We start from the raw sequence: 83186 nt of genomic DNA, 5'->3' as shown, positions 1-83186 counted from the left end.
ATCTCTTCTTTTCTCAAGATCTAAAATCGTTTCACTCTTCTGTAACTGTAACAACGGTCTTGTAGGATATTGTTGTTTCATAAAAACAATAGTAGCAACTTGTCCGTCTGATAACTGAACAACTGTCCCAGCAGGAAGCTTAGTAAAAAGAGTCGTTAATGATTTAACCACGGACAAATCAAACTGCCCAAAGAAATCCTCCCTGAACATTTCGAGCACCTTAAACGGGAGCTGCCTTTTCCGATATGGACGGTCTGTCGTCATGGCATGAAAAACATCTGCTAAAGCAACAATACGTGAAACCGGCAACAGCTTGTCTCCTTTTATCCCATTCACATACCCGGACCCATCCATTCTTTCATGATGTTGAAAAATAGCTAGTTTGGTCTCTGGCTTTAAGAGGCTAATATCTTTAACCATCTTGTAACTTGCGAGTGGATGATCATGAATTTCTTTTCTTTCCCCAGCCGTTAATGCCTTTTCTTTCAACAAAATGCGCGGGTCAATTTTCGCCATTCCACAATCAGCTAGTGTACCGGCAAGAGCTGCCTGAACAATCGTTCCTTTTTCATAATTTAGCTGCACAGCCATTCCACCGCTTAACAGTCCAGTTGAGATAGCATGGTGGGAAAAGTACTTCTCTTTCTCCGCATAATTTATCAGCTCTAAAAGTAATTCAGGGTTGCTTATCACCCTTTCGAGCAATGGTAGGATAATTTCACGGATTTTAACAATGTCTATCCCTCCCCCTGCTCGCCACTTTTGAAATTCTTTATTATGTTCTTCTACACTTTGAAGATAATTCTGGAAGAAGTCTGTTTGTTTGACTGAAGGCGTGGCTGCTTGGTAATCTTTTTTCTCTTCCGTTACTTCTTTTTCCACAGTCATCTCCATTGAAGGTCCCTCTGTAATGGCAACTTCGTTAATTAAGAATGCTTTAAGTATTTTAATGTGCCAGCTTGTTAAAGTGGTTTCCTTTGCCATTAACGGCACAGGGGTTTTCCCCATGACATCGTCCAGCAGTACGTTTCCCTCTCTTAAATCCTCTACCTTCACGTACATCCTTCTTTTCCCCCAGGTTTTTTTACTTATATTCTAACAAATATTGGATAGATTAGAAATAAAAAAAGCCGGTAAAACCGGCTTTTATTCCACTTCTTTATGAGTTTCATTTATATCTTGATCAGAAAGGGAATCCATTAATTCCTCTTCTTCCTCTTTAGCTATTTTTGTTACAGTAGCTACCGTCTCTTCATCCTGCAAACGGATAAGCTTAACCCCTTGCGTATTTCGGCCGGTAATGGAGATATCTTCTATATCCATTCTAATAAGGACACCGCCAACTGTAATCAGCATTAAATCTTCTTTTCCACTCACTGTTTTGATAGCAACAAGCGGTCCATTTTTGCTTGTAATATTACATGTTTTCAATCCTTTACCGCCTCTTGTCTGGATGCGGTAATCTTTTTCTGGCGTCCGTTTTCCATAACCGTTCTCCGTCACAATAAGAACGTAATCATTTTCATGGAGGAGTTCCATGCCTACCACACAATCGTCAGGCGACAATCTGATTCCCCTGACTCCAGTCGACACCCGTCCCATTTGACGAACATTTTCTTCTTCAAAACGAATCATCATGCCATCGCGCGTACCTATTACGATGTGCTGGTGACCATCAGTCAGCCGCACAGATATTAGCTCATCATCTTCTCTTAAATTAAGAGCTCGTAATCCATTGGTTCGGATATTGGCAAACTCCGTTAGTTGCGTACGTTTGACGATCCCTGATTTTGTTGCAAAGAATAAGAAGGCATCGGCGTCAAATTGCTCGACACGGATCATCGCATTGACCCACTCATCCTTCTCCACTTCCAACAGATTGATTATTGGGATCCCCTTAGCTGTGCGGCTAAATTCAGGAATTTGATATCCTTTCAAACGATAGACCTTCCCTTTATTTGTAAAGAAAAGAATAGTATCGTGAGTGGAAGTAGTCAGCAGATGCTCAACAAAGTCATCTTCATTCGTCCCCATGCCTTGTATACCGCGTCCTCCACGTCTTTGACTGCGGTAAGTAGAAGCAGGAAGGCGCTTAATATAACCGTTATGGGTCAAAGTAAGAACAATCTGCTCACGAGGAATTAAATCTTCATCCATGATATCTTCCACGCCGGCATCCATGATTTCTGTGCGGCGTGTATCATTGAACTTCTCTTTAATTTCCAATAACTCGTCACGAATAATTCCAAGAATTTTTTCATCGTCAGCTAAAATGGCTTTTAATTCTCCAATTAATTGAATTAAATTTTGATACTCTTCTTCAATTTTCTCTCTTTCTAGTCCAGTTAAACGCTGCAAACGCATATCAAGAATAGCTTGCGCCTGCTTCTCTGACAGAGAAAACTGCTCCATTAGTCCATTTTTAGCAATTTCAGTCGTTTGAGAGCTACGAATTAAGCTGATAATTTCATCAATATGGTCAAGAGCAATTCTCAACCCTTCTAAAATGTGGGCTCTTGCTTCCGCTTTTCTTAATTCAAATTCTGTACGGCGACGAATAATTATCCGCTGATGCTCTAAATAATGATGCAGGCACTCTTTTATGCTTAATACACGTGGCTGACCGTCGACCAGTGCCAGCAAATTAATACCAAAGCTTGTTTGCATAGCCGTGTGCTTATATAAATTGTTAAGGATAACATTGGCATTGGCATCGCGGCGGATTTCCATCACAATCCGCATCCCATTACGGTCCGATTCATCCCGTAAATCAGTAATGCCATCAATGCGTTTATCACGTACAAGCTCAGCAATTTTTTCAATCAGTCTTGCTTTATTCACCTGATAAGGCAACTCATTAACAATGATCGTTTCTTTGCCGTTCGCACGCTGTTCAATGTCTACCTTTGCTCTAATAACTAAGGAACCTTTCCCAGTTTCATATGCGCGGCGAATTCCGCTTCTTCCCATAATCATTCCGCCAGTTGGGAAATCAGGACCTGGAATGTGTTCCATAATTTCCAACACAGACATGTCTTCATTTTTACTAAAAGCAATCAACCCATCAATGATCTCTCCAAGCTGATGGGGAGGAATATTTGTCGCCATTCCAACTGCAATACCCGATGTACCATTGACGAGCAGATTAGGGAAACGTGACGGAAGAACCTCAGGCTCCCTCTCTGAACCATCATAGTTATCTTTATAATCAATCGTATCTTTCGTAATATCCCGCAATAATTCCATTGATATCTTAGACATACGCGCTTCCGTATAACGCATCGCGGCAGCAGAGTCTCCATCAATCGAACCGAAATTCCCGTGGCCATCTACAAGCATGTAGCGATAGTTAAAATCTTGCGCCATACGTACCATCGTTTCATACACAGCAGAGTCACCGTGAGGATGGTACTTACCAATTACTTCCCCGACGATACGGGCAGACTTCTTATATGCTTTGTCAGCTGTCATCCCTAAGTCATTCATCGCATAAAGTATCCGGCGATGAACGGGCTTTAAGCCATCTCGAACATCCGGGAGTGCCCGGGCAACGATAACACTCATAGCATAATCCAAAAATGATGAGCGCATCTCTTGGCTAATATTGATTTCTGTTACTCTGGATTGAGGCGTTTCAGCCATGTAAAAGAACCTCCTTTAATGAACTTTTTAATGTATGAATAATAACTTTGGCCGCTAGAAAAAAGACAGACAGGATAGACAAAAATCTATCCTGCTCGTTCCCTTTTTCTCTTTTACGGACGGCTTTTCCTCAAAATTAGATGTCCAAGTTTTTCACATAAAGGGCATTTTCTTCGATAAACTGCCGGCGTGGCTCGACACGATCACCCATCAAGATTTCAAACGTTTCATCTGCTTCAATGGCATCTTCCAAACTAACTTGAAGCAAGGTTCTCGTATCTGGATTCATCGTTGTATCCCATAGCTGCTCTGCATTCATTTCTCCAAGTCCTTTATAGCGCTGCAGTCCAGGCTTCGCATTTTCCGGAAGACTTGCGAGAATTTCATCGAGCTGGCGGTCATTGTACGCATATTCAACACGCTTACCTTGCATCACTTTATATAGCGGCGGTTGAGCAATGTAGACATATCCCGCTTCAATCAGCTGACGCATGTAACGGAAGAGGAAAGTAAGCATCAGCGTCCGGATATGGGCACCATCAACGTCCGCATCTGTCATGATAACAAGCTTATGGTAACGGGCTTTGGAGATGTCAAACTCATCACCGATTCCCGTGCCGAGAGCTGTAATAATCATGCGAATTTCGTTGTTCGATAAAATCTTATCGAGACGTGCTTTCTCGACGTTAATAATTTTTCCGCGAAGCGGCAGGATAGCCTGAAAATGACGGTCACGGCCCTGTTTGGCTGATCCACCGGCTGAGTCACCTTCAACTACGAACAGTTCACTGATTTCAGGATCACGAGATGAACAATCGGCCAGCTTTCCAGGAAGACTGGATACTTCCAATGCGCTCTTTCTGCGCGTCAACTCTCTTGCTTTTTTAGCTGCCATTCGCGCACGGGCAGCCATTAAGCCTTTTTCAACAATTTTTTTGGCAACTGCCGGGTTTTCAAGCATAAAGGTTTCAAAATGGGCAGAGAAAACAGCATCTGTTACTGCACGAGCCTCAGAGTTACCAAGTTTTGTTTTGGTTTGTCCTTCAAATTGCGGATCAGGATGCTTAATAGAGATAATGGCTGTTAATCCTTCTCTGACATCTTCCCCTGATAGATTGGTTTCGCCTTCTTTAACTAAACCGTTTTTACGCGCGTAATCATTGATCACACGCGTTAAAGCAGTTTTAAAGCCCGACTCATGTGTGCCGCCTTCATATGTGTTAATGTTGTTAGCGAATGAGTATACATTGCTCGCAAACCCTTCGTTGTATTGCAGAGCAATTTCAGCAGAAATTCCATCTTTCATGCCTTCCACGTAAATTGGTTCGCTATGAACGACTTCTTTTTTCCGATTCAAATGCTCTACGTAGGATTTAATACCGCCCTCATAATGATATTCATTCATTTTTCCTTCTTCACGACGATCCTCAATAATAATGGTGATGCCACGATTAAGGAAAGCAAGTTCGCGCAAACGGTTCGCTAACGTATCGTATTCATAGACCGTCGTTTCCGTAAAAATCTCCTTGTCCGGCTTAAAATGAATAGTCGTTCCCGTATAATCTGTTTCGCCAATAATTTTAAGATCTTCTTGTGGAACTCCGCGTTTGTAGCATTGGTAATAAATATTGTTATTGAGGTGAACAAACACTTCAAGTTCTTCGGATAGCGCATTAACAACGGAAGCCCCTACACCATGAAGACCACCCGAAACTTTATAGCCTCCGCCGCCGAATTTCCCGCCGGCATGCAGCACAGTTAAAATAACCTCTACTGCCGGACGTCCTGTCTGCTCCTGAATACCAACCGGAATTCCACGTCCGTTATCTTTTACTGTAATGCTGTTATCTTCTTCAATAATCACTCGGATTTTGTCACAATATCCTGCGAGTGCCTCATCAATACTATTATCAACAATTTCCCAGACGAGATGGTGAAGACCTTTTCCACTCGTTGAACCAATATACATTCCCGGCCGCTTACGAACGGCTTCAAGGCCTTCGAGTACCTGTATCTGGTTCTCATCATAGGAAGGCTGGTTAGCTGTATTAGGTTGTTCCATAGTCAAATCCGTTCACCTGCTCTTTCTTCCAAAAGTCTAATGGTCCATTGCTTACCGACAGACTTTTGAAAATAATTTTCATATGTTTACTTCTTCATGTATAAGATAAAAAGAATAAAAACTTATTCTTTGAAATTATAGATAAAGTTTGCTTCTTAAACTGTCAGGCTGATCAAATAATTGTTAACAATCCGAAGAATAAAGGTCTGTTTCTCGGTTATACTAACAGCCAGGTTGAGTTTCCTATGCTGTTCACTTCACTTGCGAGATCGTTCCGTTCTCCACTGCAAATGTCGAAGCTTCCTGCAATGTCTGATGATGAATCCCTTCCGTGCTCGTCGTCGTTACAAAGGTTTGTACTTTTCCTTGTATCGTATTCAATAAATGGGATTGGCGATAATCATCAAGTTCCGACAAAACATCATCAAGTAGAAGAATCGGATATTCCTTGATTTCAGAATGAATCAGTTCGATTTCCGCCAGCTTGACAGACAAAGCCGTTGTTCGCTGTTGGCCTTGGGAGCCAAATGTTTGCACATTTTTTCCGTTGACCTGGAAGATAAGATCATCGCGATGCGGGCCAAACATTGTGATTCCCCGCTCTATTTCTTTTTGCTGCTGCATATGAAACTTTTCTTCGAACATATGAATCATTTTAGACGGATCGTCCTCTTCTGATACATTAATAGACGGCTCATACAAAATATTTAACGTTTCTCCTCCACGGGAGATGCCTGAATGAATCGACTGTGCCCAGCCTTGCAGCAACTGAATAAAATCAAATCTTTTTCTGACAATCTTTACAGCCAACTGTATTAGCTGATCTGTAAAAACCTCCAACATGGTTAGATCACTCGTTTTCTTTATTTGCAGCTGCTTTAAGTAACGATTCCGCTGCTGCAATATTTTGTAATACTGGCTGATATCATGAAGATAGACAGGAGATACCTGGCCTATTTCCATATCAATAAAACGCCTTCTCACTTGGGGATTGCCCTTGACAAGGTGAAGATCTTCAGGGGCAAACATGACAACATTCATATTGCCTATATACTGACTTAGACGCTGCTGCTCAAGATGATTGCATTTTGCTTTTTTGCCCTTTTTTGAAATGATTAACTCTAACGGCACAGAACCCTGAGTTTTTTCCACTCTTCCTTTTATTTTAGCATACTCTGTCTCCCAGCGAATTAAATCTTTATCGTTAGAGGTACGATGAGATTTGGCCATAGCCAGCACAAAAATCGATTCAATCACATTTGTTTTCCCCTGAGCGTTTTCTCCGAGAAAAACATTTACCTTATTTTCGAATTCAATATTTAAAGAAGCATAGTTCCGGTAGTTTTCCAAAGACAAATCCGTTAAGTGCATATGCAAAACATCCTTTTGTTTTATAAACCAACAACTTCAAAACTGCCAGTCCCTGGAATCTCCACCCGGTCGCCTACACGCAGTTTTCTTCCTCTTCGCTGGTCAAGTTCTCCATTGATATAAACCTCATGTTCACTTAAGAACCATTTGGCCATACCTCCTGTTTGAATGATATCCGCAAGCTTTAAAAATTGGCCCAAAGGAATGTATTCTGTTTCGATGGCTACTTTTTTATCCATTTTTTTCACTGCTTTCGAATGAATTCTCTAATACTTTATTTTACTAAATTTTTGCCCTTAACACAAAGAAGAAACAAACGAAAGAAGGCTGCCCATTTCATGAAACAGCCTCTTCTTTCTCAGTTTTTCCTATTGTTCACTCTATGCAGCAAATTAATACGTACGAACAGGCAAAATAAGCTGCAAAATAGAATCATCATTTTCAGGACGAATCACAAATGGTCTCATAGCTCCGGTAAATTGGATATTGATTTCTGTCCCCTCTAATACCTTTAACGCATCCATCATGTATTTGGCACTAAAAGAGATCTTAATTTCTTCCCCTTCCATTTCACGGCTTTTTACTTGCTCTGTTACCTTGCCGATTTCTGGAGAATTAGAAGAAATCTCAATCATTCCTTCATCAATCATTGACAATTTAACAACGTTGTTGCGTCCTTCTCTTGCCAACAAGGAGGCTCTATCAATAGCCTGTAAAAAATCTTTTGTATTTAACTCGAGCTTTGTTTTGTGGTCGGTTGGAATCAAGCGACTAGTATCCGGATAGTTCCCTTCGAGTAGACGGGAATAGAACAATAGATGCTTGGCCCGGAAAAGAACTTGATTGTCTGTGATAACAATTTCTACAAGCTCCTGTGAATCATCAAGGATTTTGCTTAGCTCATTCAAGCTTTTTCCTGGGATCACGATGTTATATTCAGCATTCGAATTGGTTTCTACTGATGCTTTTCTCCAAGCAAGCCGATGGCTGTCTGTTGCAATGCAAATTAATTGTCCCTCTTCCATCTTCCAGTTGACACCTGTCAAGATCGGGCGTGTTTCTGAGGTGGACACTGCGAAGACAGTTTGTCGAATTAAGGCTTTAAGTAAATCGGTCGGCAATTTAAAGACTTCCCCTTCCTCAATTTGAGGCAAATGAGGATATTCATCAGGATCAAGCCCGTTCAAATTAAATTCAGCCTGGCCGGAGCGAATGACTGTTTGAAAAGAAGAAACTACTTCAATTTCAGCTTTTTCAGAAGGCAGTTTTTTCACGATTTCATTGAAAAAACGGGCATTCAGCACGATGGAACCTGTTTGCTGAATCTCTACAATAATCTTTCCCTCTTCTTCTTTTGGAATAAAAGATTCGATAGAAATGTCAGAATCACTTCCAGTTAACTTAATTCCTTCTTCAGTCGCATCAATTTTAATCCCAGTTAAAATCGGAATCGTTGTTCTGGAGCTAATGGCTTTTAAAACGTCTTGAACGCTTTGAGCAAAGCGGTCTTTTTGAATAGCAAACTTCATTTTTTTCTCCTTTCATTATTCAAGCATAATGTTTATAGCTGCTGCATATAATAATAATTTTATATTTAAAAAAATAATAGTAATAGTACTAGGTCCTGTGAATATGTGGATAATCCAAAAAAACAAAAGCAAGACAGTCTATCCACATGTGGACAGACTGTTTGTAACCTATGAAAAGTTATGCACACTATTAAGAGTTTAAAATACTTTGTATTTCTTTCACTTTAGATTGTAGCTGATTATCAGTATCGAGCAGCTTAGAAATTTTTTCGTGGGCATGAATAACGGTTGTGTGATCTCTTCCTCCAAATTCTTCACCGATTTTAGGAAGGGAAAAGTCGGTCAGCTCACGAGATAAATACATGGCGATTTGCCTTGGGAACGCAATGGATTTTGTCCGCTTCTTAGCTTTAAAATCTTCAAGCTTAACATTGTACTGCTCACCGACTACTTTTTGGATTTCCTGGATGGTAATCACTTTTGGCTTTGAGCTAGGAATAATATCCTTGAGCGCTTCTGCTGCAAGATCCGCGTTAATATCTTTATTAATCAGCGAAGAATAGGCGACTACGCGAATGAGCGCGCCTTCAAGCTCTCGAATATTAGTATCAATTTGATTAGCGATATAAAGCATAACCTCATTAGGGATATCAAGGTTATCTGCTTTCGCTTTTTTGCGCAAAATCGCAATTCTCGTTTCTAAATCCGGCGGTGTAATATCAGTAATCAATCCCCATTCAAACCGAGAGCGCAGGCGGTCCTCAAGCGTCGGAATTTCTTTGGGCGGCCGGTCGCTGGAAATGATAATCTGTTTGCTTTCTTCGTGAAGTGTATTAAACGTATGGAAAAATTCCTCTTGAGTGGATTCTTTTCCGGCAAGGAATTGAATATCATCTATTAGCAATATATCTACATTGCGATAGCGATTCCGGAACTCGACTGCTTTGTTATCCCTGATTGAATTAATAAATTCATTTGTGAATTTTTCAGAAGATAGGTAAACGACTTTGGCGTTAGGATTATGTTCAAGTACATAATGGCCAATCGCATGCATTAAGTGTGTTTTGCCAAGTCCCACTCCCCCATAAATAAACAGTGGATTATAAGCTTTTGCTGGCGCTTCCGCTACAGCAAGCGAAGCGGCATGAGCAAAACGGTTGCCCGAGCCGATAACGAAAGTGTCGAATGTGTACTTGGGATTAAGCATGCTTTGTGGAAAGTCGTGTATTTCTTCTTTCTTTTTTGGTTTATTAGGCATCGGCATTTCGTAGTCTTCAGACGCCTGATTTTCCGGAATGATGAATTTCACGGACAGCTCTTCTCCAGTGATTTCACCAAGAACGCCTGAGATTAATTGCGAATAATGCCCTTCGAGCCAGTCTCTTGCAAAATCGTTTGGAGCTGAAATAGTAATAGAATCACCATGCAAGGAATGTGCTTTTGTTGATTTCAGCCACGTATCAAAGCTGGGCTTGCTAATTTTTTTCTCTATGTTTTCCAACGCTTTATTCCACAGATCATCGATATTTTCCATGAGGCCCCCTCCTCCTGATAAATTTTGTTTGTTATATAACAGTTTTTATCTGAATTTATATTTATGCAATCGTTTGAGTGTGGTTAAATATATAAATAAGAAAAAAATAGTTTTTCGACATTGTTAACAGCTTGTGGACATTTTTATACAAAGAGGTTGAATAACTTATCAACACTTTATTCACAATTGTGGATAAGTCAGACTATAAAAATACTTATTCAGAGTGAAAACAAAGTAATGATAGCAGAAAAAGAGCTTTCATGCAATGCTCTATAAAATTTATCCACAACTACTACATCCTGTGCAAAAAAACTTTTCCACAGGGGGCGCATTTGTGTAAAACTTGTCAGCAACATCTGTGTATAAGAAAAAAACTGTCGAAATTTATCCACAGCTGTTCGAAAAGTGCTTGTGGACTTATGGACAAGCCTGTTTTCCTGGTTAAGTGTCCCAAGTGTCTTCTTAAATAAAAAAATAAGATCAAATGATGGCAAGAAGAATGACTTTTTGGGGAAAAGAGGTATTTTTTGCTTTGTGTTTAGGTATTGACAGGAAAAGAGTTCATCTTTATAATCAAAAAGACTGTCTTTAACGTTAAATTTTCCATTCCTCAGGGAGGTGTTTTATAATGAAAAGAACTTACCAACCAAATAAACGTAAAAGAAGTAAAGTTCACGGATTTCGCAGCCGTATGAGCTCTAAAAATGGCCGTCGCGTTCTAGCTCGCCGTCGTGCTAAAGGAAGAAAAGTATTATCTGCATAAGCCACTGAAAAATCTCAGTGGTCTTTTTTTTAGAAAAAATGGCGAAGAAAAGGTGATAGACTAATGAAAAAAACATTCCGCATAAAAAAAGACAGTGAGTTTCAATCCGTTTTCAAGGGCGGAAAGTCTTTTGCCAATCGTCAATTTGTGGTGTACGTGTATAGAAAAGATTTAACTGTTCCTTTCCGGATCGGGTTGTCTGTCAGCAAGAAGGTTGGCAATGCAGTTATACGCAACCGGATTAAGCGATACATCAGACAAAGCTTTACAGAATTAAAAGAAGAAATTCTGCCGGGATACGATTTTATTGTCATTGCCCGCAAGCCAGCTGCTGAGATGAATAGCAAGGAAGTAAAAAAAAGTCTCATTCATGTGCTGAAGCGGGCAAAGGCAATCAACCAAAGAACACAACGACATGAGTAAAAATTGTAAAAAAATAAAATAGAATAAATGGGTGGCTTTTTAGAAAAGGGGCGCCGTATAGAACTGACAGGGGGGGAGAAGCGTTTGAATAGAAAGATGATCACTCTAATTCTTTTAGCAGTGACCACCGTACTGCTTGCCGGCTGTACAGAGGTAAATAAAGAAATTACGCCGGACAGCAAAGGTTTTTGGAATGAGTTTGTGGTGTATCCGCTTTCAGTTGTTATTACAAAGACTGCCGAGGCAGTTGGCAGCTATGGCTGGGCGATCATTATCGTTACAATCATCATTCGACTCATTATTTTACCACTGATGATCAAACAAACGAAAAATACGAAAGCCATGCAAATTCTACAGCCTGAGATGCAAAAGATCAAAGAAAAGTACAAGTCAAAAGATGCTGTGACCCAGCAAAAAATGCAGCAGGAAACAATGGCACTTTTCCAAAAACATGGGGTAAATCCTCTCGCCGGCTGTTTTCCGCTGATTATCCAAATGCCGATTATTTTTGGATTTTATCAGGCAATCATGCGTACAGAGGCAATTAAACAAGATACTTTTTTATGGTTTGATTTAGGTTCTCCAGACCCTTTCTTTGTCCTTCCGCTTGTTGCGGGAATCACAACGTTCCTACAACAAAAGTTGATGATGGCTGGAGCAATGAACCAGAACCCACAAATGGCTATGATGCTTTGGCTAATGCCAATTATGATTATTGTATTTGCTGTCAATTTACCAGCTGCTTTGTCATTGTATTGGGTAGTAGGTAACGTGTTTATGATTATACAAACATTGATTATCAACCGGCCTGGTGTTAGTAAGACCACTTCAGTTAATGACTAGGAGGGGGATGGATGAAAGAGATTACGGCTGTCGGTCAAACTGTTGAAGAAGCTCTTCAGTCTGCTTTAAAGCAATTAAAAGCAACAGAAGAACAAGTTGAAATTGACATTTTGGACGAAGGAAAAAAAGGATTGTTTGGCCTGTTCGGTCAGCGCCCAGCTTCCGTGAGAGTAAGACGCAAGCCAGATCCGATCAGTGAAGCGAAAGATTACATTTTATCTATTGCAGCCCATTTAGGCGTACATCCAAACATCCATGTGCAAAAGCAAGGAAAACAAGTTACTTTTTCACTTTCCGGTGAAAAAATTGCCCTGTTAATTGGAAAAAGAGGACAAACATTAAATTCTTTGCAGCAGCTCACCCAGCTCGTCATTAACCATCATTCAAAAGAGTTTATACATTTTAAGCTTGACGCTGGAGATTATCGAAAAAGAAGAGAAGAGTCGCTTACTACTCTGGCAGGACGAATGGCTGAGAAAGCAGGATCAACAGGAAAGCCTGTTCGTCTCGAACCATTGCCAGCTGCCGAGCGAAAAGTTATCCATGCTGCACTTGCTGGTAACTCTCAGGTACGTACATTTTCAGAAGGCACAGAACCAAACCGCTATGTAGTCATTGCGCCTAAAAACAAATAGAGGCCTTCCCGAAAAATTCTTTTCTTCAGGAGAAAAGAAGGATCGGGAAGGCCTTTTTTATTGTGAGAGCCAATTAATCACATGTGGATAAATTTATTTTTTCAGAAAAAGAGCATCTATATACCATTTATTTACTTTTAATTAGTAGTTTATTACTTTTTATTCCATAAATGAGACTGCGTAGTTATTGTTATCCACACGTGAATAAGTTAAAATGGATAAGATTAAAAAGAAGGCTGTGGACAATCCAGCCTTCTTTTTAAATCGTCTTGCGTGTGTTAATCTAATGATTTGAGAATAAAGATCATGCACTTTTTTATAGATAGTATGTTGAAGGAAGAGGTGAGAAAAGTTGGATCTTGATACAATTGCCGCTATTTCGACACCGATGGGAGAAGGAGCGATTGCTATCGTCCGCCTTAGCGGTGAAGAAGCAGTAGATATTGCTGACCGCATTTTTCAGACTCCGTCGAAAAGGTCGTTAACAGAGATGGCCAGTCATACGATCCATTATGGCCACTTGATTGATCCAAAGACGGGGCAGGTCGTAGAAGAAGTAATGCTTTCGCTCATGAGAGGACCAAAAACGTTCACACGGGAAGATGTGGTAGAGATCAATTGCCATGGAGGTATCGTCTCTGTTAACCGGGTATTACAGCTCGTTTTAAGCGAAGGAGCACGCCTTGCAGAACCAGGTGAATTCACGAAAAGAGCTTTTCTTAACGGCCGGATTGATTTGTCGCAGGCAGAAGCGGTGATGGACTTGATTCGGGCAAAGACGGATAAAGCAATGAATGTGGCGCTTAACCAAATGGAAGGCCGTCTTTCAAAGCTTATTCGTACACTGCGCCAGGAAATTTTAGAAACACTCGCTCATATTGAAGTGAATATTGATTACCCTGAATATGATGATGTGGAAGAAATGACTCATCATGTTCTGTTGGAAAAGGCAGAACTTGTTCAAAAAGAAATAGAAAAGCTTCTGCGCACATCAGAACAAGGTAAGATTTTGCGGGAAGGGTTATCAACAGTGATCATTGGCCGTCCGAATGTCGGCAAATCGTCTTTGCTCAATGCGCTTGTGCAAGAGAATAAAGCGATTGTCACCGACATTCCCGGAACAACGCGTGATGTGATTGAGGAATACGTCAATGTACGAGGCGTGCCTCTCCGTCTTGTTGATACAGCAGGAATTCGTGAAACGGAAGACATCGTTGAACGAATTGGCGTGGAACGGTCTCGTCAGGTGCTAAAGGAAGCAGATTTGATTTTGCTTGTTCTAAATTATTCTGACGAGTTGACAGCAGAAGATGAAAAATTATTTGAAGCGACAGCTGGCATGGATGTTATCGTCATCGTGAATAAAACAGACCTGCCACAGAAAATTAATATAGACCGGGTGCAAAAGCTGGCGGAAGGGAAGCAGCTAGTCACTACTTCTTTGCTGGAGGAAAAGGGAATTGATGAGCTGGAAGAAGCGATTGCTTCCTTGTTTTTCTCTGGCTCCATTGAAGCAGGAGACATGACGTATGTTTCAAATTCCCGTCATATTGCTTTGCTTCACCAAGCATTAACAGCTATTACCGATGCGATTGAAAATACACAGTCGGGAACACCAATTGATATTGTTCAAATTGATTTAACAAGAACATGGGAGCTATTGGGCGAAATTATCGGCGAGAGTGTCCATGATAGCTTGATTGATCAGTTATTTTCACAATTTTGTCTTGGAAAATAATAAAATAAGGAGGAAAAAACATGCTACAATATGAAGCTGGCGAATATGATGTTGTCGTTGTAGGCGCCGGACATGCTGGTGTAGAAGCAGGGTTGGCATCTGCCCGAGCAGGGGCAAAGACGTTAATGATCACGATTAACCTCGATATGATTGCTTACATGCCATGTAATCCATCTATTGGTGGCCCAGCTAAAGGAATTGTTGTTCGGGAACTGGATGCTCTTGGCGGTGAAATTGGCAAGAACATCGACAAAACGCATATTCAAATGCGCATGCTGAATACAGGGAAAGGCCCAGCCGTGCGGGCATTGCGCGCACAGGCCGACAAAGTACTGTATCAGCAGGAAATGAAAAAAACAATTGAAAATCAAGAGAACTTAACACTGATCCAGGGAATGGTTGAAGATCTTATCGTTGAAGAGGGAGAATGCCGTGGTGTCGTCACACAAACCGGGGCAGTTTATCGTTCACAAGCAGTTATTATTACGACTGGAACATTTTTGCGCGGTGAAATTATCATTGGTGATTTGAAATATTCAAGCGGGCCAAATAACCAGCAGCCATCAATCCGTCTGTCAGAAAATCTAGAGAGACTTGGCTTTGACCTTGTTCGCTTTAAAACGGGGACGCCGCCGCGTGTCAACAGCCGGACAATTGACTACAGCAAAACAGAAATTCAACCCGGTGATGAAGAACCTCGTGCTTTCAGTTATGAGACAACAAAATTTATTACAGACCAGCTCCCTTGCTGGCTGACTTATACGAATGAAGAAACTCATAGCATTATCAATGAAAACCTTCATCGCTCTCCAATGTTTTCTGGGGTGATTAAGGGGAAAGGCCCACGTTATTGCCCATCCATTGAAGATAAGATTGTTCGCTTCAATGACAAGCCGCGCCATCAAATCTTTTTAGAGCCAGAAGGCCGCAATACGGAAGAAGTCTATGTACAGGGCTTGTCCTCCAGCTTGCCAGAAGATGTTCAATATCGGATGCTGCGCACGATTCCAGGCCTGGAAAAAGCTCAGCTGATGCGCGCCGGTTATGCAATTGAGTATGATGCAATCGTACCGACACAGTTATGGCCAACATTGGAAACGAAAAAAGTGAAAAATCTTTATACAGCAGGTCAGATTAATGGAACATCCGGTTACGAAGAAGCGGCTGCACAAGGCATGATGGCTGGAATCAATGCTGCTTGCCGTATTCTTGGCAAAGAAGAAGTGATTTTAAGCCGCTCTGATGCCTATATTGGTGTGCTGATCGATGATCTAGTGACGAAAGGAACAAGCGAACCATATCGCTTGCTCACTTCGCGTGCAGAATATCGTCTCCTGCTACGCCATGACAACGCTGATTTGCGTCTGACGGAAATCGGCTATCGCATCGGTTTGATTTCGCAAGAACGATACGAGCGTTTCTTGAAAAAGAAAGCGGCTATTGCCGGGGAAATAGAGCGTTTGCAATCGATAATCATTAAACCAAATGCAGAAACACAAGCTATCATTCGTGAAGCTGGCGGCAGTGAGTTAAAAGACGGCATCCGGGCTACTGACCTTTTAAAACGTCCCGAAATGCATTACGATCATTTAAAGAAACTGGTTCCTGCTCCTCATGAATTGGATACTGAAGTAGAGGAACAAGTGGAAATTCAAATTAAATATGAGGGATATATTGAAAAATCTCTTCAACAAGTGGAAAAGCTAAAGAAAATGGAAAACAAAAAAATACCGGAAAACATCGATTACGATGCGATTAACGGCCTTGCTACAGAAGCGCGTCATAACTTGAAAGAAGTTAGACCGCTCTCTATTGCCCAAGCCTCCCGAATTTCAGGTGTCAACCCGGCTGACATTTCCATTTTGCTTGTTTATATTGAACAGGGGCGCATCGCCCGCACAGCGAATTGAGTCTAGTTGAAGGGATGGTAGGCAAGTGAATAAAGAACAATTTCAGCAACAGCTTGCGGAGAAAGGGATTCATCTTTCTCCTTCCCAGCTTGAGCAATTTGATTTGTACTATCAATTGCTCGTTGAATGGAATGAAAAGATGAACTTAACAGCGATTACTGATAAAGAAGAGGTGTATTTAAAGCACTTCTATGACTCGCTGTCTGCAGCGTTCTATTTTGACTTCTCCGGCAGCCTGGCTATTTGTGATGTAGGGGCAGGAGCCGGGTTTCCAAGCATTCCGTTAAAGATTGCTTTTCCGGATATTCAGGTGACGATCGTTGACTCACTCAATAAACGGATTACATTTCTAAATCATCTGGCGAGTGAACTGCAGTTAAATGATGTGCACTTTTATCATGACCGCGCGGAGACATTTGGGAAGCTTCCGGAGCACAGGGAACAATATGACGTGGTGATGGCCCGTGCAGTTGCCCGGATGTCTGTGCTGAGTGAACTGTGTTTGCCACTCGTCAAAGTGGGCGGAGTCTTTTTAGCGATGAAAGCGGCCAATGCAAAAGATGAATTAAAAAACAGTCATAAAGCACTCACGGTACTCGGTGGCCGTTTGCGGGAAGAACATTCATTTTTGCTCCCAATGGAAGAGAGCGAACGGGCTATTATGGTAGTTGATAAGACGAAAATAACACCAAAAAAGTACCCTAGAAAACCTGGAACGCCAAATAAGTCACCGATTGAGTAAACCTCTGGTCTGCCGATAAACACCCGCTTTCTTTATAGCTTTCCTAGCTATGGTGTTCCTCGCTAGAGAAGCATCCTGAAAGCTAAACGTTTCCAGGCAGCCGAGGGCATATAAAGTATCGTCTTCATTTTGAAGTTATCCACTTGTGGATAACTTTACTTTTTTGAGATTGTGCAAAAAAGCAGTCTTTGGAAGAAGGAACAAGACTGTTAAAGAGAGAATAGGTATTAAAGGGAGTCCGTTAAAGGTGGTGTAGGGATCATGAAGCGTCGTTTCTCTCGTTTTTTTAACATGGGGGAAAAAGCAGCAGAAGAGCAGCCAAGAGACATAGCGTTAGTAGAAGAATCAGCAGCGGAGAGAGAGGCAGTTAAACAAATCCCGGTGTCCTTGATTATGCCGAACCGCTTCCAGCCGAGAACAGTTTTTGATGATGGAAAGATAGAAGAACTAGCTAGAACCATTCACATTCACGGTATTATTCAGCCAATTGTTGTCCGAGAAACAGAGGATGGGAAATATGAGCTAATTGCCGGTGAGAGGCGTTGGCGGGCAGTCCAAACATTGAAATGGGAGACCGTTCCGGCCATTATTAATAACTTAAATGATACCGAGACTGCTTCGGTTGCTTTAATAGAAAACTTGCAAAGGGAAGAATTATCGCCGATTGAAGAAGCGATTGCTTATGGGAAATTGCTTGAACTTCACGGTTTGACTCAGGAAGCACTTGCCCAGCGTCTCGGAAAGGGCCAGTCGACTGTAGCAAATAAGCTACGGCTGTTAAAGTTGCCGCAAGAAGTTCAGGAAGCTTTGGCCCAAAAGAAAATTACTGAGCGTCATGCACGAGCACTGATTCCATTAAAAAATCCGGAAAAACAAGTGCAGGTTATGAATGAGATTATAGAAAAACAGTTCAATGTCAAACAAACAGAAGACCGAGTCATTCAACTGCTGGACACACCGAAGCAAAAGCCTAAACCCCGCCGCAAAGCTTTTAGCAAGGATGTCAGAATTGCCGTTAATACGATTCGCCAATCGCTATCGATGGTGAGTGACAATGGCATTGATTTAAAGTCGCAAGAAGAGGAATTTGATGACTTCTATCAGATTACAATTAAGATACCGAAAAAGAAATGAAGTGAGAAGCCGGCTGACGGTTTCTCGCTTTTTTATTACAAAGCATGGATAGCAGACCAATACTTATGTTTGCTAAAAATAAGCTGCCATCCAATTATTTGTGTGCGTATTCTTAAAAAGTATTTTAAGCAGGATTGATAACTGAGAGGCTATTTTTGTTAAAATAGAAATACAAAAATTACTAGGATAGAAGAAAGCAGGTGGGCCGGATGGGAAAAGTCATTGCGATAGCTAACCAAAAAGGAGGCGTAGGAAAAACAACTACCTCTGTTAATCTCGGAGCTTGTTTAGCTTCTTTAGATAAAAAAGTATTGTTGGTTGATATTGATCCACAGGGAAATGCAACGAGTGGGATCGGCATTGAAAAGGGAGATGTCGACCAATGCATGTATGATGTTTTAGTCGATGATATAGAGATGGCGAGCATTATTAAACCAGCTGCTATAGAGAACTTGTTTGTAGCGCCGGCAACCATTTCACTAGCGGGTGCAGACATTGAATTGGTACCGACGATTTCCAGGGAGCTGCGTTTAAAAAGAGCACTTGAAGGAGTGCGTAACAATTTCGATTATATTTTAGTAGATTGTCCCCCTTCCCTTGGACTGTTAACCGTTAATGCTTTAACAGCAGCCGATTCTGTTATCATTCCTGTTCAATGTGAGTATTATGCACTTGAGGGATTAAGCCAGCTGCTTAACACAGTCCGTCTCGTGCAAAAGCACTTGAATACAGAATTAGCCATCGAAGGTGTTCTGCTTACGATGCTTGATGCTCGGACAAACCTCGGATTGCAAGTAATTGAGGAAGTAAAAAAGTATTTTCAGGATAAGGTTTACCGAACCATCATTCCGCGGAATATTCGTCTCAGTGAAGCGCCGAGCCATGGAAAACCAATCATTCTATATGATCCTCGCTCAAAAGGAGCCGAAATGTACTTAGATTTTGCGAAGGAGGTGGCAGCTAATGGCTAAAGGATTGGGAAGAGGCATTAATGCTATTTTCAAAGATCTTGAATTAGAGAATGAAGAAGCAGTGAAAGAGATAAAATTAAAGGAATTGCGTCCTAATCCTTATCAACCGCGTAAAATCTTTAATGAAGAAACAATTGAAGAATTAAAGGAGTCCATTCAAGAATATGGGATTCTGCAGCCGATTATTGCCCGCAAGAGCATCAAAGGCTACGAGATTGTAGTCGGGGAAAGGCGTTACCGGGCGGCAAAGGCTGCAAAGCTGGAGAGGGTTCCTGTTGTTGTTCGCAAGCTATCCGACGAACAAATGATGGAAATGGCACTTCTTGAAAACCTTCAAAGAGAGGATTTAACCGTACTTGAAGAAGCGGCAGCTTATCAGTCTCTCATTGAAAAGTTAAATCTGACACAAGAAGAATTAGCGTTAAAAATGGGAAAAAGCCGCTCCCATATCGCCAATCACTTGCGGCTGCTTTCACTTCCGGTAGAGGTACAGCAATTGATAAATGAAGGCAAGCTAACGATGGGACATGGCCGGGCACTTCTTGGTTTGAAAAGAAAAGAACAAATGATAGAGACCGCCAAAAAGACAGTGGCAGAAGGATTGAATGTAAGGCAGCTTGAAAAGTGGATTCAACAGCTGAATAATAATGTTTCACGTGAAACGTCTAGCTCCAAAAAAACAAAAGACATATTTTTAAAAGAGCGAGAAGAAGTATTAAGGGAGCATTTTGGCACATCGGTTCATATAAAACAAGCAAAAGACAAGAAAAAAGGAAAAATTGAAATTGAGTTTTTATCGGTAGAAGACTTAAACAGAATACTTGATTTATTAAAGAAGAATTAATCAGGGAGCTGTCGGTTACCGTCAGCTCCTTTTTCATAAGTGAAATTAAAGGAGAAAAGGGAAATGGTGTTATATGGATCCATTGTAAATGGTTTAACAATTGTTCTGGGAGCTATGCTTGGCAAGTGGTTAAATCGTATTCCAGAAGGGATTAAAGGAACCGTGATGCAAGCAATCGGGCTAGCGGTTGTCGTACTTGGATTACAGATGGGACTAAAAAGTGAAGACTTTTTGACTGTCATTATTAGCCTTGTTATTGGAGCAGCCATCGGGGAAATTTTAATGCTAGATGAACGATTGAACCGAATCGGTCTATGGCTAGAAAAGAAAATCGGCAAAGAAACAGATGAAACAAGTATCTCACAAGGCTTCGTAACAGCAACGCTGATTTTTGTTATCGGAGCAATGGGAATTATCGGGGCGCTTGACAGCGGCATCCGCGGCAACCATGAAGTGCTCCTGACAAAAGCAATTATTGATGGTGTCACTGCTTTAATTTTAACGACTACTTTAGGAATTGGTGTGATCTTTTCCGCTGTGCCGGTTGTTCTATATCAAGGAATCATTGCTTTATTTGCTACTCAAATCGACCGGTTTGTACCGAAAGAGTGGATGGACGCCTTTATTGTCGAAATGACCGCAACCGGAGGAATCATGATCTTAGCTATTGGGCTCAACTTACTTGGCTTGACGAAAGTGAGAGTAGCAAATTTACTGCCAAGCCTTTTAGTTGTCGGAGCGATTATTACGATTCAATATCTTTTTTAAAGAGCTGCTTAGAGTATAAGGATGCCTGCTTCTTTATATTCGAATCGGATGAGCCCATGCTTTCTTGCAAGATGGCAGAGGCCGAATAGCGTATGGAAGCTTTGGCGATCCCTTCGGCTATAACACGAGCCATGCTCATTACAAGGTGTAATCGTGTATTTTGCAATACGAAGAATTCCATAAACCCACTAATATTTACAATGCCTGTTATATGGGCATCTCCTACGGCCGGTAATTGTTTGTTAACACCGGCCCCTGGTTTAACGGGCCCTTTGCCTACTTGGATACGTCCGACACTTTTCAACCTGCCTAGGCAAGCATCTGCTCCTATAATAAAAGGGCGCTCGTGTTCTTTCTTTATGAGGGCAAGTTTCTCTACAAGATTTACTGCATGAACGGGATCTTCAAGTGTGCCATACATATGAAAGGCTGGTACTTTCTTTTCCTGAAGCAATGTGCCGACAAGCGGGCCAAGAGCGTCCCCGGTAGAGCGATCGGTACCAATAAAAGTAAAGACAACCGGACAGCTTCCCGGAGGCGGCAGCAGCGTCAGCAAGTAGTCAGCAAATGTGGAAGCCGCCTGCTGCTCTTCATAATAAACACTATATGAATCAGGCTTTCGATCAAACAAATTTTTAAGATTCATAAGCTACCTCCTGCTGGATAATAGTAAAAGTATACGGATTTTTGAGCGATTCTATACATGCTCCCGGGAAAAAGAAAAAGTTTCTATTCAATGTGCCTGGCTACAAATTCTTTGCTATTCTTGTTAAAATGAAGATTGTCCTTCAAGCAAAGACCGTAAAGGAGGAATTTCATGTCTACATTTCAGCGTACGCTTGATAAAACGTGGGATAAATTAACAAATGAAGAGACGTGGCTTGCTGTTGGAGGAGGAGCAATAAAAATCATCCTGACGATGATTGTGGCAGCTATTCTTGTAAAGGTAGCTAAAACAGCCATCCGCAACTTTTTCCATTTGCGTGCAAAAGCCCCTCTTAGATATTCAGAACGGCGAGAAACCACTTTGTTAAAATTAATGGAAAATATAGTTTCCTATGTTGTATATTTCGTTGCACTCCTTAATATTCTCTCGATTTTAACTTTCAATGTGAAAGGGCTAATTGCCGGAGCCGGGGTTCTCGGCCTTGCGGTTGGTTTCGGCGCCCAGAACCTTGTGCGTGACGTAATTAGCGGTTTCTTTATCATTTTTGAGGACCAGTTTTCAGTAGGAGACTTTGTTCGTATCGGTAATTTTGAGGGGACTGTCGAAGAAATTGGTCTCAGAACAACAAAAATTAAACAATGGACAGGAGAACTTCATATTTTGCCGAATGGTTCCATTACGGAAGTCACCAACTTTTCTATTCATAACAGTATGGCTGTGGTAGATGTGAGTATCGCTTATGAAGAAAATATTGAAGAAGCAGAAAAAGCCATTGAAGCGTTATTGGGGACGCTGCAGGATAAGTACGAAGAAATTGTAGCACCGCCCACCTTGCTCGGTGTACAGAATTTGGCGGCCTCAGATGTTATCTTAAGAATAGCTGCTGAAACTACGCCGATGAATCACTGGTACATCGCCCGGATGATTCGTAAAGAAGTGAAATTGTGTTTGGATGAAAATGGAATTGAAATACCATTCCCACGGCTTGTTATGTATTCTCGTACAGAGCAAGAAGAAGCAGTGGCGCATAAAAAGAATGAAAACATAAGCAGGGGGTGAGCGTATGGAAAAAACATTTGAATTGAATGATGTCGTCGAAATGAAAAAACCACACCCATGCGGGACAAATCGCTGGAAAATAATTAGGCTCGGTATGGACATCCGAATAAAATGTGAAGGATGCGGGCATAGCGTTATTTTACCGAGAAGAGAATTTGTTAAAAAAATGAAGAAAGTGATTCATCCAGTTGAAAACAGCAGCGAAGCATAACGCTGCTGTTTTTTAGCAGAAAACTTGCAATGGATTAAAAACATTGCAGAGTAAAAGTAACTTTATCAAATTGTTTAGCGAGTAATTCTTCTTTTTCTATGCAAAAGTATAAGAGTCCTGAATCACCCCACATAACACCTAAGTCCTGCTCATCCGAATCTATTTGGAACAATAATACAGGGTGTTTGCTGCTATCATATAGCTCCTCAAATACATCATTTTGAACGTTGAATGGTTCTCCTAACATGTAATGAGCTGGGACAATAGAGCCGTTTTCATCTTCCGGCTGCATTAATTCCTGGCGAAAATTCCAAAAGCGATCTTCTTCGTTTTCATCTTCAAATGGCAGATTTTCAGGGTACTCGGAAACGGTATATATATTCTTGAATGCTATTTTATAGGCGTCTAAAGAATAGTCACCTTCACTTTCCCCGGGAAATGCTCTTCTTTTTAATTCACAGACATCTCCATCAAAATAAAGAACTTTATAGCATCCTTCATCCTCTTCAAAGCCCCAAGGCTGTTCATGAGCATCATAAAATAAATATAAAATTCCCTTCTCAGGAAGCAAGTTATCCTTATCATACGGTTTTGCTTCTTTTAAATTAAATTGCCCGATGAACCAGAGATATCCGTTTTCATACGAGGGAAATTCCATTCCATCCGGCATATCCGGCAGGCCGCCTAATTTTGAAGTGCCAATTGGAATCTCTTCTTCTTTTATTGCTTTTTTCTCAATACCAATGGAATTTCGCAGAGATGTCATAATAGCCGATTTTTTATGAGACAATTTGTGCTCGCGAAGTAAGTGATCAATGCGCTGCATAGAATCCACTCCTAGTTATGCAATTTTTAACAGTGTAGCAAAAATTAAGGAGAACCATGGGAAAAGCGGCAATTGCCTTTTTCTTTGACTAAACTTATAATTGTGAAAGGTTTAGAGCGAAAGCAATAGAAGAGTTTACGATAGAGGAGTGACCGAAATGGCTTTAACAGCTGGAATTGTTGGTTTGCCGAATGTGGGAAAATCAACGTTATTTAATGCAATTACAAAAGCAGGCGCAGAATCTGCTAACTACCCTTTTTGTACCATTGATCCGAATGTAGGCATTGTAGAAGTGCCTGATGAGCGTTTAAATAAGTTAACTGAAATGGTAGAACCGAAGAAAACGGTTCCTACTGCTTTTGAATTTACAGACATTGCCGGCATCGTTAAAGGTGCGAGCAAGGGAGAAGGGCTTGGCAATAAGTTCCTCGCTCATATTCGTGAAGTAGATGCCATTTGCCAGGTAGTTCGCTGTTTTGCTGATGATAATATTACACACGTATCCGGAAAAGTTGATCCGATTGATGACATTGAAGTCATTAACCTGGAATTAATTTTAGCCGATTTGGAAACGGTTGATAAACGTCTTGTGCGCGTGGCCAAATTAGCCAAGCAAAAAGACAAAGAAGCCGTTGCGGAAAACGATGTTCTAGTCAAATTAAAGGAAGCGTTAGAAGCCAATAAACCGGCTCGCACAGTAGAACTTTCTGAAGAACAGAGCCGCATCGCCAAGCAGCTTCATTTATTGACAGCTAAGCCAATGTTATATGTAGCAAACGTTGGTGAAGAAGATATCGTTGATCCATCAGATAATGAATACGTTCAACGGGTTCGGGAATTTGCTGCAGAAGATAATGCAGAAGTCATTGTTGTCTGTGCAAAAATCGAAGAGGAAATCGCTGAGCTTGATGAGGAGGAAAAAGCGATGTTCCTGCAAGAACTTGGGATTGAAGAGTCTGGTTTAGATCAATTGATCCGCGCTGCCTACTCCTTACTTGGACTGGCTACGTACTTTACAGCTGGCGTTCAGGAAGTGCGCGCATGGACATTCCGTAAAGGAATGAAAGCCCCGCAATGTGCAGGCATTATCCATTCCGATTTCGAACGTGGATTCATCCGGGCTGAAACGGTTTCCTATGAGGATCTGATGACAGCCGGGTCTATGACAGCTGCTAAAGAAGCTGGAAAGGTTCGTCTGGAGGGCAAGGAATACATTATGCAGGATGGAGACGTTGTTCATTTTAGATTTAATGTATAAGACGAAAAAAGCATGAAATAAATAGAATCCATAGAGGAAAGCCGCATTACCCTTATTTTTTAGGATAATGCGGCTTTTAATTTCTCATAATATAATTCTTTTTCGTATAGTTGACAGAGAAGGAAAAGAAAGTAAAATAAAAGAGAGCTACTTTGCTAAACAAGGTAGTAATTTTTGTTCCAGTAACTTGTTATGCAACCTACTTGAAAGGAAGAGAACGTTGTCCACAAAAAGTCAGCTGTTAAAAGGGGTGTTGGAGGGCTGTATTTTAGCATTAATTGACCGTCAGCCAACATATGGTTATGAGCTTTTTGCCTTACTGCAAGATCAAGGACTATCCATGGTAAGTGAAGGATCTATTTATCCTATTTTGCTGAGACTTCAAAAAGAAGGGTTGATCACAGGAGAAATGCGAAAATCTTCCCAAGGGCCCAACAGAAAATATTATTATTTAACTGCTTTAGGCAAAGAGAACTTAAAAACGATTCAAAAAGAATGGGAAGCCATAAAAAAACCGGTTGAACAGCTTTTAGATGGAGGGGAAAAAGAAAATGAATGCCAAGGAAATGGTGAATGTAAACAATGAAAGAAGACGATGTCTATCAGAGGAAAATGAGAAATACTATTCAGATATGTTAGTATATATCCGCACGAGCAGGATTGCTGAAAAAGCGGGAGAAGAATTGCTTTTGGAGCTTCTAGAGCATTTGATTGAAGCACAAACACAAGGGAAAACAGCAGAAGACGTATTCGGCAAGCACCCTAAAGATTATTGCGAACGTTTAATTACCGGATTGCCAAAGCCAGGATGGAAAGAAAGAATCAGTTTTTACTTGTATATATCTTTTTTAGGGGCGGCCTGGCTATTAATAACAGATGGAATAATGAACATTTTGTTGAGGACGATGAATATTCAAACGAAAACGATGACACTGCTCCCTGTTATGATAAGTTTTATAGGAATAGCTGCGATAGTCATGTTTATTGTAAGAGGGGTAAAATGGACCGTTTACGCAAAGCGCCCAGTTATGATAGCCGGATTAATTGGTGTCTGTGTCACTCTGCTTGTAGTCAGCCTGGCCTTCCTTAGTTCTGTAGAGTGGTTTGGGGTGTCATTATCTGCCCCTCTTTCTCCTTTCGTCACATTGGCAGCCGCTGTTATTTCTTTTCTGATCAGCTTTTATTTTAAAAAATTGGATCAACAACTGTCCAGCTGATCGTATTGCATTTAAGAGACAATCATGATATAATTCTATCTTGTGAGTAATGAAACAGTTACTCCTTGCTCTTTTCAAAGAAAAAGAGCCGCATAGACCATGAGGAGGTGAAAGAAAGATGAGAAAGTACGAATTTATGTACATTATCCGCCCAAACGTTGATGAAGATACGAAAAAAGCGGTTGTTGAGCGCTTTGACGGAATTTTAACTTCTAACGGTGCGGAAATCATCGATTCTAAAGATTGGGGTAAACGTCGTTTAGCATACGAAATCAACGATTTTCGTGAAGGCTTCTATCAATTAGTACATGCTAACGCCGATGCTGCAGCGGTTCAAGAATTTGACCGTTTAGCAAAAATCAGCGACGACATCATCCGCCATATCGTAGTACGCGAAGATGACAAATAAATCGTTTAAATAAACAATCTTTCAAAATGTTCTGCTTAAGGACATTTTGAACTAAAGGGGGTTGATTCTGATGATGAACCGAGTCGTTTTAGTAGGCCGTTTAACTAAAGATCCGGAACTTCGTTACACACCGAACGGAGCAGCTGTTGCTACCTTTACACTTGCCGTGAATCGTACGTTCACTAATCAGCAGGGCGAGCGTGAAACGGACTTCATCAATTGTGTCGTTTGGCGCCGGGCAGCAGAAAACGTAGCAAACTTTCTGAAAAAAGGAAGCTTAGCTGGCGTAGATGGCCGTATTCAAACACGTAATTATGAAGGACAAGATGGAAAGCGTGTGTACGTAACCGAGGTCTTAGCTGAAAGCGTACAATTTTTAGAACCACGCAGTGCTGCTTCAAGCGAGCGTGGCAATGAAAATAACGCATACGGCGGCGGACAAAGAAACCAGGACTTTCCGTTTGGACAACAGAATCAACGCAATAATAATAATAACAGTAACAACAATTCAGGTTATACAAGAATGGATGAAGACCCATTTGCAAATGACGGTCAGCCGATCGATATTTCAGATGATGACTTGCCATTCTAATCATTACTAAAAGAGGAGGGAATCGACATGGCAGGACGCAGAGGCGGACGTAAGCGCCGGAAAGTATGTTACTTTACAGCTAACGGCATTACGCATATCGACTATAAAGATGTAGAACTTTTGAAAAAGTTTATCTCTGAACGTGGAAAAATCCTTCCACGCCGCGTAACTGGAACAAGCGCTAAATACCAACGCCGTTTAACTATTGCAATTAAACGTGCTCGTCAGGTAGCTCTTCTTCCATTCGTAGCTGGAGAATAATTTAACGAAAGACTCGCCTTAACCGGCGGGTCTTTTTTTATGATCAATTATTTGAAAATATAAATATTTTATAAAAGTATCTATATTTTTATAAAACGACCGATGAAAAAGGAGGAAATTGTACGGTGCTAAGGCGCGCATCCGTGCTCCCATTATCAATTATGTACAGGAGGGTGATAGATTTGAGGTCAATTAAGGCTAAATTAATGATACCTCTTACTTTACTGCTCATTTTATCTTTTGCTTTTATTATTGTTTTTATTGGTCATCAAATTGAAAAGCAAACGAAAGAAGAAGTCATTGGGCAAACAAAAGGAATTGTAAAGCAAATGAGCGATTCAGTTTCTTTATTTTTAGATCAGCATAGAAAAAGTATTGAATTAATTGCTAAAGATCCAGTGGTTGTCCAACGGGGAGTAAACCTGGCGGGCGGCAAGGAGGACATAAAGAATCAGGAAGCTGTCATGAACTCGCTCAAGCGCTATTTAACCTCCTATAAAGATGTATTGAATATCTACTTTGCTACACCAAAAAGGACAGTAGATATTTATCCTGCTGAAGTTCCAGACAATTTTGATCCAACAACAAGAGATTGGTACAAGTTAGCGATGGAGTCAGAGGGGAAAGCTATATGGAGTGAACCGTATATAGATGCGACCACTGGAGAATATGTAGTGACTGTATCTCAGTTGGTAACAATGCAAAACAAAAAAATTGGTGTCATTGGAGCTGACATCAGCTTAGGCGTCATGACAAGTCAAATGGATCAAATGCATATTGGCTACAACGGCGAGCCAACCATTATTTCCAAGCAAGGGCTTGGTATTGTCCATCCGACCGAGGAAGGAAAAGATTTGACTAAATACGACTATGTTCAATCTATTCTTGACAACAATCAAGAGAAGGGAACTGTGGGATACAAGAAGGACAAGCAAGAACGCATTCTTGTATATGATACCGTAAAAGAAGTAGGTTGGAAGATTGGAGCTGCCTACAAGTACGATTCATTGCTTGGTTTATCCAAATCAATCGGAAAATACCTGGCAGTTACCGGCGTCATTCTGCTGCTTGTCATGATTGGTGCCATTCTTTATATACTCAATCAAATAATCAAACCGATTCACTCTCTTGGAAAATTAGCTAAAGAAGTGGCTAGAGGAGATTTAAGCGTACAGGTGCCTGTTACAACTAAAGATGAAGTTGGCGAACTGGCGAAGACATTTAATGAAATGGTCACTAGTATGAGGGAAATTATTTCGATTGTTAACCATTCAGCTGACAATGTCACAAAAGCGGCAGAGAACTTAAGTGCTGTTTCAGAAGAGACAAATGCTTCGAGCGAACAAATTGCTGTCGCCATTAACGAGATCGCCAAAGGAGCGGCTAAATCGTCAGAAGAGTCCAGCGAGGCAACCGAACGTTCTCGTCATCTTGGTGAGCAAATTAATCAAATTGCCAATCAGGCTGGTGAAGTCCGGGAAGCAGCCCGCCAGACAGAAAATGTACAAAAGGCAGGACTGGGACAAGTGGAGACGCTTAGCTCCTCCAGTACAGAAACAAAAATGTATATTGATAAAATGGAGAAAGTCATTCTTGCTTTAGAGGCAAAAGTGAAATCAATTGAATTGATTATGCAGACGATTACCGATATTTCTTCACAAACGAACCTGTTGGCTTTGAATGCTTCGATTGAAGCAGCGCGGGCAGGAGAACACGGCAAAGGCTTTGCTGTCGTCGCTGAAGAAGTCCGGAAGCTCGCTGAGCAGTCTGCGCGGGCAACTGATCAGGTGAAGGAAACGATTAGCGATATTCAGGAAGGATCAGGGCAAGTAGTCGAGCAGATGGCGAAAACACGGACGAATTTTGACAGCCAGACAGCGGCAGTGGAAGAGACAGAGGTTATTTTCAAGAAGTTGTCTTCGCTGGTAGAGAAAATGGAAGTCTCTATTTCGGCTATTAATGAGGAGATATCTGGAGTAGCCAGTACGAAGAATGAAGTGTTGGAAGTGATGGAGCAAATTGCTGCTTCCTCGGAACAATCAGCAGCTGCAAGTGAAGAAATCAGCGCTTCAGCTGACGAGCAACTGCATGCCATTCAGTCGGTGGCTATGTCTTCTGAGCAGTTGATGGAATTAAGCATCGAATTAAAAAAGACGGTTAATCGCTTTAAGCTGCACAGCTAAAAGAGTGCTTCTTGACTGTCTTTAAAGTAGGTACTCTATACATTTTGCGACTCGCCTTTTTAGGGCGGGTCTTTTTTATTTAAAACTACTTTCTATTAATGAACCCTCCCTTTATAAAATTAATAATAGTTTTACAACCAGTTAATATTACCTTGGGTACAAAAGACTATAATCGAAGAATAATGCGAGGGAAGGTGGGGCTGAAACTGAAATCCATTCGATTGAAGTTCATTGTACCTATTTCTATTTTAATAATTTTTTCTTTTTCTTTCCTGATCTTTTTTATTGGATGGCAAGCAGAAGAAAAGACTAAAGGGGATGTAATGCAGCAGACGAAAGGCATTGTGAAGGAACTGGAGCATTCTATTCAGCAATTCTTAAGAAAGTACGAGGAAAGCATTCAGCTGCTTTCAGCAAGCGAACAAGTAACAGCTTACGGAGAAAGCATAACAGATTCTGCTGCAATAAAAGAGAAGCAGGCAGCAGAGAGAGGGCTGCAAGAAATTTTAAATGAATATACTTATTTATATAAGGATGTACTCACTGTTTATTATGTATCCCCTGACAAGCAATTTAAAATGGCTCCAGCAGTTAGTTTGCCGGCAAATTACGATCCTACTGTAGAAGAATGGTTTAAAGCTGCTAAACAAAAGCCGAAGTTGACCGCTTGGAGTGATCCTTATCAAAATAAATCCGGTGCGTATGTAATTACTGTTTCTAAAGCAGTGTATAGGGGAGATCAATGGCTGGGAGTCATTGGCGCAGACATTAATTTGACAAGCTTAACTAACCATATTAATGATTTAAAAATTGGCTATGAGGGTTACCCGATTATTATGGCAAAAAACGGGGGTGCCATTGTGCATCCAAAAGAAAAAGGCAAGAACTTAACAAACTTCCCTTTGTTTAAGCAAGTGGCTGACAGCGGGAAGGAAAGCGGTATTGTGGGGGATGAAAAGGGAAAAGAATTATTTGTTTATGAGACGATTGACCGCACACATTGGAAGGCAGGCGCTGTCTACCAGGAAAGCGAATTATTGAGCGTTTCGAAGGGGATCCGAGATATATTAATTGTTACTGCTCTTTCTATATTGCTCGTTATTATCATTTTTATTTACTATTTATCTTCCAAAATCACCAAACCAATTGAGAAGCTGAATCAGTCTGTTGGTGAGGTAGCTAAAGGAAACTTACATACGAAAGTAAAAGTAAAAGGCCGGGATGAAGTTGCACAACTTGGTTATAGCTTTAACAACATGATCGACAGCATGAGCCATATTATCGTAGTAGTTTCACAGTCAGCTCATAATGTAAGAGAATCCATGAATGAATTAACATTAACAGCTAAAGACTCCAGTCGGGCCAGTGAGCAAACATTTGCAGCTATTAATGAAATTGCGGCAGGGGCTGTGCGTTCAGCAGAGGAAGCAAGAAAGGCAAAGGAACAGTCAGGGGAATTTGGAGAAATTATTAATGCTGTTTCAGCAAAAGCAGAGATCATGGCAGCTTTTGCTGAAGATGCCGGGCGGGCGAACCGGGCCGGTTTTGATCAAATTCAATATTTACAAGAATCAAATCATATATCTGAAAGGTTTATTGATACAACAGAAGAGGTAATAACAGAGCTTGGTTGTAAAATCGAGGAAATTGGAAACATTGTTCAAGCCATCACTGATATATCTTCTCAAACAAATTTGCTTGCACTCAACGCCAGCATTGAAGCAGCGAGAGCTGGTGAGCATGGAAAGGGTTTTTCTGTCGTCGCTCAAGAAGTTCGCAAGCTTGCTGAACAATCTAATTATGCAGCACAAGAAATTAAAGGAATGATTGTCAATATTCACGAGGGCTCCGAACAGGCTATTGCGCAAATATACCAAACAAAGGAAAACTTTTCCAAACAAACAAAAGCAGTTAAACAAGCAAATGCTATTTTTCAGGAAAACTCTGCCCTTATGGATAAAATGAAGGAAGCTGTTTCGGATGTTCATCAAGATATTCAGCAAGTTACAGGAAAAAAGGATGAACTGTTGTCTTTAGTTGGCGATATGGCTGAACTTTCCTCATATGCTGTCGCAGCTTGTGAGGAGGTTAGGAATCATACGGATAACCAGGTGCAGACCGTACAATCCGTTACAACAGCAGCCGAGAAGCTGAATGAATTGAATCGGGAACTGCTAGAATCTATTCATCACTTTAACTTATAAAAGTTGATAGGTGCGAAAAAGACTGCCGGAAAAGATTGCGGCAGTCTTTTGTGCAGGTCCGAACAGTTGAATGAATGACCAAAGCAGGATAAAATAATAAGGATGTCAATCATGTAATAATAGAGGAAAGTTACTCGATGACAGCAAAGAGATTGTTAATGAGGTGTTTGAGTGGACAATAAAAAAATGATAACCGAAGGAGTAAAAAGGGCCATTATTTTTGCCGTTTTATTCACACTAACGCTGTATATTCCAGGTTTGGGGATGATAGCCAGTCTTTTTCTTCTTCTTCCTTTTTTAGCGTACAGTGCTAAGTATCCAGCACGAACGGCTATAAGCTTTGCCGCCATCTGTTTGATTATTTCTTTGCTACTCGGCGGTCTGCCAGCAGTGCCATTTGCATTGTTGTTTATTATGACAGGAACAATTATGGGAAATATGATTCAAAAAAATCGGGACAAATTTTCTATATTTATGGCAGGAAGTTTAATTTTTTTGCTGAATATAGTTGTTTTATATGTAACGATTATGGGTGTGGCAGGAGATCAAGCGGTTGATATAAGCGCGTCATTCAAACAATCCTATGAGGATTCTGCCAAGTTAATGGAAAGCATGGGAAATCCTCTCCCGGAAGCGGCAATCGAGCAGGCCCAAGAAGTATTTGATTACTTGACCGCACTGATGCCGAGTTTGCTTGTGCTTTTCTCGCTAGGTTCCATATTAATTCTCATGGCTATTAACTTTCCAATTGCCAAGAAAATGGGTGTGGATGTGCCGAAGTTTAAGCCTTTCAGAGAATGGCACGTGCCGAAAAGTATTTTATGGTACTATATTATCTTGTTGGTGATGAGCTTGGTTGCAGTACCAGAGAAGGGAAGCATGTGGTACTTTTCCTACATAAATATTATGTTTATGCTGCAATTTTGTTTGCTGCTTCAAGGATTATCATTTCTTTACTTTATAGCTCATTTGAAAAAATGGCCGAAGATTCTTCCAATTTTGCTAACAGTTTTTTCAATTCTCTTCCTTCCGCTCCTTTATATTGTGAGATTATTAGGTATAATTGACTTAGGATTCGACTTGCGGCAACGCCTTCAACGGAAAAGATAATTTGTTTAGGCTACTTTTATTTCTAGGAGCTGAAATGATGCTTTCTTATTATAGCAGGCGGAAAATACAATTTCCGTTATATGGTTTACTGGCAGTTTTAATTATTGTTTTTGCCGTACTTGCTACTTATAATTGGCCGGTAGCACTCGCGGGGTTTATTATAAGCGGGGGGCTGCTTTTTCTGCTGATCAAAGCGGAGGATAGTATACACGGAGAGGTTGAGCGCCATGTTACGACTCTCTCTTACCGATTAAAGCGTGTAGGGGAAGAGGCACTCATGGAGATGCCGATTGGAATCCTTCTGTATAATGATGATTACTACATAGAGTGGGCTAACACCTTTTTCTCTTCTTACTTTAAGGAAGAAGCATTGGTAGGGAAATCGTTGCATGAGCTTGCCGATTCTCTCATTACCATTATTAAAAACGAAAAGGGCGATGTGATAGAGCTGCACGATCGGAAGTTTGACGTGATCATCAAGCCGAAAGAAAAGCTTCTCTACTTGTTCGATGTAACTGAGCAAGAGGAAACCGCAAGAAGGTTTTTGGAGGAGCAAACCGTTTTATCAATTATTTATTTAGATAACTATGACGATTTAACACAGGGAATGGATGATCAGACAAGAAGCAGCTTAAATAGTATGGTAACCTCTATTTTAAATGATTGGGCCTTAGAGCACGGGATTTTCTTAAAACGGATTTCTTCAGAGCGCTTTTTTGCTGTACTCAATGAAAAAATACTGCGGAAGCTCGAAGAAACAAAGTTTTCGATTTTAGATGAAGTAAGAGAACGCACAGCGAAGCAGGCTGCGTCATTGACGTTAAGCATTGGTGTCGGTCACGGAGAGCTGTCTCTGCCTGAACTGGGAACCCTTGCTCAATCTAGTCTGGATCTTGCTCTTGGTCGCGGTGGAGATCAGGCTGCTTTGAAGCAACTCAATGGCAAGGTAAAGTTCTATGGGGGCAAGACCAATCCAATGGAAAAAAGAACACGTGTCAGAGCACGAGTCATTTCTCATGCTCTGCGTGAGCTCGTAATGGAGAGCGACAAAGTGATTGTCATGGGCCATAAATATCCAGACATGGATGCGCTGGGCGCTTCCATGGGAATTCGGCGTGTAGCAGAAATGAACGATCGCGAAGGATATATTGTCCTTGATTTTTCTGAGATGGACACGGCTGTCAAGCGGTTAATGGCAGAAACAAAAAAGAACCCGGATCTTTACTCGCGCATTATTGCTCCAGAAGAAGCATTCGATCTAGCGACGGAAAATACTCTCCTTGTCGTAGTCGATACTCATAAACCATCCATGGTCATTGAGGAGAAGCTGCTTCAAAAAGTGGACAAAGTAGTCGTTATTGACCATCACCGCCGTGGAGAAGAGTTTGTGAAGAATCCGCTGCTCGTTTACATGGAGCCGTACGCATCTTCCACTGCAGAGCTTATTACGGAATTGCTTGAGTATCAGCCGAAGGTCAGCAAGCTCTCGATGCTCGAAGCAACTGCACTATTAGCCGGTATTATTGTAGATACGAAAAGCTTTTCGTTGCGCACCGGTTCAAGAACTTTTGATGCTGCGTCTTATTTGCGCGCCCGAGGTGCGGACACAGTGCTTGTCCAAAAGTTCCTGAAGGAAGATATTGATACGTATATTCAACGTTCACAAATTATTGAGACCGTCTATTTCTATAAGGATGGCATCGCGATTGCCAAAGGAGATCAAGCTCAAGTATACGACTCTGTTTTAATTGCTCAGGCAGCCGATACATTGCTTGCGATGGATGGAGTGCAAGCTTCGTTTGTTGTCGCCAGGAGAGAGCCGGATACAGTAGGAATCAGTGCTCGTTCACTTGGAGAAGTAAATGTGCAGGTAATTATGGAACAGTTACGAGGTGGCGGCCATTTATCGAATGCGGCCACTCAATTAAAAGATGTGACTGTTGAAGAAGCGGAAGAAATGCTTCAGCAGGTTATAACTGATTTATATGAAGGAGGCAACGAAGAATGAAAGTAATCTTCTTACAAGACGTAAAAGGAAAAGGAAAAAAGGGCGAAGTAAAAAATGTGGCGGATGGATATGCCCATAATTTTTTAATTAAAAACGGATTGGCAGTGGAAGCGACGGCAGGGAACAAAAAGACGCTGGAAGCCCAGAAGAAAAAAGAAGTGGAGATTGCTCAGCAAGAGTTGGAAGAAGCGAAGAAATTAAAAGCGGTAATGGAAGAATTAACAGTAGAAATTAAAGCAAAGTCTGGCGAAGGCGGCCGGCTGTTCGGTTCTGTTACAACAAAGCAAATTGCAGAAGAACTGAAAAAGACACACAATATAAAAATTGATAAGCGTAAAATGGATCTACCTGAAGGAATTCGGGCGCTTGGCTATACAAATGTGCCGGTTAAACTTCATAATGAAGTATCTGCCACATTAAAAGTTCATGTTACTGAAGAAAAATAAATCATTTCATGCTAAAATAATAAGGTTGAAAACATGTGATCGGATCTTTCTGGTCACTTTTTTTGACAAATAGACAGTTAGCGAAGAAAGAAACAACGCTTCCTGCAAGGAGGTTTAAGTGATGAGTGAGTTGTTAACCGACCGGATCCCGCCGCAAAGCATTGAAGCGGAGCAAGCGGTACTTGGTGCTATTTTTTTGGAGCCTGCAGCTTTAACAGTAGCTTCTGAGATTCTCATTCCAGAAGACTACTACCGGACTGCTCACCAAAAAATATATAATACGATGCTCAAGCTTAATGATCATGGAAAAGCAGTCGACGTTGTTACCGTGACAGAAGAGCTGGCTGCAGCCAAAGACTTGGAAGATGTTGGCGGTGTAACCTATTTAACGGAGCTGGCTGAATCGGTGCCAACGGCAGCCAATATTGAATATTATGCCCGCATCGTCGAAGAAAAGTCGCTTTTACGACGGTTGATTCGTACGGCCACAACAATTGCTCAAGAAGGCTATAACCGTGAAGATGAAGTAGATGCTTTATTAAATGAAGCAGAAAAAAGCATCATGGAAGTGGCTCAGCGAAAAAATACAAGCGCTTTTCATAATATAAAAGATGTACTCGTGCGTACGTATGATAATATTGAAATGCTTCATAACCGGAAGGGGGATGTGACTGGAATCCCGACTGGATTTGCTGAACTTGATCACATGACTGCCGGTTTTCAGCGCAATGACCTGATTATTGTAGCAGCGCGTCCTTCCGTCGGTAAAACGGCGTTTGCGTTAAATATTGCCCAAAACGTTGCTACAAAGACAGATGAAAACGTGGCGATTTTCAGTTTGGAGATGGGAGCGGAGCAGCTTGTTATGCGGATGCTCTGTGCAGAAGGCAACATTAACGCTCAAAACTTGCGTACAGGTTCCTTGACAGATGAAGATTGGCGCAAGCTGACAATGGCGATGGGAAGTTTGTCGAATTCAGGAATTTATATTGATGATACACCGGGCGTGCGCATTGGAGAAATCCGTTCAAAATGCCGTCGTTTAAAGCAGGAGCATGGCCTGGGTATGATTTTAATAGATTACTTGCAGCTTATTCAGGGCAGCGGTCGTTCAGGTGAGAACCGCCAGCAGGAGGTCTCAGAGATCTCGCGCTCCCTCAAGGCGCTTGCCCGTGAACTAGAAGTTCCGGTCATTGCTCTTTCCCAGCTTTCTCGTGGCGTGGAGCAGCGTCAGGATAAGCGTCCGATGATGTCTGATATCCGTGAATCGGGATCTATTGAGCAAGATGCAGATATTGTTGCTTTCTTGTATCGAGATGATTATTATGATAAAGAATCGGAAAACAAAAATATTATCGAAATCATTATAGCAAAGCAGCGGAATGGCCCAGTTGGCACTGTTCAGCTCGCTTTTGTTAAAGAGTATAACAAGTTCGTCAACCTGGAACGGCGTTTTGATGAAACAGGGTAACGAAAGGAGGAACTGGCAGCACCGACTGCCGGTTCTCTTTTTTACGAACAAATTGATTTTTGTCTAAGAAAACGTTCGTGTTCTTCGATTGACTTCTTTAGTTTTAACCTGTTAAAATAAATCTGGTATAAAAAATTAACAAACTAATGGACCCTTCGGAGGTGCTTATTATGTCGTCAGTAGTAGTTGTTGGAACACAGTGGGGCGATGAAGGAAAAGGAAAGATTACTGATTTCCTTTCAGAAAATGCAGAAGTAGTAGCTCGTTACCAAGGCGGTAACAATGCAGGACATACAATTAAATTCAATAATGTTACGTATAAGCTTCATTTGATTCCATCTGGTATCTTCTATAGCGATAAAATTTGTGTAATCGGCAATGGTATGGTCGTTGATCCGAAAGCATTAATTCAGGAATTAAAGTACTTGCATGACCATAATGTCTCTACAGATAATTTGCGTATCAGCAACCGTGCACATGTGATCCTTCCTTACCACTTAAAAATTGATGAAGTGGAAGAAGCACGCAAAGGTGATAACAAAATCGGCACGACTAAAAAAGGCATTGGCCCTGCTTATATGGACAAAGCGGCTCGGGTAGGCATCCGTATAGCGGATCTATTAGACCGCCAGGCGTTTGAGGAAAAATTAACTCGCAACTTAGAAGAGAAAAATCGCTTGCTTGAGCGTTTCTATGAAACGGAAGGGTTCAAAATGGCAGATATTCTTGATGAATATTATGAATACGGCCAGCAAATCAAACAATATGTATGCGATACATCAGTTGTCTTAAACGATGCTTTAGATGACGGACGCCGTGTATTATTTGAAGGCGCTCAAGGCGTTATGCTGGACATTGACCAAGGTACATATCCATTTGTTACCTCTTCTAACCCAGTTGCGGGCGGTGTAACTATTGGTTCCGGTGTCGGCCCAACCAAAATTAATCATGTGGTAGGAGTAGCGAAAGCTTACACAAGCCGTGTAGGAGATGGCCCATTTCCAACGGAGCTTCATGATGAAATTGGTCATCAGATCCGTGAAGTAGGCCGCGAATATGGAACAACGACAGGCCGTCCACGCCGTGTTGGCTGGTTTGACAGCGTAGTTGTGCGTCATGCCCGCCGCGTCAGTGGTTTGACAGATCTTTCTCTTAATTCCATTGATGTATTAACAGGTATTGAAACATTAAAAATCTGTGTTGCTTACCGTTACGAAGATAAAGTGATTGAAGAGTATCCAGCAAACTTGAACATTTTATCTAAATGCACACCAATCTATGAGGAGCTTCCAGGCTGGACGGAAGATATTACTGGCTGCAGAGCGTTGAGTGAACTTCCTGACAATGCACGCCATTATTTAGAGCGTGTATCTCAGCTTACCGGTATTCCATTGTCTACATTCTCAGTAGGTCCGGATCGCAACCAGACAAATGTTATTCGCAGTGTATGGGCATAAGAAGAAAATAGCTGTCCATTTCTGAATTTAAAAACCTTAAAATCGCTTATTTTCGACATATACTTCTTTAGATAAAGAAAGTAAGCGTACAAAAAATCCGTTTTCTCAAGAGAGAAAACGGATTTTTTTGCAAGATAATTGAAGGGATTTTTTTACTTATTTTAACAAAAAAACAGGTCTTAGGCTTCTCTTGCTCATTTAAATGATTGTTTATTAGGTTTTTTAATTGTTTTCAAATCACTTTATTTTTTTCGACAATTTTTTTCAAAAACCTGTTGTCAGCTATTTAACTATGTGATAATATTAACAACGTTGTTAAGAACAAGCATAACTGCGAGCCATTAGCTCAGTTGGTAGAGCATCTGACTTTTAATCAGAGGGTCGAAGGTTCGAGTCCTTCATGGCTCACCATTTTTATGTAAAGTGGCCCCTTGGTCAAGCGGTTAAGACACCGCCCTTTCACGGCGGTAACACGGGTTCGAATCCCGTAGGGGTCATTTGGAGAAAAGCGAAAGGCGCTCGTTCAGTGCGTTAATGCATTAGAGCTTTCGATGAGAACTCTCTCAAGAAAGAGTGAATGAATGTACGCCACTAGCGCCTGTAGCTAGACAACCCATTATTCTTTAAAGTGGTCCGGTAGTTCAGTTGGTTAGAATGCCTGCCTGTCACGCAGGAGGTCGCGGGTTCGAGTCCCGTCCGGACCGCCATTTTAATAACCGTTTAATTTAATGAATCCTATTTTCCCAGATGACGGCCAAAACTTCCTGAATCGACTTCAATGTTGGCCGCATCATTTTTTATTAGGGCTCAATCGTAAAGCACGATGGAGTAAACTCCGAAGCGATGCTTTAGCAAACCCTTGAGTTTGCCGCTTGCTTTTACTTGTTGAAAGCGGATGGATGGACAAATGAATAGGAGTATGTGAAATATTTTATTATGGCTCAGTAGCTCAGTCGGTAGAGCAATGGACTGAAAATCCATGTGTCGGCGGTTCGATTCCGTCCTGAGCCATCAAAGAAGCATTGCGACGATGATAACTCTCGCGGTGCTTTTTTTATTGTAAAGAAAAAAAATCCAGTTGCCTGAAAAAGATGAAAACCAAAGCTTTTCATGATAAAGTTATTGAGGAGCCATTTTAATAGTGTAAAGATACCGGGTCGTTTGTTTTCACAACGGCCTGTTTGCAGTAGTATTTACCATTTTTTTCTTAAACGGATAGAACAAACAGCTTTCTATAGGAAATATGTTAAAATAGTAGAATCATCTTTTCTTAAATTGAATGTTTTTAGAATGAAGAAGTGAGGAGAAGAACATGCAAAAGAAAATATTAGTTGTCGATGATGAGAGGCCGATTGCAGATATTCTGCAGTTTAATCTTAAAAAAGAAGGCTATGATGTCCACTGTGCTTATGATGGCGATCAAGCGGTAGAAATGGTGGAGGAACTGCAGCCTGATTTAATATTGCTTGATATTATGCTTCCGGGACGGGATGGCATGGAAGTGTGCCGGGAAGTGCGAAAAAAACACGAGATGCCGATTGTCATGCTGACAGCGAAAGATTCGGAAATTGACAAAGTGCTTGGCCTTGAGCTAGGTGCAGATGACTATGTAACAAAGCCATTCAGCACCAGGGAATTGATCGCCCGTGTGAAAGCTAACTTGCGTCGACACCAGGCGGCACCACCACAATCGGAAGAAGAAGAAGACACGAATGAGATTTCAGTGGGAACCCTGACGATCCATCCGGATGCTTACGTTGTTTCTAAACGCGGTGAAACGATTGAATTGACGCACCGGGAATTTGAATTGCTTCATTATTTAGCAAAGCATATTGGACAAGTAATGACAAGAGAGCATTTGCTGCAAACAGTATGGGGTTACGACTACTATGGAGATGTCCGTACAGTCGACGTAACCGTTCGCCGTCTCCGTGAAAAAATTGAAGATAATCCAAGTCATCCTTCATGGATTGTGACAAGGCGAGGAGTAGGCTATTACTTGCGCAATCCTGAACAGGAGTAACGTACATGAAACGAGTTGGCTTTTTTCAGTCGATACAACTGAAGTTTGTATTAATTTATGTATTGCTTATTTTGTTTGCTATGCAAATTATCGGAGTGTATTTTGTAAGAGAACTCGAAGAAAAGCTTCTTACAAATTTTAAAACCTCCCTTCAAGAACGAGTCAATCTTCTTGAATATAATTTAAGGGAAGAAATGCTGAAGGAACGGACAGAAGAAACCCCGACTCTTGAGCAGGATATCCGGAGAATACTGGATGATTTTGCAGGACCAGACGTATCAGAAGTCCGTGTTATTGACCACCGTAGCCGTATTATCGGCACTTCTGATTCCAATAGGCAGGGGATCATTGGCCAGAGAATTACTGACATTTCTGTGAAGCGGACGCTTTCTCTCGGCGCTGAAGAAGATAAAATGTATATTGACCAGCAATCGAATAAACGGATTTGGGTCTATACCTCTCCGATCATTTCCAATCGAGAAGTTATTGGAGCCGTCTATTTAATTGGCAAAGTGGAAACCGTGTTTGGCCAGTTGGAAGACATTAATGAAATCTTATTTTCAGCTACTGCTCTTGCCTTAGGATTAACAGCTATTCTTGGAATTTTGCTGGCACGGACAATTACCCGTCCGATCAGTGACATGCGCCGTCAGGCTGTGGCACTCGGAAAGGGGAACTTTTCCCGCAAGGTAAAAGTATATGGACAGGATGAAATTGGTGAACTGGCGATTACATTTAATAATTTAACGAAGCGTCTACAGGAAGCACAGGCGACGACTGAAGGAGAAAGAAGAAAGCTGTCTTCAGTGCTTTCTTATATGACTGATGGGGTTATTGCTACCGATCGAAAAGGAAGAGTTATTTTAATTAACGAGCCGGCTGCAAAGCTGTTAAATGTTTCACGTGAAACAGTTATTTCACAGACGATCACTAATTTGCTCGGCCTTGAAAAGGAATATACGTTTGATGATTTACTTAACGAGCAAGATTCAGTCATTTTAGATTACAGCAACGATGACCAGCCGTATGTTTTGCGTGCCAATTTTTCCGTTATTCAAAAAGATACCGGATTTGTCAATGGTTTGATTGCGGTTCTTCATGACATAACCGAACAGGAAAAAATTGAGATGGATCGCCGTGAGTTTGTTGCCAACGTATCTCATGAATTAAGAACACCGCTTACAACGATGAGAAGTTATTTAGAAGCTCTGGCGGATGGAGCATGGCAGGATGCGGATATTGCTCCTCATTTTCTTGAGGTCACCCAGACTGAAACAGAGCGGATGATTCGTCTCGTTAATGATCTGTTGCAGCTATCGAAATTCGACAGCCGCGATTATCAGCTAACGAAAAAGGACGTGGACTTCACAGAGTTCTTTAACCGGATTATTGACCGGTTTGAGATGACGAAGTCGCAGGATGTTACCTTTAAACGCAAATTGCCTCGCTATCCCATTTATGTCGAAATTGATACCGATAAATTAACACAGGTAATTGATAACATTATTTCTAACGCATTAAAGTATTCACCTGAAGGCGGACAGATTACTTTTAAAGTTGAAGAAAAAAGCGATCAGATTGAAATTAGCATCCGCGATCAGGGAATGGGGATACCGAAGAAAAATCTTGAGAGGATTTTTGAGCGCTTTTACCGTGTTGATCGGGCACGTTCCCGTAAAATGGGCGGAACTGGCCTCGGATTAGCAATTGCGAAAGAAATCATTACTGCCCATGAAGGCCACATTTGGGCAACGAGTGCTGAAGGCAAGGGAACAACGATTTTCTTTACGCTTCCATACGAACTGTCTCAAGAGGATGATTGGTCATGAACTATGAAAAAATAAAATCAATCGGGTTAGCGCTGCTTGTGGCAATCAGCATTATCCTGACTTTGAGTATATGGAGTTACCAACCAAATTACGACACTATCAAAAGAGATAATATTCATGAAGTATCTTCAATCAGTGAGACAAAAGAAGCTTCTCACTTAGTTAAGCCGTCTACCGTGCTGTTTCATAAGGATGATGAGCATTATGGTTCTACAAGAGATATAGAAGTAGATGAAATCATGAAAGAAATACAAACATGGACATTTACAAACACCGTAGATGTATCAAGCAGAATAACAGAAAAGGAATTTGGTGAGTTACTCCATGGCGAAAATCGCCTGGAACTCTTGTTTCCTGCTTTTATTCCTTTTTACACAATGAGCACCATTACGACATTTGAAGATGACTCTGTACCGAATGCGGTGTTTGACCGAATTATTATCACTAATATAAATACGAGAGAGAAGCAGGCAACTGTCTATTTCGTATCGACAAAGGAGCGTCTTGTTTTTCGAAGTGAAGCCTCCTCAACAAACCTTTCAGCATTTAAAAAGCAATTTATTAAGGATGCGGAAAAGTGGGAGCCATATGTTCATTATCCGCTTGCCACAAATGAACAATTGTTCCTTCCAGAAAAGCAGCCGGTGCTATCCAGTTATAAATACTTGCCGGATGAAATTGATATAGAGGACTTTAAGGATTTGCTGTTTAGTGATCCGAGTTTAGTAAAAAAAGGCTTAAAAACTAATGGTGAAGAATACACAGACGGCTCTACATTAATGAAGGTTGATTACCTTAAGAGGATGATTTTCTATGTCAATCCAGCCAAAGAGTCTGAAATTAATAATCCAGGAAGTTTGCATGACCTATTAGATAAAAGTATTAAATTTATTAATGAGCATAGCGGATGGACGGATCAATATCGACTGTTCAAGGCGACTCCAGGGTCTTCTGAAATTGGTTACCGTTTGTTTAAAAATGGATTACCGGTGTTTGACGGCCAAAGCATGTCAGCAGATCAAGACATGGCAGAAATCGTACAAGTATGGGGACAAGACAAAATTTATAAGTATACCCGTCCTTATTTTACGCTTGATATCTCCTTGCCATCCGAAGGAGAAGAGGTTACACTGCCGGACAGCGCATCTGCATTAAAACAAGTAAAAAAATTGGAGCACTTTAAACCCGCATTGCTAGAAGATATGGCGGTAGGATACCAGCTGCTTCCAGATCCGGAATCATCCAAAATACTCGTTCTTGAGCCTTCCTGGTTTTATAAGTATGGAGGGCGCTGGAAGCATCTTTCATTCACTGAGAAGACGGAGGGAAAAGTCCATGGATTGGAGTAAAACAAAAACAATCTTCATTACTGTTTTCCTCATTTTGGACATCTTCCTTCTAGCCGTGTTTCTTAATAAGCATAGTGCCAGCCAATTTGAATTTATTAAGGAAGCTTCAATTGAAGATAAATTAAAATCTTACAATATTGAATATGGAAAATTACCCGAAGAAGTAAGCGAAGAAACGATTCTCACGGCAAAAACAAAAAGCTTTACCAAAAAAGAGGTCAGTCTCTTGCAGAACCAGACGGTTAAGTTTCCGGACAATCAAACTGTTTTAGAAAGCCATCTGCAAAAGCCAATCAAGCTGGGTGAGAAGAAGCTGGAAGACCTTAAAGCATTTGTTGAAACAGAGGTTATTTTCGGTGATCAATATCAATACTGGGAGCTTGATAGCGAAAAAAATACGGCTATTTTTTATCAGCACTATAAGGATAAGAAGCTGTTTGAAATTAAAAATGGCAGGCTTGAAGTTCAGTTGAACAGCAATAACGAAATTATCGGCTATAAGCAGACCATGTTGGAGGACCTGAAAGAGAATGGTCAAGAGGAGAGTATTATATCTGCCCACCAGGCCATTCAAACGCTTTATAAAAATGGTTTAATTAAGCCTAACAGCAAAATTTCTGATGTAGAGCTCGGTTATTACACTTTTGTACATTTGACGGAACTACAAGTATTGACACCTACTTGGTACTTTAAAATTAAAAACGGCGAAAAAACAGAAAAAATGTTTGTAAATGCTTTTGACGGATCGATCTATAAGAATGAGGAAAACAGCTGATGATAGATGGAGTGAAGCAACATGACTTTGCGTTTTAGCGTTCTGGCAAGCGGTAGTACAGGAAATGCTTTCTACGTGGAAACGGAAGATCAGGCGTTTTTAGTAGATGCCGGATTAAGCGGCAAACAAATGGAAGGGCTGTTTGCATCCATTGACCGCGAAATTAAAAACTTGACGGGCATTCTCGTAACACATGAACATAGTGACCATATTAAAGGGCTAGGTGTGCTAGCTAGAAAGTATAAACTGCCGATTTATGCAAATGAAAAGACGTGGCAGGCAATGGACAAGCTGACGGGAAATATTGATACGGAACAGAAATTTACATTTGATATGGAAACGGTGCAAAGCTTTGGGAATTTGGATATTGAGTCATTCGGTGTGTCTCATGATGCAGCCGAACCAATGTTTTATGTTTTCCACCATGAAGGCAGGAAGCTGGCATTAATTACAGATACAGGCTATGTCAGCGATCGGATGAAAGGCGTGATTAACAATGCGGATGCCTACGTATTTGAAAGCAATCACGACGTTCAAATGCTGCGTGTAGGTCGGTATCCGTGGAATATTAAGCGCCGCATTTTAGGCGACTTTGGCCATGTATCTAATGAAGATGCTGCCGTTGCTATGAGCGATGTAATCGGGGACCGGACAAAGCGTATTTATCTCGCCCATTTGAGCCAGGATAATAATATGAAAGATTTAGCAAAAATGAGTGTGACACAAACGCTTGAAATGAAGGATATGCCGGTCGGAGAGCAATTTGAGCTCTTACACACCGATCCGAAAGTGCCAACTGTATTAACAGAGCTTTAATGAAAGAGGCCTGCCTGAAGATTTGTCAGACAGGCCTCTTTGTATTGCATTTTTGTTGAATTTTTCAACGGGAACGTTATAATTTGTGCTACATGGGGAAAATAACTGAGAGTATGTATTGGAAAGGGTGAGGTGTTTGGGCTATTATGATGATGGCAGAGCTGATGGTCGATATCAGCGAGGCCCTAGAAAGAGCGGCTACTTCCTAGCCAGCTTGGCCGGAATTATTATAGGGGCACTGCTTGTAATTTTAGCGCTTCCTAAGCTGGCCGATTATGATGTATTACCAAACGAACAACAAAGTGAAAACGTTCAAATTGAACCGAATAAGGAGCAGCCAAAAGGCCAAAATGTTTCGCTTAACGTCACCACAGATGTGACGAAAGCCGTTGATAAAGCACAGGATGCAGTCGTCGGAATTACAAATATTCAATCCGGTAGCTTCTGGGAAGGTGAATCTAACCAGCCGGCCGGGACAGGTTCTGGTGTTATCTATAAAAAAGCCGGTGACAAAGCCTACATAGTCACGAATAATCACGTTGTCCAAGGTGCACAGCAGCTTGAAGTTACATTGGCAGACGGAACGAAAGTCCCTGCAAAACTTCGTGGAACAGATATTTGGAGTGACTTAGCCGTTATTGAAATTGACGCAAGAAGTGTAAAGAAAGTAGCGGAATTTGGTGACTCAGACGCATTGAAAATTGGAGAACCAGTTATTGCTATCGGAAATCCGCTCGGTCTGGAATTTTCCGGATCAGTGACACAGGGAGTCATCTCAGGGCTGGAGCGTGCCATCCCAGTTGATATTAATAATGATGGGCAAGTTGATTGGCAGGCGGAAGTACTCCAGACAGATGCGGCCATCAATCCGGGTAACAGCGGAGGGGCCCTTGTGAATATTGCCGGACAGGTTGTCGGCATTAACTCTATGAAAATTGCCGAGCAGTCGGTAGAAGGAATTGGATTATCGATCCCCATTAATTTTGCTAAACCAATTATCAATAGTTTAGAAACGCAAGGAAAAATGGTTCGTCCGGCGATGGGCGTAACGCTCAGAAATGTAAATGAAGTACCAGCATATCATCAGCAGGAAACATTGAAGCTCCCAAAAAATATTACAGATGGGGCAATGGTCGAGCAGGTGTATCCAAATACACCGGCTGCAAAAGCTGGACTGCAGGAATTTGACGTTATTGTGCAGCTCGACGATCAAAAGGTACATGATATTTTAGAGCTTCGTAAGTATATGTATACAAAGAAAAAGGTCGGCGACAAAATGGTCGTGCATTTTTATCGAGATGGAAAACTGCACCAAGAGACAACGACACTCACTACTGAGGGGTCTATGTAAGTAGAAGACGCAGAAAAGCCCAATGCTTTTCTGCGCTTTTTCATGGTAAACTATACAAGCAAAGGAGCGGATAGAATGATTTATTGCTGTCAAGAACATACAGAGCTAGCACTGGATATTATCGTAGATGAATATGAAACGGCTCCGAAAATTGAAAAGCTAGAAGGCGAAAAGCGCTCGTGTGAATATTGTCAAAACGAGGCAGAATATGTAGTAGCAAACTAATATTCCCCTACAAGATGTGGATAGTTATTGTGAGTATGTGTATAACTTTTCGGAAAAATAGAAAAATAACCTGTGGATAAGTCAAAAAAGGCGACTTATACACAGGTTCACTCTTTTTTTAGGCCATTTGATGCAAGGTGGTTCGATTTTTTTTGCTATAAGTCGTCATTTTGCATAAAAAAGAAAATTTGACTAAATTTTCAGTCTGAAATAAAGGGGAATATTCAGATTTGTGGATATGTGGATAGTTTTGTGGACAACCTGTTTGTAAAGTGAGGAAATGCTGTGAATATTACAATCGTAACTGTTGGGAAGCTGAAGGAAAAATATTTAAAGCAAGGAATCGCCGAATATATTAAACGTCTTTCTGCTTACGCTAAAATCGAAATCATTGAAGTTGCAGACGAAAAAGCACCCGAAGAACTAAGTATAACAGAAATGGAGCAAGTCAAACAAAAGGAAAGTGAACGAATTCTTGCCAAAATCAGCCCAGACACCCATGTCATTGCGCTGGCTATTGAAGGTAAAATGAAAACATCCGAGGAACTCGCCAAAAATCTCGACCAACTTGCGACATACGGCAAAAGTAAAATTGCCTTTATCATCGGTGGCTCCCTCGGCCTTCACAAAGATGTGATGAACCGGGCGAACGATACACTGTCCTTCTCGAAAATGACGTTCCCTCATCAGCTTATGAGGCTGATTTTAGTGGAGCAGATTTACCGGAGCTTTCGGATTAATCGGGGGAACCGTACCATAAGTAAATGAGGTTCTTCTACTAGAGAAGGAAGAAAAGCAGTTGTCCCTAAAGGGTCTCATTAATTGCCTTTTAGGGACAGTTTTATTTTGAATAATTAGATATAAGGTTTCAGCAATTGGAAACCCTTAACTTGTAGATCAGATTTATTCTATTGAATCCCGATAAAAACCTGCTGCCAAGCATGATCTCTTCTCCCTCTATCTCTATAGCTTTTAATGAATAGGTAATTTATCTGGGTTCATTGTTATATACATTTCCACTATTTTTTCATTACTAATATAAAAGCTAAGGATACTTTGAATCTTACCATTCATGTATATCACGACTGCTGGTTGACAATTGACGTTTTTAACTTCAATATAAAAGTCTTCAGGGGCCTTTTTTATGACTCCGTACAATAAGGCTAAAACGTTGGAGAAAGATACGATTGGACGTACAGCAGCCGTGGCTTTTCCGCCGCCATCAGAAAATAGTGTGACATTTTCAGATATAAGTTCTAATAAGGCATCCTTATTTTGCATTTCAAATGCTTCTATAAAGCGATTAATCATTAACTTATTCTTCTCATAGTTTAAGCTTTCACCTTCCACACGTGAGATCTTTTGTTTAGCCCTGCTAAAAATTTTTCTGCAATTTTCTTCTTTCTTTTCAATGATGTTAGCAATCTCTGGGTAAGGGAAATCAAATACCTCTCTTAAAAGGAGGATTGCTCGTTCATCTGGTGCCAGATGCTCCATTATTCGTAAATAGGCAATACTTAATCCTTCTTTTTGTATAAGCATTTCGGGTGGATCAAAGGCCTGTAATCTTTCTATTAATAATGGCTCGGGATTCCATGGTCCCACATAATGTTCTCGTCTGTACCGTGCAGACTTTAATACATCAAGACAGAGGTTCGTCATTATTTTACAGAGATATGCTTTCTTAATCTTTATGTTTTCCTCACTTACTTGGTAAGCTCTTAGAAAAGTTTCTTGGACAATATCTTCTGCTTCCACTACTGAACCTAACATCCGATAACCTATTGAAAACAACAATGGTTTAAAAAGTTGGTAATCTTCTTTGGTAATTTGCACTATTTTTCTCCTTCTCGTTTAAAATGATTTCTTCAGCTGCTTGTTTTCCACTGCTGACTGCTCCATCTGCCAAAATGGAGTTAGGGGAAGCCCAGTCTCCTGCTATATATAATCCCGGAATTTCTGTTTTAGAACGCTGTAGCTTGTGCTCATCTCCTATTTGGGGTAAGCGCTGGTTCACCGTAATGTTAGGAATAAATCGTCTTGTAATCACATATTTCTGCCAACCTGGCTGTAGTCTATCTAAGAATTGTTCAAGCTCGTATTTAATACTTGTTCTATCAATTTGATCATCTGGGTGATGATATTTAAATACATGAAGAACTGTACTTTTTGTGTCATCAGAAAGGCGAGCATAATTTGAATGTACCGAATAATAAAGGGGATCTGTGATACCCATGGCGAATAATCGCCTTGGGTTAGGAAGCTGTGTTAAAGCCAGATCTAACGTTGCCCCTCTTACAGCTGTTATCTGGGTAAAAAAGCTGTTTTGATAAGGATTAACCTTTTCGTTTAACATTTCATTAAGTTCATGAGGGCCAGTTGTACAAATTACATACTTCGCGTGAATTTCTTCGTCGTTAGACAGAGTTAGTTTAAATTGATCCTGTTGGGCGGGATCAATTTGTTTAACAAGAGTATGTGATTGGACCTGAACACCTAAGATGATTGCTTTATTGTGAAGTTGGTCAATGATCGTTTGCCAGCCGCCATCTAGATAAAGGACGCCTCCCATAGCATTCTTCATATTCGATACTATTACTTTGGCGCTCACCATTTCAGGAGCATGACAATATGTTGCAAGTCTGCCAAGTATATATAGTAATGATCTAACTTTTTCAGAGTTGCCTACGTGCATAACCCATTGTTGGAATGTTTGCTCTGCTAAATTTTCAGGATTTATACTCATTACTTTCAACAAAACCGCGATCCATTCCATACGTTCTTTCCCATTCAAAAGGATTGTTGTAAATAGTTCCAAAGGAGAAAATGGGGCAGCATATTCGATATTGTTTTCAATTAATATTCCGCCTAATTTGGGTGATTTTCCACTAAGACTAATACCTAATTCTTTGAGAATAGACTTGGCTTTTCCTTTTTTATAAAGAGCATGCGGGCCTAGATTCAAATACTGTTGATTCACCTTGTTTGTTCTAGCCCTGCCGCCAATATTTTTTCCTTTTTCTACTAGTAATATAGATAAATTGGCTTTAGTTAAATAATTAGCTGCAACATAACCTGCTAATCCACCACCAACTATAACAATATCCCATTTTTGGGTCATAAGATAACCTCCTAAAAGTTATTTCATAACTCAAGACGACAAAGGGTAAATAGATGTGACATCTTTTTAAAAAGTTTTAGAAACTTGTTCATAAATGAGCTCAAGGAACTTTTTCCACTCATCTATGGTAAGCCATATCTTTTTTTAACATGGATGCTGTTTTGTTCGAAGAATCCCTTTACTTGTAAATAAAATATAAAGTATCTTATAATGAAAAACCTCACTTAGATACATCAAGGGAACCGTATCATAAGTAAATGAGGTTTTTGAAAAAATAGAACAGCACCTTTTCAGGACACTTCGAAAAGGTGCTGTTCTTGCTAGATAAACATTTAGTGCATGAAAGATTTTTTGATCTTTTAGGTTTTGTAATGTTTGTTCGGTTAAATTAATTTTTGACTGCCGTGTTGTGTCTTGACATGAAAATCAACTAACGAATATCAGTTCAGCTCATGTAGGCAGTATTAACGCATATATAGTAAGTTCATCTGAAATCATGAAAACAGCTGTTTTGAGTAGCGCCGCATCAATCATTTGTGCCATCAAGAGAACTTACTCCAGACCAGAGGATATCCAAGTAACAGAGCGATTAGTCTAAGCTGGTAACATTATCGGAGTAGATGTGCTCGATCCTATTGCATTGGATGATAATTGTTATGTGTCATTAAAAGAAAAAGGTTATTTCTGAAAGGAGCCACGTAATTTGAATGATCTAATTTATAGTTTTATAAGAGGGTATCAGTATAAATTATAAATTGGCACGGCAGTTTTTTGCGTTTATATATTATTTTAGGAATCTTAACCGTATGTATGCCTGGCATTTCAAGTATAATGAACTAGTCAGATTTTGCATATGATATTTCTTTTTGAGGAATTTTATAAATAAGTCAAATAATATAAAAAACGAGGTTAAATACATGAGCAAAAGAAGTTTCAATGATTATAGTTTAGGCGATGAAATAAAAAGAGCTCTTGCTGTGTTAAAATATGAAACGCCCACAGAGGTTCAAAGCGAAGTCATACCAAGAGCATTGGAAAATCAGGATCTTGTAGTGAAATCTCAAACGGGCAGTGGCAAGACGGCATCCTTTGGTATTCCTGTTTGCGAGATGATTGAATGGGAGGAAAAAAAGCCCCAGGCATTAATTCTTACGCCAACTCGGGAGCTTGCCGTTCAAGTTCGAGAGGATTTAACAAATATCGGTAGATTTAAAAGAATTAAAGCCATGGCGGTTTACGGCAAAGAACCTTTTACAAAACAAAAAGAAGAGTTAAAACAAAAAACCCATATAGTCGTCGGCACACCTGGGCGTGTGATGGATCATATTGAGAGAGAAACATTAACTTTAGACCGAATAAACTACCTTATTATAGATGAAGCTGATGAAATGCTTAACATGGGTTTTATCGACGAAGTAGAAGCTATAATAAAAAAACTCCCTTTAAATAGAGTAACGATGGTATTTTCCGCTACATTGCCTAAAGATGTTGAAAATCTCTGCCATAAATATATGAAAACTCCTATTAATATTCAGATTGCTTCTACGGGGATTACTACGAGTACGATTGAACATAGTGTAATTGAAGTGAAAGAAGAAGAAAAGATTTCATTGCTTAAAAACGTTACAGTTGTCGAAAACCCGGATAGCTGTATTATCTTCTGCAGAACTAAAGAACATGTCGACACAGTGTTTGCCGAATTGGAAGAATTCAACTATTCTTGTGAAAAACTCCACGGAGGACTAGAACAGAAAGATCGATTTGCGGTTATGGATGGCTTCAAAATGGGGAATTTTCGTTATCTCGTGGCGACCGATGTGGCGGCTAGAGGAATCGATGTTGATAATGTAACACTTGTGATCAATTATGACGTTCCGATGGAAAAAGAGAGCTATGTTCACCGAACAGGCAGAACCGGGCGTGCTGGTAATAAAGGAAAAGCAATTATGTTTGCAACTCCTTATGAAGACAAATTTCTTAAAGCAATTGAAAAATACATTGGCTTTGAAATACCTGTAAGGGAAGCACCGACGCGGCAGGAGGTAGCCGGAGGAAAAAACGCTTTTGAGGAAAAAATCAGTGGTCGCCGGGTCGTGAAAAACAATAAAACTGCCCGAATAAACAAGGATATCATGAAACTCCATTTCAACGGCGGGAAAAAGAAGAAGCTTCGAGCTGTAGACTTTGTTGGAACGATTGCGAAAATTCCTGGAGTAACAGCAGATGATATTGGTATTATTACCATTCAGGATAATTTATCCTATGTTGATATTCTTAATGGGAAAGGATCATTAGTCTTACAAGCTATGGAAGAAACAACTATCAAAGGCAAGAAGCTTAAAGTTAGCAAGGCAATTAAGTGATCATATCCCCAACGCGGACTGAAAGATGATGACCTGACCTCAACACGGCTGAATCAATCAGCGGGTATAACTATCTAAGATAGGAAGACATAATAAATATTTAGTTAGGATACGTATGCTAGAATTTCGTCGTTAGCTCCGATATGGAGAACCGTATCATAAGTAAATGAGGATTTTTGATATCCTTTTTTCAATGGGAATTCTGGAGCCATAGTATGGCCCAGAATTATTTTTATAGATTTTTTGAGGTGAATGTTGATGTCTGAACCAGTAATAGAAGAATCTTATCAAATCAGTTTGCAAAGTATTGGCCATTACTCACCGCATATGCATTTAGGAATTGAAATTCTTCTCGTTATTAGAGGAGAAATTGAGGTTAACATCAATCAAGATGCCTACCATTTGGCAGAAAATGATCTCCTGCTTATTAATGCTAATCATGTCCACACCATAAAGGGGATTAAAGACAATGTAGTCTTATTGCTGCAAATTCCCCTATGTTCCATCGAGCGGTATTATCCAGATATTCATGAGTGTTATTTCAACTGCCATTCGTCCAATGAGGATAATGGGTTATATCTTCTATTTGATCAAATCCATCAACTCTTAGCGGAAATTCTGATCGCACATTATCAAAAACAGGATGGAAGTGAACTTGAAATCAATAGTCTGATATATAAGTTAGTCACACTTTTGATTCGGAATTTTAAAACGACCTATCTTGGAAATAATCAATTTATTAGAATGAAGGATGAAAGAATAAGGGGTATTCTAACTTTTATCGAAAAAAATTATCGCAAGCCTATATCATTAGAGGAAATCGCCAAACAGCAATATTTATCCCTTTACTATTTATCTCGTTATTTCAAGCAGGAGGTTGGCGTTAGTTTTTCGCAATATGTAAAACAAGTTCGATTGAAATCTGCTGTTCATGAGCTTTTATATACTGACCATACTATTATTCAAATTGCACTCAATAACGGTTTTCCCAATGCGAAGGCGTTTAACAAGGCTTTTAAAGAAATGTACCAGCAAAAGCCTGCTGAATATCGAAATTTTCATAAAAAAGAACATGCCGAGGTCGAGGAAGTACATCAAGCAAGTGACCAATATACATTGTTAAAATCGCCCGATTTTTTACTAGAAATCAGTAAGTATATTCCGTCAAATGATAAAATCATTCCGTCGATGGAACCAGTTACTTCGACGATACATATTGACATCCCGCAAGAGCCCATTTTTGTTCGGGAAAAAGCCTGCCGATTATTAGTGATTGGCCAACTGGAATATGCATTACATGAAGAGGTCCAAGCAGAATTGCAGCTTATTCAAGATCTGCTCCAATTTGAATATATCTATTTTACGAACCTATTTTCTCCCGCTTTTACGATTACGCACCCGCTATTGCAAACGGGAGGACAATTTTATCAGATTCATGCATTATTCAGCCGGTTTCGCAAGCTTGGTTTAGTGCCTTTCATCCGTGTTGAGTTTGAAAAGGAAGTGGCAAGCAGCTCCGATTATATCAAGATGTTAGCTGAATTTTTACAGCAAAGTGTTCATTATTTTGGCAGCGATTTTGTAGGAAAATGGAAGTTTGAATTAGTTTTCACGGAATGGGGTGAAACATCGGGCACTTTTTATCAAGATTTTTATCAAACTATAAAGAAATGGGCCGGCGCTGCAAAAGTTGGCCTTCATGTGCCATTTTCAATAGAAACGGGGATCACAACCCCTGTTATCAGCTTTTTAAAGCAATTCTCAAATGAATGCGAGCTGATCTGCTTCACCTGTAATCCGAACGAACAAGTTGATTTTACTGACATGAATAATAGTACCTTTGAAGGTGTAAAAGACCTTTTAAAGAAATCATGTATCGACTTGAAAGCAAAACTATATTCAGCGGGATTGGCAGACCGCTCCATTTACTTGACCAATTGGAATACGCTTTATGGAAATACTGTAAATTTAAGCGGCAGCTTCTTTCGTTCAGCTCTGATTTTTAAAGATATGTTTGATGTGATGAAAGAGATTTCGGGCTTGGGGTTTTGGATTGATACTCATTCATTAGAAGAAAATAATCAGGAGTATGAGCATATTGCCATGAATGGGATTGCTCTGCTTTATTATTATCAATTGAAACGTCCAGCTTTTTTTAACGTTCAATTAATGGCCAAAATGAACTCCCAGATTTTAGTGGAAGGAGAGGGGTTTGTTTTGACCAAGGGAGATCAGGGGTACCAATTGGCTATTTATAACACCTCCTACGTCAATCCTTCCTACTCGGTTGAAAGCTTCTTCTTACGCTCTTTAACGAAGGAAAAAAGGTTTGTGATTTCAGGACTGACCCCGGGGCATTATCAAATTCGTAAGTATATTTTGGACCGGAATAACGGTGCGTTTTATATGAATTGGATCAATTTTCAACGAGAACATGTCATTGATCAAGAAACCATTACGTTCTTGAAACACCGTACCTACCCTGAATTGCAAATCTATGAAGAAAATATTGATTCAGTCCTTTATTTACAATCGACCTTGACATTAAATGCCTTTCATCTTTTTGAGATTAAGCCGTTAAGTTAAAACTTAACGGTCATTTTTTGTTCTCTGTTAGAGAAAATATAGAGACGATGACAAATGGAGGGGATATTTTGGACAATGATTGGAAAGCTCTTCACAGCTGTACCGTTTAAAATTATAGATACTGGAAACGTTTTCACGATATCGTGTTACCGAAAGGAGACCTTATATGTCTGTTTCTCAAGAAGATCTAAAAGAAAGCAAAGCCAAACTTTCGGTTCCAAAGGCCAAAAGTTCTCGTGAAGTGTTGTTGATTGCAGCTTTAATGGGTGGTTATTCCATGATTTACATGGACAAGAATATGATTTCTACTGCGATCATCCCAATAGCAGATCAATTTCATCTTACAACAAGTCAAACCGGATTGATGATGAGTTTATTTTTTCTCGGCTATTCGTTAATGCAAATACCTGGGGATGGCTAGCTGATAAGGTTGGTTATAAAAAGGTCTTAATCCTTTCTCTCTCGCTGATTACATTATTCTCATTTGCATTTAGCTTTGGTACAAGTTTACTCGTGTTTGTACTGATTCGGTTCTTAGCTGGTATAGGTCATGCAGGGTATCCGCCAAGTTGTTCGAAAGGGGTTGCGGTCAATTTCTCAAAAGAAAAACGAACCTTCGTCCAATCGCTCATTTTGTCAACAAACGGGCTTGGCGGCATTTTGGCGTTTATTATCGGGGCACGATTAATCGATCTAAACTGGCACTATGCTTACTATGTATTGGGCATATTCTTCGCTCTTTCGTTACTTTTAGTTATTTTCTTTGTGCCAAATAATATTCCGGCAGAAAAAGTGAAAGCGGTATCTAAACAAGTTAGTTTTAAATCTGTAATTTGTAATCGAAATGTTATTATTTTATTCATTGCCATGATGATTGTCAACATTGCCTTTTATGGAAATATGTCATGGCTGCCATCTTTCCTAAAAGGAAAATTTTCACTATCCATTAGTACAGTTGGAACAATTCTAGCAATGAATGCTATTGGGGGAGCGGCAGCATCCTTGTGTGCTGGTGTATTATTGACAAAGTTTAATGGGAAGGAAAAATTACTGCTCATGGCTTCTTCAGTGCTATCGTCCATATTGTTTCTTGGTTTAGTCTTTTCAGATTCATTGGCACTGTCTATCGTATTTTTATATATGCTTACATTTTTACTAACATTAATGTTTGTGGGGATCTTTTCCTGGCCGCATAAGATTTTGCCGGAAAAAGTGATTGGCTCATCCATTGGGATCGTCAATACTGGAGGGACGCTTGGCGGTTTTATTGCTCCGATCTCATTTGGGGCTTTAATTTCTATGGTAGGGGGCTCATTTTCGATCGTATTTATCAGCTTGGCGATAGCGATTTTTATGTGCGGTTTCGTTGTTCTTACCGTTAAAACAGAAAAATAATAGGAGGAGAAAATATGTTAAATCAACTTTTGCAAAAACTAGATGAGAAAAAAGAAAGAATGATCGAAATTCGCAGATACCTTCATCAACACCCTGAATTATCTTTTAAAGAAGAAAAGACAGCTCAATATATTACTGATTTTTATAAAGATAAGGACGTAAAAATACGAACCAATGTGGGTGGATATGGTGTGGTTGTCACAATCGAAGGAGGTCAGCCGGGTAAAACCGTTGCCTTGAGAGCTGATTTTGATGGGCTGCCGATTACGGAGGAGGCAGATGTCCCTTTTAAATCAAAAAATCCGGGTGTTATGCATGCATGTGGCCATGATGGACACACCGCTTATTTAATGATTTTAGCTGATGTACTAATCGAAATGAAAGAGCAATTAAAAGGGAATGTTGTTATTCTTCACCAACCTGCGGAAGAAACACCTCCTGGCGGCGCTGTTGCTATGATTGAAGACGGGTGTTTAGAAGGTGTTGATAATGTTTTCGGCATCCACCTAATGTCTCTGGCGGAAACTGGAGAAGTCTATTATCGTGCCGGAGAAATGCAGACGGGACGTTCGTATTTCAAAGTGAAAATTCAAGGAAAAGGCGGACATGGCTCGATGCCGCATGCAAGTAATGACAGCATTGTCGCGGCAAGTCATTTCGTTGTCGCAGCTCAGACGATTGTCAGCCGCCGAATTAATCCTTTTGATATGGCAACAGTAACCATTGGCTCGTTTGATGGTAAAGGATCCTTCAATATTATTAAGGATAGTGTAGAGCTTGAAGGAGATGTCCGAACGATGTCTAGTGAAGTTCGCTCTACAGTGGAAACAGAATTCAAACGAATTTTAGCAGGACTTGCTCAAGAGTTTAATATTACCTATGATTTAATTTATTCACATGATTACCCTGTTTTAGTAAATGATAAAGAGATGACAGAATTGGTCTTCAATGCAGTTAATGATGCCAAAATTCCTGAAATCAAAGCAGTCATTGAAACACCGCCTTCATCCGCATCAGAGGATTTTTCATACTACTTACAAAAGGTTCCAGGCAGTTTCTTTTATGTGGGAGCAAAGCCGGCTGATGGTCCAGTTTATCCCCATCACCACCCTAAATTTGTCATCAACGAGGACAGCCTTATCATCGCAGCGAAAGCAATGGCAGCTGTAGTAGCTAAATACTTTGGACAGGAATAGGCGAAACATGGGGTGGTTCTTCTGTTTTTTACACAAGAACCGATCCCTCTAAAGGAGTGAGCATATGTCATTTACAAGTTTAAGAGAATTAATTGAACTTGCAGAGCAGGATAAAACAACTATTGCGGAATTAATGATAAAAGCAGAAGTGCAACAAAAGGGATATTCTAGAGAGACGATTATCGAAAAAATGGCTGAGCAATTTACTGTGATGGAGGAGGCTGTTCGCAGGGGAACGACAAGCCCCGTTAAGTCCCGTACCGGTTTGACGGGAGGGGATGGATATCGCCTTTATCAATATGCCGAAAATGGGAAGTCCTTTATTCATCCTGAAACTTTAAATGCTGCAGCGAATGCCCTTGGAGTATCAGAGGTAAATGCGGCTATGGGAAGAGTTGTGGCAACGCCGACAGCGGGCTCAGCGGGAATCCTGCCGGCTGTCCTTGTTCACGCCTTTGATAGCGGAAAGTTTACCCGTGAACAAATTGTCCGGTCGATGTTCACTGCCTCTGCCCTCGGCTTAGTCATTGCCAATAAAGCTTCAATCTCAGGGGCTGCCGGAGGGTGCCAGGCTGAAGTCGGATCTGCAACAGCAATGGCAGCCGGTACTCTCGTAGAGTTGGCCGGTGGTACACCGACACAGGTTGGAAATGCCGTCGGACTTGCCTTGAAAAATTCACTAGGGCTGGTTTGCGATCCGGTTGCCGGGCTGGTGGAAATCCCGTGCATCATCCGTAACGGATTGCATGCAATTACCGCCCAAGCTGCAGCAGACATGGCGTTATCAGGGATAGTCAGTGTCATCCCTCCGGATGAAGTAGTTCATGTGATGCATGAGGTAGGGCAGCAAATGCCGGAGTCGCTGAGGGAAACAGGGATTGGCGGTCTTGCTGGAACTCCAACAGGGCAAAAATTAAAAGAGCAGATTTTTAGCGAAGGAAGCAGCGATTGCGGACCGGCAAAATACCAGAGTGCTGATGAAATTATCGGACCCGTGATGGTTGGCCCTTCAAGTTCGCATACGGCGGGAGCAGTCCGAATCGGCAACATTGCCCGTCAGCTTTTAAACGAAAAACCATTATATGTAAAGTTCTCGCTGATGGGCTCCTTTGCTGAAACCTATCAGGGGCATGGGACAGACTTAGCCTTATTAGCAGGTGTTCTTGGGTTATCGACGATGGATGACGGCATTCCAGATGCGAAGGCCATTGCTGAAGAACAGGACTTACAATATGAATTTACTAAACGGGTTCTCGGAAGCTATCATCCGAATACGGTTCTTGTAGAGTTGGCAGGAGGAGCACGTCGCGTCAAGGTACTCGCAAGTTCCTTAGGCGGCGGTAAAGTAGAAGTTCAGGAGTTGGATGGTTATCCATTGAAGTTTTCCGGCGAACGGCCAACACTTATGATCCGTCATGCCGACCGAAAAGGGGCTATTTCAGAATTATCGGGGATTCTTTATCAGAAAGGGTTTAACATTGCCCGTATGGCTAATGAGCGTTCAAAAATGAATGGTCCTGCGATAACGATTTGTGAAATCGACAATAATAAAATGGAAGAAACGGTGATAGCTTTATTAAAAAAGGAGATGCCGACCATTGACGAAATTGTCTTGGTTCAAACTAGGTAGTTGTCTAGAAAGTGTTCTTTATCCCCTGAGAATATTGGTATTTTTGACATATCCCTAATTAAATTATTCAATTAGTAGTTTGATCAGGAAAAATAAAAAACTCATTAAGATGCATTACGGTGAACCGTACCATAAGTAAGTGCAGTTTTTCTAGTATAGTAAAAGCAAGCCAATTTTGATTAAACAAAAACTGGCTTGCTTTTTATTATTTATGGTGTTGAAGTCATTGGTGTATCCGAAGAAAAAGTGCTGTGAGCTAGAATTCGCTAAACTAAACGTTTGCTTGCCACTGAATAATCAAACATATTTCGGTTATGATAATACTTGCTGTTGCTGAATAACATTTTTAAGGGATAGCGGAGGGAATAAATATGGTAAAAGACTCGAATGCGCACAAAGAAAAAAGAAATGATACGAATAAGCAGCCAAATGAACAAAGACAAAAGAAAGGCAGATCAAATGCTCGCGGAGGAAGAAATTAAGCCATCCCGTAAAACAAGTATCCGTATCAAGAGTCAATAAAATATGTGCCTGTCACCCACACGTATTTTTTCGAATTTATCGACATTAGGCGGGCAGTGACAGGCACTTTAGTTCAATGGTGAGCCTTACCATAAGTAAAAGGGGTTTTTTAGATGGAATATTGGAAAATTTACGGGAAATAAAAAGGATTATTTATAGAAGCTCGAGGTTATTTAGGAAGGAAAATCCTACTTGTGTAATGAATTAGGCAACTGCTTCATCTACAGCTGAATGAAGTTTAGATATGAATGAAATGATTGATGAAGGGGTAAGACGGTTAAATTAAATCATACAGAATACCTATCCAAGGAAGACCACGAGGACGTACCTAGTGGTCCATAACACAAAATTTATTATTTGAATGCCACTTCCAGAACTGTCCATACAGTTCTCTGACTATTTTAAAAAGTGCTCTTCAAAATATTTCAATTGGTAATCTAAAGATATGGGATCGTTAAACATAAAGGCATTTCCATCCACTTCAATTACATGGTCGTTCTTCACAGCAGCCATTCCTTTATATAGATCCGTCTGTTGATAGGAATTATCTTGATCATTGTATTTACTAACAATTAGGTAGTCCCCAACATAATCAGGTAATACCTCAAAAGAAATCATGTAGTATCCTTCTTTACTTGTCATCTCCTTTACTTTTTCAGGCATTTTCAGACCCATTGCTTTATAAAGAACTTCTGTGCCTCTTCCCCAACTATCACCCAAAATACCCATATCTTTATCATAACTTTCCATTACAGTTACCGTTGAATCTTCGCCAATTTTTGTTTTAATTTCATTTCCTACAGTATTTGCACGCTTTTTGAAGTCATCAATCCAGCTTTGAGCTTCTTTTTCTTTATTTACCAACTTGCCAATTTCTAAGTGCTGTGTTAAATAATCTACTTTATTATAAGTATAGGTAACTGTCGGAGCAATTTGTTTTAATTTATCCAGGTTTTTATTATCATTTGATCCAATAATTAAATCTGGTTTTAATTCAATAATTTTCTCTAAATTCTCATCTGACACGGCTGGAACATCTTTTAATTGATCTTTAAATAATGGACTTTTCTTAGCCCATTCATCCACCCCTACGATATTAACACCAAGTGCAATTAAGTCGCCTGCATTGCCAGTCAAAACAACTACTCTTTTTGGATGAGCAGGTACTTTAATAGGGCCATTTTCAGATTGGTATGTAATCGTTTTGCTTTTGTCCTCTTTACTTACAGCCCCTGCTGACTCGCTCTTTGTGCTATGGCCACAGGCACTAAGAACAAGAACCAAAATTAAAATGAAAGGTATAATTAATTTTTTCAACTTAGGATCCTCCTTAATAATAGGTATCATCTCAACCTTCTCAAAAATGATATTGATAATCATTATCAATATAAGACTTTAGTATTTTTTTAGTTTTTTGTCAATAACTAATAGGGAAAAACTATCCATTTCTTAGCAGGTATTTTAATTTTATCAATGCTATCTTTAGCTTTTGCTTTTAAAAATATATCCGATTCGCTATTACCATCATTAGTGATCTTTTTATCCCCAAAAAGCTACCGAACATTTTTAGATTGTTTCCTTTCTTAGAGGAAATATTTGTATTTCAATGGATTTATAAATATGATTATCTTTATCCGGTAACAAAGCCTATAGGAGATGAAGAACGTGAGTATATTTGATAAATTCAGGAAAAAAGCAGAAGAGAAAGCTTATATTGAAAAAATAAAGGCTAAATTGGGTTGCGACTGTTCGGTAATTGAAGAGAAGGATGTTAAAAGTGTTATGAAAAATTATCATCAAGCTCTCCAGGAAGGCAAGAAAGAAGGATATACACCACTTATCATTATCCCTTCAGAGATGATGCTAGAAATCGTTGATACCGAGGCGGATGAAGGATACTCAAAGGATGACCGAGAGAGTATCATAAAGAAATCAAAGGATATTGATGTAAAGGCTTTGTTAAAGAGACTTCTTGATGAAGCGATGTCCATGGAAGAAGATGACGATGATATTACTGGCGAGTTCTCGTTAGAGGAACAGCCGGATCATTTTCTATCAATAGAAGAGGTAATAAATAAGAAAATAATTATCGCAAAGGTTCCCACGGATCATCCTTGGGAGGTAGCTGCATGGGTTCCAATGGGAGGGTTTAATGAATGTCCTATGCCAGAGGAACAAGTGGCAGTATTCAAATATTGGTATGAAAAATATGGAGCTATTCCGGCTTTAGTAACCACAGATGTATGGGAATTTTTTGTCGAAAATCCTCCTAAGACACAAGAAGAATCAGAATTACTTGCGTGGGAACAGTTTGGATTTTGTGGTGATATAGTCCTGCAAGGGGTGGGAACAGTAAATTCACTTGCAGGAACACTTATTCATTCTTCCGTATGGTATTTTTGGTGGGATTAAAAATGCAGCATTTTTTTGTGCGAAATAGAATGATACTTTGCTTGAGCCAGAGAAAAATTGTTTCGATTTTTACTATAAAAAATACAAATAAGTGTTCCTTTATTAAACATTTTTATGTGTTTCTGATAATATGTAGATGAAAATAAAAAAGACTACATTACTATGAAAGTGGGTACAGCTTTGACAATCATTCAAAATATTATTGATTTCATCCTGCATATTGATGAACATCTAGTTGAAATCATCAAAAACTTTGGCGGGTGGTCATATGGAATTTTGTTTTTAATCGTATTTGTAGAAACGGGAATTGTGATTTTCCCTTTCTTACCGGGTGATTCTTTACTGTTTGCTAGCGGTGCTCTTGCTGCGATGGGGGCATTTAACATTATTTTATTATTCATTATCTTTTTTGCCGCAGCGGTAATTGGGGATACTGTAAATTATCATATCGGCAGGAAAGTAGGGACTACGATCTCAAATGGAAGTTTTATGGGAAAATTGATTAACCAAGATAAAATGATGAAAGCTGAGGAGTTCTTTAACAAGCATGGGGGAAAAACAATTTTGATCGCCCGTTTTATGCCGTTTATTCGTACGTTCATTCCTTTTATTGCAGGAGCGAGCCGGATGAACTACCGTTATTTCTTGATTTATAATGTGGTTGGTGCCGCATTATGGGTAGGCATCTGTACGATATTAGGCTACTTCTTTGGCAATATTCCGATTATCAAAGACAACTTTTCAACAGTTCTCTTAGCCATTATCTTCATTTCTGTGCTGCCAGCCATTATCGGTATGATTCAGGGGAAACTGAAGAAAGCATAACGGTTTCATAGATGTGGACTTATAAAATGGTGAAAACGGTTCTTGAAAGGAAACGTATGAAAAATAAATCGATTATCGTTGAGGCTGCACATACAAAAGCAAGTTATAACCAAAAGTCATCAAAGTTAATCGGTCAAGCTGTTTATCAAATCGACGAAATAAAGGAAGATGAAATTTTCAGCCTGGTTTCGTCCCAATAATCGTTTCTATATTTTTGTATTAGAGCGAAGCAGGTTGGAAAGATAGGGTATATTAACAAGAATAAATGAGTTCGGGAATTGATAAAAGACTCTCGAACCCATTTATTTTTTTATATAATTTCCCAGTGCACGACAATTAAAAGTAAATCATTCTTGAAGGATCTTGCTAATTTTGTAAATAAATACGTTAAAGCATATTAATATCTAAGAGTTGAAATACAAAATTCCACAGATCTCCTTACCATAGATAGAGGCCGTTTTTTTGAAAGATTCTCCCATGAGTAAACAACTGCTATTCGATTTAAAATAGTATAAAAGAAAGTAGGCACCCGTTATGCATTCAATTAAAAAAATAGGTAAGAGTTTTTGGTACATTACTCCAATATCGTTAACCGACCGGCCCATTCTAGGGATCGTAGTAGGCAATAACAAGACATTAATGATTGATGCAGGCAACTCGGAAGACCATGCAAATTATTTTCTGAAAGAACTTTTAAAAAGAGGGGTCCCTGCTCCTGATATGGTGGTTCTTACTCACTGGCACTGGGATCATATTTTTGGTCTGTCAGCATTATCTCATACAGTTTCTATGGCTTCCAAAAAAACGAAAAAAGAAATGGAGAAGCTCATTCCGCTTTCATGGTCAGACGAGGCATTAGATGCACGAGTGAAAGAAGGATCGGAAATTGAATTTTGTGCGAAGGCCATCAAGGAGGAATTCACGGATCACCGGGATATCACGATTGTCTTGCCGGATTTAACTTTTGAAAAACGAGTGGAAATGGACCTTGGTGGGATAACTTGTATCGTCCAACACGTTGGAGGGGACCACGCTGCAGATTCAGTAATCGTGTATATCGAAGAAGAAAAGATTCTCTTTCTTGGTGACTGTATTTATCCTGATATTTTTTCCGAAAAAGAAAACTATACAATCAAGGAAACGCTGCGGCTATTAGATGAGTTAGAATCATTTGACGCGGATACATATATACCTTCGCATCAAAAGCCGATTTCAAAAGAGGAATTTAATAAGGAAGCTGCTAAGCTTAGAACCATTGCGAAATATACAGATATTTGCGGTGGTGATAAACAGAAAATCATCGCAGAATACGAAAAGTGCGTAAAAAGGGAACTTACAGAAGATGAAAGAGAAACAATCGCCGACTTTGTAAATGGGTATTAAATTGTCTCTGTGTTTCGTAAAGGCATTTTTTATGAAAGTTGCTTTTTTATCCTGATATTGCTTTAGCAGAGAGTAGGAAAAAATTTGAGGATACATTAATAATTAATAAGAAAATTAAAGATCTGTTAATGAGGTTACATTATTAGCAAAAGGCAGTGGTTCGCTCCCACTGCCTTTTTCATAAGGATTTATAATGCAATCAGTATCATGTCATTAAGGATAGATTGCTTTTCCACGGCCGTTGTTTTCCATTTCAACGACCAACACGTCGTGATTACCTAGCATGTTTTATAAAACGAAACTAACAATGATACTTGAAAGGATGCTTACAAGTGTGGCGCCATATAGCAGCTTCAAGCCAAAACGTGCAACAGCATTCCCCTGCTTTTCATTCAGACTTTTGACAGCCCCGACAATAATACCAATAGACGAAAAGTTGGCAAAGGAAACCAGGAATACAGAAAGAATTCCCATTGTTCGGTCACTAAAGTGATAATTGCCTTCGGATAAATCCAGCATCGCGACAAATTCATTGGTCAACAGTTTAGTCGCCATAATCCCCCGGCACTAACCGCTTCTGAGAAAGGAATTCCCATAATAAAGGCAATTGGAGCAAATAGATAACCTAATATTTTTTGGAAAGAAATATTAAATATTAGCTCAAATATATAATTGAATCCCGCCATTAATGCAATGAACCCAATCAGCATAGCCCCAACGATAATAGCTACCTTAAAACCATCAAGGATATATTCACCGAGCATTTCAAAGAAGGATTGCTTTTTCTGCTCCTGTATTTCTAATATATCCTCACTTGGATCAATCTCGTACGGATTAATAATGGTTGCTATGATAAAGCCCCCAAATAAATTTAAAACTAAAGCTGTGACAATATACTTTGGCTCCAGCATCGTCATATAAGCACCAACTATAGACATCGATACAGTCGACATCGCTGAAGCACATAGAGTATACAAACGCTGGTTCGAAAGCAGGCCAAGTTGTTTCTTTAATGTGATGAAAACCTCCGATTGCCCGACCATCAGTGAAGCAACTGCATTATATGATTCAAGTCTGCCCATTCCGTTCACTTTACTTAATAAAAATCCGATTCCCTTCATAATGAATGGCAAGATTTTCAGATGCTGAAGAATCCCAATTAATGCAGAAATAAATATAATTGGCAACAATACATTTAAAAAGAAAGGAGCCTCTCCCTCGTTCGCCATGCCGCCAAATACAAAGGAAATCCCTTCGCTCGCAAATTCAAGCAATTTGTTAAAAACAGCAGCTATGCCCTTGATGATGATTAAGCCAAATTCCGTATTTAGCAGCAACAATGATAAAAGAATTTGAATGACAATCATCGTAATAATTGGTTTGAATTTTATCTCTTTTCGATTGGAGCTTGCCAACCAAGCCAAAAACAATACAACAAAAATACCTAAGATAGAAATAACATATCGCATATGTAACCTCCTGATGAATTTAGACAATATGGGCACGCTTCCAGTGAATTTGCCACTAGTAAAGTTACCGCTAGAATAGTAACCTCTTTTATTTGTGATTACAATGGATATTTTGCCCATATTTTATAAAAGTAACACAAAAGCTCGTCTAAGAATGGTTTCGAAAGGTAATAAGTTTTAGAAGATTATTTTTCTGCAACCACATATTAATCAGAATGCCCTAAATGCTGAAAGAGATATAAAGAGTTTTTATAAAAACTGCAAATAACATTTATTCCATGATTTTTTCCTTTCATTATTTAAAAATCGATACAAAAAAGCTGGTAACGGTCATGTATGAACTATACCCGAATAATGGACACTTTAAAAAAATTTCTTATTCGGGGATGACTATGTCTATATGCTGGAAACCCGTTTTCAGTGTGAAGAAAGAGGTTGAAGTCAAGGAACAAAAATTTATTGGAGTAAGGAGAAGGCTTTAATGAAAATCTAATAGTGAAAACCAGTTTAAAAACTTCATTTAGATGCATGATGGTGAACAGTACCATGAGTAAATGGAATTTTTGCAAAAAAAATAACAGCACTCACTAATTGGATGGAGAGGTGCTGTTTGGTTATTTGAATGCCTAGGTGAGCATTCGTTGCATGAATGCTTATTTTGCTCCTAGACTGAATTAGATTTTTTATCTAAATAAAGAAAAAGAATGACCCACTGCTAAAAATGACTGAATTCCTTTATTTGCATTTTTGCTTGCATTAATAGGCTCCTTTAATTACAAAAAATGAGCCTCGAATGGTTCCAGCTAGTTTAGACTTTTGCCTGGCAAACTTAAACTTTCCTTCTAACTCCTTTGGCACTTCCATCCCTTCAGAAAGCTTAAAGCCGACGGCCCGCTTTTTAGGGACATCAACTGTATACATGACGTTGACAACAAGACCATCCTCATAAAAGATGTAAGCCATTTTGATATTTTCTACTTGAAAACGTGACGTTTCTAAAGGCTTGGCCGCAAACTCAATATCCCGTTCTTCTTTTAAAATCCGGTTCACATAATTAAGCGTCTCACAGGACTCGCTAGCTGGCACAACCGTAAATTCATGCTTGTATTTGTTCATAAAGTAACGGGCTTCATTAGCACGCAAACCAGCAAGTGCGTCTACTACAGGTGAAGACTCTACACCAACCGTAGAAACATTTTTAAAATCAACGACATAGGCCATTTTCCTTCCTCCTTTTATTCCTTTATTTCCCTACAACAGGAATCCACATTTCACCAAATACCAAGCCGTTTCGCTGACCCATTTCAACCGTTGCATTTGGCCCGCCAACATAAGCAAAGTCCTTTGCTTCAGGCAAGACTTGACCAAAGGCAATGCCAGTAAGCTTATTCTCCAATTCACCAGCCGTTTTCCCTTCCCCTTTCACGACTAAGTATTTTCCCTTAGGAAATTGGATGACTCTGGCTTCTTCTGATGCCGCTTCCTCTGTCATAACGCCAGCATAATGCATCATCTTGCTATTTACGGCTTCGTTCACGGCAAAAACGTAGTCATTTATAGCTATAGCTTTTAAAGCATCAAGCCTTCCATCTTGGCTGAAGGCCTGCCAAAAGTCGGCCTTTTCCTTGTTTAAGCCAGCAGAGTCTGTGTAGTCGCTCGTAAGCTCAGTTCCAAAACCTAAAACGATAAAGCTGTCTTTTTCTTCGAGGGTATAATTTGTCATAGTCAAAACCTTCCTCTTTTTTAGATTTATCAAATGACTTGTAGTCTTCACTTGATAGGTATATGATAGCCTTAAATTATGTCAAAAAATGATACTGTTTAGGAGTTCGGATGAAAAAAGTTGAACGGATTAACACCATAATGCGGTATATCAACAACCGCTCCCACTTTACCGTTTCTGAAATCATGCGCGAATTTAATATCTCTCGTTCAACCGCTATTAGAGATATTAGAGAAATTGAGGCTATGGGGATGCCGCTTGTCGCTGAAGTTGGAAGGGATGGAGGATATTGTGTCATGCACAACTCTGTCTTGCCCGATGTTCGCTTTACCAGCAATGAGGTCAAAGCTCTTTTTATTGCCTTTATGGCTACAAGAAATCAACAACTTCCCTATCTAAAGAGCCGTCAGTCTTTAGCTGAAAAACTATTAGGCCTCCTCTCAGAAAACCAGCAAGAGACCCTCGTTCTTTTAAATCAAATCTTGCTATTTGAAGGGACCAACCCGAATAATCCTGACTTGCTTGATCTGTCAGACCTCCCTCATCCTATGTTAGAAAAACTCATCCAAGTCCTGCTTCTGGATAGCTACTTATTGATCACCATCAAAGAAGAGAAGGTAGTAAAGTCTTATTCGATTTATCTCTTGCACCTTTATCGTGAAAAAAGCCTTTGGCTGATTGAAGGCTTTGACTTAAAGGAAGAAAAGAAGCGGATTTTTCCTGTCGATAATCTTATTCATGCTGAACCTTACCCGACGAAAAAAGAGTAAGCAAGAAAAAAATTTTAGAAAAACTAAGTAAGCAGGAGGAAGCAATCAACCTTGTCCTTGAACTTGGTCCAAAAGCGATTGCTCAATTTAAAAAATACCACCCTTTAAAAGTTTCTATTTCCTATACAAATCCTTACCAAACCACAGCCATTCTAAAGACTTTTATCGATGTTAATCATTCCGAAGAATTGACAGAAATGACAAATTGGCTGCTTTTCCTAGGTGAGGATATCAAGGTCAGGGAAGTGCCACAAGAAGTCTTAGCAGATTTACAGGAGAGGTTATGCGTATATTTCTCATAGGCAGTTGCCCTTATTTTCGCACACTTGGAAAAGGATAAATGTCTCTGGACGGTTAGAAACACTTTAAAAAAGTTCTAAGCATGATTAACTTTATAAGGAGGCGAACCAATGAATGAAATCATTCAAAATAAATTAGCAGCAATAGAAGAGAGAGCACAAGTAAAGATTTTATATGCTGTGGAAGCTGGAAGCAGAGCGTGGGGATTTCCTTCGAAAGATAGTGATTTTGATGTCCGATTTATTTATATTCACCGACCAGAATGGTATCTTTCTATTGACCCGCAAGGAATTGGCAACAAGAGAGATGTGATAGAAGAGCCCATTAATGATTTGTTAGATATTAGCGGTTGGGAAATAACAAAGGCGCTGCGACTTTTTAGAAAAAACAATCCGCCTCTTTTGGAATGGCTGAGAAGCAATATAATTTATTATCAAAAGTACTCATTTATCGATAGCATGAGATCTTTGGAACCTGAAGTTTTTTATCCAAATTCTATTTTGTACCATTATTTAAATATGGCGAAAACTAACTATCGCCACTACCTGCAGGGGCCGGAAGTAAGAATAAAAAAGTACTTCTACGTACTGCGCCCTATACTGGCTTGTAAGTGGATTGAGGCATATAATATGACACCTCCAATTAGCTTTCATGAATTAGTAGAAGACATCATTCCAGAAGGTGAATTAAAAAATGAGGTTGAACATCTTTTAAAACGAAAGATAATAGGTGATGAGTTAGATCATGAACCTCGTATTCAAGTGATAACCGATTTTGTAGAAAATGAGATTGGACGTCTCGAAGAATATGCTAAAACGCTCACTGCTGAAAGGAAGGACCCAACCCATAAGTTAAATGAGTTGTTTAGAAGCACATTGGAGGAAGTGTGGAAATAATGCTTGGTTAAGGCTGAACCTTAGGATTCAGCCTTTAATTTGTAGTTAAAAAATTTGAGGATTAGCTAAAGTCATCCATATAACACCTTTAAATAAAATCTCTTTTGTATCTTACCAGGTTCTCTTAAGACAGACCATAAGAGCAAGAATGAGGACGAATTGGAGAGAGGTTACTTGTTAAAATGAATCCAACAAATATTAGGGGGAGCTGAAATGAAGAAGATTCAGGAATTCAATGAGTGGCCTTCCTCAAAGGAATTATTATTCATAGGAAATGCTTGGGACTTACTTTCAGCCTTAATACTTGAAAAAGCAGGGTTCAAAGCAATCGGCACGACCAGTTGGAGTATCGCAAATTCACTAGGATTTTCAGATGGAGAATGGATGGGATTTGACAGACATTTAGGAATCATCAAAACTATAGTAGAGAATGTGAAAATTTCTGTTTCAGCCGATATTGAGGCCGGATATAGCGAAGACGCGAACATGATTATAGAAAATGTTTTTAGAACGGCAGATGTCGGGGTGGCGGGCATCAATATGGAAGATTCATTGAAAAAATCAATGGACTTAAGAGAGGTTTTACAGCACGCTCATCTTCTAGAAAAAATAAGAGTAGCGCTAGACCATAATGATTATAAATATTTTTATAGTAACGCCAGAATAGATAATTACTTTCAAAGCCGAAACCCTTTGATAGAAACAATAGAACGAGCAAGGGCGTATGTGGAGAGTGGCGCTAGTGAAATTCTTGTCCCCGGATTAAAAGAGCCTGCTGGTAAATTAGTAGAGTATATGGATACTTCCCATTTGTATGAAAATGCGCCCAGTGCAGGAAGGAGAGGGATGTAATATGGTGAATACTATTAATCTTTCATTCGAAGAGATGTGGGAGAAAATTATGGCTTGTGACCGTAAGTATGATGGATTATTTTTTACAGCCGTGAAAACAACCAGAATATATTGCCGTCCTTCCTGCAGGTCAAGGAAACCCAAAAAAATGAATGTGGAATTTTACACCGACATAAATGAAGTAGAAAAAGCTGGTTTTCGCGCTTGTAAGAGGTGTCGGCCGGAAGTTGAGCAATCCCCGCATATGGAGATTGTCAGAGACATCATTACGTTTCTGGTCAATCATTATAAACAAAACCTGATATTAAAAGATATAGCGGCAGAAGTCGGTCTAAGTCCCTTTTATTTGGAACGCTTATTTAAACAAGAAACCTCTGAGACTCCTCGTACTTATTTAGAAAAGATACGTATCGATAAAGCAGCCTATCTTCTCAAATGCACAGCCCTTACGAATCTGGAGATCTGCTATGAGGTAGGATTTCAAAGTCCTTCTAATTTTTATAAAGTGTTTCGAAGCTTAAAAAACTGTTCACCGAGTGAATATCGAAAGGGATTCCTAAATGAATTGGGCTGATTATGGATCTTATATAGAGATTTATCCTCCTAAGGAATTTAATTTTGAAGAATGTCTTACTTTTTTAGGAAGGTCCAATCAGGAAGTGCTTCATCAAATGAAAGGGAAATCTATCGTTAAACTGATAAAAGTGGATGAATCTTTGATTTTATGTAAAATTGGATACATCAATCATTCGATAAAGGTTGAATTTCTAATAAGCACTCCCTCTGGTCCCTCTCGCCAAAAAGTGGGGGAGTACATTTGGGAATGGTTTGATTTGGAGCAGGATGTAGAAGGATTTTATCGGGCAGCTCACCAAGATCAAATTTTAAAAAACTTGCTCATCAATATGATGGGCTACGGATTATATGTATACCGGATTTATTTGAAGCATTAGTGTGGGCAATTATCGGACAGCAAATTAATTTAGCATTTGCTTACACATTAAAGAGACGCTTCGTTGAACACTTTGGCGAGTGCCTAGTTTTTGAGGGAGAAATATTTTGGATATTCCCCTCATTTGAAAAAATTGCTTCTGTAAGTGTGGATGATTTAAGGGAACTTCAATTTTCTGCTAGGAAGGCTGAATATATTATTGGCATTGCGAAAGCCATGACAAATGGAGAATTAACAAAGGAATGGCTGCTCCAGCAAAAAGATTACCAGCAAATAAAAAAATCATTAATGGCGATAAGAGGGGTTGGAGCATGGACGGCAGATTATGTAATGATGAAATGTCTACACGATACTTCTTCCTTCCCAATAACAGATGTCGGACTTCATCATGCATTGAAGAATCTGCTAGGACTTAAGAAGAAGCCGACTATAAAAGAAATTGAAGAATTAGCATTGGGATGGAAAGGCTGGCAGGCATACGCTACCTTTTATCTTTGGAGGTCTTTATATGACAAAAAATATAAATTAGATTATGAATCGCCAATTGGCGTAATCGAAATACTTGGTACTGATGAAGTGATCCTTTCTATTCTGTTCTCTGAAGAGGATAAAAAGGTGAATGTTTTACAACCGGACACTCCTCCAGTTTTAGCAGAATGCTATAACCAACTTGACGAATATTTTAAAGGCGATCGCTATGAATTTACATTTCCTTATCAATTTGAAGGAACTGATTTTCAAAAAAAAGTATGGGAAGCATTAAAAGAAATTCCGTATGCAGAAACGGGATCTTACAAGGATATTGCTGTTTCTATTGGAAATCAAAAAGCTATTAGAGCTGTAGGAAGTGCAAATGGAAAAAATAAGCTAAGTATTGTCATTCCCTGCCACAGAATTATTGGTTCTAATGGGACATTAACTGGCTATGCAGGAGGGCTGTGGAGAAAAGAGTGGCTGCTCCAGCATGAGAAGTCCTGCAACAGGAAACAGAAGTAGGGATTTAAGTGTAGTACGGCGAACCGTCTCATAGGGAATGGTTTAAGTAGCATAGAAGAATTTTTAGGAAAGTGGTCAATGCTTAAACGGCAGACAGACTGCTTTTTTTGTTTGGCCCTGTGATATCTGGTTGTTGATTTTGATGCAGGCAGACGCTTTCCGTGTGCGATCTGTGAACTACTGGGACTTGCTTTTCTCACTGGAAACGCCGCCTTCTAATGATTGAAAAATTAACCAACCAGCTTTTTGGCTAACTGTTGACAAGATGCCAGTGATTAAATAGATAATTTAAAAGGAGTCCGCCTATAACGTTGACAAATTGTCAACGTTATTTGTATATTTGTAGGTATTGGGCTGTCTTACAATCTTTAAATGCCTGATGAGTTCATAGAAAGGAAAATAGAGTATGCGGGATGAAAACAAAAGCAATGAAATAGGTTCAATGTTAAAAGCTCTGTTGAAAGAACAATCTTTATCTATGAGAAAGTTTAGTGAGTTAACCGGGGTAGATACAGCCGTCATCTCAAAAATCATCAATGGAAAACGAAAGGCAACCCCAGATCATCTGCAGAAATTTGCTGACCATCTTGAAGTTTCTATCTGGGCATTATATAAGGCTGCGGGATATCCAGTTGACCAAAAGCAGTCAGATCTTTATACTTCGATTGACCATATTCAGGCGCTTCTTGCATCCACTCATTTAGTGGATAAAGAGTTCCGTATTGAAGACGTGAAACAAGAATTGGTAAAATACGAACAATTTTCGCAAACAGAAGAAGGAACAGAAACCATACTGACTAAATTTGAGGAGAAATTAAAAAAAGTAGGAAGCATGGGTCCTTTTATTAGTCAGATAAAGGAAATATATAAAGGGTTTTCTCAGAGAAGAGGGACGAAGGTTGAACTTGCTTTAATGGGAGGTGTGCTCCTCTACTTTATTTCGACGGTTGATTGTATTCCGGATTATCTCTTTCCAGTCGGATATATAGATGACGCACTGGTTATTGGTTGGATTATGAATGGGCTTTCGTTAAGCAAATAGATGCCACGGATCATTTAATGTAAAGCACAGCAAGAAAAATGATTGCCTATAAAAAGGATTGAATATAAAATGAGCAGACAAAAACGCTTGAAAAGGAAAAGAAAAAGCAGGTTTTTAAAAGTACTTGCGACATTGCTCATGATGCTTGTAGCGGCATGCGGATATTTTATCTATCAATATCAACAGGGCATGAACAATGCCGGGCCCGCAATGGATCAGGAATTTGAGTTTAATGGAAAGAAAAATCTCGACAAGGTAAATGTGTTGCTTTTGGGAGTCGATGTACGTCCAGATGAGGAAAAATCTCGTACAGACACAATCATGGTTGCACAATATGATCGGAAAAAAGGAACTGCAAAATTAGTGTCTATCATGCGGGATATTTATACCGAAATTCCGGGGTATCGAAATTATAAAATGAATACGGCTTTTTATTTAGGTGGCCCGGAATTATTGCGCCAAACGTTAAAAAAGGACTTCGACTTAGATATTGAGTATTATGCCTTGATTGATTTTAAAGGCTTTGAAAGTGTGGTTGATACGCTTGCTCCTAATGGCATTGAAATAAATGTTCCTAAGAAAATGTCAGCAAATATTGGTGTCACATTGAAGCCTGGCTTACAAAGGTTAAATGGAAAAGAATTATTAGGATATGCCCGTTTTCGCAAGGATGCAGAATCAGATTTTGGACGAGTAAAACGCCAGCAGGAAGTCATTAATGCTTTAAAAGACGAGATTCTAAGCACAAATGGCGCGATGAAGCTTCCAAAGCTCATCGGAACTGTCCAGCCTTATATTCAGACGAATCTTCAAGGTGCTGATCTTATCAATTTAATGAAAGATTTTGCTTTACATCGGCCTGATAGAATTGAAACGCTAACGATTCCGATTGATGACTCTTATACAGATGTAAGATATGAGAATGTAGGAATGACTTTAGATATTGAGTTTGATAAAAATAAAGAAGCGATTCATTCATTTCTAGATGGAGAGGCTGCCACTTCCTGAACAGTCTCAATAGGATCAGTTACTAATATTATGCTGAACCGTATCATAAATTTATGAACGAATGGGCATTGGTTCATTTTTATTCTAAAGTATATGCAGCGATAAAAAACTACACCGCCAATTGATAGATGTATCTAACAATTGGGGTGCAGTGCATTTATCAGAGGAAAAGTGCCTGTTCTTATGCTCGTTTTTATTTAAAAGTCAAAGTTGTCAGGGTCTGGTCCTACTCGATGATTTTGATTTAGGTCGTTAATTCGCTCCATCTCTTCTTTCGTTAGTTCAAAGTCGAAGACAGTTGAGTTTTCAACAATTCGATGTTCTTTCGTAGATTTTGGAATGGTGACAACGCCATTTTGTAAATCCCATCGTAAAATAACTTGTGCAATGGACTTATTATGCTTATTTGCAATCTCTTGTAAGACTGGATTATCTAATAATTGGCCTTGCATTAAAGGTGACCAAGCTTCTAGCTGGATTCCCTGTTCTTGACAAAAGGCTTGAACTTCTTTCTGACTTAAACGTGGATGGTATTCTACTTGATTGATCATCGGTTTAATTTCGGCATCAGACATTAAGTCTTCAAGATGGTGGATTTGGAAGTTACTTACTCCAATAGCCTTTACTCTTCCTTCTTTATAAAGAGTCTCTAATGCACGCCAAGCTTCCTTGTATTTACCTTCTACAGGCCAGTGTATAAGATATAGATCTAGATACTCAAGACCCAGTTTCTTTAGGCTTGTTTCATAAGCAGCTATAGTGGATTCGTAGCCTAGATCAGAATTCCAAACTTTCGATGTTACAAATAGTTCTTCTCTAGAGATATTGGCTTCTTTTATCCCTTCTCGGATCGCTTGGCCAACTCCTTCTTCATTTTCATAAATGGCTGCCGTGTCAATGCTACGGTACCCGTGTTTAATGGCCAATTTCACAGCGTTAACTAGTTCAGGCCCTTCTTCTACTTTAAACACCCCAATTCCAAGCCAAGGCATTTTTACCCCATTATGCAAAGTAGTTGTATCTTGTAAGTTTTTAATCATTATAAATAAACCTCCACTTTTTATTATAAGAAATGAGATCATTCTATATTTGGTCATGTCATTTATCGATTCTTAGGAAACCACCTCCTTTAGTTCATTCCCTTTTTGATCTTTTCTTTCAAGGGAGACACTCCAACCCGTAAGGATAGCAGCAATCAATACCATAAGTGCTCCCACCCAAGAAGTATGAATTAAGCCAATAGAGTCTGTGATCATGCCACCTAAATAGGAGCCAATGGCAATTCCCGCATTAAATGCAGCAATATTGATGGCTGACGCTACGTCTACTCCAGTCGGTACAAATCGTTCCGCTAACATGACTACATACACTTGTAATCCTGGCACATTCATAAAAGCTAGAAGTCCCATGAAGAAAATGGTAATCAATCCTGCTATTTTAAATGGCGCCGTAAACATCAATATAAACAGTATCACCGCTTGTACAATGAACATGTAAAACAATGCCAGAATCGGCTTGCGATTAGATAACTTTCCACCTGCCATGTTGCCAATCGCGATCGCAATGCCATATACAAGAAGAATGACAGCGACGGTTCCTTCTTTATATCCTGTTATTTCCTGCAGCATGGGAGATAGATAAGTAAAGACAACGAAGGTTCCTCCATAGCCTAGAGCAGTAATTGTAAATAAAAGTAATAGGCGACCATTTGTCACTAATTTTAATTGGTCCCGAAGTGTGGTGCGAGTCCCTTTTCGTAAACTAGATGGAACCAGGATACTATTCGCGATTAAGGCAACAACACCGACGCCAATAATAATGAGAAAAGCCATTCTCCAACCAAACTGTTGGCCAATAAATGTTCCCAATGGTACGCCTGTTACAGTGGCTACTGTAAGTCCGGAAAACATAATGGATATGGCACTAGCTCTTCTGTTTTCTGGCACTAAATCTGCCGCAATGGTAGAGCCAATGGACATAAAAACTCCATGCGAAAAGGCAGAAAGAATGCGGGCAACAAGCAACATACCAATGCTTGTCGCACTAGCAGCCATACTATTGCCTATAATAAAAATGACCATAATCCAAAGCAGTAATGATTTTCGTGACATACTAGAAGTAATGGATGTTAAAACCGGTGCCCCGAATGTTACTCCTAATGCATATAAGGAAACGGTTAAGCCTGCTGTTGTAACAGATATTTGCAAATCATTCGCTATTAATGGCAATAGACCTACACTGATAAACTCTGTTGTTCCTATGGCAAATGCACTGATGGCTAAGGCTAAAAGTGCTAATGTACTTTGTTTTTTATCTAAAGACATGGTGATCCTCCTTCATCATTTAGTCATGCATGAACGGTCTTGTTTTAAGTAAAATAAAAAATAATTACATTACACTCAACCGATAAATGTTATTATGGTATATATGAAAGTATTAGGGAAGTACGCACTTGAAAGTACTATAGGAACTTAAAAGTATTATAGGTACTTTTAAGTTCCTATATATGAGGAGGAAAGATATATGAAGAAAAAGAAATACAATATTTCAGTAGAAGCGACGCTAGAAGTAATAGGAGGAAAGTGGAAATGTGTCATTCTATGTCATCTGACACACGGCAAGAAACGAACAAGTGAATTAAAGCGCCTTATGCCGGATATTACACAGAAGATGTTAACTCAACAATTACGTGAATTAGAGGAAGACGGAGTCATTAATAGAATTGTTTACAATCAAGTTCCTCCAAAAGTGGAGTATGAGTTAAGTGAGTATGGATGGAGCTTACAAGGTATTTTAAATTCGCTTTGCACTTGGGGAGAAAAACATATTATCAAAGTGTACGGCGATACATCTGATGTCTTGGAAGAGAACGTTCTAAATGAACATCTAAAATGATGAATGAGGGACTTTGAAAATATTTCTTAAATGAATGAAGAAAAGTCTCATTTAGATAGATGATGGTGAATCTTATCATAAATAAGGTATATAAATATGTCACGAATCAATGATATATTGTATTTGTTTAGTGGGGGCGACTTTGTGAAGTGGATGTCTAAAAAGAACAAGAAATCTATTTTGGTATTAATCGTGCTGGTCCTTCTGATTGCAGGTTTCCTTGATATTAAATATGAAGGCTTATTCTTTCGATTATTGCCAAACTCGATTCAATCCTATTTAACTGATCTTTTTTAAGCAAGTGAAATACAAATAAAAGAGCTTGGCCCCTTTATTCTCAAGATAACTTACTTAGGCTCAGGATAGAGAAACAGGCTATTTTAAAAATCCTTTTGCGAAAGCATGACAGACACTCTTTTAGGGTGTCTTTTTATTTTTAGAGGAGAGAGCAGTGAATCAAAACTCCTTAAAATTTACTGAAAATAAGGAATAGAAAAATATTTTTCGTAGACTTCCATCATATTGAAGAGTAGACTATTAAGCGTTAAAAGTTATAGGTTGAAATTCCTGAAAAGAGCGATTAATTAGCTGGGCAATAGGTATAAGGACACGTTTATCGCCTTCCCAATTACCTAGAGAAGCTTTTTAGATATATAAAGCAATAAAGAATCAATTATTATAAATTACTTTATTTAATTCAATACATTACTATCGGGGGATATCATGAAAAGAAGAAGAACCTTAGTGGGGAAAAATTTATTTTTATCTTTTGCTATTGTTGTTTTAGTTGGACTGTGTACGGGTGTGATTAGCTATGCGATTAATAATTATATTGTCAAAACGGTTATTCACGACAGATCAGGAGGGATTGCGAAGCTCTGGGCCAGCACGATAGACATTTCGGATATTGAACGTGCAAAAACTAATAGTGATGTAGACAGTGAGATTCAACAAAAGTTCATTAAACACCTGGACCACCTGGCAAAAAATGAACCATCTGTTGCGCAAGGATATGTCATGGATAGCAAATTGACCGATGGAAAGAAGGAGATTCAATTAATCGCCGTTCCAACGAATAACATAGAGGCTGAATTATATCCTGGTGAAACTTTCTCGAGCGAGTTATTAGCACAGGCGCTGGAAAAAGCGGTTTCTAGTAAACAAACAGCTTATTCGGAGATTTACACAGATGAGTTTGGGACCTGGCAAGCGGCATTGGTTCCTATCCTAGATGAAAATAATGAAGTAACAGCGGTATTTGGTGTTGATTTAGATGCAAGCATTATGAATGACCTGAAATATCAATTTTTATTATGGCTGAGCATCAGTATCGTTATTTGCTTAATCATTGTGTTAATACTCCAATATTTTGGTACAAAGAAGTTATTGTCGCCTATTGCAGAGATCCAAACAGCTATTGGCAAAGTGAGTGATGGCGATCTCTCTACGACTATTAATGTAACAAGCAAGGATGAGCTAGGTGAATTGAGTCATCAATTTAATAAGATGACCGAAACATTAAGTTCCTTGATTAAAGAAGCCCGGCTTGTAACCGATAAGGTCTATCAATCCTCTGCAGAATTTTTAAAGATTGCCAGCGATACCGTTCAATCGGCTAATCAGTTTTCCACATCGATTCATCAAGTGACTGAAAGCTTAGAGCATCAAACAGTCAGCTCAACAGAAAGTGCACGAGTCATGGAAGAGATGGCTACGGGGATTCAGCGGGCAGCAGAATCAGCCTCAACCATTGCCATGAAGTCAGAAGATACGTTATCAGAAACCCATAATGGCAGGAATTTGATTCAACAAGCTGTTGATCAAATGCAAAACATCAATGAAACAGTTGGCGGCTCTGCGGAAGTTGTTACGAGATTAGGCACGCGTTCCCAAGAAATCGGGCAAATTGCTTCAGTTATCTCTGAAATTACTGAGCAAACCAATTTACTTGCTTTAAATGCAGCTATTGAAGCAGCAAGGGCCGGTGAAGCGGGAAGAGGGTTTGCTGTCGTTGCCGATGAGGTGCGCAATTTGGCGGAACAATCAAAAGTGGCTGCCGCAAAAATCGTGAACATCATCCAGTTAACCCAGGGAGATACGAAACAGGCTGTAGAAGCGATGACAAGAGGAACGATGGAAGTGGCAACCGGTGTTCAGGTGATTGATAATGTCGGGCAAGTAATTAATGAAATTGTTGAATCGACCAAACGAGTTAGCGAAGAAATTCAAGAATCTTCGGCTGTTTATGAAGAAATGTCTGCTAGTTCAGAGGAAGTCAATGCAACAGTAGATGAGATTGCCCATGCGGCTCAAAACTCCTTAACTATTTTTAAAGAGCTGTCCTCTGAGACGGAAAAACAGCTGCACTCCATGAAAGTTATGGAGGAATCTTCGCAGGCGATCGCAGAAATGGTAAAAAATTTAGAGGGAAAATTAAATTCTTTTACGATTAAAGAAAGCAAAAACGGGACCCTCTAACAGATTAGAAAGACTGCTCTTCATTGGAGTGGTCTTTTGTTTGTTATGTCAGTTTTTTTAATCAAATTTCATTACGGAATTAAATAATATCCACTAGATCCTGTCGCCTACAGATAGAGTTTTTCTTAAAAAGGATTTTTTTGTAACTTTAAAGTGATCTAATTCATTACGTTTGAAAAATATCGATATATCGTTTAAAATAGCCGATATAAACAAGGAGGAAGAAAATGAGAAGACGGCGAGGATTTGTTCAAATAGCTATATTGCATTTATTGAAAGAAGAATCTATGCATGGCTATCAAATCATGAAGGAGCTGGAAGAGCGGTCAAATGGTGCTTATTCGGCAAGTGCTGGAACGGTGTATCCTGCGCTTCAGGAATTGCTGGACCAGCAGTTGATTGAACTGAATGCTGAATCTGATAAAAAAATTTATTCTATTAACAGAAATGGAACCAAAAGACTGGAGGAAATAGCTGAACAGGAGGAAGTCGATTTTTGGGTTGAATGGAAAGAGAGAATGATGTGGAAGAATTCTGAGCAGGCAACGCAATTAAGGGCAGCAATGGAACGATGGGAAAGAGAATTTCGAAAAGCGATGAAAGAAGCCCGGGGGAATTCAGAAAGCGTGCTAGAATTAATTGCCTTTGTGAATGACATGACGGATCGTTTAAAAAAGAATGTCATGAAGTAAGGGGACATTGCATGAATGCTATAAGGAAATTATTGCACTATATTCAGCCATACACCCTTTTTGCAATTTTGGGACCAGCATTGATGTGTATGGAAGTGGCGATGGATCTTTTGCAGCCAACCATCATGCAGAAGATGATTGATACTGGCATTGCTAATCAAGACAATGACTATGTTGTTAAGCTGGGGCTCATTATGCTGCTCAGCGCATTTGTTGGATTAATTGGTGGAATGGGAAGTTCTGTGTATGCTGCAAAAGCAGCCGTTCACTTTGCTGTGGATATTCGCCGTGATGTGTTCGAGAAGATGGGACAGTTTTCAAGCCGTAATACAGATTCATTTGGTGCTGGTAAATTAATCACTATCGTAACCAGTGATATCGAAACGCTAAAGCAGGCCATTATTATGACATTGCGTGTATTTGTAAGAGGTCCTTTATTATTTATAGGATCTGTTATGATTGTTTGGCTCACTGCACGAGAATTATTTCCTATTCTCCTAGCAGTAATCCCTATTCTTATTGCCTTCATCTATTATTTTTCCATACATTCAGGAAAACTTTTTTCAAAAGTTCAAAAAGCGATGGATCAGGTAAATACGAAGCTTCAAGAAATGCTAGCAGGCATTCGGGTGATCAAAGCATTTGACCGTCACAATTATGAAAAGGGACAGTTTAAAGCGGTTAATGATTTGTTAATGAAACGAAATATGACGGCTGAACAGCTAATTGTAACTTTAATGCCTATTATGATGTTCGTTGTGAATCTAGGAATGATTGCTGGAATGTGGATGGGTGCCATAAAGGTAAATGAAGGAACGCTCCAAGTAGGGGTGATTCTTGCCTTTATTAATTACTTAAATATTATGATGAATGGATTAATGAGCAGCAGCCATGTATTAATGCAGATTGCTCGTGCCTTTCCTTCAGCGAAGCGAGTTGTTCAGGTACTTGAAACAGAAAGCGATATTATTAAGACGGCTAAGCCGTTCTCTGAGCCTGCCATCATTGGTGAAGTGGAATTTAAACAGGTACATTTCAGCTATAGTAGAAATGGAGAATATGTACTTAAAGATCTTTCCTTTAAAGCAAAGGCTGGACAAACCATTGGCATCATCGGCTCAACCGGCAGCGGAAAATCAACACTTGTCAAACTGATTCCCCGCTTATATGATCCAGATTCAGGAGACATTCTTATAGATGGGATGAATGTAAAGGACTTCCCTCTTGAACAACTCCGTGCCTCTATTGGGTTTGTTCCGCAAAAACCTATGTTATTTTCAGGATCAATCAAGGATAACTTACGCTTTGGGAAAGAAGAGGCAACGATTGATGAGATGGAGCAAGCAGCTCAATCTGCTGCCGCTTCTGAATTTATTAATCGTTTTGATACAACGTTCGAACACCAACTCATGCAGGGAGCGACGAATTTATCCGGAGGTCAAAAGCAGCGGTTATCTATGGCGCGTGCATTTATCCGCAGACCTCGTATATTAATTCTTGATGATTCAACTTCAGCCATTGATGCTTTGTCAGAATCGGCTGTGCAGCAAGCTTTAAGACAGGCTCATTCCCATGCAACGTTGTTCATCATTTCATCCAAAATATCCTCCGTGATTGATGCGGACCAGATACTCGTTATGGAAGATGGAAGAATTGAGGCCAGTGGCACGCATGATGAATTGCTTACTAACAGTAAAGTGTATCATGACATTTATTCTTCCCAGGGTGGCAGGGAGGTGAAATACAGATGAGTAAGCCAGCTTCACCGGTGAACCCTAATATGATCCATCGCGCGCGTGGTCCGAGAGGAATAAATGGACCAGTCGAAAAAGCAAAGGATTGGAAGGGAACCCTCAAACGCATTTGGTCATATATGGAGAAGCAAAAAGCATCATTGATGGCTTCGATTATTTTTGTTATCCTCTCCACCTTGTTGAGTCTTCTGGGGCCTTATATGATTGGGATGATCATTGACGAATATATCCTTCCGAAGGATATCACAGGAACGGTTCGATTTTTAGCTCTGCTTACGGTTGTTTATTTAACAGCGGCTCTATTTACCTGGCTGCAAACCTTTATGATGGTCCGGGTATCGTTACAAACGGTTCGAACATTAAGACAGGATTTATTTGATAAGTTTCAAACGCTGTCGCTAAGTTTTTTTGATAGACGTACACATGGCGATCTGATGAGCAGGATAACGAATGATATAGAAAATTTGAATAGCGCACTCAGCCAGAGTGTTATACAAATCTTTTCATCTGTTTTAATGGTTTCAGGGGTAGCTATTGCCATGTTTTCACTGAACTGGGTGCTCGCTATTGCTACGCTTCTTGTCATTCCGCTAATGATTTTTTTTACTAAAAAAGTTATCACTTACAGCGGCCATTATTTTATTAAAAGGCAGCGGGATTTAGGGGAACTCAACGGATTCATCGAGGAATCAATTTCAGGAAGCGAAGTGACTACGCTTTTTGGCAAAGAGGAAAAAATCAATCAGCAATTTTCAATTGTCAATGAGCGATTGCGTCACTCTGCTCTAGCTGCTGATACCGTATCAGGATTTCTTGGCCCTATTAATAACTTCATTAATAATGTCGGGTTAGGCTTCGTTATTGCGATTGGAGCCATTATGACGGTTCATGGGCAAGCGACGGTTGGAATCATTGCCGCCTTTGTTACCTATTCCCGTCAGTTTTTTCGCCCGATTAGCCAGCTGTCTAATTTATTTAATATGTTTCAGTCGGCTATCGCTGGTGCGGAGCGTGTATTTGAAATTATGGATGAGACGCCAGACGTACTGGATAAGAAGGATGCGATTGCTGTAGATTCATTTGCAGGCCATGTCGAATTCTCTCATGTCCACTTTAGTTATGAAAAAGAGAAGGATGTATTAAAGGGTATTCATTTTCAAATTCAACCGGGTGAGAAAATTGCACTTGTCGGCCCAACGGGTTCAGGAAAGACAACAATTATTAATTTGTTAATGAGATTTTATGATGTAACTGCTGGTGAAATCAAAGT

The 83186-nt window shown here is 39.8% G+C and carries 71 protein-coding genes, 4 tRNA genes and 7 pseudogenes (2 of these 82 only partly in view); 65 read left to right on the top strand and 17 right to left on the bottom strand.

Annotated features, from left to right (window positions below; genetic code table 11):
* The 7 genes from CJ483_RS13590 to dnaA all read right to left on the bottom strand — a co-directional run.
* Positions 1-1062: the 5' portion of an HD-GYP domain-containing protein gene (locus tag CJ483_RS13590; RefSeq protein WP_120035780.1), read on the bottom strand. It extends 24 nt beyond the left edge of the window; only the first 1062 of its 1086 coding nucleotides appear in the window; it begins with the start codon at positions 1060-1062; its stop codon lies beyond the left edge, outside the window.
* 84 nt (positions 1063-1146) lie between these two features.
* Positions 1147-3642 carry a DNA gyrase subunit A gene (gyrA, locus tag CJ483_RS13585; RefSeq protein ID WP_120035779.1) on the bottom strand — a complete coding sequence of 832 codons (2496 nt, stop codon included), beginning with the start codon at positions 3640-3642 and terminating at the stop codon, positions 1147-1149.
* A gap of 136 nt (positions 3643-3778) precedes the next feature.
* A complete protein-coding gene (gene gyrB, locus CJ483_RS13580) occupies positions 3779-5704 on the bottom strand; it encodes a DNA topoisomerase (ATP-hydrolyzing) subunit B (RefSeq protein ID WP_120035778.1) in 1926 nt (641 codons plus the stop codon).
* Between the two features lie 252 nt (positions 5705-5956).
* Positions 5957-7075, bottom strand: coding sequence for a DNA replication/repair protein RecF (gene recF, locus CJ483_RS13575; protein ID WP_120035777.1), 1119 nt, complete (start codon positions 7073-7075; stop codon positions 5957-5959).
* A gap of 20 nt (positions 7076-7095) precedes the next feature.
* Complete coding sequence (yaaA, locus tag CJ483_RS13570; RefSeq protein WP_120035776.1) at positions 7096-7314, bottom strand: S4 domain-containing protein YaaA; 219 nt, start codon at positions 7312-7314, stop codon at positions 7096-7098.
* A 153-nt stretch (positions 7315-7467) separates the two neighbouring features.
* Positions 7468-8604 (bottom strand): DNA polymerase III subunit beta, encoded by a 1137-nt coding sequence (dnaN, locus tag CJ483_RS13565; RefSeq protein ID WP_120035775.1) that lies wholly within the window; start codon positions 8602-8604, stop codon positions 7468-7470.
* A 190-nt stretch (positions 8605-8794) separates the two neighbouring features.
* Positions 8795-10138, bottom strand: a complete 1344-nt coding sequence (dnaA, locus tag CJ483_RS13560; protein WP_120035774.1) for a chromosomal replication initiator protein DnaA — start codon at positions 10136-10138, stop codon at positions 8795-8797.
* Between the two features lie 628 nt (positions 10139-10766).
* On the opposite strand from dnaA, the gene rpmH reads away from it, so the two are divergent.
* The 11 genes from rpmH to CJ483_RS13500 all read left to right on the top strand — a co-directional run bounded on the left by rpmH (position 10767) and on the right by CJ483_RS13500 (position 20909).
* Positions 10767-10901 (top strand): 50S ribosomal protein L34, encoded by a 135-nt coding sequence (gene rpmH / locus CJ483_RS13550; RefSeq protein WP_049665949.1) that lies wholly within the window; start codon positions 10767-10769, stop codon positions 10899-10901.
* A gap of 63 nt (positions 10902-10964) precedes the next feature.
* Complete coding sequence (rnpA, locus tag CJ483_RS13545) at positions 10965-11324, top strand: ribonuclease P protein component (protein WP_120035772.1); 360 nt, start codon at positions 10965-10967, stop codon at positions 11322-11324.
* Between the two features lie 96 nt (positions 11325-11420).
* The gene (spoIIIJ, locus tag CJ483_RS13540) at positions 11421-12167 is read left to right on the top strand and encodes a YidC family membrane integrase SpoIIIJ (protein ID WP_120038029.1); all 747 of its coding nucleotides are present in this window, start codon (positions 11421-11423) and stop codon (positions 12165-12167) included.
* A gap of 11 nt (positions 12168-12178) precedes the next feature.
* Positions 12179-12802 (top strand): RNA-binding cell elongation regulator Jag/EloR, encoded by a 624-nt coding sequence (gene jag, locus CJ483_RS13535; protein ID WP_120035771.1) that lies wholly within the window; start codon positions 12179-12181, stop codon positions 12800-12802.
* A gap of 352 nt (positions 12803-13154) precedes the next feature.
* Positions 13155-14540 carry a tRNA uridine-5-carboxymethylaminomethyl(34) synthesis GTPase MnmE gene (gene mnmE / locus CJ483_RS13530; RefSeq protein WP_120035770.1) on the top strand — a complete coding sequence of 462 codons (1386 nt, stop codon included), beginning with the start codon at positions 13155-13157 and terminating at the stop codon, positions 14538-14540.
* Between the two features lie 20 nt (positions 14541-14560).
* A complete protein-coding gene (mnmG, locus tag CJ483_RS13525; protein WP_120035769.1) occupies positions 14561-16450 on the top strand; it encodes a tRNA uridine-5-carboxymethylaminomethyl(34) synthesis enzyme MnmG in 1890 nt (629 codons plus the stop codon).
* Positions 16451-16475: 25 nt separating this feature from the next.
* Positions 16476-17192 (top strand): 16S rRNA (guanine(527)-N(7))-methyltransferase RsmG, encoded by a 717-nt coding sequence (gene rsmG / locus CJ483_RS13520; protein ID WP_120035768.1) that lies wholly within the window; start codon positions 16476-16478, stop codon positions 17190-17192.
* Between the two features lie 261 nt (positions 17193-17453).
* A complete protein-coding gene (gene noc / locus CJ483_RS13515; protein ID WP_120035767.1) occupies positions 17454-18326 on the top strand; it encodes a nucleoid occlusion protein in 873 nt (290 codons plus the stop codon).
* A gap of 209 nt (positions 18327-18535) precedes the next feature.
* Positions 18536-19297, top strand: a complete 762-nt coding sequence (locus tag CJ483_RS13510) for a ParA family protein (RefSeq protein ID WP_120035766.1) — start codon at positions 18536-18538, stop codon at positions 19295-19297.
* Positions 19290-20141 carry a ParB/RepB/Spo0J family partition protein gene (locus CJ483_RS13505; protein ID WP_120035765.1) on the top strand — a complete coding sequence of 284 codons (852 nt, stop codon included), beginning with the start codon at positions 19290-19292 and terminating at the stop codon, positions 20139-20141. The genes CJ483_RS13510 and CJ483_RS13505 overlap by 8 nt, the downstream gene beginning before the upstream one ends.
* Positions 20142-20204: 63 nt before the next feature.
* A complete protein-coding gene (locus tag CJ483_RS13500) occupies positions 20205-20909 on the top strand; it encodes a DUF554 domain-containing protein (RefSeq protein WP_120035764.1) in 705 nt (234 codons plus the stop codon).
* Here the strand turns inward: CJ483_RS13500 and yyaC are convergent.
* Positions 20887-21555 carry a spore protease YyaC gene (yyaC, locus tag CJ483_RS13495; protein ID WP_120035763.1) on the bottom strand — a complete coding sequence of 223 codons (669 nt, stop codon included), beginning with the start codon at positions 21553-21555 and terminating at the stop codon, positions 20887-20889. The genes CJ483_RS13500 and yyaC overlap by 23 nt on opposite strands.
* A 171-nt stretch (positions 21556-21726) precedes the next feature.
* Between yyaC and CJ483_RS13490 the strand changes: the two genes are divergently transcribed.
* Entirely contained in the window at positions 21727-22635 is a 909-nt protein-coding gene (locus CJ483_RS13490; protein WP_120035762.1) for a mechanosensitive ion channel family protein, read from the top strand.
* Between the two features lie 4 nt (positions 22636-22639).
* On the top strand, positions 22640-22846 hold the full coding sequence (locus CJ483_RS13485; protein WP_120035761.1) for a DUF951 domain-containing protein: 207 nt from the start codon (positions 22640-22642) through the stop codon (positions 22844-22846).
* Between the two features lie 34 nt (positions 22847-22880).
* Here CJ483_RS13485 and CJ483_RS13480 read toward each other — a convergent pair whose 3' ends face one another.
* Positions 22881-23672, bottom strand: coding sequence for a YwqG family protein (locus CJ483_RS13480; protein WP_120035760.1), 792 nt, complete (start codon positions 23670-23672; stop codon positions 22881-22883).
* Between the two features lie 157 nt (positions 23673-23829).
* Between CJ483_RS13480 and ychF the strand changes: the two genes are divergently transcribed.
* The 26 genes and pseudogenes from ychF (at position 23830) to rlmH (ending at position 47420) form a co-directional block, all read left to right on the top strand.
* Entirely contained in the window at positions 23830-24930 is a 1101-nt protein-coding gene (ychF, locus tag CJ483_RS13475; RefSeq protein ID WP_120035759.1) for a redox-regulated ATPase YchF, read from the top strand.
* Positions 24931-25150: 220 nt separating this feature from the next.
* Positions 25151-25516, top strand: coding sequence for a PadR family transcriptional regulator (locus tag CJ483_RS13470; RefSeq protein WP_120035758.1), 366 nt, complete (start codon positions 25151-25153; stop codon positions 25514-25516).
* Positions 25482-26147 carry a DUF1129 family protein gene (locus CJ483_RS13465; protein WP_182917055.1) on the top strand — a complete coding sequence of 222 codons (666 nt, stop codon included), beginning with the start codon at positions 25482-25484 and terminating at the stop codon, positions 26145-26147. The genes CJ483_RS13470 and CJ483_RS13465 overlap by 35 nt, the downstream gene beginning before the upstream one ends.
* Before the next feature lie 118 nt (positions 26148-26265).
* A complete protein-coding gene (gene rpsF / locus CJ483_RS13460; RefSeq protein ID WP_049665910.1) occupies positions 26266-26556 on the top strand; it encodes a 30S ribosomal protein S6 in 291 nt (96 codons plus the stop codon).
* Positions 26557-26626: 70 nt separating this feature from the next.
* Entirely contained in the window at positions 26627-27148 is a 522-nt protein-coding gene (gene ssb / locus CJ483_RS13455; RefSeq protein WP_120035756.1) for a single-stranded DNA-binding protein, read from the top strand.
* Positions 27149-27175: 27 nt separating this feature from the next.
* Positions 27176-27409, top strand: coding sequence for a 30S ribosomal protein S18 (gene rpsR, locus CJ483_RS13450; protein ID WP_041095655.1), 234 nt, complete (start codon positions 27176-27178; stop codon positions 27407-27409).
* A 161-nt stretch (positions 27410-27570) separates the two neighbouring features.
* Positions 27571-28644 (top strand): annotated as a pseudogene (locus CJ483_RS25805) (HAMP domain-containing protein); the annotation flags it as partial.
* Positions 28639-29592: a methyl-accepting chemotaxis protein gene (locus tag CJ483_RS25800; protein ID WP_481747742.1), complete on the top strand. Its 954-nt coding sequence runs from the start codon at positions 28639-28641 to the stop codon at positions 29590-29592. The pseudogene CJ483_RS25805 and the gene CJ483_RS25800, both read left to right, overlap by 6 nt.
* Before the next feature lie 98 nt (positions 29593-29690).
* Positions 29691-31796: a methyl-accepting chemotaxis protein gene (locus tag CJ483_RS13440; RefSeq protein ID WP_120035754.1), complete on the top strand. Its 2106-nt coding sequence runs from the start codon at positions 29691-29693 to the stop codon at positions 31794-31796.
* Positions 31797-31967: 171 nt separating this feature from the next.
* A complete protein-coding gene (locus CJ483_RS13435; RefSeq protein WP_120035753.1) occupies positions 31968-32906 on the top strand; it encodes a YybS family protein in 939 nt (312 codons plus the stop codon).
* A 37-nt stretch (positions 32907-32943) separates the two neighbouring features.
* The gene (locus tag CJ483_RS13430) at positions 32944-34914 is read left to right on the top strand and encodes a DHH family phosphoesterase (protein ID WP_120035752.1); all 1971 of its coding nucleotides are present in this window, start codon (positions 32944-32946) and stop codon (positions 34912-34914) included.
* The gene (gene rplI, locus CJ483_RS13425; protein ID WP_120035750.1) at positions 34911-35360 is read left to right on the top strand and encodes a 50S ribosomal protein L9; all 450 of its coding nucleotides are present in this window, start codon (positions 34911-34913) and stop codon (positions 35358-35360) included. The genes CJ483_RS13430 and rplI overlap by 4 nt, the downstream gene beginning before the upstream one ends.
* Positions 35361-35481: 121 nt before the next feature.
* Positions 35482-36831 (top strand): replicative DNA helicase, encoded by a 1350-nt coding sequence (gene dnaB, locus CJ483_RS13420; protein WP_120035748.1) that lies wholly within the window; start codon positions 35482-35484, stop codon positions 36829-36831.
* A 170-nt stretch (positions 36832-37001) separates the two neighbouring features.
* The gene (locus CJ483_RS13415; protein ID WP_120035747.1) at positions 37002-38288 is read left to right on the top strand and encodes an adenylosuccinate synthase; all 1287 of its coding nucleotides are present in this window, start codon (positions 37002-37004) and stop codon (positions 38286-38288) included.
* 335 nt (positions 38289-38623) lie between these two features.
* A tRNA-Lys gene (locus CJ483_RS13410) sits at positions 38624-38699 on the top strand.
* A gap of 14 nt (positions 38700-38713) precedes the next feature.
* Positions 38714-38785, top strand: a tRNA-Glu gene (locus CJ483_RS13405).
* A gap of 133 nt (positions 38786-38918) precedes the next feature.
* A tRNA-Asp gene (locus CJ483_RS13400) sits at positions 38919-38995 on the top strand.
* Positions 38996-39226: 231 nt separating this feature from the next.
* Positions 39227-39299 (top strand) — tRNA-Phe (locus CJ483_RS13395).
* A 301-nt stretch (positions 39300-39600) separates the two neighbouring features.
* Positions 39601-40311, top strand: coding sequence for a response regulator YycF (gene yycF / locus CJ483_RS13390; RefSeq protein WP_120035746.1), 711 nt, complete (start codon positions 39601-39603; stop codon positions 40309-40311).
* 5 nt (positions 40312-40316) lie between these two features.
* Entirely contained in the window at positions 40317-42140 is a 1824-nt protein-coding gene (walK, locus tag CJ483_RS13385) for a cell wall metabolism sensor histidine kinase WalK (protein ID WP_120035744.1), read from the top strand.
* Positions 42137-43489, top strand: coding sequence for a YycH family regulatory protein (locus CJ483_RS13380; RefSeq protein WP_120035742.1), 1353 nt, complete (start codon positions 42137-42139; stop codon positions 43487-43489). Before walK ends, CJ483_RS13380 begins: the two co-directional genes overlap by 4 nt.
* Positions 43476-44264, top strand: a complete 789-nt coding sequence (locus CJ483_RS13375; RefSeq protein WP_182917052.1) for a two-component system regulatory protein YycI — start codon at positions 43476-43478, stop codon at positions 44262-44264. Before CJ483_RS13380 ends, CJ483_RS13375 begins: the two co-directional genes overlap by 14 nt.
* A 21-nt stretch (positions 44265-44285) precedes the next feature.
* Positions 44286-45080 carry an MBL fold metallo-hydrolase gene (locus tag CJ483_RS13370; protein WP_120035738.1) on the top strand — a complete coding sequence of 265 codons (795 nt, stop codon included), beginning with the start codon at positions 44286-44288 and terminating at the stop codon, positions 45078-45080.
* 136 nt (positions 45081-45216) lie between these two features.
* Complete coding sequence (locus CJ483_RS13365; RefSeq protein WP_120035736.1) at positions 45217-46431, top strand: S1C family serine protease; 1215 nt, start codon at positions 45217-45219, stop codon at positions 46429-46431.
* A 75-nt stretch (positions 46432-46506) separates the two neighbouring features.
* Complete coding sequence (locus CJ483_RS13360; RefSeq protein WP_120035734.1) at positions 46507-46656, top strand: CxxH/CxxC protein; 150 nt, start codon at positions 46507-46509, stop codon at positions 46654-46656.
* A 285-nt stretch (positions 46657-46941) separates the two neighbouring features.
* A pseudogene (rlmH, locus tag CJ483_RS13355) lies at positions 46942-47420 on the top strand (23S rRNA (pseudouridine(1915)-N(3))-methyltransferase RlmH).
* 208 nt (positions 47421-47628) lie between these two features.
* On the opposite strand, the gene CJ483_RS13350 reads toward rlmH, so the two are convergent.
* Both CJ483_RS13350 and CJ483_RS13345 read right to left on the bottom strand, forming a co-directional pair.
* Complete coding sequence (locus tag CJ483_RS13350; protein ID WP_120035732.1) at positions 47629-48492, bottom strand: RNA polymerase sigma-70 factor; 864 nt, start codon at positions 48490-48492, stop codon at positions 47629-47631.
* Positions 48458-49777, bottom strand: coding sequence for a phytoene desaturase family protein (locus CJ483_RS13345; RefSeq protein ID WP_120035730.1), 1320 nt, complete (start codon positions 49775-49777; stop codon positions 48458-48460). The genes CJ483_RS13350 and CJ483_RS13345 overlap by 35 nt, the downstream gene beginning before the upstream one ends.
* Before the next feature lie 433 nt (positions 49778-50210).
* On the opposite strand from CJ483_RS13345, the pseudogene CJ483_RS25795 reads away from it, so the two are divergent.
* From CJ483_RS25795 to sdaAA, 7 genes and pseudogenes are all read left to right on the top strand, one after another.
* Positions 50211-50375, top strand: a pseudogene (locus CJ483_RS25795) (JAB domain-containing protein); the annotation flags it as partial.
* A gap of 319 nt (positions 50376-50694) precedes the next feature.
* Positions 50695-52140, top strand: a complete 1446-nt coding sequence (locus CJ483_RS13335) for a DEAD/DEAH box helicase (protein ID WP_120035726.1) — start codon at positions 50695-50697, stop codon at positions 52138-52140.
* 258 nt (positions 52141-52398) lie between these two features.
* Positions 52399-54726, top strand: coding sequence for a helix-turn-helix domain-containing protein (locus tag CJ483_RS13330; RefSeq protein WP_182917051.1), 2328 nt, complete (start codon positions 52399-52401; stop codon positions 54724-54726).
* Between the two features lie 166 nt (positions 54727-54892).
* Positions 54893-55147, top strand: a complete 255-nt coding sequence (locus tag CJ483_RS24755; protein WP_220702331.1) for a hypothetical protein — start codon at positions 54893-54895, stop codon at positions 55145-55147.
* On the top strand, positions 55060-56121 hold the full coding sequence (locus CJ483_RS13325; protein ID WP_220702339.1) for an MFS transporter: 1062 nt from the start codon (positions 55060-55062) through the stop codon (positions 56119-56121). The genes CJ483_RS24755 and CJ483_RS13325 overlap by 88 nt, the downstream gene beginning before the upstream one ends.
* 14 nt (positions 56122-56135) lie before the next feature.
* On the top strand, positions 56136-57317 hold the full coding sequence (locus tag CJ483_RS13320) for a M20 family metallopeptidase (protein ID WP_120035722.1): 1182 nt from the start codon (positions 56136-56138) through the stop codon (positions 57315-57317).
* Between the two features lie 64 nt (positions 57318-57381).
* Complete coding sequence (sdaAA, locus tag CJ483_RS25500) at positions 57382-58947, top strand: L-serine ammonia-lyase, iron-sulfur-dependent, subunit alpha (protein ID WP_120035720.1); 1566 nt, start codon at positions 57382-57384, stop codon at positions 58945-58947.
* Positions 58948-59865: 918 nt separating this feature from the next.
* Here the strand turns inward: sdaAA and CJ483_RS13310 are convergent.
* Positions 59866-60786 carry an iron-hydroxamate ABC transporter substrate-binding protein gene (locus CJ483_RS13310; protein ID WP_120035718.1) on the bottom strand — a complete coding sequence of 307 codons (921 nt, stop codon included), beginning with the start codon at positions 60784-60786 and terminating at the stop codon, positions 59866-59868.
* A 348-nt stretch (positions 60787-61134) separates the two neighbouring features.
* Between CJ483_RS13310 and CJ483_RS13305 the strand changes: the two genes are divergently transcribed.
* The 4 genes and pseudogenes from CJ483_RS13305 to CJ483_RS13290 all read left to right on the top strand — a co-directional run bounded on the left by CJ483_RS13305 (position 61135) and on the right by CJ483_RS13290 (position 64089).
* A complete protein-coding gene (locus tag CJ483_RS13305; protein ID WP_182917050.1) occupies positions 61135-61881 on the top strand; it encodes a DUF4253 domain-containing protein in 747 nt (248 codons plus the stop codon).
* A 180-nt stretch (positions 61882-62061) separates the two neighbouring features.
* Entirely contained in the window at positions 62062-62706 is a 645-nt protein-coding gene (locus CJ483_RS13300) for a VTT domain-containing protein (RefSeq protein ID WP_259455651.1), read from the top strand.
* An 11-nt stretch (positions 62707-62717) separates the two neighbouring features.
* Positions 62718-62864, top strand: a pseudogene (locus tag CJ483_RS24540) (IS5/IS1182 family transposase); the annotation flags it as partial.
* A gap of 376 nt (positions 62865-63240) precedes the next feature.
* On the top strand, positions 63241-64089 hold the full coding sequence (locus CJ483_RS13290; RefSeq protein WP_120035710.1) for an MBL fold metallo-hydrolase: 849 nt from the start codon (positions 63241-63243) through the stop codon (positions 64087-64089).
* 288 nt (positions 64090-64377) lie between these two features.
* On the opposite strand, the pseudogene CJ483_RS13285 reads toward CJ483_RS13290, so the two are convergent.
* From CJ483_RS13285 to CJ483_RS13275, 3 genes and pseudogenes are all read right to left on the bottom strand, one after another.
* Positions 64378-65558, bottom strand: a pseudogene (locus tag CJ483_RS13285) (NupC/NupG family nucleoside CNT transporter).
* A gap of 756 nt (positions 65559-66314) precedes the next feature.
* On the bottom strand, positions 66315-66779 hold the full coding sequence (locus CJ483_RS13280; protein ID WP_120035708.1) for a phage tail protein: 465 nt from the start codon (positions 66777-66779) through the stop codon (positions 66315-66317).
* A gap of 22 nt (positions 66780-66801) precedes the next feature.
* Entirely contained in the window at positions 66802-67281 is a 480-nt protein-coding gene (locus CJ483_RS13275; RefSeq protein ID WP_120035705.1) for a GyrI-like domain-containing protein, read from the bottom strand.
* A gap of 110 nt (positions 67282-67391) precedes the next feature.
* Here CJ483_RS13275 and CJ483_RS13270 point away from each other — a divergent pair.
* The 9 genes and pseudogenes from CJ483_RS13270 to CJ483_RS13235 all read left to right on the top strand — a co-directional run bounded on the left by CJ483_RS13270 (position 67392) and on the right by CJ483_RS13235 (position 74097).
* Positions 67392-68353: pseudogene (locus CJ483_RS13270) on the top strand (helix-turn-helix transcriptional regulator).
* A gap of 108 nt (positions 68354-68461) precedes the next feature.
* Positions 68462-69247 carry a nucleotidyltransferase domain-containing protein gene (locus CJ483_RS13265; protein ID WP_120035703.1) on the top strand — a complete coding sequence of 262 codons (786 nt, stop codon included), beginning with the start codon at positions 68462-68464 and terminating at the stop codon, positions 69245-69247.
* Positions 69248-69460: 213 nt separating this feature from the next.
* Positions 69461-70099, top strand: a complete 639-nt coding sequence (locus CJ483_RS13260) for an isocitrate lyase/PEP mutase family protein (protein ID WP_120035701.1) — start codon at positions 69461-69463, stop codon at positions 70097-70099.
* Position 70100: 1 nt separating this feature from the next.
* On the top strand, positions 70101-70673 hold the full coding sequence (locus tag CJ483_RS13255) for a bifunctional transcriptional activator/DNA repair enzyme AdaA (protein ID WP_120035699.1): 573 nt from the start codon (positions 70101-70103) through the stop codon (positions 70671-70673).
* Complete coding sequence (locus CJ483_RS25495) at positions 70660-71052, top strand: hypothetical protein (RefSeq protein ID WP_120035697.1); 393 nt, start codon at positions 70660-70662, stop codon at positions 71050-71052. The genes CJ483_RS13255 and CJ483_RS25495 overlap by 14 nt, the downstream gene beginning before the upstream one ends.
* Positions 71052-71444, top strand: a pseudogene (locus tag CJ483_RS25490) (DNA-3-methyladenine glycosylase family protein); the annotation flags it as partial. The gene CJ483_RS25495 and the pseudogene CJ483_RS25490, both read left to right, overlap by 1 nt.
* A 150-nt stretch (positions 71445-71594) precedes the next feature.
* Positions 71595-72047: a methylated-DNA--[protein]-cysteine S-methyltransferase gene (locus CJ483_RS25115; RefSeq protein ID WP_259455803.1), complete on the top strand. Its 453-nt coding sequence runs from the start codon at positions 71595-71597 to the stop codon at positions 72045-72047.
* 406 nt (positions 72048-72453) lie between these two features.
* Entirely contained in the window at positions 72454-73089 is a 636-nt protein-coding gene (locus CJ483_RS13240) for a helix-turn-helix domain-containing protein (protein WP_120035695.1), read from the top strand.
* 69 nt (positions 73090-73158) lie between these two features.
* The gene (locus tag CJ483_RS13235; RefSeq protein WP_120035692.1) at positions 73159-74097 is read left to right on the top strand and encodes an LCP family protein; all 939 of its coding nucleotides are present in this window, start codon (positions 73159-73161) and stop codon (positions 74095-74097) included.
* A gap of 197 nt (positions 74098-74294) precedes the next feature.
* Here the strand turns inward: CJ483_RS13235 and CJ483_RS13230 are convergent, their stop codons facing one another.
* Both CJ483_RS13230 and CJ483_RS13225 read right to left on the bottom strand, forming a co-directional pair.
* Positions 74295-75137: an aldo/keto reductase gene (locus CJ483_RS13230; RefSeq protein ID WP_120035690.1), complete on the bottom strand. Its 843-nt coding sequence runs from the start codon at positions 75135-75137 to the stop codon at positions 74295-74297.
* A 72-nt stretch (positions 75138-75209) separates the two neighbouring features.
* Entirely contained in the window at positions 75210-76421 is a 1212-nt protein-coding gene (locus tag CJ483_RS13225; protein ID WP_120035688.1) for an MFS transporter, read from the bottom strand.
* A gap of 199 nt (positions 76422-76620) precedes the next feature.
* On the opposite strand from CJ483_RS13225, the gene CJ483_RS13220 reads away from it, so the two are divergent.
* The 6 genes from CJ483_RS13220 to CJ483_RS13195 all read left to right on the top strand — a co-directional run.
* The gene (locus CJ483_RS13220) at positions 76621-76992 is read left to right on the top strand and encodes a winged helix-turn-helix transcriptional regulator (RefSeq protein WP_120035686.1); all 372 of its coding nucleotides are present in this window, start codon (positions 76621-76623) and stop codon (positions 76990-76992) included.
* 144 nt (positions 76993-77136) lie between these two features.
* A complete protein-coding gene (locus tag CJ483_RS13215) occupies positions 77137-77289 on the top strand; it encodes a hypothetical protein (protein ID WP_182917183.1) in 153 nt (50 codons plus the stop codon).
* A 426-nt stretch (positions 77290-77715) separates the two neighbouring features.
* On the top strand, positions 77716-79470 hold the full coding sequence (locus tag CJ483_RS13210) for a methyl-accepting chemotaxis protein (RefSeq protein WP_120035682.1): 1755 nt from the start codon (positions 77716-77718) through the stop codon (positions 79468-79470).
* 227 nt (positions 79471-79697) lie between these two features.
* The gene (locus CJ483_RS13205) at positions 79698-80162 is read left to right on the top strand and encodes a PadR family transcriptional regulator (protein WP_120035680.1); all 465 of its coding nucleotides are present in this window, start codon (positions 79698-79700) and stop codon (positions 80160-80162) included.
* A gap of 11 nt (positions 80163-80173) precedes the next feature.
* Positions 80174-81913 (top strand): ABC transporter ATP-binding protein, encoded by a 1740-nt coding sequence (locus CJ483_RS13200; RefSeq protein ID WP_120035678.1) that lies wholly within the window; start codon positions 80174-80176, stop codon positions 81911-81913.
* A 29-nt stretch (positions 81914-81942) separates the two neighbouring features.
* Positions 81943-83186, top strand: the 5' portion of a protein-coding gene (locus CJ483_RS13195) for an ABC transporter ATP-binding protein (RefSeq protein ID WP_220702338.1). It continues 568 nt past the right edge of the window; only the first 1244 of its 1812 coding nucleotides appear in the window; it begins with the start codon at positions 81943-81945; its stop codon lies beyond the right edge, outside the window.

The sequence above is a fragment of the Bacillus sp. PK3_68 genome, from assembly GCF_003600835.1.
Lineage (GTDB): Bacteria > Bacillota > Bacilli > Bacillales > Domibacillaceae > Pseudobacillus.
This window is presented reverse-complemented; position numbering and strand designations above follow the sequence as displayed.

What these genes read in the sequence shown, in the direction of transcription:
- recF (WP_120035777.1), bottom strand. Translation starts at nt 7,075, where the DNA reads ATGCACTTAACGGATTTGTCTTTGGAAAACTACCGGAACTATGCTTCT.
- CJ483_RS13500 (WP_120035764.1), top strand. Translation starts at nt 20,205, where the DNA reads ATGGTGTTATATGGATCCATTGTAAATGGTTTAACAATTGTTCTGGGA.
- CJ483_RS13200 (WP_120035678.1), top strand. Translation starts at nt 80,174, where the DNA reads ATGAATGCTATAAGGAAATTATTGCACTATATTCAGCCATACACCCTT.
- CJ483_RS13265 (WP_120035703.1), top strand. Translation starts at nt 68,462, where the DNA reads ATGAATGAAATCATTCAAAATAAATTAGCAGCAATAGAAGAGAGAGCA.
- CJ483_RS13240 (WP_120035695.1), top strand. Translation starts at nt 72,454, where the DNA reads ATGCGGGATGAAAACAAAAGCAATGAAATAGGTTCAATGTTAAAAGCT.
- CJ483_RS13345 (WP_120035730.1), bottom strand. Translation starts at nt 49,777, where the DNA reads ATGACCCAAAAATGGGATATTGTTATAGTTGGTGGTGGATTAGCAGGT.
- walK (WP_120035744.1), top strand. Translation starts at nt 40,317, where the DNA reads ATGAAACGAGTTGGCTTTTTTCAGTCGATACAACTGAAGTTTGTATTA.
- rplI (WP_120035750.1), top strand. Translation starts at nt 34,911, where the DNA reads ATGAAAGTAATCTTCTTACAAGACGTAAAAGGAAAAGGAAAAAAGGGC.
- CJ483_RS13360 (WP_120035734.1), top strand. Translation starts at nt 46,507, where the DNA reads ATGATTTATTGCTGTCAAGAACATACAGAGCTAGCACTGGATATTATC.
- CJ483_RS13280 (WP_120035708.1), bottom strand. Translation starts at nt 66,779, where the DNA reads ATGGCCTATGTCGTTGATTTTAAAAATGTTTCTACGGTTGGTGTAGAG.
- CJ483_RS13220 (WP_120035686.1), top strand. Translation starts at nt 76,621, where the DNA reads ATGAAGAAAAAGAAATACAATATTTCAGTAGAAGCGACGCTAGAAGTA.
- CJ483_RS13510 (WP_120035766.1), top strand. Translation starts at nt 18,536, where the DNA reads ATGGGAAAAGTCATTGCGATAGCTAACCAAAAAGGAGGCGTAGGAAAA.
- dnaN (WP_120035775.1), bottom strand. Translation starts at nt 8,604, where the DNA reads ATGAAGTTTGCTATTCAAAAAGACCGCTTTGCTCAAAGCGTTCAAGAC.
- dnaB (WP_120035748.1), top strand. Translation starts at nt 35,482, where the DNA reads ATGAGTGAGTTGTTAACCGACCGGATCCCGCCGCAAAGCATTGAAGCG.
- CJ483_RS13320 (WP_120035722.1), top strand. Translation starts at nt 56,136, where the DNA reads ATGTTAAATCAACTTTTGCAAAAACTAGATGAGAAAAAAGAAAGAATG.
- CJ483_RS13205 (WP_120035680.1), top strand. Translation starts at nt 79,698, where the DNA reads ATGAGAAGACGGCGAGGATTTGTTCAAATAGCTATATTGCATTTATTG.
- yyaC (WP_120035763.1), bottom strand. Translation starts at nt 21,555, where the DNA reads ATGAATCTTAAAAATTTGTTTGATCGAAAGCCTGATTCATATAGTGTT.
- gyrB (WP_120035778.1), bottom strand. Translation starts at nt 5,704, where the DNA reads ATGGAACAACCTAATACAGCTAACCAGCCTTCCTATGATGAGAACCAG.
- rpmH (WP_049665949.1), top strand. Translation starts at nt 10,767, where the DNA reads ATGAAAAGAACTTACCAACCAAATAAACGTAAAAGAAGTAAAGTTCAC.
- CJ483_RS13335 (WP_120035726.1), top strand. Translation starts at nt 50,695, where the DNA reads ATGAGCAAAAGAAGTTTCAATGATTATAGTTTAGGCGATGAAATAAAA.
- yaaA (WP_120035776.1), bottom strand. Translation starts at nt 7,314, where the DNA reads ATGGATAAAAAAGTAGCCATCGAAACAGAATACATTCCTTTGGGCCAA.
- CJ483_RS13370 (WP_120035738.1), top strand. Translation starts at nt 44,286, where the DNA reads ATGACTTTGCGTTTTAGCGTTCTGGCAAGCGGTAGTACAGGAAATGCT.
- CJ483_RS13380 (WP_120035742.1), top strand. Translation starts at nt 42,137, where the DNA reads ATGAACTATGAAAAAATAAAATCAATCGGGTTAGCGCTGCTTGTGGCA.
- ssb (WP_120035756.1), top strand. Translation starts at nt 26,627, where the DNA reads ATGATGAACCGAGTCGTTTTAGTAGGCCGTTTAACTAAAGATCCGGAA.
- CJ483_RS13275 (WP_120035705.1), bottom strand. Translation starts at nt 67,281, where the DNA reads ATGACAAATTATACCCTCGAAGAAAAAGACAGCTTTATCGTTTTAGGT.
- dnaA (WP_120035774.1), bottom strand. Translation starts at nt 10,138, where the DNA reads ATGGAAAATATCGATGATCTGTGGAATAAAGCGTTGGAAAACATAGAG.
- rnpA (WP_120035772.1), top strand. Translation starts at nt 10,965, where the DNA reads ATGAAAAAAACATTCCGCATAAAAAAAGACAGTGAGTTTCAATCCGTT.
- rpsF (WP_049665910.1), top strand. Translation starts at nt 26,266, where the DNA reads ATGAGAAAGTACGAATTTATGTACATTATCCGCCCAAACGTTGATGAA.
- CJ483_RS13210 (WP_120035682.1), top strand. Translation starts at nt 77,716, where the DNA reads ATGAAAAGAAGAAGAACCTTAGTGGGGAAAAATTTATTTTTATCTTTT.
- yycF (WP_120035746.1), top strand. Translation starts at nt 39,601, where the DNA reads ATGCAAAAGAAAATATTAGTTGTCGATGATGAGAGGCCGATTGCAGAT.
- mnmG (WP_120035769.1), top strand. Translation starts at nt 14,561, where the DNA reads ATGCTACAATATGAAGCTGGCGAATATGATGTTGTCGTTGTAGGCGCC.
- spoIIIJ (WP_120038029.1), top strand. Translation starts at nt 11,421, where the DNA reads ATGATCACTCTAATTCTTTTAGCAGTGACCACCGTACTGCTTGCCGGC.
- CJ483_RS13415 (WP_120035747.1), top strand. Translation starts at nt 37,002, where the DNA reads ATGTCGTCAGTAGTAGTTGTTGGAACACAGTGGGGCGATGAAGGAAAA.
- CJ483_RS13465 (WP_182917055.1), top strand. Translation starts at nt 25,482, where the DNA reads ATGAATGCCAAGGAAATGGTGAATGTAAACAATGAAAGAAGACGATGT.
- CJ483_RS13255 (WP_120035699.1), top strand. Translation starts at nt 70,101, where the DNA reads ATGGTGAATACTATTAATCTTTCATTCGAAGAGATGTGGGAGAAAATT.
- CJ483_RS13260 (WP_120035701.1), top strand. Translation starts at nt 69,461, where the DNA reads ATGAAGAAGATTCAGGAATTCAATGAGTGGCCTTCCTCAAAGGAATTA.
- CJ483_RS13225 (WP_120035688.1), bottom strand. Translation starts at nt 76,421, where the DNA reads ATGTCTTTAGATAAAAAACAAAGTACATTAGCACTTTTAGCCTTAGCC.
- CJ483_RS13430 (WP_120035752.1), top strand. Translation starts at nt 32,944, where the DNA reads ATGCTTTCTTATTATAGCAGGCGGAAAATACAATTTCCGTTATATGGT.
- ychF (WP_120035759.1), top strand. Translation starts at nt 23,830, where the DNA reads ATGGCTTTAACAGCTGGAATTGTTGGTTTGCCGAATGTGGGAAAATCA.
- jag (WP_120035771.1), top strand. Translation starts at nt 12,179, where the DNA reads ATGAAAGAGATTACGGCTGTCGGTCAAACTGTTGAAGAAGCTCTTCAG.
- CJ483_RS13480 (WP_120035760.1), bottom strand. Translation starts at nt 23,672, where the DNA reads ATGCAGCGCATTGATCACTTACTTCGCGAGCACAAATTGTCTCATAAA.
- CJ483_RS13375 (WP_182917052.1), top strand. Translation starts at nt 43,476, where the DNA reads ATGGATTGGAGTAAAACAAAAACAATCTTCATTACTGTTTTCCTCATT.
- rpsR (WP_041095655.1), top strand. Translation starts at nt 27,176, where the DNA reads ATGGCAGGACGCAGAGGCGGACGTAAGCGCCGGAAAGTATGTTACTTT.
- CJ483_RS13330 (WP_182917051.1), top strand. Translation starts at nt 52,399, where the DNA reads ATGTCTGAACCAGTAATAGAAGAATCTTATCAAATCAGTTTGCAAAGT.
- CJ483_RS13290 (WP_120035710.1), top strand. Translation starts at nt 63,241, where the DNA reads ATGCATTCAATTAAAAAAATAGGTAAGAGTTTTTGGTACATTACTCCA.
- CJ483_RS25495 (WP_120035697.1), top strand. Translation starts at nt 70,660, where the DNA reads ATGAATTGGGCTGATTATGGATCTTATATAGAGATTTATCCTCCTAAG.
- CJ483_RS13440 (WP_120035754.1), top strand. Translation starts at nt 29,691, where the DNA reads ATGAACCCTCCCTTTATAAAATTAATAATAGTTTTACAACCAGTTAAT.
- CJ483_RS25800 (WP_481747742.1), top strand. Translation starts at nt 28,639, where the DNA reads ATGGTCACTAGTATGAGGGAAATTATTTCGATTGTTAACCATTCAGCT.
- CJ483_RS24755 (WP_220702331.1), top strand. Translation starts at nt 54,893, where the DNA reads ATGTCTGTTTCTCAAGAAGATCTAAAAGAAAGCAAAGCCAAACTTTCG.
- CJ483_RS13235 (WP_120035692.1), top strand. Translation starts at nt 73,159, where the DNA reads ATGAGCAGACAAAAACGCTTGAAAAGGAAAAGAAAAAGCAGGTTTTTA.
- noc (WP_120035767.1), top strand. Translation starts at nt 17,454, where the DNA reads ATGAAGCGTCGTTTCTCTCGTTTTTTTAACATGGGGGAAAAAGCAGCA.
- CJ483_RS13485 (WP_120035761.1), top strand. Translation starts at nt 22,640, where the DNA reads ATGGAAAAAACATTTGAATTGAATGATGTCGTCGAAATGAAAAAACCA.
- sdaAA (WP_120035720.1), top strand. Translation starts at nt 57,382, where the DNA reads ATGTCATTTACAAGTTTAAGAGAATTAATTGAACTTGCAGAGCAGGAT.
- CJ483_RS13230 (WP_120035690.1), bottom strand. Translation starts at nt 75,137, where the DNA reads ATGATTAAAAACTTACAAGATACAACTACTTTGCATAATGGGGTAAAA.
- gyrA (WP_120035779.1), bottom strand. Translation starts at nt 3,642, where the DNA reads ATGGCTGAAACGCCTCAATCCAGAGTAACAGAAATCAATATTAGCCAA.
- CJ483_RS13490 (WP_120035762.1), top strand. Translation starts at nt 21,727, where the DNA reads ATGTCTACATTTCAGCGTACGCTTGATAAAACGTGGGATAAATTAACA.
- CJ483_RS13505 (WP_120035765.1), top strand. Translation starts at nt 19,290, where the DNA reads ATGGCTAAAGGATTGGGAAGAGGCATTAATGCTATTTTCAAAGATCTT.